Below are 115,343 nucleotides of genomic sequence, written 5' to 3'. Positions count from 1 at the left end.
GAGAATTTGCCAACCTACCAGTCGTATCTGGCAGCCATCGAGCATTTAAAAAATTTGCTTGCCGTAACGCCGGAAGTTGTCGCTTATGACCTGCATCCTGAATATTTGTCAACAAAGTATGCGGTTGCGCTGGCTTTGCCGGGCGTGCCCGTCCAGCACCATCATGCCCATATTGCGGCTGTTATGGCGGAACATCATCTAACCGGCCCGGTTATCGGTCTGGCTTTTGACGGTACAGGCTACGGTCCGGACGGTTCGTTATGGGGCGGCGAATTTTTGGTGGCTGATCTGAGGCAATACCGGCGGGCGGGGCATTTGGCATATATGCCGCTGCCGGGCGGGGCCAAGGCCATCCGGGAACCGTGGCGGCTGGCTGTCTGTCTGCTGAAGGAATTATACGGACAGGACTTTGCGGCGCTCGATATACCGCTTACCCGTAATCTGCCGCCAGGCTGGGAGCTGGTGCTGGCCGCTGCGGAAAAAGGTATCAATACGCCTCAGACCTCAGGCGCCGGCCGGCTGTTTGACGCCGTCGCCGCCTTACTGGGTATCAGGCTGCAGATCAACTATGAGGGGCAGGCTGCGGTTGAACTGGAGTTAGCCGCCAGAGGCTTTCGCGGTCAGGTGCTGCCCTATGCCATTCAGGAAAGCAATGGCCTGCTGGTGTTTGATTATAAGCCGTTGGTAATGACTATCTGTCAGGGCATCAGACGGGGTATTGCCTGTGGACAGTTAGCCGCCGATTTTCATACTACCCTGGCGGCGGCCACATGTGAGATAACGCTGAGAATAAGCCGGGTCACCGGCCTTAAGTCAGTAGCCCTAAGCGGCGGCGTGTTTCAGAATATAACCCTGTTAACCCAAATTATCGGAATGCTCGGGCAATACGATTTTTCCTTATATCTGCACCGGCAGTCGCCGCCCAATGACGGCGGTTTGGCCCTTGGCCAGGCAGTTATTGCCGGGGAAAGGAGCAATTAAGTATGTGTTTAGCCGTTCCTGCCAAAATAGTCGAGCGTAATGACTGGATGGCTACCGTGGATGTCAGCGGGGTAACCCGCCAGGTGAGCCTTATGCTGCTTCCTGAAGCTGTTGCCGGTGATTATGTACTGGTTCATGCCGGCTTTGCCATTCAGTCCATTGACGAGGAAGAAGCGCTCCGTACCCTGGAGCTGTTTAAGGAGCTTGAGCAATATGCGCCTGAACGCTGAGGAAACAGCTCGCGCCGCGCGGTCATTAACTGAGGGGATTGGCAGGCTGGCAAGCCGCCCGGTACGTATTATGGAGGTTTGCGGTACTCATACGGTCGCCATTTTCCGCAACGGTATCCGCCAGTTGCTGCCGGAATCGGTTGAACTGGTAAGCGGGCCCGGTTGTCCGGTGTGTGTAACTCCCAACGAGTATCTTGACACCGCTATAGCATATAGCTCCTGTCCGGATATCATTATCACCACCTTTGGCGATATGCTGAAAGTGCCGGGGTCCAGCTCTACGCTGCTGGCCCGGAAAGCGCAGGGCGCTGCCATCCGCGTTGTTTATTCGCCTTTGGAAAGCCTGGATATTGCCCGGGAAAACCCGGATAAAAAAGTAATCTTTCTGGCAGTGGGTTTTGAGACAACGGCGCCAACTGCGGCTGCAACCATATTGCAGGCCGAGCAGCTAGGAATTGACAACTTTTTTGTTTTATCGGCCCATAAGCTGGTGCCGCCGGCACTACGGGCCATTTTGACGGCAGAGGACATTAACGTGGACGGCTTTTTGCTGCCCGGTCATACGACGGCAATCAGCGGGCTTGCCCCATACCGCTTTCTTGCTGAGGAATACCGGGTTCCGGCTGTTGTTACCGGCTTTGAGGCGCTGGATATCCTGCAGGGCATCTATCTGCTATTGGAACAAATTGCCGCAGGCAAAGCGGCACTGGAGAACCAGTACAGCCGGGTTGTCAAACCGGAAGGCAATCCTGCGGCGGTCGCCATTCTCGATAAGATATACCAGCCGGCGGCTGCTGCCTGGCGGGGTTTTGGCGTAATTGACGGTTCCGGGCTGGAATTAACCCTGGCCTACAAACGGTTTTCCGCCCAGGACATGCTGCCCTTAAGCGGGGTTATTACCCGGGAACCGGCGGGGTGCCGCTGCGGCGAAGTGTTGCGCGGGCGCATAGTTCCGGCCGAATGCCCGCAGTTTGGTTTGAACTGTACACCGGAAAAGCCGGTGGGGGCCTGCATGGTGTCGGTGGAAGGGGCCTGTGCCGCCTGGTACAAATACGGCCAAGGACGGTGGAGTTATGTATAAAGCACCGGAGCGCATACTGTTGGGACATGGCAGCGGCGGCCGCCTGAGCCATGATCTTATTAAGCATTTTATCCTGCCGGCCTTTGCCAATCCGGTCCTGTCAGAACTGCACGACGGCGCCCGGCTGACGATTGACGGCGCCCGGCTGGCATTCAGCACCGACAGCTATGTTGTTAAACCACGGTTTTTCCCTGGCGGTGATATTGGCAAACTGGCCGTTTGCGGCACGGTAAATGATTTGGCCATGTGCGGAGCAGAGCCGCTTTACCTTAGTGCCGGCTTTATAGTGGAAGAGGGTTTGCCGGCAGGTGAGCTGCAGCAGATTATTGCATCAATGCAGTCGGCGGCGCTGGCTGCCGGAGTAGCAATCGTTACCGGTGATACCAAAGTGGTGGAAAAAGGGGCAGTAGACGGCCTCTACATTAATACGGCCGGTATTGGCCGTATATTACCGGGCGTTGACATTGATGCCCGGCGGGTTAAACCTGGCCAGACCGTAATTGTCAGCGGTTATCTTGGCGATCATGCGATTGCCGTTATGAGCGAGCGGCACGGGCTTACACTGCCGGCGCAAATTGTCAGTGACTGCGCCCCGCTTAACAAGCTTGTCCGGGAACTGCTGACCGCTGTGCCTGCTGCGGTTACCATGCTGCGTGATCCCACCCGCGGCGGGCTGGCGACCACGCTTAATGAAATTGCGGCAGATGCCGGTGTAGGTATTATCCTGGAGGAAAATGCCGTCCCGGTCCGGCCTGAAGTGCAGGCTGTATGTGAAATATTGGGGTTTGATCCTTTGTATCTTGCCAATGAAGGAAAAGTAATTGTTATTGTCGAAAAAGAGTATAATGAGCAGGTTTTGGCGATCATGCGACAAAATGCGCTTGCCGGTTCGGCTTGTATCATTGGTACGGTCACGGAAAAACCGCCCGGGCAGGTGGCGTTAAAAACCATGGTGGGCGGTTTGCGCCTGGTAGATATGTTAGCAGGTGAGCAGTTGCCTCGGATATGTTGACATATTTTCAGAAAATTGTCATAGCATTATATAAAGTAAACTTATCTTCAGTTGGGGTTAATCCCGACTGAGGTTAGCTGCCCTTATCCGGTGATTTAGCCGCTCGCTTGCGCCCGTAGCGGTATAGCTCTCAGTTGCGGGAAGCAAAAGTCATAGAGCGAGCGGGTTGGTCACCGGATAGAAAAAAACAGGCAAGCCTAGGGGGAGGTAAAGCGATGCAATTGGATTATGGACTTAAGCTGGAAACCACCCAAAAGTTAATAATGACTCCCCAATTGCGTCAGGCGATTGCTATTCTTCAGTTGCCGGCTACTGATCTAGCGGCACTGGTGGAAAAAGAATTGCTCGAGAACCCGGTATTGGAACCTGACGCTAGTGACGGTGGGGAAGAACCGACTATGCAGGAGGCTGAACCACTCAAGCTGGAAGGAGACAACCAACCCGAAGCCGACGGCTGGATTGAGTATTTGTGCAACGGTATGCAGACTACCTCCGGTATCCAGTCCGGCGGGACCGAAGAGACTAAGCGGCGGGAAATCGCCGATACCGAGGCTGTCTCTTTACAAAATTACCTGGAAATGCAACTTCACTTTGCCGTCTTAAATGCCACTCACCTGACCGTTGGCAAATATCTGATTGGCTGTATTGACGACAATGGGTATTTATGTTGTACGCCAGCCGAAGTTGCCACCCAATTAGGCGTGGCGGAAAAGACAGTACTGGATGTCCTTACCATCATCCAAACCTTCGATCCGCTCGGGGTAGGGGCCGGTAATCTCCAGGAATGTCTGCTTATTCAACTGGAAAGCAAGGAACTGGATTATGACAGTCAGATATATGATCTGACCGTGGCGGTCATCAGGGACCATCTTGATCAGGTGGCTTCCGGCCGGTACAAACAAATCGCCGATAAGCAGCATTGCTCGCTCCATGAAGTCCAACAGGCCGTAGACATCATCCGCACGCTGGACCCTAAGCCGGGACGGGCTTTTGGCGGCGGCCAGCCGGGATATATAGTGCCTGACGTCACGATAGAGCGATTAAACAGCGGCTATGTTATTCATATTAATGACAGCCATGTGCCGCAGTTAGCCATAAATCCGTATTACCGGGAAGTGGTCCGGGAGGCTGACAGCGATGCCAGAAAGTATGTGGAGGGGCGTATCAATGCCGCTGTCTGGCTTATTAAAAGTATCGAACAGCGCCGCCGGACCTTATATAATGTAACCGAGGCTATCATTAGCCTGCAGAGGGCGTTTTTTGACCATGGGCCCAAGTTTCTAAGGCCGCTTACCATGAAAAAGGTAGCAGAGCAGATTGGTGTTCATGAGTCCACAGTAAGCCGGGCTACGGCCAACAAATATGTAGCAACTCCTCATGGGTTATTGGGTATGAACACTTTTTTCAGTTCGGGTGTACAAAGCGCCGGCGGTGAGGATGTTTCGGCAAGCAGGGTCAAACAGGAAATGAAGGAACTTGTGTCTGCCGAAGATGCAACCCAGCCCTTGAGCGACCAGGCGCTAAGCGACCTCTTGAACGGCAAGGGAATTATGATTTCGCGGCGAACGGTCGCCAAATACCGGGAAGAATTGGGAATTGCAGCATCAAGTAAACGGAAAAGACATTGATTTTAAGTTTAGAGATCTCCTGATTGTATATACTTTTAGCGAGGTCTCTTTTTGTTTGTCCTGACAGAAAGTATAGCTTCCGTCGGATAAGGAAACATTGGCTGTAAGCTTTTGCCAAAAGATTGGCGTAAAGTATTTGTAATTTGACATAAAATGCCAAAAAAATCGTATATTTACTAGAGGTATATCGGCACAGATGGCGAATATGAAACAAGAATATTATTCCAAAGGCGGTGAGTGTCTGATGACTCAACAGAGTTTTTTTAAATTACTATGTAACGGTAATGTCATACCTGCACCGCGCAATTATGAAGATTTCAAATACGCGCTGGAGCATTCCGCCAGTCCCAGTGTCAGCCTGCTGTTTGGTGACATTAATATTTTACCTGAACTGTTAGAGCAGGCCCGCGCATATAAGAAACGGGCGCTGGTGCATTTGGATTTATTGGGCGGGGTAGGGAAGGACAAAGCCGGGATTGTTTTTTTGGCCCGCATGGGTGTGGCAGCCGTTATCACTACCAAACCCCAGCTTGGCAAAATAGCGCGTGAATCAGGTATGCTGGTTATTCACCGCCTGTTTTTGATGGATTCGGAGGCCATTAAGACTGGAGTCAACCTGCTGAAAAGTTACAAACCGGATGCGCTTGAACTGCTGCCGGCCTCTGTGCCGTCCAGTGTAGTTGCTGAATTGGCAGATATGACCGGATTGCCTATTTTAGGCGGCGGCCTTATGCACACCCGTGAGGATATCGAACAGGCCATTAGAAGCGGGTTGAGTGCCGTAAGTGCCAGTAAACGTGAACTTTGGTAGCTTAGTCCACCAAGGGTGGAATATGTGAAAATAATAATTTTTAGAATTATCAAAAATAAGCAGGAATTCACCGCCCGGAAGAGAATATATATGAACTAGAAGAATAAAGGGACAGAGATAAAGAAAAGTCCGAATTTTCGCCTGAGCAAAGGTTTGTTGTTTTGGGGTTAATTTTGGCTTTGTTTTTTTATGTCTCAGAGGAGGGAAGGGGAGCAGCAAGGGCGAGATGTTTGACAAATGCTGTGTCAGGAAGTAATGCTTTATAAATTAATAGGAGGTATTATTTATGACTAATTTGTTTGGCGAATTTTTTGGTACGATGATCCTTTTGACATTTGGCTGCGGTGTTGTAGCTAACGTAGTCTTAGCACGTTCTAGAGCCAATGGCGGCGGCTGGATTGTAATTACCGCAGGGTGGGCATTTGCAGTTATGCTGGGAGTATTTGCTGCGCTTGCCACAGGGGCCCCTCAGACAGATCTCAATCCGGCAGTTACTCTTTTCAAAATGTATGCAGGTGTATACAGTGTCCCTCATGCTATTGCCACTATGGGCGTCCAATTGCTTGGCGGTATTGCCGGCGGTGTTATTACCTGGCTGGTTTACCTCCCGCATTGGGAAATTACTGAAGACAAAGGTACGAAACTGGCTGTATTCTCTACTGCGCCTATCGTTCGCAAATTCGGGCCGGCTCTGCTGTGTGAAGCATTGGCAACCTGCTTCTTACTGATCGCTTTCTACACTATCGGCAGTAAAGCGGTACAAGGTACTACTGGTTTCCCAACTGGTTTTGGTGTTTACATTACTGCAATGGTAATTTGGGCGGTTGGCTTGAGCCTCGGCGGCCCCACCGGTTATGCGTTGAATCCTGCTCGTGACCTAGGGCCCCGTATTGCTCATGCTATTCTGCCGATTGCTGGTAAAGGTGATTCCGACTGGTCTTATTCCTGGGTTCCGGTAGTTGGCCCGATGATTGGCGCGACTCTTGCCTTCGTGATTTGCAGAGCTCTTGCTTTGGTTTAACTTCCGGATTGTTGTAAGTAAGCTTAATTGTTTATATAGTCTTTTAGAGGCAATTGAGGCCTGGGCCTTAAAATGCAAAAAAAAGGAGTTGCTGTCATGACCAAAAAGTATGTACTTGCGCTTGACCAAGGAACAACCAGTTCACGGGCCATCGTGTTCGACTCAGAGTCCAATATTGTTGCAGTTGCCCAAAAGGAGTTCACACAAATTTTCCCTAAGCCAGGTTGGGTAGAGCACAATGCCGATGAAATCTGGAGCTCACAAATCGGTGTTGCTGCTGAAGCTGTGGCTAAAGCAGGCATCAGTGCAGCTGACGTTGCCGCCATCGGTATTACCAACCAACGTGAGACCACTGTGGTTTGGGACAAAACAACAGGCAAACCGGTATATAACGCTATTGTCTGGCAGTCCCGCCAAACCATGGACATCTGCAACGACTTGAAAGCCAAAGGACTGGAAGACACTTTCCGCAAAAAGACGGGTCTGGTAGTTGACGCTTATTTCTCCGGCACCAAGGTAAAATGGATTCTCGATAACGTAGAAGGCGCCCGCGCCAAAGCGGAAAAGGGCGAGCTGCTGTTCGGCACCATTGATACCTGGCTTATCTGGAAACTGTCAGGCGGCAAAGTGCATGTCACTGACTATTCCAACGCTTCCCGGACGTTGATGTATAACATCCGGGAACTCAAATGGGATGAAGAACTCCTGGCGGCCTTAACCGTGCCAGCCTCTATGCTGCCGGTAGTCCGTCCATCCAGTGAAGTATACGGCAACACCGATCCGACTGTGTTCCTGGGCGCGACTGTGCCGATCGCCGGCGCCGCCGGTGACCAGCAGTCCGCACTGTTCGGTCAGACTTGCTTTAAGCCGGGTATGGCCAAGAATACCTATGGTACCGGTTGCTTTATGCTCATGAACACCGGTTCCGAGGTATACGAATCCCAAAACGGCTTATTGACCACCATTGCCTGGGGGATTGAGGGTAAAGTCGAATATGCGCTGGAAGGCAGTATTTTCGTGGCCGGTTCCGCCGTACAGTGGCTGCGTGACGGCCTCAAACTGATTGACGCCGCTCCTGATTCCGAGTATATTGCCGGCAAGGTTAGCGATTCCGAAGGCGTGTATGTTGTTCCGGCCTTTGTTGGCCTGGGCGCTCCCTATTGGAACATGACTGCCCGCGGCGCGATTCTTGGCCTGACCCGTGGCACAACCAAAGCGCATGTTGTCCGGGCAACGCTGGATTCCATGGCGTATCAAACCAAAGACGTGCTGAGCGCAATGGAAGCCGATTCAGCTATTAAACTGCAAGCGCTGAAAGTTGACGGCGGCGCTGTTGTCAATAATATTCTCATGCAGTTCCAGGCCGATATCCTTGGCGTGCCTGTTGACCGTCCGCAGGTTACCGAGACGACGGCTTTGGGGGCAGCCTACCTTGCCGGTTTGGCTGTAGGCGTCTGGAGCAATAAAGAAGATCTCGTTAAGAATTGGAAACTTGACAACCGCTTCGAGCCGCAAATGGCAAGCGAACAAAGCGCTAAACTTTATAAAGGCTGGCAGAAGGCCGTCAAGCGCTCAATGGATTGGGAAGACTAAACAACACCACCTGACAATGTTTATACACCGGACTTAGAGATAAAGAGAAGTCCTTCTTGCGCCAGTTAGCGGCCCAAGGGGACTTCTCTATCCTTTTTTACCCTAATTTTGGAGTCAAGCCAGACTCCCAGAAGGAGTTTTACAATATGCAAGCTACTGTTCTTATCATCGGCGGCGGGGCCACCGGGGTTGGTATTCTCCGGGACCTGGCCATGCGCGGTGTAAAAGCCATTCTAGTAGAACAAAAAGACCTCGCTTATGGTACCAGTTCCCGGTTCCATGGCCTGCTGCACAGCGGCGGCCGGTATGCTGTGAAAGATGCTGAGTCTGCGCAGGAATGTATTGAAGAAAACATGATTCTCCGTAAGATTGCCCGGCATGCCGTCGAAGAAACCGAAGGTTTGTTCGTGCGTTTGCCGGAAGATGACGAACAATTTGAGGCAGCCTGGGTGGCGGCCTGTGCTAAAGTCGGTATACCGGCCACTCCCCTGACACCGGCCGAAGCCGTGCGGCTCGAGCCGCAGCTTACCAGCCGGCTGGTTTCCGCTTATCGTGTGCCGGATTCCGCCATCGACGGTTTCCGTCTGGTCTGGCAGAATGTCATGTCAGCCCGGCGGTTCGGCGGGCAGGCATTAACATATACAGAAGTGATTGCTATTGAACATGTAAACAACCAGGTAGTGGGAGTTAAGGTCAGAAACACGCTTACCGGCGAGACCCGCTCAATTGCCTGCGATTATATTGTCAACGCCGCAGGCTCCTGGGTCGGCCAGGTTGCGCACTTGGCCGGAATTGACGTGCACGTTCAGCCCGACAGAGGGGTGCTGATTGCCTTCAACCACCGTTTTACCAGCCGGGTAGTTAACAGGCTGCGGCCGCCGTCTGACGGCGATATCTTTGTGCCCCACGGCTCGATTACTATTTTAGGTACAACGTCCTCGCCCGCCTCACGGCCGGATGACACGATTCCGCGCACAGCCGAGGTAACTCAGCTGCTTAAAATCGGCCAGCCCTTATTTGAGGACATCTACAATTACCGTATTCTTCGCACCTTTGCCGGAACCCGGCCGCTGTACAGCGCTGATCCAAGCGCGGCCGGCCGCGCGGCATCCCGGAACTTTACCATTATTGATCACGAACAAGACGGCCTGAAAGGGATGGCGACAATTGTTGGCGGCAAACTCACCACCTACCGGCTGATGGCCGAGAAGATGGCTGACAAAGTATGCGCCAAACTGGGGGTTACGGCTGAATGCCGGACTGCGGCTGAACCCTTGCTTGAAGAGGCGCCGGCTGCCGTTATCCAGGGGGCAAAGCGTTTCTTTCCGGCCTACAGTGTTAATCAGGCCGTATCCCGCCTTGGCCCCAAACTGACCGAAGTCGTCAAAGCCATGGAGGCCAGTCCGGCTAAACGACAGCTCTTATGCGAGTGTGAAATGGTGACGCTGGCCGAGGTGGAAGCCATGGCGGCCGACGAAACCAGTCACAGCCTGGAGGATGTCCGCCGTAAGACCCGCATGGGCATGGGCACCTGCCAGGGAGCCTTTTGTGGTTTCCGCAGCGTAGGCGTGGCGGCGACCAATGAACTCATTACCAGTAAGGATGCGCCCGGACTTATCGAAGATTTCTTAGAGGCGCGCTGGAACGGTATCCGGCCGGTGCTTTGGGGTAATCAGTTGCGCGAAGCCGAACTGATGCGAGGCATTTATGCGGCCGCATTAAACATAGATGGAGCGGTTAAACATGAGAACAAGTGATGTTATTGTAATTGGCGGCGGACTTGCCGGCCTGACAGCAGCTATAACAGCGGCCGGACGGGGCAAAAAAGTTACGCTTATGACTTCCGGCGCCGGAACGCTGGCCATTGGCGGCGGCACAATTGATATACTAGGCTATTTGGAAGGCAGTACGCCGGTGAAGACGCCCCGGTCCGGCCTCGACAATTTGCCGCCGGAGCATCCGTACAGCAAGGTCGGGGCTTTGGCCGTGGGGGAAGCGGTGGACTTTTTCCTGAATATTTGCCGGGAGGAAGGCTTTGCTTATACCGGCGGACTGGATCGGCTGCAATGGCTGCCAACCGCCATCGGGACATTAAAACCCAGCTGCCTGATACCTCAGACTATGGATATGGCGCCGGTCCTGGCGGCCAGTCATGTAGTGGTTGCCGGTTTTACAAGGCTTAAAGATTACTTTCCGGAACTTATTGTCAAAGGGCTTAGCAAAATCGCCGGTTATCAGAAAAACTATGAACAAGTTATGATCGACCCCGGCTTTACCGGTGGCCGGGATGTTACCACGCTGGACATTGCCAGATGGCTGGATACCATTCAGGGCCAGCAGGCCTGCCGGGAACAATTGACCAAATACATTAAACCAGGCACAGCTGTCATTATTCCGCCGGTTTTGGGTTCAAAGCCCGGGTATGCGGTCCGGGATACTCTGGAAGGCATGCTCAACTGTAAATTTGTTGAGTCTGTGATCTTGCCGACGGCCATCACCGGTCTTAGGCTGCGGGCCATGCTCTTAAACCGCGCCAAAAAGCTGGGAGTCACGATAATGGAACAGGCTCATGCGGCTTGGGCCGTGCAGGACGGGGAGCGTGTTACCGCCGTGGTTACCAGCAATATCGACCGCGAGCGTTCCTATAACACTGAGGCTGTCATTTTGGCGACAGGCGGCTTTTTCGGCGGCGGTATTGTGGCGGAGCCTGACAATGTCCGGGAGGCCGTCTTTAATCTGCCGGTGGCTGCGCCTGTTGACCGGGAAGATTGGGGGACACTCAAATTATTTACCGGCTCGGCCCAGCCGTTTGCCAAAATCGGTATTACGGTTGACAGCAGTCTGCGGCCGGTAGACAGAGACGGCAGGGTGCTCCTCACTAATGTATATGTGGCCGGACGTAATCTGGGCGGCTATGATTATTGTTTGGAAAAATCAGGAAATGGCGTGGCGCTGGTATCCGGTTATAAAGCCGGTTTAAGCTGCTAAAGCCAGTGACAGACTAATAATGTATCCTGTGCGAACCTTCAGATAGATTGAGCGCTATCTGAAGAAATCGACTTTAATAGATGGAGAGAAAACATATGAAAAAACATCACTATAATCCGGATAGCTGTACAACCTGCACCGCCTGCGTTGTACACTGTCCGGTTACCCAGGCAGTGCGGGAGTTCAGGGGACCTAAGCTGGCCGGGCCGGCCGGTGAGCGCTTCCGGCTGGCGACAGATGACTATGACGCTGCTCTGGAATATTGCTCCAACTGTAAAAACTGTGATATCAGCTGCCCGTCGCGCGTGCCTGTGTCCACGCTGAATATGAAAGCCAGGGCTAATTACTATAAGACCCATAAACAGCCCTTCCGGGACTGGATGCTGTCTCATAGCGAACAAATGGCCAAAATGGCCAGCCTCACTCCTGGCCTGGCCAATATGGGCATGAATAACTTTCTTAGCAAAGCCGTCTTGAAAAAGCTGGGTATTTCGGATAAAGCACCGCTGCCGGCTTATGCGTCCCAGTCTTTCTACAAGCAATTCCGAAAAATTAAGCAGCAGCCGCAGGCCAATAAGGTTGTATTTTATCCCGGCTGTTTTATTAATTACAATCAGCCGGAAGTGGGGCTTGATGTCGTTGCCGTGTTACAAGCCAACCAGTTTGAGGTCATTGTCCCGGAGGAGGCCGTGTGCTGCGGGTCGCCCCTGGTAGTCAACGGCTATCTGGAGGAAGCCGAGGCCAACGCCCGGACCAATGTGGGCATACTGGCAAAGTATATTGAACAGGGGTATCCGATCATAACCGCCTGCACCAGTTGCGGCCTGATGCTCAAGCAGGAATATCAGGAGTTGTTTGAACTTGAAGATTTGGATAAAGTTTCCTCCCGTATCTATGATATCTCAGAGTTTTTACTGGAACTGTATGATGAGGGACAGCTCAATACTAATTTCCGTAAGCAAACCGGCAACTATTTGTATCATGCGCCTTGCCACCTCAGGGTCCAGGGGATCGGCAAGCCCAGCCTGGAGCTTGTACGGATGCTGCCGGGCGTTGAAGTAACCGATGCGGATGCCGGCTGCTGCGGTATCTCAGGAAATTATGGCTTTAAAGACGATAAGTATGACATCGCTATGGCAGTGGGCAGCAATTTGTTTGAAACCATTAAAGCCAGTGGTGTAACCACTGTTTTATCAGACTGCGGCACTTGCCGTCTGCAGATTTCCCATGGCGCCGGGGTTAAAACAGCCCATCCCATTTCGATAGTACGGGCTGCGTACGGAAAGTAAGTCTTACACATTCCACCTGCGTCTGTAAGTTTCTTTAATGTGGATTATAGCTACAGGACTTATGCAGTTTCATGATAAAAATCCCAATACCACAAGTTAAAGTGCGGGCGTTCTTGGAGCTAGGCAAGCCTGTCTAGTAAAAAACTTAAGCTTGGATTAGAGGAGGAATAGAATGAAACTGCAAGTCCTTGGCAACCAGCGAATGTATTTTCTCGATAATCTCAAAGCCTTTATTATTCTGCTAATGGTTGTATTTCATGTTGGAATGGGGTATACAACTTGGGATCTTAAATGGTGGACTGTTAATGACATACAAAAAAACAAGTTCTTTGATTGGTTCATATTAGAAACCGACGTATATATAATGCCCATTATGTTTATGATCGCCGGTTATTTTGCTCCTATGGTATTGGATAAGAAAGGAGTCACGGTTTTTTGGAAGGATAAATTAAAACGTATTGTTCTTCCTTGGATTGGAGGGGTATTATTTATTGCTCCTTTTATTTCGTATAGCATTTTGTTTAGCCGCATGGACACCCCGCCTAATTATTTTGCCTTCTGGCAAACTGATTTCTTTGGTCCTTATTACCAGCAGGCTCATTTTTGGTTTCTGGGAGTCTTATCACTGTTTTTTGTAATACTTACGGTTTTCCATCAATTAAATCCCGTCTATCTTAAAAAGTCAGTACAAAAAACTAATCCATCTGCCTGGCTTTTTCCTGCCTTTGCCTTGCTAACCGCGGCGGCCTTCTTTAGTGGGAATTTGTTTTTTTGGAATGATGCATGGGTTAATGTGAAATTTGTGTTTATGCTCCAGCCCGTAAGACTGCTCCTGCATCTTTGTTACTTCGGACTTGGGGTGTATGCGTGGAAACATTCCTGGTTTACACGGAGCGGCTATAGCCCCCGCCTGCTACCATGGGGCATCTCGGCAATTATTATGTTATTTGTTTTTTTGATGTACCGTGTGACCTTTACCCTTATGCCTGATGTTCCTGTGCTATTTAAAGCGGGTCATGCACTTACCCACGCTACCTTTTCTCTAACCGTTACCTTTGCCCTGATTGCCTTATTCCAGAAGTTTTTTGACAGCAACGCCTACTTGTGGCGCAGGCTTGCCGCAAATTCTTATACCATTTATTTGATTCACCAGTGTGTGATTATTCCTATCGGCTGTATTGTGCAAAAGCTGGATATCAATATATGGGTGAAGTACGGCAGTGTGTCAGTTGTTGTGCTTGTCCTATGTTTCTTACTGGCGGAATATGTGATTAACCCTATTCTATCCTTGGGGAAACAAGGTAAAAATATGCAGATTCATTCTTAGTGCACTAATAGCGTATACATACGTAAAGAGGTAGGAGAATTAACGTATGGAGAAAAGACGAAGTTGGATGGCACAATTTGCGGCAGATATTTTCAATCAATCGGGACACCAATCGGAACAAAGACAAAATGCAGCGCCATCTGCTACAAAGCCCAAAGCAGGTATTTCTACAGATACCGTTGATATGTTTGGTATGGCAGGCGATTTAGCCTTTATATCACAGCAATTGGTTTGGGAAATGCAGCAAAGTAAAGCCGCCTTAAACAAGCTGGGAGAGTTGTCTAAGGCGGTGGCCGGAGAAAGCGAAAGTAATGCCAGCAGTATCCAGGAGACTGCTGCCGGGATACAGGAAACCGCAGCAGCTGCCGGAGTTGTCGCCGGTTCGTCACAAGAGGTTCTTGCTCAGTGTATGGCTTCCTTGGAGTTAGCTGTAAGAAGTCAGGAAGAGTTTATTAAAGTGACCAATACCATGACAGATGTGGCCCGCATAGTTGAAGGTGCGGCGCGAGCTGTTGAGGACCTGAACGCCGCCTCGCAACATATCAGCGAATTTACGGACAAGATACAGGGGATCGCCAGTCAGACCAATCTGCTGGCCTTAAACGCGGCTATTGAAGCTGCCAGGGCCGGTGAACATGGGGGGGGCTTTGCTGTTGTTGCTCAGGAAGTCAGAACGCTTGCCGGTGAAAGTGCACAAGTAACTCAGGAAGTGAATTTGGTCGTAAATGATATTACCCGACGGACCAAAGAGGTAACAACAACCATGCTGGCAGGCAGGGACAAATTGACGGGAATCGAGAGTATGGCCCGTAATTCCACCCAATCCATGCAGGCTATTGTTGATAATCTTACTGGTATTGGCAATACGTTAAAACATTTATGTCAGTTGTCAGAAACCCAGAGTCTTACCACAGAACAAATGGCGACAGTTGTTGATGGGATCGGCGCGGCCACTGTGGAAATTGCGTCACACACCCAAGCTATTCAGGCAAGTGTTGGCTTACAGCAAGAAAGCCTGGAACAGGTCTTCGGTCATGCCAAAACCATCACGGTTATGGCTGACAAATTGCAGGAAGTGGCTGTGTTGTTTAAGTCTCCTGAGGAAATTGTGTTTGGTGTAAATCCATTTACTATACCGCAAGTCATTCGTGAAACCTATGTTCCCATACTGGAGGCCGTTGCCGGTAAGATTGGCTTACAGGCCAGGGTTATCATCGTGTCCGATTATGACGCTCTTGGCCGGGCTATGCGTGCCGGAACTGTGGATATCGGCTGGTTTTCGCCGTTTGCCTATGTTTCGGCCAAAAAAGCGGACGATATTGTTCCGCTGGTTACCCCCTGCGTTAATGGCAGCGCTTCTTATACCGGACTTATCATTAGCTCCCGGGAAAAAGGAATTACAGCCTTAGATGGGCTGAAAGGCAAAAAGTTTGCCTTTGTAGACAAGCAATCAGCCTCAGGCTACCTCTACCCGCGGGCGTTGCTGCAGGCAAGCGGCAAAACGCCGGAAACCTTTTTCAGTCACACACTATTTTCCGGCAGCCACAACCGGGCTATCGAAAGTGTCCTTGATGGTGTAGTTGACGGCGGCGCAACGTATTCGGAAGCCGTAGCGACAGCCAAAAGCAAGGGACTGCCGGTAGAGAAACTAATTATCCTGGCCGAGACTGAGCCGATTCCCAAAGACGCCATTGCCGGGAGGCCTGGTCTGCCGCCGGCGCTATCAGAGAAATTGCAGGAGTCATTCCTTATTATACATAACGATAAACAAAGCCAGGCGCTGCTCGCCAAAGCCGGCATTAATGGTTTTACTGCGGCGGAGGATGCAGCCTATGATGTAGTCAGAAAGGTGGCTCGCTGCTAAAGTTAAAGGAGGCATTCAATGAGAAAAAAGACAAAAATCATTTGCACCGTCGGTCCCAGTACTGACAAGCCGGGTGTTCTGGAAGAGATGCTGCTGGCCGGTATGAATGTGGCCAGGTTTAACTTCTCCCACGGTTCTCACCAGGAACACGCCCGGCGTATGGCCATGGTCCGGGAAGCTTCCCGGGCCACCCGGATTCCGGTTGCCCTTATGCTGGACAACAAGGGCCCGGAAATGCGGCTGGGACTGTTTGCCGAAGGCAAGACTTACTTAAACAAAGGCCAGGCTTTTACCCTGACCACCAGGGAAGTAACGGGCGACAACCAGATCGCCTCGGTCAACCACCGGCTGCTGCATACCGAATTATCCCCGGGTGATGTTATTTTGCTCTCGGACGGACTCATCAGTCTGGTTGTCGAGGGCATAACCGGCCAGGACATAATGACGACCGTGCAAAACAGCGGCCCGATTTCAGACCGCAAGCGGGTAGCCGCACCCGGTGTGTTTGTCAAACTGCCTATCCTGTCGGAACAGGACATTGCCGACATCCGCTTCGGCATTGAACAGGGAATCGACTTTATTGCCGCGTCCTTTATCCAGTGCGCCGGCGATATCCTGTCCATCCGCAAACTGCTCGAAGAAGCCGGGGCCCAGAAGGATATCCATATCATCGCCAAGATTGAAAACGCCGAGGGTGTCAGGCGGATGGATGAGATTCTCAAGGTAACCGACGGCATCATGGTGGCCAGAGGCGATCTGGGGGTAGAAATTCCTGTTGAAGAAGTGCCGCTGGTACAAAAGCAGATGATTGAAAAGTGCAATAAGGTGGGCAAGCCGGTCATTACGGCAACGCAAATGCTGGAATCCATGCTGACAAATCCCCGCCCGACCCGGGCTGAGGCCAGCGATGTGGCCAATGCCATATTAGACGGCTCTGACGCCATTATGTTAAGCGGTGAAACGGCCTCCGGGCAGTATCCGGTCGAAGCTGTGCAAACCATGGCCAGGCTGGCGGTGCGCATCGAACAAGCCCTGCAATATGACCAATTATTGCTGGCTAAAGGCATCGGTCAGGAAAAGACGACTACCGAGGCCATCAGCCACGCCAGTGTCCAGGTAGCCCATGTGTTAGGCGCAGCAGCCATCCTGACCTCAACCCACACCGGCTATACCGCCCGAATGGTGTCCAAGTACCGTCCTAAGTCAGCCATACTGGCCGCCAATCCCTGCGAAAAGACATTGCGCCGGTTACTGCTGTACTGGGGGGTATACCCGGTTTTGGCGCCAAGCTCGCAGAATACCGATGAAATGGTGGCTAACGCCGTTAGCGGCGCTTTATCAACCGATATTGTCAAAGAGGGTGATCTGGTAGTGATTACTGCCGGCGTTCCGGTAGGCACATCAGGTACTACCAATCTGATCCGCGTGCATGTTGTCGGCGACATTTTACTCAAGGGCGCCGGCATCGGCCAGACCTCAGCAACCGGTAAAGTTTGTATCGCCTGCTCAACTAAAGACGTAATCAACAAGTTTCAGCCCGGTGATGTGCTGGTAATTAAGGCGATTGATGAAGAAACCGCCGCATACGCCGCCAAGGCTGCCGCCATAGTGGCGGAAGAAGGCGGTATCACATCCCATGCCGCCATCGTAGGCATTAGCTTTGGCGTTCCGGTTATTGTCGGCGCCGATGGGGCTACAGACCGCCTGCCTGACGGTTTAACGGTTACTGTGGATGCTGCCCGGGGAATTATTTATAATGGCGAGGCCAACGCCCGTTAAATAGATTTGTGAAAATTAGCTAAAACAGGCAGGAATTTCACAATGAGCAGCGAATAAATTTTTAGAAACAGATTTTTCTATTACCATGACGGGACATGATATGTACTAGTGGGACTTAATACGACCCGAAGGGGATGTGCCGTGGAAAAAATTATTCAGCTGCAGCGCAAAATAGCGCCTGAATTAACGCAAATCATTGAAGCAAGGTACAATCTTCTGCGCCATATTCAGCATACTCAGCCGGTTGGCCGCAGGGCGCTGGCTCTCATGCTGGATATGGGTGAGCGGGTAGTTCGGGCTCAGGTTGACTGGTTGAAAACAGCAGGACTTGTTGAGTTTTCGCAACTGGGTATGACAGTTACGGCTGAAGGTCAAGCTATGCTGGGGGATTTAGCCGAATATATCCGTTTGTTGCGTGGTCTGGTCGGCCTCGAAACCGAATTGGCCGAAAGACTCAGTCTCAGGAAGGTAATTATTATTCCCGGCGACAGTGAGGCTGACAGTGCTGTCCGGCGTGAGCTCGGCCGGGCGACAGCCGGTGTACTTAGTCAGTATTTGGGAGATAATATGATCGTTGCCGTGAGCGGCGGCTCCACTATGGCCAAAGTTGCCGAAGCCGTAAACTTCACCCTGCCGTCAACCACGATAGTGCCGGCGCGCGGCGGTCTGGGCGAAGTGGTTGAATACCAGGCCAATACCATTGCCGCCGTCATGGCCGGCAAGCTTGGCGGCCGCTACCGGCTGCTGCACATACCGGATGGAGTAAGTGAAGAAACTCTGGAGGCTATCTTGACCGGTGACGGTAATTTGCGGACAGTGGCCGAGGTCATTAAGCAGGCCAACATTTTGGTACACGGTATTGGTGAAGCTGTGGAAATGGCAGGAAGACGGGGGCTGTCAGCGGCGGCGATTGCCGAAATTGAACGCCGCGGGGCGGTAGGCGAGGCATTAGGGCAATACTGTGCCTTGCCGGGAGAAATTGTGTACGTTACCAGCAGTATCGGTTTGCGACTGGATGACTTAGCCGGGATCGGCACGGTAATCGCCGTGGCCGGCGGCAGCGCCAAAGCTAAAGCAATTTTGGCGGTTGCCGGCACCGGCGGGCAGGATGTGCTTGTTACCGACGAGGCCGCGGCTAAAGCTATTCAGTTACTTATAAATACTAATAATATTTAGGAGGAATTCTATTATGACAATTAAAGTTGGTATTAATGGTTTTGGACGTATTGGCCGGAATGTTTTCCGAGTGGCTGTTAACAACCCCAAATTCGAAATTGTGGCTGTAAACGACCTGACTGATGCCAAAACTCTTGCTCATCTTTTAAAATATGATTCTGTGCATGGTACTATGAATGCCGAGGTAAAAGCTGTTGAAGGCGGTATTGAAGTTAACGGCAAACTGGTGAAAGTGCTTGCGGAAAAAGATCCGGCCAGCCTACCCTGGAAAGATATGGGCGTAGACATCGTTGTTGAGTCCACAGGCCGTTTCACGGAAAAAGATAAAGCTATGGCTCATATTAAAGCCGGCGCTAAAAAGGTTATTATCTCAGCTCCTGCCAAGAACGAAGACATTACCATCGTTATGGGTGTAAACCAGGATAAATACGATGCCGCTAACCATCACGTTATTTCCAATGCTTCCTGCACCACCAACTGCCTGGCTCCTTTTGCCAAAGTTCTGCATGAAAAATTCGGCATTAAATCCGGTTTAATGACAACAGTTCATGCCTATACCAACGACCAGAACATTCTGGACCTGCCGCATAAAGATCTGCGCCGCGCCCGGGCCGCTGCCATGTCCATCATTCCGACAACCACCGGCGCTGCCAAAGCAGTAGCTCTTGTTCTGCCGGAACTCAAAGGCAAACTGAACGGCTTTGCCCTCCGGGTACCTACTCCGAATGTATCCATTACCGACCTGGTAGCCCAACTGGAAAAACCGGCCACTGCCGAAGCCGTCAACGCTGCCCTGAAAGAAGCTGCTAACGGCGAACTCAAAGGCATCATGGCTTTCTCCGAAGAAGAGCTTGTTTCCAAAGACTATAACGGCAATCCGCACTCCTCTATCGTTGACGGCCCTTCCACTATGATGGTTGGCGACAATTTGGTCAAGGTAGTATCCTGGTATGACAATGAGTGGGGTTATTCCAACCGCGTAGTAGACCTGATCGACTTCGTTATCGCTAAAGGCCTGTAAGGTTCTGACTGTGAAGCAATCTCAGTTTTGGGATTGCTTCACGTTTCCTAATTCTTGCGCAGGAGGAATGAGTATGAATAAAAAAAGTTTGAACGATGTCTGGGTCTCGAACAAAAAAGTATTCGTGCGCGTTGATTATAATGTACCGATGGATAAAGCCGGCAATATTACGGACGACACCCGCATCCGGGCCACTATCCCCACGCTGGAATTCCTGCTTTCGAAAAATGCAGCCGTTATTCTTGCCAGCCATTTGGGACGTCCCAAAGGCAAAGTGGCGCCTGAGTTTTCCCTGAAACCGGTCGCCAAAAAACTGTCGGAGCTGCTGTTTGGCCGCGAAGTGAAATTTGCGCCGGACTGCGTTGGCCCTGAAGCAAAAAAAATGGCTGCCGCCTTGCAGCCAGGCCAGATTCTTATGCTGGAAAATCTGCGTTTTCATGCCGAAGAGGAAAAAAATGATCCCGAGTTTGCCAAACAACTGGCCGGACTGGCCGAAATCCTGGTCAACGACGCATTTGGCGTATCGCACCGGGCCCACGCTTCGGTTCATGGCATAACCAAGTACATACCGGCCGTTTCCGGTTTCCTGATGGATAAGGAACTATTATTCCTCGGCCAGGCGGTAGCCAATCCGGAGCGTCCGTTTGTTGCCATTATTGGCGGCGCTAAGGTTTCCGACAAAATTGGCGTTATCGAGAACCTGTTAACTAAAGTGGATACGCTCATTATTGGCGGCGGCATGGCTAATACTTTCCTGGCCGCAGAGGGCCATGAGACCGGCAAATCCCTGCTGGAAGCCGATAAACTGGACTTGGCCAAAGAACTTATTGCCACAGCCAAAGCCAAAGGCGTAAGCCTGCTTTTGCCGGAAGATGTTGTTGTTGCCGATAAATTTGCTGCTGATGCCGACCGTAAAACGGTTGCCGCCGGTCAGATTCCCGCTGAGTGGATGGCGCTTGATATCGGTCCGGCCTCGGCCGCTAAGTTTGCCGAGGCCCTTAAGACGGCAAAAACAGTAGTATGGAACGGGCCGATGGGCGTATTTGAATTTGACGCCTTCGCCGTAGGCACCGAAGCCGTGGCCAAAGCCGTGGCAGCCTCGGGCGCCAAGAGTATTGTCGGCGGCGGCGATTCGGTAGCTGCCCTGGAAAAACTTAATCTTGCCGCAAAAATTACGCATATCTCAACAGGCGGCGGCGCTTCACTGGAATTTTTAGAAGGCAAAGAACTGCCAGGCATTGCTGCGCTGGCTGATAAATAATAGCGAGGAGTGGGACTATGCGCAAGCCTGTAATTGCCGGTAACTGGAAAATGCATAAAACTGCCGGAGAAGGTGTAAAACTTGTGCAGGAACTGAACGCTCTGACCAAGGCTGCTCAGGATGTGGAGATTGTTGTCTGCCCGCCTTTCACTGCTTTGGCTGCTGCAGCCGGGGCTGTAGCCGGGACCAATATCGGTCTTGGAGCGCAAAACATGCACTGGGAGGAAAAAGGCGCGTTTACCGGAGAAGTTGCTCCGGGGATGCTGAAGGATATTGGCTGCACCCATGTCATTGTCGGTCATTCGGAACGCCGGCAATATTTTGCTGAAACTGATGCAACCGTAAATAAAAAAGCCAAAGCTGCCCTTGCGGCTGGTTTGATTCCAATTGTCTGCGTTGGTGAGACGCTGTCTGAGCGCGAAGCCAATGAAACCGAAAAAGTTGTCGGTGTGCAGGTAAAAGGCGGTCTGGAAGGACTAACGGCCGGGCAGGTCGCCGGGCTGATTATTGCTTACGAACCGGTTTGGGCCATTGGCACAGGCCGTACGGCTTCCGCCGAGGACGCCAATGCGGTATGCGCCTTCATCCGCCGTACCGTTGCCGCTATGTTTGGCCAACAGGCGGCTGACAGTGTACGTATTCAATACGGCGGCAGCGTGAAACCCGACAATATCGCCGAATTAATGGCCAAACCGGATATCGACGGTGCGTTGGTCGGCGGTGCCAGTTTGGAAGCTCCTACTTTCAGCAAACTAGTATTATTTAAGTAAGGAGAATACACGTGGCAAAACTATCTTCTCCCATTGCGCTCATTATTATGGACGGCTGGGGTATTGGCCGCGCCGATGATGAATTCAACTCCATCGCCAAGGCCAGCACACCCCATATCAAACTGCTGACAGAACTCTATCCTACCACGGCTTTGGTTTGTTCCGGCGAGGCAGTCGGCCTGCCGGAAGGCCAGATGGGTAATTCGGAAGTCGGTCACCTGAATATTGGCGCCGGCCGGGTTATCTATCAAGAGCTTACCCGGATCACTAAATCCATCACGGATGGCGACTTTTTCGAAAATCAGGTACTTAACCGGGTGTGTGAACAAACCAAGGCGTCTGGCGGCGCGCTGCATCTTATGGGATTATTGTCGGACGGCGGGGTTCACAGTCATATTACCCATGTGTATGCGCTGCTTAAATTAGCCAAACAGCATGGCCTGACAAAAGTCTATGTACACGCTTTTCTGGACGGGCGGGATGTGCCGCCGTCCAGCGCTCCTGTCTACATTAAAGACCTGGAGAGCAAAATGGCCGAGCTTGGCATAGGCGCTGTTGCCACTGTTTCCGGCCGTTACTATGCGATGGACCGCGACAAGCGCTGGGAGCGCGTCGGCAAAGAGTACACTGCGCTGGTGGATTGCCAGGGCAAACAAGCCCCCAATGCGCTGGCCGCCGTCGAAGCGTCCTATCAGGAGGGCAAAACCGACGAATTTGTTGAGCCCACGCTGATCAGTTCTGCGGGGTACGACGGCATGAAAGCCAATGACGGCGTAATCTTCTTTAACTTCCGGCCCGACCGGGCCCGTCAGCTTACCAGAGCGCTTACCGACGCCGGGTTCGACGGCTTTGAACGTAAACATGGCTGCTTTCCGCTTTACTTCGCCTCTATGACCCAATATGACGAGACTCTTGCTGTGCCGGTTGCTTTTCCTCCTAACCATCCCAACAACACCATCGGGGAAATATTTAGCAAAGCAGGTTACACACAGCTTAGAATTGCCGAAACCGAGAAATACGCGCATGTTACCTACTTTTTAAACGGCGGTGAAGAGCACACCTTCCAGGGGGAAGACAGGATACTTGTTCCGTCGCCGAAGGTGGCTACCTATGACTTGCAGCCGGAGATGAGTGCGCTGGAAGTTACCGATAAGGTTGTTGAAGCCATTCAGGCCGGCAAATATGATCTGATTATCCTAAACTATGCCAATGGCGACATGGTTGGCCATACCGGCAAGCTGGATGCGGCTATAAGCGCCGTAGCCATAGTGGATCAGTGCGTTGGCCGCGTTACCCAGGCTATGCGTGACCGGGGCGGTATTACTTTGATCACGGCTGATCACGGTAATGCCGAAGTCATGCGCGATCCCGAGACCGGTGAACCGTTTACCGCGCATACCACTAATCCGGTGCCTTTGATTCTGGTTTCCGAAGCGCACCGGGGCGCTAAACTGCGGGACGGTATTTTAGCCGATATCGCGCCTACCATCCTGGAATTCGCCGCCATTGCCCAACCGGCGGAAATGACCGGAAAAAGCCTGTTAGTAAAATAGAATTTTGCTAAATTAAATTATTAGGAGGAAACATTCATGTGCACAACCATTGTTGATATTTTGGCCAGAGAAATTATGGATTCCCGTGGCAACCCCACGATCGAAGTCGATATACTTTTAGAAGACGGCACCATGGGACGCGCCGCCGTTCCTTCGGGAGCATCCACCGGCGCTTACGAGGCTGTTGAATTGCGTGACGGCGATAAAAGCCGTTATCAGGGCAAAGGTGTTTTACAAGCTGTCGAAAACGTTAATGAAATCATTTCTCCTGAGATTATCGGCATGGACGCCCTTGATCAAGTTGGTATCGACCAGGCCATGCTGGAACTGGACGGAACGCCTAATAAAGCGAAATTGGGCGCCAATGCCATTCTGGGCGTCTCCATGGCGGTTGCCAAAGCGGCAGCTGCATCGTCCGGACTTACCCTGTACCAGTACTTAGGCGGCTTCAATGCCAAAGAATTGCCTGTTCCCATGATGAACATCCTAAACGGCGGCAAACATGCCGATAACAATGTTGATGTACAGGAATTCATGGTTTTGCCTGTAGGCGCCGAAAGCTTCGCCGAAGCACTGAGAATGGGTTCGGAAATTTATCACAGCCTGAAAAAGGTTCTTGGCAGCCGCAATCTGGCAACTGCAGTCGGTGATGAAGGCGGTTTCGCTCCCAATTTAGCCTCCAACGAAGAAGCGCTTAAAGTCATTATCGAGGCAATTGAAAAAGCCGGTTACAAACCGGGCGAACAAGTAATGCTGGGTCTTGATGTGGCGGCCACAGAATTATTTAAAGACGGAAATTACCATCTTGAAGGCGAAGGTGTTGTGAAAACTTCTGCTGAAATGGTGGAATACTACAATCAGTTAGTTGATAAATATCCGATCATCTCCATAGAAGACGGCATGTCGGAAGATGATTGGGAAGGCTGGAAACTTTTAACCGAACGTCTGGGCGGCAAAATTCAACTGGTAGGCGACGATTTGTTTGTAACCAACGTGGCGCGCCTCAGCCAGGGGATTGCAACCAAAACCGCCAATTCGATTTTGGTAAAGGTAAACCAGATTGGTACTTTAACTGAGACTTTTGATACCATTGAAATGGCTAAACGCGCCGGCTATACCTGCGTTATCTCCCACCGTTCGGGTGAGACGGAGGACGCTACTATTGCCGATATTGCCGTGGCTGTTAACGCCGGTCAAATTAAAACAGGTGCTCCGGCTCGTACCGACCGTGTGGCCAAATACAATCAATTGCTCCGGATTGAAGAGCAACTGGGTGATTTAGCCCAATATCGCGGCCGCAAAGTTTTCTATAACTTGAAGTAAGTTCGCGCCGAAAGGAGGTGAACTCAATGCCGAAGGGATTTTTGCTGAAATGCGCTGACTGCGGCTACCTGTACGAGTGTGAGAATGACCTGTTACAGTGCTTGAATAATCATGTCTGTGATAATTGCGGCAGCTCTAATATGGAAGTCGTCCAGCAACAGGAAGGCCGGTTCGGTTGTACCAGCCGCCTGAATACGCATGTGGTCAATGTCAAGACCTATGTCGATCATCCCCGCGAGCCAGTTTCCACCTCCGAGCGGACCTAAACGTATATTTTTTTAACAGCCGGTTTTTTCGGCTGTTTATTTTTTTATTAAACGGGGAAAAATATGTGAAAATATTGACTAAATAATTGTCAACCATCGATTAAGTATGCTAAAATATTGTTATGCCTTGGCAACATGATTTGCAGCAAGGAATAACGGTATCAGTCGCGGGGGGTGTTAAGAAGTGATAACAGGGCTGATGATTTTAGAAGCAGTGCTTGCGATTGCACTAATTGTTTCCGTAGTGCTGCAGTCGGGTAAAAGCGCCGGTTTGTCAGGTTCCATTGCCGGGGGGGCCGAAAGCATTTTCGGCGGCAAACGTAAGGGACTTGATGAAATTTTGGCAAAAGCAACAATTATCATCGCGGCATTGTTTGGGATTTTAACAATGGCTTTGGTTAAATTGATGCAGTAGGTAACTAACCTCAATAGCCGGGACACCGGCATATTGAGGTATTTTTAGGGTTTAGCTCAAAGGGGGAAAGTAAATAATGGATTTATTGTACATCGCGCCGTTAGCAGGTATTGTGGCGCTGGCTTTTGCTGCCTATTTGATGTCTAGCGTTCTGAGTGAAAGTCCTGGCAACCAAAAAATGCAGGAAATTTCTCAGGCCATTTTTGAAGGCGCTATGGCCTTCCTGAACCGCCAATATAAAACCCTTATTCCCTTTACAATCGTTATCTTCTTTATTCTTTTCTATGTAGACGGGTATAAATTGGCTGTTTCCTTTTTAGTAGGCGCTGTTTGTTCGGCCATTGCCGGTTATGTCGGCATGACCTCGACCACGAAATCGAATGCCCGCACTACCGAAGCGGCTCGTCACAGCCTCAACAAAGCCCTGAGTGTTTCCTTCCGCGCTGGCGCCGTTATGGGTATGAGTGTTGCCGGTCTTGGTCTCTTGGGTGTTTCCGGACTCTACATAATTTTTAGAGATCCTGTTGTTATCAACAGCTTTGCGTTTGGCGCCAGCGCTATTGCCTTCTTCGCCCGCGTCGGCGGCGGTATCTTTACCAAAGCAGCGGACGTAGGCGCTGACCTGGTTGGTAAGGTCGAAGCCGGTATTCCTGAGGATGATCCCCGTAACCCGGCTGTTATTGCCGATAATGTAGGCGACAATGTCGGTGACACCGCCGGCATGGGTGCGGACCTGTTTGAATCCTATGCTGCAACGGCCATTGCCGCTATGCTGATTGGCCAAACTGTCTTTAAAGGTGATATCAATGGCGTGCTGTTCCCGCTTGTAATTGGTGCAGCCGGAATCTTTGCTTCTATCGTCAGTACTTTCCTGGTTAGAACAAGTGAAGACGGCGATCCCCAGGCTGCTCTGAATAGAGGTATTTGGGGAACTAACATTCTCGTTGCCTTTGCTACCTATGCTTTTGCCAGTATGATGTTCCCGGCCCAGGCTATGGGCATCACCATTGCTGTAATTTGCGGCTTGGCTGTTAACGTACTTGTTGGCGCCATTACCGAATACTACACTTCCAATAACAAAGCTCCCACCCAGCATATCGCCGATGCCTCCCAAACCGGTCCGGCTACTAACGTTATTGCCGGTATTGCCTGCGGCCTTAGAAGTACCGCCCTGCCAATGCTCGTATTTGCCATAGCTATCTGGGTTGCCTATAGCGCCGCCGGTATTTACGGTATTGCCATGGCTGCCATGGGCATGCTGTGTACTGCCGGTATGGTTGTTGCGGTTGACTCCTTCGGGCCGGTTGCCGACAATGCCGGTGGTATTGCCGAGATGGCTGAACTTGGTCCGGAAATCCGCAAAACCACGGATAAGCTGGATGCTGTTGGTAACACAACCGCTGCTATTGCCAAAGGTTTCGCCATTGGCTCTGCCGCGCTTACCGCTTTGGCCCTCTTTACCGCTTTCGGTGAAGAAATTGCCAAAAACCCCAAATTGTCCGGCCTGTTGATTAACGGCCATCTGGTTATCAACCTGACTGAACCAGGCGTAATTATCGGTATCTTCCTTGGTGCAACCCTCCCGTTCCTCGTCTGCGCCTTCACTATGGAAGCCGTTGGTAAAGCCGCCTTTGAAATGATTGGCGAAGTTCGCCGTCAGTTCCGTGAAATCCCTGGCATTATGGAAGGCACCGGCCGTCCTGACTATGCCAGCTGCGTAGATATCAGCACCAAGGCAGCCATCCGTGAAATGATGCTGCCAGGCATCTTTGCCGTCGGTGCTCCGATTCTTGTCGGTTTTGTACTTGGCGCAAAAGCGCTTGCCGGTTTTCTGGCCGGTGCGACTGCAGCCGGCGTACTCCTGGCCCTGTTCATGTCTAATGCCGGCGGCGCCTGGGATAATGCTAAAAAGTGGATTGAGACAGGCAAATACGGCGGCAAAGGTACTCCCACTCATGCTGCTGCCGTTATCGGTGACACGGTCGGCGACCCCTTTAAGGACACTTCAGGTCCTGCCATGAACCCGCTGATTAAAGTTGCCGGTACAATCTCGCTTATCATTGCTCCACTGCTTTTCTTCTAGAATCCAATAATAAACGCCAGGCAATTTGCTTGGCGTTTTATTATTTCGTTGAAAATATAGTTTCTTTTAGTATAAGAAAACACGGCTTGCACTTTCGCCACGGGCTCAGTGTAAGCCGTGTTTTCTTTATGTGACAGATAATGGTATAATACTGTTGAGCCGATATGAGAATAATTATTATAAAAATGGGGGAATTATACTTGGCAATCATGCCGGGGGCTGAGCCTTTTTTTCTGCCTGGAAATGAAAATGGGGTATTACTGATACATGGCTTTACCGGCGCGCCGTCAGAAATGCGCCTGGCGGGAGAATATCTGAATAAACTGGGCTATACTGTGTTGGCCCCGCGGCTGCCAGGGCACGGAACTACACCGGAGGAGATGGCCAAGACCGGCTGGCCGCAGTGGTATGGCAGCGTAGAGGACGGCTATCACTTTCTGGCCGCGACGTGTTCGAGCGTTTCGGCGGTAGGCTTGTCTATGGGCGGGCTGCTTACTCTTAAACTGGCCGAAGAGTATCCCTTACACCGGCTTATTGTGCTCAGTACTCCTATTTACATCGCCAACAAACGTTTGCGGCTGCTGCCGCTATACCGGCTGTTTACCAATTATGTCACGAAAAAACGCAAACGCCTGCCGGCGGCAGGCGAGATTCATTCTGTCAATTATGATGTAACACCCCTGAGTAGTCTGACCAGCCTGCTCGACCTAATAAAGCAAATGGATAACCTGTTACCTAACGTCACGGTCCCCACACTGGTTGTACAGTCCAGAGCGGAGCATACTGTTGTACCGGAAAGCGCCAGTTTCATCTACAATAAGCTGGGCAGCAGCGAGAAAAAACTCATCTGGCTTAACAAATCCGGCCATATTGTCACGCTGGACAATGAAAGGGACTATGTTTTCCAGGAAATTGGCCGATTTTTGGCCAAATAATTATAATGAGGTGCATTATGGACGATATTAATAATATGTGGTGTTTTGCCTGCGGTCCGCAAAATCCGATTGGCCTTAAATTAAAATTCCGTGAGGAAGGTGATACCTATATAAGTACGTTTATTGCAGGGCCGGAGCATCAGGGCTATGATGGCATTATGCATGGCGGTCTTGTCAGTACGCTGCTGGATGAAATTATGGCCCGCTATGTGTATGCGAAAGGTTTAACGGCCGTAACGGCCAAGCTGGAAGTCCGCTACCGCCAGCCGACACCGATCGGGCAAGAATTGCGTATCAGTGGATGGATTACCAGCCAACGGGGGAAAATGTATGAACTAGCTGGTAAAATCGCTTTGCCGGACGGAACGGTGACGGCGGAAGGAAAGGCGATGGTTGCCATAAAAGGAGATGAGTAGAATGGACCTTGCTGACAGAATTCTGGCGTTTATGCGCGAAGAGGCTTATAAGCCTCTGACTGCTGAAGATTTGGCCGGAGGTATGGAAGTTCGCGGCAAAGAACTGGAAGAGTTTTGGCAGGTATTGGACAAGCTTGAGGCAACAGCTGCTATTATTAAAACCCGCTATGGAAAATATGGCATACCTGACCGAATGAATCTTGTCGTTGGCAAATTTTCGGCCACTACCAAAGGCTTTGGCTTTATTTTACCCGAGAATCATGAACTGGACGATGTTTTTATTCCGCCAGACGCGATCGGCGGGGCTATGCATGGCGACAGGGTGGTAGCCCGCATGCATCGCCGCCACTCTTCCGGCAGAGCCATAGAGGGAGAAATTATCCGCATTGTCGATCGTGCTAACCGTAAGGTTGTCGGCACACTGGAAGCCAGCCGTAATTTCGGTTTTGTTCTCCCTGACGACCGCCGGATCGGGCGCGATATCTTTATACCCAAAGAGGAACTGGGGGGGGCTAAAACCGGGTGCAAGGTAGTTGTTGAAATTACCGAGTGGCCGCATAAGCAAAAAAGTGCCGAGGGTCGTATTGTTGAGGTTCTGGGCTGCCAGGGTGATCCCGGCATTGAAATATTATCGATTATTAAAAATAATAACCTGCCTACCGAGTTTCCGCCTGAAGTCGAGCGCGAGGCTGCCAGGGTAAATACCGTGATTACCGAAGAAGAATTATTGGGACGGCGGGATCTTAGGGATCAGAATATCGTTACCATTGACGGCGAAGACGCCAAAGACCTGGATGACGCCGTACATGTGGAACGACTTAAAAATGGACGCTATCTCCTGAGTGTACATATTGCCGATGTCAGTCATTATGTGCGGGAAAATACACCGCTGGATAATGAGGCCAGAGCCAGAGGCACCAGTGTTTATCTGGTGGATAGGGTTCTGCCCATGCTGCCGCCGCGGCTATCCAACGGTATCTGCAGTCTGAATGCCGGCGAGGACCGGCTGGCCCTGTCCGCCCAGATGGAGATTGACGGCCGGGGACAAGTTATCAATCACGAAATCTTCCCCAGCGTTATCCGGGTTAGAACCCGTCTGACCTACACGATTGTGCGCAAAATACTCGCTGATCACGATGAATTATTACGGGAAAAGTATGCCGAGCTTGTCGCCCCATTAGAAGAAATGGAACGGCTGTGCCGGATTCTGCGCGACCGCCGTATGCGGCGCGGGGCAATCGATTTTGATTTCCCGGAAATTAAAGTCAAACTGGATGACAAGGGGCATCCTATTGCCATTGAAAAACGGATTCGCAGTATTGCCGAATCCGTTATTGAGGAATTTATGCTTGTTGCCAATGAAACGGTGGCTGAACATATGCATTGGCTGGGCGTTCCGTCCATGTTCAGGGTACATGAAGAACCGGATGAGGAGAAGATGAACCGGCTCAACATTTTGCTCAATAACTTTGGTCAGCGTCTGCCCAAGACTGAAGAGATTCAGCCTATGGCCCTGCAAAAAGTGCTAAGTAAAATTGCCGGCCGCCCGGAAGAACGTATTATCAGCACGGTCATGCTGCGTTCCCTCAAACAGGCCCGCTACGATGCCGAGAACCTTGGCCACTTCGGTCTGGCCGCAACTTACTATACGCACTTTACCTCCCCGATCAGGCGGTATCCGGATCTTATCGTGCACCGGCTCATCCGGGAGACCTTTTCCACCGGTGATATTTCGGCCAAACGCCGTCAGAAACTGTCAGTCATGCTGCCAGAGATCGCGCTGCATTCCTCAACACGGGAGAGAGCTGCCGCCGAAGCCGAGCGGGCAACCGTTGACTTGAAAAAAGTCGAATATATGGCGCAGTTCATTGGCCAGGAGTTTGACGGTATTATCAGCGGGGTTACCGCCTTTGGCTTTTTTGTCGAGATAGACAACGGTGTTGAAGGCTTGGTGCACGTATCCAGCCTGGACGATGATTACTATCAGTATGTGGAGGAACAGTATGCGCTGATTGGCGAGCGCACCAGTACTATCTACCGGCTGGGTAACCAGGTGAGAATTGTGGTTGCCAAGGTAAATCCGGCTGAACGGACCATCGACTATATTCTGGCCAACACAGGGAAGCAATTGCAGGCCGTGGCAACCCGGACAGCCGATAAACCGCGCAGTAAGCCGGGAGAAAGAGGCGTCGGCAAGCCACAATCGATTACGGCCAGAAAGAAAACCAGTACCGCTAAGCCGCGCAAGCCAAGAACTCCTAAAAGATAGCAAGCCTGCCGGCATCCTGCGTCCCGGCGCTCATTGACGTAACCTGGAAGATACTATAAAATATTGGTATGTCCAGTACCGTGTATGCTGCTAAGCTTATAACAGCGCGGTACCAGTAAGAAGTGTAGAAGGTGAGAGCTGTGAGCAAGGAAGCAGGCATAAAAATAGCGGCGGAAAACCGTAAGGCCCGCCACGATTATCATATTCATGAAACCTATGAAGCCGGTATTGCGCTTACCGGTACAGAAGTAAAATCGCTCCGGGCCGGCAAGGCCAACTTAAAAGATGCCTACGCGCGCATCGACAATGCTGAAATTATGCTGCACAACATGCATATCAGTCCTTATGAGCAAGGGAACCGCTTTAACCATGAGCCGCTCCGGACCCGTAAACTGTTGATGCACCGTTATGAAATCAATAAACTGATTGGTAAAACCAAAGAAAAAGGCTATACCCTGGTACCTCTAAAACTGTACTTTACCAGAGGAAAAATCAAGGTTGAACTGGGACTGGCCAGTGGCAAACATACCTATGACAAGCGCCAGGACCTGGCCGAACGGGATGCCAAACGCGATATGGAACGCGCTCTGCGCGACAGGCAGAAGGAATAGCCCATTAGCTCTGCCGTTCTTCGGCCTTAAGCAGGCATTCGCCGCCGGTTTCAGTCCTTTTCCCAGCCCAAAGCTGTAATATGAGTATACCGCTGAGGATCAGTACGCCGCCGCCTACTTGCAGCGGCGTTATTGTTTCATTAAGCAATACAACGGATAGCAGTACAGTGATTACCGGTTCCATAGTGCTGATAATGGAAGCATTCGTAGCACCTACCAGGCGCATGCCGGCGAAAAATCCCATAATGCCGACAATGGTCGGCAATAAAGCAATGCCGATGATAGCCAGCCAGCCTGAAAGCGGCAGGCTGAAAATAAGTGAATTGGTAGCAACGCCGGCTACAACAAAAACAATAGCGGCAGATATACAGACATGAGTTGTTGTAACCATCGAATCAACATTTTTCAAAAGCCGGTTGCCGATTACAATGTACACCGAGTATACAATGGACGCTCCCAATCCCAAGGCACAGCCGAGCATACTGATATTTTCAATCGATACGCCAAGCACTAAAAACAGGCCCGAAAAACATATGGCAAGGGCAAGCCCTTTTTCCCAACTGTATTGTTCATCACCAATCAGAAACGACAGCACACTCACAAGCGCCGGATACGTGTACAGCAGCATGGCGGCCAGGGAAGCCGGCAGATACTGAATGGACAAGGCAAAGAGCATTGACATGGAACCATAACCCAGCCCGCCCATTAAAAACAGCCGCTTCATAAGTTCTTTCTCAACAATTAATGGGATACCGCGCCGCTTTAGGATAAATGCCAGGCAAAAGGACGCTAATATAAACCGGCCGGCTAATATCGTTATCGTATTTGCGCCGGCGGCATAAGCAAATTTAATAAAAATGGCTAAAGTGGCGAAACCGGCCGCTGATGCTGCCACCAGTAAAGCGCCGGCATGTTGCTGCTTCAATTACAATCACTCCTTTAGCCACAATATATTCGGTGCAGTTTAGGTTGTTTCCTGTAAGTGAGTGGAAATAATGGTAAAAGATTTATTTGGCTGGAAGTTATTTTTATGATATAATCTACTAATGATGAAGTGTATATAGTTTGCGCAAGTAAGTGTACCATTCCAGCAACCCACTAACGGGGGCGTACTGGTTTCGACAGGGGTAGTTATGGTATAGGTAGCGAGCCGGGGTTCCATCAGCCCGTCAATACGGTGGGAAATAGTAAACGCAAACGAAGATTACGCTTTAGCAGCTTAATGCTAACGTTCTACCTACGCACTCCCGCGGCCTAGGATAGGACGTCATTTAGTGGGATACCTGAGGCTCAATTCTCGGAGAGCCGACTGGGAAACTTTATCGAGATAGCACCAGCGCAGCCTGTCTGTGGGCGGCAACGGGGCGAATTTTAAATCACTGACTGCGCTCGGAGAAGCCTATGCAGTAATGCTCTTGGACAGGAGTTCGATTCTCCTCGCCTCCACCACAGCTTAAATGTCGCCTCCACCTGATATATAGTAGGTTTATAGCCTATTATATATAAGGTGGAGGTTTTGTTTATGCGTCTAACGTGTTACTACTGTGGAACTGAGTTTGAGAAAGAGGAAAAGGAAATCAAGCGGCAGAGCTGGTCGAACCAATAAGGTCAGGGTTGAATTATTTAAAAAATTGACTTAATAGAAGATGCTAAATAAGTCAATTACCATAATAACTCAAGCCTGACCCTGTTGTTCCTGCTGTTGTTCCCCCTGTTGTTCCCCGGTGTTTTTGTTACGTTCAAGGACAGACCGCGCAATTCGGGGAAGATGGCGTTGGACAAGTTTTTCACCTGCCTTTAAAGGATTTTAGGGGGAGATAGGGGAATACTGTCAAAAAAATGAAGTAGGGGGTGCAGCCTTGAAAAAGTTAACATTACTCTGTTTACTTTTAATTTGTTTTCAGTGTATCGGCCTTGCCGAAGATAAACCTTTTCAAAATGGTTCTACAAAAGAAGCTCTTAACAGAATCAATTCGCTCTTTGATGTATCACAACCGATTTTAGTAGCACCTGGTTTAACAGTATCTATGGAACATTTCATAACGCAAAATAGTATTTATAAGGCAGATAAAGAAACAGCTAATCAATATTTTTTTTACAGAAGCAAGAGTTGGTATGGAGATGTTACGTATTACTTTAAAGAAATTGTAGGATTTGAGCTATCTTTTACAAATACTTCTGATAAATTTTATAATATTAGCTGGTCTGGTTCTAATATGACCTTTGGAGATTTTTCAGGAATGCCTTTCATTTCCGGTATGAAATATATTGATGCAGGAAATCCTACCGCAACTCCTGATACTTTGTTACCACCAAATACGATTACAACATTGAAAATATACACAAAAAACCTTGAGTTTGATTCAGGTAATTGGACATTTAACGGTGAATTAATTCCAGTAGATAATTCTATGCAGCTTATTTTACATTTGAAAGCTATTAGTGATAATGTCCCAAATTATTACACAATAAAATTTTCTCATATTGGCATTTAGAATAATTAATTTTAGCGTTGCCACAATATACCGTGGCAACGCTATTTCTTACCCCGGTTGAAGTTCCTGGGGAACCAATGGGGTCAGGCTTGATTATTTGAAAAATTGACTTAATAGAAGATGCCCAATAAGTCAATTATCATGATAACTCAAGCCTGACCCTGTCGTTCTTCGGGGGGGATTTTTGTTTTTATGGCAAGTTTTTCTAAATGAATTCTAAGAATTGGTATATATAATTGCAATATAGAGAAAGAAATCTACATCAATGAAAAAGATGTTAGTTCTAATGATTGCAATGTTTGTTTTGTGCCTATCTTCAATGGTAAGCGCTCATGATAATCAACAAAGTTCAGTTCCAAATTATCAAATGCTGGCTGCTGCCGATCAACCACAGTTTGATCCTAACGACCCACATCATAAACAGCCTAAATCACATCATAAGCAGCAGCCTCAGAAACAACAACCACAGCCAGAGCAACCAAAATAAGATATTAAAATCATAAAAGCCCGTCTCTCAGCCTATTTGCTGTCCACTATCACTAGTTCAGTACTTTGGCTGGGGGATGGGCTTTCTATTATACCTATCCAAAACCACAGTTAGATGTACAATACTAAATCAAAATCTTCCATTACCGGAATCAATTCATTCGTGTCATTGGTACACCCTTCCAATTGCCTGCATCTTCATCCCAGATAAGCCATTCACCGGATAATTTAACTTTACCATTTTCTTGCCGCGCAATTCGCACATTACATTCGTCAACACTCCATTCGACGCATTCTGGAGTAATGAAATCGGTGATAATGAAAGCCGCATCCTCCGGGGTGCGGTTTCCTATTTTACTAAATAAAGGGGAATAGTGAATTAATCTTGAATATAAACCTTAGAAATATTCGGAGGTTAATTATGATTTTTAGGCATGAATGCGGTGGCCACGCCCATATCACTGGTACTGGAGTCGTGGCGGGATGGAATATATGTGTTTGTAGTAGATGTGGAGAAATATTTTATAAGTGGATTACTGCTAAAATGCTAGGCAAAGGATAATTAGCCGCTCACCCGAGGTGGTTTCCAGTTTTAAAGGTAATCCTAATATTAGTCAACGATAAGAAAATAACTCCTTAGAAAATCATACTTTTTTTATGCCTGGTTGTAGCGGCCAGGCCTCTTTTTTTATTTATTGGATGCCCATTCGGAAGGTAGTATCCCTATAGGAGGTGGGCAAGGCACGCACTAGATGTACTCCAATTGTTGGTTAATTTCCATTTATTTTCAATAAAATTCTAATTAACAGTTGTTATTATAGGTACATGGATGATTCAATAACAACAAATGTCTGGAGTGAGTGTTTCATGAAAATTATAGGTAAAAAGGTGATCACATACTCAATGCTTGGTTTAATGCAAGTTGGGATGTTCTCCTCGGTGGCCGCAGCGGCGCCAGGATCCTTACATAATGACGACTCACAGCGCATAGCATATCTTGATCGGGATGATAGGCGTGATGATGATCGTCAACGTGGGCATGACGATCGAAAACGCCAGGAGAACGAACGGCACGAAAGAGAAATGAAACGTCGGCCCAATGAAAGTGAACGAGACTGGCACAAACGGCAAAAGCAGGAGAAAAAGCGTCATGAGCAGGCGTTGCGCGATATTGCAGCTCTCTTGATTGGATTTGCAATTGGTTCTGGTTCGTCGAATAACGGATAAAAGTGATGAACCGCATCCTCTTGGATACGGTTCATCACTTTTAAGGAAATTTTAAAGTTGACCATTTATAATAAAGGCACTCCTCTTATTACATAAAACCATCATGTAGCCCGGTCAGCGTGCCGGGTTCTTTTTTATTATCACCGTAACAGATTTTTCTTGTGAATCATAAGATACAATGTACATCACATAACAAAGGAGGGGTTTTTATGGGATTTGGAGGCTTCGGTGGCTTCGGTGGTCGTGGTGGAGGTAGTTTCATCGTTATAATAATCATTATAATCATTTTATTACTATTCAGTTTTGAGGATGATTTTAGCTCAACTTGCTAGCCTAATCCACCACCCCAGATCAATACTTATTTGAAAGGCTATCTCCTTAGCGATGCCCGGCCCGTGTGGCCGGGCATCGGTTTTATTTTTAAGGAAATTTTAAAGTTTGCCATTTACAATAAAAGCACTCCTCTTATTACATAAAACCATCATGTAGCCCGGCCTGTGTGCCGGGTCTTTTTTGTCATCAATAGTAACAGATTTTTCTTGTGAATCATAAGATACAAAGTACATCACATCACAACACAAAAAAAGGCGGGATTTTTATGGGATTTGGAGGCTGTGGAGGTCGTGGTAGAGGTAGTTTTATCGTTGTAATAATTATTATAATCATTTTATTACTATTTTGCGGTTTTGAGGATGATTTTAGTTCAACCTGCTAGCCTAATCCATCACCCCAGATCATTACTTTGAAGGCTATCTCCTTAGCGATGCCCGGCCTGTATGGCCGGGCGTTTTTATATTACGATGTATGGTCGGTATTTCTATGTATTCCCACTTGTATTTGTGCTAATTCGAGTAATTGTACGGTTTTACAGACCTTTCTGACGGCAAGCTTATGCTTAAAAAACGACAAAGTTATTGTTAAAGTCACAGAAGAACCGCTAAATACCTGGGCTTAAGGGGTGCTTAGCGATTTTGTGCATGACTTTTCGAAAAGATTTTTTGATTCCTCCCTCAATTAGTAGTAAAACCCAAATTGCTATTTGCATCCCATGTGCAAATAGCAATTTTTCTCGTCTAAAAAAATGATTTTGTCAATATTATCGATTGTATTTGTAATGATACATGAAAACCGTTCCATCTTATCTATTCTGTATTCAGCCCTATTAAATAGGTATGAATGTAAGCATTTATAGTTATACAGACGCTTTAGCCGCACTGTCGTTTTTCCTGGCAAGCAAAGTAGCGCTGGTGACAGCAGTAAAAGGCGCAACGGTAATTAAGCCAAAACTTCCAATCATAGTATTTAATATTTCGGCTGAAATATAATTTAAGTTCAATATATTCATCACCGGCGTCCCCTGAGCTACAAATACCATCAACAAACCGATGTATCCGCCGGAGTAGGCCAATAGCAAAGTAGTGCTCATTGTTCCAATAACAGTCCGGCCAACGTTAAGTCCTGCTTTAATAGCTGCGGCTTTACTAATTGCAGGATTTGCTTCAATCACTTCATAAACTGCCGACGTAATATCTACGGCAACGTCCATTACCGCCCCCGATGAAGCAATAAAAATACTGGCAATAAATATTTCTGTCAGGTTAAGCTGAAAACCGGTGTACAGGAGACTTTCGGAATAATCCATAACAGCACCGTGAATTTTCGACATTTTAACAAAAATAATGGCCAATAGGGCCGTCAGACCGGTGCCTAAAAGCGATCCCATTGTCGCAGCAATGAAGCGCTTGTCAAAACCATATACCAAAATGATAATGGTTGTTGTCAGCATGGCTGTAATCAAAAGACCGCACAAAATTGGCTGATATCCTGCCAGCAAAAGTGGAATCAGCATTTTCCAAATGCAAAGAACAGTAAATAAAAAAGCTAAAATAGCCCGTACACCGATCCAACCAGCCAATACAATCAGCAGCAACATAAATGCACCGACAAGAAACACCTGATAGTTAAGCCGGTAATGATCTACCATGGATATTTTATAGACGCCCTCGCTTTGGCTTCCACCCACTGTAACGAGAGCAATGTCCCCTGCCTGATACTGCTTATCGGTTCCCAAAGAACCGGACAGCATATTCATGGCTTCGGCAACTGTTCCTTGATAACTGCCGTCCAGCAGCTCAACCATACACTGCTGTTCACCATACGCAACAATACCGGCTCTGTGGATACCGCTGTTGCTTACGGATATCACCCGGGCTTTTGAAGTTTCGAACTGCTTATATACGGGATTCACAAATCGATCCGGTATCATGATGAGTACAAGAACGGACAGCAAAACCACTACTGACGGTATAAATGATTTTGAAGCAACACACTTGATATAATATTTTCTTATCATAGTTAACCTCGCATAGTAATATTGCCGCCTTTCAATAAGAAAGGCGGCAGTCGCATCATCAATTAGCGCAATCCTACAAGAGATTTGATTTTCTTGCTAATGTCGGTATTATCATAGAACCCATTGAATACATCCTGTCCTGCCCCCAAGGCATACACGGCAACAGGGAGGCCGGTATGCGCAGTCGATGTCCAGCCAAGTCCTGCGCGGCTATTTAAAATACGGGTAATGACAATTTGGAAAGGTTCTTGGTCATACATGCTATAAGTAGTTTGGTATTCCTTATCGCGCTGACGCTGGTTGTATGGAATCATACTTACGGCATAAGCTTCACGCAACTGTGCGACTTCCTTAGCAGTCAAAACCAAAGACTGATCCTTCATGCCGGCAACCACAGGACCGTTAGGCAGCACTAGGCCAAAGAGATTTTTAACATCAGCCATTGCGGTTTCGAAAGGAACATTATTGTCGCGATATTGTTTTACATATTCGTCGGCGAACCTTTTAAATGACAGCTTTTGATTTTGGAGCAAATGAAGATATGTATCATATTGCGTGCCGTTATAGCCCATGGTGAAGCCGCCTGTTTCATGATCGCCTGTCACAATAATGAGTGTTTCCTTTGGATGCTTTTTGGCAAAAGCCACTGCTACATTAACGGCATTTTCCAGGTCCTTCACTTCCTGAATCGTTGTATAAGCGTCATTGGCATGGCCCGACCAGTCAATTTTGCCGCCTTCAGCCATAATAAAGAAATTGTCTTTTTCGCCTAGAACATCAATGGCTTTTTGTACATAATCTGCAAGTGCCAAATCGCTGGCATCACGGTCAATGTTATAATTGATGGCCACATCGCCAGGGTTGTCCAAGACGGGATTAATTGCAATTGTTTTGCCCGAACGGGAATTCAAAGCTTTTATGTCTTCATAAGTATTGGCTATATTATAGCCGGCCTGTTTAGCCAAATCGAACAGGTGGGTTTGATTCTTTTCTTTACCGGTAGGCTGTTTAAAACCGCCGCCGCCAAAGAAATCAAAGTTGCTTGCGATCAAGTCCAGTCCAATTTCATAGAAACTGTTCCGGTTAGGAAGATGCGCATAAAAGCCTGCCGGTGTTGCATGATCAAGTGAAACACTTGTCACAATACCGATCTTATAGCCTGATTGCGCTTTTAACTGTTCCGCAATCGATATAACGCGCTTGTTGTAAGGGTCAACGCCAAGCGCGCCATCTAAGGTCTTCACGCTGCAGGCGATGGCTGTTGCCGCGGAAGCTGAGTCGGTAATAAACTTGGAAGCATCATAGGTTGTGGCAGCACCAACAGCAGGAAAACTAACAAAGGAAGGCATTTCTGCGTTAGGAATGTTTTCACGTGTCGGCTTGTCCAAGGTTCCCACAAAATTATGGTCAACAGTTCCGTTATAATGGCCCAATGCTGTGGCTTGAGGGAAACTCATGCCATCACCGATAAATAAAAAAATATATTTCGGCTTTACGTTTGTAGGAGCAACATTGGTTTTAGCAATACTGGATATCTCCTGAGCAGTCCTTTGGTCGGATTGTGCAGTTATTGGTGAGTATCCTGTGACAAAGGTAATGCAGAAAAAGAATACTAAGCAAACAGCCATTAACTGCAGAAGTAAACGTTTCTTTTTAAACATAAACTATCTTCTCCTTTTAAATATGCTCAGATCACTATCTGGGAAAGCTGCTCTTGCCTGCTCGAAATAATCCGTCCACCCCTTTGTCAAGTTATTTGGCAAGCACAACTTTCCATCTTTTTTATTATAATATATACCATTTTCAGTTAAAAGTCTTTAAATTGAAAATATTAAGAAAATTCTTATTAGCCTATCTAGCAATTCGGGAGATAAGGGGAGGAGATACAGGAAGATAGACTAGATTGCGTTGAGTTTGATGAAAAACTGAAAAGATAGATGAATCAAAAGACCCATCGGCTAAAAAAGCAGCCGATGGGTTTTCTTTTGTATAATGTCGCATCCGGCAAGTTCGCTTGATAATGAATCAGCTTCGGCAAGAATGGCAGCTATTTCGCCCTGTACTTCAACATATTTACTGTGTCTACGGTGTAGCCGGCAAACAATTACTGTCGAGGCGCCGCCAAGCGTACCAACCAGCGCCGAGATACTGCCACCACTCGGAGCTGGTGAGTCAGAACCTGTTTTTTATTTTCCGTAATACACGGTTTCAAAAAGCTGTTTCATTTGTTCGACAGAAATATCTCTGGGATTTGTACCCGTGCATGGATCCTGGATCGCAAGTTCAGATATCTCATCCAGATGTGCTTTAAATAGATTTTCTGGTACACCAAATTCATTTAACGTCGACGGTATTTCAACTTTGGACCTTAAATCCTTCACTAACGCAATTAATGAATCTACCAGTTCGCTGTTGGTTTTTCCTTGTAAGCCCAGTCTTTTAGCAATATCCGCATAAGCTGCACCTGCGGTTTCTTCTTCTGCATTAAATGCAATGACATGCGGTAAATAGATAGCATTGGCGCAACCATGAGGAATAGCGAATAATTTTCCCGTCTTATGCGCCATAGAATGGACAATACCTAAAATAGCGTTCGAAAAAGCCATTCCAGCTAAACATTGCGCAATATGCATGTTTTTCCTCGCATTTGGATCTCCATTAAAGGATTTAGGCAGATTATCAACTGTCATTTCTATCGCTTTCATTGCCAAGCCATCGGTAATTGGATTGCGTACTTTAGAAACATAGGCTTCAAAGGCATGAGTCAAAGCATCCATTCCGGTATGGGCAACTAAAGTTTTTGACATGGTTTGTACTAACCCGGTATCAACTATGGCAACATCGGGCGTGATGTTATAGTCTGCAATAGGGTATTTAATTCCATTTTTGTTATCTGTAATTATTGAAAAAGCAGTTACTTCTGTTCCTGTACCACTGGTAGTAGGAATGGCAATAAACTTTGCTTTGGTTCTTAATTCAGGCAGGCTAAACGGCTTAGCGGCTTCTGCAAACGTGAAATTCGGGTACTCATAAAAAATCCACATAGCCTTGGCAGCATCAATGGGTGAACCGCCGCCGATACCAATGATTAAGTCAGGGTTAAATGTGTTGATTGCTTTAACGCCATTCATAACGGTTTCAACGCTGGGATCATTTTCAACACCGACAAATATTTGAGTCTCAATGTTAGCCTCTTTTAGCAAATTCTCGATCTTTGCAATTGTTCCGTCTTTGATTAAGCGTTGTGATCCAATTACTAAAAAAGCCTTTTTCCCATTAAGATGTTTCAAATGCTCTAACGCATTATCGCCAATATAAATATCCCTTGGTATGGTAAATCTTTGCATAGCTTCATTGACCTCCGACTATTTTTCTAGGTTACCCTAGTGATTCATAGTATACAGAAATCAAATCAGCAAAAAAAGAAGGCACTTTTCCGTATGATAGTTACCAAAAGGTTTAATTTTGCAGTGATTTTTGTCTACCCATTCAATGCTTTAGTGAGGTATGTGTGAGTTAACATATTTTTTCCCCCACTCATCCATCTTTTCTAATATCGGGACAAGCTGCTTTCCTAGATTGGTAAGAGAATATTCAACCACTGGCGGCGTTTCATCATAAACGGTTCGGTTCACTAATTCGTTTTCTTCTAAATTTCGTAATTGTTGTGTTAACATCTTTTGCGTTATTTTAGGTATTAAACGCCTAAATTCATTGAATCTGATAACTTTATGCTGACACAAATGCCATAATATCAAGGATTTCCATTTGCCGCTTAAAACCTCTAAAGTTACTTCTATTTCACATTCATAATTATTACAACTGATCTTGTTTTTTCGATCGTGAGGCATCCTTATCATCTCCTACTTAATAATTAACACAGGTAATGATTTATTAACGGACTCCTATTTACCCTAGTCCACTATCCATTTCTTCATTTTGCTGCTAATTCCTTGATTCATAAAAGTAGTTTAGTCGTATTTTTTCAAACAGACTCTCGATACTCTACGCTAGTCTATGAAAAATAACATCTTCAAGGGTGGTTGTAAATGAAAAATCGGTGATGCATGAGTTTCAGCTTGAACAAGGAGAAGAAGGGGACCGGGAGCGGAAATAGATCATACAGGAAAATCTCCCTGGCCAGTTCCGGTCCTTTAGGGCAGTATGGTGGTAATAGTATACCATCTCATTGCCTGCTCTAGTGCTCATGATCATAAAGGTAATATTTTTCGAGATACTTGACACAGTATGAGGTAACGTAGTATATTTACAACAAAATGTGTATATGCACATAACGGCTGAGCCCTATGAAAGGAGGATATCATGAAACATATTAAAGAAGTTTATCCTAAGCCCCCTAGCCCTTGTTATTGCTTGAATTTGCGGCGGGCTTCCCGAGCGGTTACTCAGCTTTACGATGAGATATTGAAGCCTAGTGGACTTACAGTTGCTCAATTGGCACTACTGAGCAATCTCGAAGTAGCGGAACAGGCCACTATAAACGAGCTGTCAAAGATCTTGCGTGTTGACCGGACAACTCTGAACCGTAATATGAAGCCTCTGGCTGATGCTGGATTTATTGAGATTAACCCGGGCAAAGATTCGCGTACCCGGCAAATAAAGCTGACGAAAGCGGGAAAAGACGTAGTTGCTTCAGGGATGGTGCTATGGAAAGGGGCGCAAGGAACCATGAAGGAATACGTTGGAAAAGAGGAACTGGCTATGCTTAAGCAACTGCTGCCAAAGTTAGAGGCGCTCGTGCCGTGATTTACAAATGAGACCCCATTACAGGCAAATAATTGGTCGGTAGTGCATTGTTTTATGTGTATATACATAAAAAATAATGAGAATTTTGGCCTACTATAGCCTTATTTGAAGAGTTAGAAAAAATATGGATGGGTCAACAACCAGATAAAACAGTACAACATACCCAAATGGTTAATGAGGAATTGCCGAAACAGCAATGGAGCTTGCTTGCACGAGCCAGGATGTTTAACGACGACAACTGATATGAATCAGTTTATTTAAAAGTATCGAAGAAGAAGGGATTCTGGGGGCCGTGCCGAGCGGCATCTACCATGGTCATAATTCAATTAAGTATTAGGGAGGAATTTATTTGGAAAAGACTAATTACCGTGTCGCCCTTGATAAGGGGTGGGAGGATCTTAAACTCAAAGATCCCGCTAATATTGCCGATGTCATGCAGGTAACTTACCTTAGCAACAAGCAGCAGTTCATTGTCCCGCTTTTTAATGAAAAATTCATTGCCGACTGCAGCCAGCAAGCCATCTATAATGCGGCAGATGGCGTGGTTCCCGGCATCGGCGCGCGTATGCTCATACTGCATTACCTTACTTTTTTTGAATCTAGGCAAGAACCTGTCCGCAAGTGGGTCAGCCTTAAGGAAATACCGGGCGGCGGAATGCTTTTCTATCCCGCCTTCTATAAAGATTCCATCCGTGGTCTCATTAAAGCGTTTGGCCACCAGTCGGCACTCCTCTTAGAATGCGCCAGACAAATCGGCGGCCAGCCGGCCAGTTTTGGTACTGCCTCAGCTGTCTTCCAGGTATTCCCCAAGATTCCGCTTGGGGTGATTATCTGGGAGGGAGACGAAGAAGTTCCGGCCAACGCCACTATTTTATTTGATCCGTCTATCGAACATTTCCTACACATTGAGAGCGTTATCGGCGTCGGCAGCTATCTTGCCAACAAACTGATTAAATTGGCGGTAACAAATTCCGGCGTGGACATGGTGCCTAGTAATAATAAAGTTAACAAGCTCTAATATGATCGGGTACTTCGTAACGACAAGATTATCGACATCTCAAAGACAAAGTGCAGGCATCATCCAGACCACAGCTAAACTGGCGGGAGATCTCCGGCGCATAGAGGACGTAGGGAGTTTCGGCACGCCGCTTCTCATTCCCGCGAAGGGGGCGGCTTTTTATAAAATCAAACGTCTGCCCAATATTCGTCTTAGTTATTAGAAATATTTCGTGCACTACTCGCTGATTTAATCCGCTAAAGGAGACATATATGGAAGCTAATTCAAACAGGACAGCATGGCTGATAATGCTAAGCTCAGCCGCAATTTTGGCGATTACTATGGGGGCAAGACAATCAGTTGGGCTTTTTATTTCACCAATCGATAGAACAACTGGCTTAGGTATCGTTTCAATCAGCTTTGCGCTCGCGGTAGGGCAGTTTATATGGGGTTTTGTGCAGCCCATTTTTGGAGCCATTGCTGACAAAAGAGGTTCTTATGGAGTGATTGTATGTGGCACTTTCATGCTTGCAGGAGGATTAGCTCTTACGCCGTTCGTCAATTCAGAGTGGTCGCTGATGTTAACTGTGGGCATTTTAAGCGCAGCAGGAGCAGGTGCTGGGAGTTTTTCCATACTAATTGGTGCCACATCCCAGCAGGTACCTCCTGAACACCGATCTTTTGCCGGTGGTTTTATAAATGCAGGAGGCTCATTAGGACAATTTATCTTTGCACCGCTATTACAAGCTATCATTAGCGGATTTGGTTGGGTTGCCGCCATGTTTACTATGGCGGCAACCACTCTCCTCACAATTCCCCTTGCTTCACTGCTACGCGGTAAACGATCTCCAGAAATGGTAGTTGCAACAGAGCAAAATTCAATGGGGCTGCTTCAGCAAATACGTCTCGCGATGCAGGACCGAAGCTACCTTTGTCTGCATGCCGGTTTTTTTACATGCGGCTTTCATATTGCATTTCTAGTGACACATTTGCCTGGCGAAGTTGCGTTATGTGGGCATTCAGCAGATGTATCTGCGGCTTCATTGGCTATCATTGGTTTATTTAATATAGCAGGCAGTTTGTTTGCCGGCTCACTTGGTTCTCGCTACCGGATGAAGTATATACTTGCTGTAATGTACGGTAGCCGCGCTGTAATGATCGGACTGTATCTCTTGGCTCCCAAAACTGTCTTGACATTTTATATTTTTGCTATATCGCTTGGTTTTACCTGGTTGGCGACAGTACCTCCAACAGCCGGTCTTGTGGGAAAACTGTTCGGAACAAGATATTTAGCTACACTTTTTGGATTGACGTTGCTTACCCATCAAATTGGAGGATTTCTAGGTGCTTGGTTAGGCGGCCTTTCTATGGCGCATGATGGTAATTATATGTGGATGTGGTACGCGGACATTATGTTAGCAGCTTTAGCGGCACTGGTTAACCTTCCGATTCGAGAGGACAAAATAAGCATGTGAGTATAGAATATAATAACGACTAATCGCGGACCGACAGGACAGAGAGTAGTTTCCTTGCTTCGGCAGCAAGTATATGTAAACCTGGGCAAAGCTGGGGAATGCCGTTAAAGCAGTTCAGAAACGGCAGGTGTAGTTTCTGGAAAGCTGAGAATAATAAGTTTGACAAGTGCAAAAAAGGCGCTCAATCCTTAATCGCGGATTGAGGCTTTTTTAAATGAAAAACAAACATGTATAGTGAAAATACTAGTGTTCGGAACATATCAAATCAATAAAATTAGCCATAGCCGCCGTTTGTACCGCATCTTTTCGCTGTATCAGCATTGTTGCGCAATTTCGCAGGTGAGACGGCAATTCATAGGCGGTTAGACCGCCTGACTGAAGCTTACTTTCTATAACGGATTTAGGCAATAAGGAGATTCCCATACCAGACGATACTCCGCCAATAATAGCCTCCAGAGATCCAAATTCAAAACGCATCAGAGGTACAGATTTATTCTCCAGTAAATATCGCTCAAGTAATGCTCGATAAGCGCAGCCAGTGCGGAAAACTAATATCGTTCTATTTTTCATGATTTCCGAAATACTTTGCGTGTCTTGTCCCTTTTCGCTAACTAGGACCATCTCTTCTCTAAAGGCTTCGATTTCGGTGATTTCGGGGTGGTTAACAGGCGCGGCAACAAATGCTAAGTCGAGATGGTAATGCAGAACTTGATTGATTAAGTATTCGGTAGTCCCAGTCTGAAGCGATAATTCGACCTTGTCATATAAGGAATGATATTTTCTAAGCAGTGAAGGAAGGCGAACTGCGGCTGTTGTTTCCATAGAGCCAATTCGCAGTAATCCTCCTGGTACCTCATTTGGACTCAAACGGCGGTATAATTCTTCCATCAGTTGTGTAATCTTTAATCCTTGTTCGAGGAAAATTTGACCGGCGGGGGTGAGCCGTACTCCTTTTGCATTACGATAAAACAAATTAACATTTAGGCTTGCTTCTAGTTTACGGATACGAGCAGTAACACTAGATTGCGCGTATCCCAGTCTTTCAGCTGCTTGGGTCATGGAACCATGTAAAGCTACTTCACGGAATACTTTTAGGTCTTCTAAATCCATGTTTGTTAGCCTCCATAGACAAATCCGATTGCTGTCATAGACATTAATCGCTTTTATTGGCGACTTCTCTATAGTAACATAAAACCATATTCGTTGGCTAGGAGGTGAACAAATCGAAAAATTGCCGTAGTATTTCCACTCTTATAGGTGGAATTTGTGCTTTGAGCTTAGCAATGGGGATTTCGCGATTTGGGTTTACTCCAATAATCCCACTAATGCAAAGAGATATTGGTATAACGGGATGGAATATTGCAGTCATGGCTTCTGCAAACTATTTAGGCTATCTTATTGGAGCGTATATCTCCCGAACACAATGGACAAGAAAGCATTTACGAGCCTGGCTAGGAGTAGGATTAGTTGCCAGTATCATTTTACTGATAGCTGTGCCATTCACGCTGAATGATTCACTTTGGATATTGCTAAGGCTAGGTTCTGGCTTTCTTAGCGCAATTTTATTTGTCGTTGCCTCAAGCGTTACATTAGGACAAGGGCGAAGTGATTGGGCGGGATATCTTTATAGTGGAGTGGGTATTGGCATTGCGTTTACAGGTATATTTGTACCAATGTTCGATACCATAGGTGGCTGGAGAGCCACATGGCTGGGATTAGCGCTTGGTGGAAGTATCTTTGGAACTATTGCATGGTATACTTTAGCGAAAGTATCTTCCTCCGAAGCTGGAGAGCCAAGACAAATACGAACCCCAAATAGCTTTGTGAGGGACTATAAGTGGTACGTTCTTCTCGCCAGCTATGGACTTGAGGGGATTGGCTATATCATTACAGCCACATTTATTGTACAAATGATAGGATCAATGCCTGAGTTGCGCGATATTGCGACCCAAAGCTGGGTGCTCATTGGCTTGGCGGCAGCCCCATCGACATATCTTTGGGCGCAAATCTCAAAAAAGACAAATGTAAAAGTGGGCCTTATACTGGCTTTCGGATTGCAGGCTTTGGGAATTCTTCTGCCAGTTATAATTCCAAATCAAGTTAGTACCTTGATCGGAGGTGCTTTATTTGGTGGAACTTTTATGGGGATAACCAGTCTTACAATAACCTTGGCATGCCAGATGAAACCAGAAGCTCAAATACAGGCTATCGGAGAATTGACAACCGTATACGCCTTTGGCCAGATCATAGGGCCTATTGTAGCAGCGTATCTTCAAAAAAACTTTAATATCTTAGCCCCCAGCCTTTTTGCAGTTGTGATTTTGATATTTGCTTTGCTCGTATTAATGACATTAAAAATAAACAGGAAAGGTGCTGATATCTAATGCCATATGTAAACATAAAAATTACCAAAGAAGGAGCCACACCCGAACAAAAAGCACAATTAATTCAGGGAGCAACTCAACTCCTTGTGGATGTACTAGGAAAAAATCCTAAAACAACAGTTGTCGTGATTGATGAGGTGGATACCGACAACTGGGGAATAGGCGGAGAAACTGTTACTACCTTGAGGAAACGAAATTAAGAAATTGTAATCAGATTTTAGGAGAATAAGTTCCTTTTCTTATTGGCCCTGTCTTCTGGCTATAATAAATCAAATAGTAGTAATAAAAGAGAAACTCCTGCTAAATTGGATTAATCTGGCAGGAGTTTGCGCTTGTGTAGCAAATATTTGAAAATGGGGAAAGAGTTTTTTGAGTATGATGTCGACAACCTCGTCCTTAAAAGTCGAAGAGAAAATTGAAACTCCAATTGGACAGACATTCTATTGGGATTATTACTGCTATGTTAAAGCTCATCCTATTGACACGTGGAACAAACCAACTGCCATTCTCTATGGTTCAGATGATAATGTTTCTGAATCTGATGTGGTTTCTGAATTCGTCAAATGTTATCACTGTGAGTTGAACATGTTGGAACCTGGCGAGCATTATTCTCACACTGACGAACAAATACACTATTATAGGCAGTGGCTGAGCAATAATATTGATGTGGTCAAGTCAGCGGGTGAAGGGTAAATTTATGAAGAATGATAACACTCCTTATGATGACGGGCGTCAAGGGGAGAACTGATATATAATGGTTATATTCCTTGAGTTACTGATGAATGTCTGCAGTGTACCTGTTCAGCCAATATAGGTTGCTTTTATGGCTGGAAAAACGATGAGAGCAGCAATGGATAAATTAAGCTGCTATGGATAATAATGACAAAGTACTAAATTATGCAAGGTGGAAAAATGAAAAAGTATATATTGAGTTTTATTTTTATTTCTATCGTAGCTATTAGTGCCATATTTGTGTCGAAATCGTTTAATAGCGATATGGCGCAAATCATGCATGTGGTTACAGCGGATATGAAACATGAGCGCACGATTTCATGGAAAACATCAAATTTCGGGAATCCGGGAAGTTTGGAGATACGTCCCAAGCAATCGAACAATAGCACAAAAATTAACGCAGAAGCAGTGGAACTGCCGTCGGACAATGGCGGCAAACGGTTTATGCTTTATACGGCTCACATAACCAACCTTACGGCTGGAACTGAGTATGAATATCGTGTTTCTGTTGGCAAGCGGCAATCGGTATGGAAAGAATTCAAAACTGAGCCGGAGGCGACAGCTTTTAAGACACTTGTCTTTGGTGATTCACAGTCAGCTGATTATAGTAAAGATTGGGCGAAAACAGCGCAGATAGCCTGGGCGAACAACCCTGATGCAGCGTTTTTTATTAATATGGGGGATCTCGTTGATAACGGACAAGACGACTGGCAGTGGAACGCCTGGTTTGACGGGGCAGCGAAGCTTTTTGAAGCGATGCCGATAGCTCCGGTGATGGGAAATCACGAGGCATATAGTCTCGATTGGAAAATGGCCCTGCCCAATTATTATCTCTCGTTTTTTGCCGTACCGGGAAATGGTCCGGCGGGGCTGGAACGATATGCTTACTCCTATGATTATGGCGATGTACATTTTACCGTGCTTAATACCCAGTTGAATGAACTGCATGACTGGTATCCTGACTTGTTGGAACAACAAAAGAAATGGCTGGCAAACGACCTAGCTCAAACGCAGAAAAGGTGGAAGGTAGTTCTTATGCATCGCGGTATATGGGCACATCCTTTCACCGGGCCGCTTGATGAAATTGGCAAAGCATTTGCCCCGGTGTTTGATACTTATCATGTGGATCTCGTATTCACGGCGCATGTGCATTCCTATGCGCGTACGGCGGCGCTGAAGAATGGCAGGCGCGATCCCGCCGGTACTATCTATATTACGACAGGCCGCAGCGGGGAAAAGGTCTGGGATAAATCGCCGCAAAAACCGATGGACGAGGTTTATTATAATCCGCTTGACATGCCGAATTACCTTGTGCTGGAAGCTTCGCATGATTTTATTAAAGTCGCTGCTTTCAAACAGAACGGTGAGCTTATTGATCAAACAGAAATCAAAAAATAGCAGCAGGCAATATTAGAAAACCCCCAACTTTGCAGAAAAATGAAACTGCAAAGTTGGGGGTTTTCATTAATTTAACCGGACATATCTTATAAAGGAGACTTGAACCTATTGAATTGCAAGGACAGCATTACCAACAAAGTATTTGGCATATAAATCCTGAACCCAATGTATCAGTGCTTTTTCGGAAGCATTTTGATCTTTTTCGCTATACATATCTGTTTTATATTGGCCGTCTTTGGACCAGTAATAAATTGTTTCTCCTAAAAAGCCAACTGCATAACTGCGGCCTTCCGGAACCGTGATCATGTTTTTTCCTGAAAACTCAAGCGGTGAAGGAATGCCTAATATCCCCAAAAGAGTAGGGGCAAAATCGATCTGGCTCGCGAATGCTGCACTGCTGAAATTATAAAAAGGCTGCAAATTGGGACTAACAAAGAGTAACGGAATGGGAGCCAAGGTTAAACTAAGGTCGCCTTCGCCAAGACGTTTATAATGGTTATTCTGACTTGGATGAGGATTATGATCGCTCGTAACAATAATAAGAGTCTTATCGTCCAATAACTTCCGGTTCTCAAGATCCTGGAAGAATTTTTGCAGGGTAATATTCTCCCAGTAAATTCCTTTAAGAAAGACATTGTTTGATTGATTATGGATAGCTGCCGGAATATCATCTTTAGACAATCCGCAATATGGATAGGGCTGATGCGAATCTATCGTCTTTGTCACCAGGAAAAGCTTTTTATTGCGGTTTTGCTCAAGGATTCGGATGGTTTCTTCATACATTACGTCATTATGAAATCCCCAGCCACTGCTGCCAATATATCCTTCTTTCTCCAAATCTTCTTTTGCTCGGTAAATGTTCATGCCAAAACGTTTTTTATAGGCGCGAAATTCATCATTATAATATTGGCTGGTAGCCTCCAAAAATACGGTATCATAACCATTTCTTGCAAGAACTTTAAATAACGTGGCATTATCTTCAAAAGCTTGATCATCGGTATAAAGCAACTGGGATAGAAACATGGAATTGAGCCCTTGCGTCGTCGGCTTATTCGCAGTGTAATAATGATCTGAATGGGGATATTTGGCCCACAGGCTATCTAAGAATTGGGTTGTTTCCGCTGGGATACGTGAGTTATAGAAATGCAAGTAATCCCGATGAAAAGATTCAGCGACTATGACAATGATTTTTTCATAGGGAAAAGCGTTTGGAACGGCAATAGGCTTTTCGCCAATCTCGATTCCCAATTCACTCAACAGCAGTTTTTCATTTTTAGAAAATGCCACACGATAAAGCTGGCTGGCGGCGGTTATATGCCTTTCGTCATTTCGTCTCAACTCTCGTACTAAGTTGACGGTTACAGACCCGGAAATGAGATCGCGGGATATGTTTCTGGCTTTTTCTATGTCACTTTCCTCGTCAAATCCATTTTCCAGCAGAACTTTTGGATAGATGGAGACCGTGGCGAAATTGATAAAATTAAATCCAATATAGAGCGTTATCATTACGATGCCGACACTTTTTGCATGGAAAGGCTGGATCCTTTTCGGAAGGCGGAATAATAACATAAGCAAGATAAAGCTCATTATAATTCCAAGTAAAACATATTTATCTGCAGTATAGATTACACCTAGTATTGAGTAATTATTTAGATTGTCGAACAGTATTTTTTCAATATGTGATGAGGTAACAAAAAAATATGCCGTATCACAATAAAAAAACACAATGGTAATAAAATACGATAAAAAGTAGGTGATTTTGGCTAGAATGTTGCTCCATTTCATGTAAACGCAGCAAGCGAGCAATACAAGTATACTATTATTAATTACACCGGCGAAAACGGCTATGAGGGTCATTACATTATAAATTAACTTAAAAGAATGGATTATCGTCATTGAGATTCCCAGCCAAAGAATCGAGACAACCACTACCGGAAAATAATTCCGTGCAATTTGTTTGACATGAACTATATTTTTTCGGAAAAACATAAATATACTTGCCAGCAATATATCACGAAAAATAGCATTCGATATGTCAAGCGCAAAGATATCTGTCGGAAATTCCGGTTCGCGACTGTAGAATTGAAACGAAAGATATATTTCAATGACAAGTACCAAAACGATTGCGATAATCTTATTTTTGTGGAGGAAAAATGTTTCTTTGATGTGTGCTCCGTTAATGATGATAATAACTCTCCTTCAGCATATCTTTAGCTATGTAGTCTTCGCTACAGTAATTTCATAATCCTTTTCTGTGATAAAACACTTATAGAGTAATAAATGTAAAAGGTGCCAGGAGCAGGAGCGCTGCTTTTGGCAGCAGACAGGTTGTAAAGTCATAGCCATTCTGGTGAGATGGCCTATATGATTTATGAAAGACAAATTTAGTAGTTTTAGCCACACCACCAAATCAGGAGCTATTTTAAACAATATGGCTCTAATTGCTCTTTAGCTTATTTTAGCACCCATTTACTGCCTAAAGGTCCCTTAATCTTCCTTGCCAGACTTCTTTTCCGGGAGTACACTGAAAGAACCTTATATTATTTCTACACTTAGTTTCATTATTTTCATTTTATTCAGACCTTTTTCGACGCATTTATTAAGTAGCGACTGAAATTATTGTAAAGAAAGGGATGAGATTGTGAAGGCATTTCAGATCGGCGGGGTCGCTTTAGTTTTTATCGCGGTTTCCTTGTTTGTACTAAACTTAGTTCACTTAAGCGGTGCTATTTGAATATTAAGGGATAAGGTAATTTGGAATATGTAGGGCAAAGAAAGACACCACCCATTTGGATGGTGTCTTTCTTTGCTTGTGCTATTTCCTTAAACATAAAAGGGCGGGCTAGTAAACTCTAGCAATGGTGTCGATAATCCTGTTCCGGTGACACAATTTGTCTCAATAACATAGAAAACATGTAAAAAAAGGTAAAAATGTATTTTTGTTGAAATAATACAAAAATATGATAAGGAGGGGGAAGCGTGTATAAGAAGCTTATTTATTTAGTAATTATGTGCTTCTTGGCCACAATACCGATGGCAGGATGTTATCAACAAGAGAGAGAGAGGGCGGTATCTATGAAATATCCAGTCAAACCGATTACGGTTATTGTTCCTTATACTGCGGGGGGAAGTACAGATATAATGGTACGGGCAATGGAGAAGGGGGCAATGAAATATATGGACCAGCCGCTGATCATCACCAATATACCAGGAGGCGGAGGTAATATAGGTTGGAACGAACTGGCTGGGGCTAATCCTGACGGCTATACTCTCGGGGCAGTAGGTACCGGAACAATTTTGCAAACGCTTTATGGCCAAACTAGATACCATTACGTTACAGCTTTAGAACCGATAGTTCAGGTAGCCGATTTCCCCATCGTTGTGGCGGTTAGAGCAGATCAGCCATGGCAAAATATCGGGGAATTAATCAAGTTCGCAAAAGCGCATCCGGGAGAAGTAAAGTTTGGTCATTCGGGTGTAGGTTTGGCCGTACATATTACAGGGGAAATGCTCGCCAAGGAGGCCGGGATTGGTATTGTACCGGTTCCTTTTAGGGGAGATTCAGAAGGAATAGCGGCTCTTTTGGGCGGGCATATTCAGCTTTTATTTGGGACCGCAGGAATAAAAGAACAGATTACGGGCGGTAATGTTCGGGTGCTGGCAGTTGCATCTGAGAAACGCTCAACTATTCCTGAACTAAAGGATGTACCAACTTTGAAAGAGCAGGGAATAAATGTTGCTTTTAGTATTTGGCAAGGAATTGGGGCACCTAAGACGATGCCAAGTGAAGTCAAGGTACGGTTAGCTGAAGTTTTCAAAAATATAGTGAACGATCCGGATTTTAAAAATCATGTGGAAAAAATGGGAATGTCAGTAGAATACATGGGACCGCAAGAAATTAGCGAAAAATGGATAACCGAATCCGGAAGACTTGATACATTCCTAAAAGAAAGCGGTATTGTCGACCAAATTGCGACACAAAAAAAGTAGGCGAAGAAGTTTACTAGTCTAGACGAGATACGGGACGGCAGAAAACAGCCGGTTGGAGTGCAGTCTTTATCACCTAGCCGGCTTTTGTTTTTATTGGCATAGATTTTTGTGGGACAAGGGACAGGCACTTTGTCCTTCCGACAAACAAAGCAAGGAATGTCAGGAATTATGATCAATTCTTGTATATAATATATACAAGAATACAATTTCATTTTCATAGGCTGTTCCGCAAAATCGTAGGTACCTCGGTAATGGAATATGTTAGGCGTCGGAGGTTATGTGAGGCCGCGAAGGAGCTTGTCGAAACAGACGCAAAAAACTCATGTATAAGCTAAGCTGGCATAATACATAAAAAACATGAAGGGCTATTACTCACTTACCTGTATGAGTCATGGTTCTTTCATTTTTTAGCAACGTTGGATTTAACTAAGCTGAGAATCAAGAAATGGATCCGCTTCGTCCCGGGAATTTTGTCTCAGTGTGGTATAATAAGAAGAGCAAGACACTCTGGCCCACAAGGAGACTTAGCCATGACCTCAAGGCAAATCCACCTCATATTTGACACCAAGATTGGCGGCGCCAAACCGGTGACCGTTGTTGATCGCGGACATAAATGCCCCTTCTGTTGCCGCGAAGAACTTGAGGACATCATCGCCGAGGATGGGCCGATACTCCTCGTCGTCAACAAATACCCGGTGCTCCGGGACACCTTCCCGACCGTCCTCATCGAAACCGATGACTGCGCATCCGAACTGTCGCTCTATCCCAAGGACCACCTCCACCGGGTCGTCCGCTTCGGCGTCGGGAATTGGCTGGACATGATCGCCGGCGGCGAGTTCGCCTCGGTCCTGTTTTTTAAAAACCACGGTCCCAGCTCGGGCGGCTCCATTCGTCATCCCCACATGCAGATCATAGGTCTCCGTCACCTTGATTACACCGCCAACATCCCCCCGGCCAGCCTCGAAGGCATCGTCATCAGCCGCGACGGCGGCGTTGAACTCGCCATCGCCGACAAGCCGCTGGTCGGCTTCGTTGAACTCAACATCAAACTCGCCGACCTCGGGCAGCTCGACCGGCTGGCCGACTACCTGCAGATCTGCGCCCACTATTTCCTCCACCACTTCAACCGCCATTGCAACAGTTACAACATCTTCTTCTACCATATAGGCGGTCAGATAACCGCCAAAGTCATGCCCCGGTTCGTTACCTCGCCCATCTACATCGGCTACGCCATTCCGCACCTGTCCACCCGCATTCCCGATGTCGCCGCTGACCTCAAACGAATATATGGATTATAATTTCCGCTTTAGCGTATTAAACTAAACAATGACTGATTATTACATTGAGATTGCAATGTAGCTGTCAGGACAACTAAAATGGTGATTTACATAAGCTGACAGATAGTCTGTCAGCCTTTTAGTTGATATCCCGGACGAGCTCACTAATAGCTATTGAAAATGATTCTCGATAATGCTACAATATGTATACATGGCGAAAACGTAGAGTACGACCCGTGTTTTCGGCAATTGAGATGAGGAAGTGTTAGCAATGTGTATTTCGTGCGATGAAACGTCCCAAATTTTTTCTGTTGAAATCGTAACCCAAGAGCCTGTCAGCAATAATATTGATTTGTATAAAGAGATTGCCCACCGATTGTTTCAAAACAAGGTTATATCGCTTATTAACGTTGGCAACAATCGCGCTTATGTAGCGAATGATAAACAAATCTTTGGTTTTGAACTTCATCTAACGAATCAGCACAATCCGGCGAATGTAACCCTGACGAATGTTGAGAATGCGCTGGAGGGGCTTTTGACCCAGTTCGAGGGTTATTCTGAAATGCAGATAAAACTGAATTAATGACGTCAAAGCATTCTTCGGAGTGCTTTTTTACTATCCAATAATATGCTGACGTCGGTTTATCTCTACATACGCAACATTGGTCAAAAAGGAGGAACAAAAAGGGAAACCCCGCCAATATCGGCACAACTCACTGGAAGAGAGGGATAGAGATGAAAAAGCTTATGGCGATGCTGGGCGCCTGTATGCTGTGCTGCCTGCTGAGCGTCAGCGCATTGGCTGCGGAGCCGGCTGACTTTTGGCAGTATGAAAAAAATATTGAACAGGTGGCGGAACCGTTAACGGAGCAAATGATGCAGGCGCTAAACGATGAAGATTATGGCCGATTTCAAAGCCGCCTGAGCGAAAAGATGAAAGTGGCGCTTCCCGAAAGCGCGTTTAAGAAAATGGCGAATGATTTGAAAGGAAAATTCGGTAGCTACAAAGCCAAAGAAGTAATGAGTATTGAATTACGCGAAGAATATATGATAGTTAACTACAAAGGCATGTTTTCTCAGACGGCAGATCCGGTGCTGATACGTACTGTACTTGTGCAGGAAAACGGGAAAACCTGCATTGGCGGCATATGGCTGAATCCGATGAAGCTGGTTGAGCATACTGATCCTAACCCGTAAAGCTAAAGGGACGATTGGCAGGACGCAAAGGGGCAATTCTCCCTGCATCCCTATGGTAAATTTCATCGTTTGTACCCGATGTGGAGAAGCGTACCACTGGTAACGGTGAAGCAGGCGTCAATCCTTATATAATAAGGATTGACGCCTGCTTTTTTGCAACAACAATTTTGGTTTTTCCATTAAATAGTCAACCCCGTCCCCGTGACACGCCTGCCCGAAGGATATGGAATCCCCAAAAAGCAAAAACTATAATCAGCTTCTAACCGGGAACGGCTCAAATATTGCTTATATGCAAGTACTAAAATCTAAACAGCCTTGAAAGGAGTGCTGGTATGAAAGAAGAAAAAATTGCTTATATAAACCCGGCGAATATGATGACCCCGCGAGGGTTTTCGCAAGTTGTTACGGTGTACGGCAACCATAAAACAATATACGTTGGCGGACAAGACGCAGTAGACGAAACTGGAAACACTGTCGGCAAGGGTAGTCTTAAATTGCAAACAGACCAGGTGCTGGTAAATATTGAGAAAGCACTGACGGCAGCAGGAGCCGGGCTGGAAAATGTAGTTAAATGGAATGTCTATCTAGTCCAAGGCCAGAATCCGCAAGCAGGCTTCGAGGTTTTCAGGGAAAGGTGGGGTAACCGACAAGATCCTCCGGCTTTGACCGTTTTATTTGTGGCGGGATTAGCGAACCCCGAATGGCTGATAGAGATCGATGCTATTGCGGTAACTACGAAATAACGCTCGGATAAGTTCCCGCGACATTGCGGCGGTAGGACATTTGACTTTGCAATAATATACTAGCCGCATCTATTTTTCCCGATGTATAATTCATGATATTAACTTACGAGGAGCTTATATCATGAACATTACATCTTTTTTAATATACTGCGTTATTGTAACCTTTACACCTGGCCCTACTAATATTGTTATATTGTCTACGGTACAGGGGTTTGGAATAAAAAAAGCTATGGAATACTCGTATGGAGCAACCATCGCCTTTGGTGTCTTACTTGTCATCTCCGCTATATTGAATACCATGCTTGTGGCCGTAATTCCGAAGATATTGACTGTAATGCAAATAATAGGGACCCTGTATATTTTGTATTTGGCATATCAGATATATACAATGGATACAGCGGGTTCTACTGAAAAACAGGTTGCAACGTTCAGGTCAGGATTTATCATGCAGTTTGTAAATCCCAAGGTAGTGTTATTTACAATGACGGTAATCCCCGGTTTTGTTATGCCATACTACACTGACCCTTATTTACTAGCAATATTTGTTGCGATTATTACTGTTGTTGGCTTTTTAGCATTTGTCACTTGGGTTCTTTTCGGGGCGATTTTCAAGGAACTCCTGCTGAAATATCAAAAGCCAGTTAATGTAAGTATGTCACTTTTTCTAATATATTCTGCTATAATGGGCTCAGGATTAATTGAGCTTATTAGGAGGTGACGGACATGGAAAGATTCATATATAAAAAATCATCAGATATCACTGCGCTATCAGCAAGTTTTACAGATTTCACATATAAAAAACATTGTCATGAGGAATACGCATTGGGTGTAACCCTGCGGGGCATTCAAGAATATAACTTAGATGGCAGTTTCCATTCGTCCTATGAGAATGGGGTTATGCTCTTTAATCCTGAACAGATACATGACGGTTGGGCCCATGACCGTTCGGGGCTTGATTATGTTATGCTATATATCGAACCGAGGCTATTTTTGGATATACTGGGGAAAAAGGATAGGGTGCGTTTTGCATTCCCCATTGTCTATAATCAGGCTCTTAGAAGTAGTATCTTAAATCTTTCCAGTGCGATTCATAGTGAAGAAGATGAAGCCTTGTGCAGTGAGCTGCTACTATCCCTTGTAGACAAATTTAATCCAATTAATATCTTTATAGATTATAAAAGAGATAACAAGCTAATTCATAAAGCAAAGGAAATGATTTATTCTAAATTACATGAAGTAATGAGTCTTGATGAAATATCTAAAGAGTTTTTTATCTCAAAGTTTCAGTTTATCAGGTTATTTAAAGCGAATACCGGAATTTCACCATATCAATATTTTATATTTTGCAAGGTAAATCGCGCTAAGCAGTTACTGGAAAAAAACAAGGATATTTATTCGGCTGTAGCAGAATGTGGATTTGTTGATTTATCTCACCTAAATAAGCATTTTAAAAGAATCTATGGAATAACAGCGTTTGAATATAAATCACATTTGAATTAGAATTTTACTGGATTTGATGGGGTCAGGAATGAAAATATAATTGGAATACTTAAATAGCCATACTGCAGCGCAGTATGGCTATTTAAGGTTAGGCCACGCCGGGAATGTCGAGGGGACGGAGTTGTTGACACTTATCTCTTTGGCGGTAACCACGCCCCACTGACATAGGAAAATACCTATTCATGTAGAAGTTTCTTATTTTAAGGTGGTAAAAGAATATTCCCTTAGCGTTCTTGTTGCTTATACCTACGGTTCTGTGAAAGGAGGATACAATGAAGGATTTTTTTACTATTGGAGAAATGTCCAAGCTATTTCTTGTAAAAGTAGAAACCCTTAGGTATTATGATGAGATTGGACTATTGAAACCCCAATATACTAATAAGCAGACTAATTACCGTTACTATACAACCCAACAGTTTGAACGGTTAAATTCAATTAAATATTTGCGTGCTTTAGGGGTGCCGATCAGCAAACTTCTTGATTTTTTTAACTATCGTGACACAGACACACTTGTGACACTGTTAAACGCTCAAAAGTCGGAAATTGCCCTTAAAAAACAGGAGCTAGAGAAAATTGAACGAAAAATTTCCCGCCGTCTGGGGCAAATTGAGGATGCGATTAATACTCCGCTGGATACAATTGCTGAAGTAAAGCTCCCTAAATGGCGTGTAGCTCATTTACGCCGCGAATATGTACTTGGTGATGATATTGAATATCCGGTTTCAGAATTAATTAAAAGTTATGGTATAGATGGAGATGTATTTTTGGGAAAAGTCGGTATTTCTATCTCAGTTTCCGATCTAAAGGCCAATAGATTTAACCGATATTCCAGCATATTTTTGATTCTGGAAGACGAAGATCAAATTACTGACTCAGATATTACGTTCCCGGCCCGGGAATACTTACGAATTCGTTTTAAAGGTTCTCATATAAGCGCATCACAATATTATAATAAATTATTTGTATATATGAAAAGGCATCACTATGAGCTAGTAGATGACTCTATAGAAATCGCACTGATTGATTACGGTATAACTAATGATATAGATAAATATGTCACAGAAATACTATTGCCCTATGTCCGCTTATAATTTTTTTGAGCGGACATTTTTTCTTGACCCTATAGTTACTAGAGCGTTTATGCTATTGTAAAGTTGGTTTAAACAGAGGTGTAATATGAAAATTTTAATTATAGGCAATGAAGATCGGTACAGAAAATATATGCCCGACTTAGAGATTATAAGGCAGATTACGATGGTTTTTTGTCCTCGCGGTGCAAGCGATGAAGAATTATTGGCAGCGGCCCGGGATGCAGATGCGATTTCCATTGATCCTATAGCCAGACTTTCCGGTAATGTTATCCGGCAAATGCCCAAGCTTAAAATTATTCAGTCAGAAGGTGTCGGATTCAACGGCATTGATTGTCAGACTGCAAAAGAAAAGGGAATTTTTGTATGCAATTGTAAAGGGGCAAATGCAGGCGCTGTTGCCGAACAGGCAATACTGCTTATGTTGGCTCTCCTGCGAAGCATCATAACCGGTGACAGACTTGAGCGGGAAGGTCGGCAAATGGAAGTGAAGGAGCGGCTGATGTATGAAGGTATCGCCGAACTGGGAGACTGCAAAATCGGTCTTATTGGGTTTGGGGATATCGCCAAGGCCGCTGCTAAACGTCTGCTGCCGTTTGAGTGTGAGATTTTGTATTACGACAAAAATAGAGCGCCGCAGGAACTGGAAGAAGAATATCATGTATCTTACATGGAACTGGATAAAATGATTTCCACTTGTGATATTATCAGTCTCCATTGTCCTGTTACACCGGAAACAGTAGGAATGGTTAACGCCGAATTTCTATCAAACATGAAAACAACTGCTTATTTGATCAATACCGCAAGAGGAGATATCGTTGACAATCAGGCGTTATATGATGCCATTGTTATGGGAAAAATTCGTGGAGCTGGCCTGGATACGGTATACCCCGAACCGACAACAAAAGATAATATACTTCTGAATCTACCGGAGGAATGCAAAGAACGTATTATTTTTTCACCTCATATAGGCGGAATTACAACCAGCTTTTTCCGCCGGGCGCATCTATTCAACTGGAGTAATGTGGAAACTGCGTTGAATGGAAAACGGCCGCAGCATATTGTAAATGGACTATAAATTTATGACACATGATATGTGAAAAGATAATATTTTAAGGATAATGTGTAATGGCTTAATCTAATTGTTTTTTTGTAAAGGGGAGTTCATGAAGTCTTTTTATCTTGTACTTACACAATTGGAAATTTTCACTGTTATCATTTTCATAGGTATTATCGGGATAAAAACAAAAGCTTTAAACGAGAAGACTTTAAGTGATTTATCCAAGCTGATCATGCGTTTAATTCTTCCTATTATGATTTTTCATAAATCAATAAACGGTGCGACTCGTACCGATATACTCTTCTGTTTTACAGAAGTTGTCTTATCTACGATATTCATGTTTGGAGTACTTTTTTTTACTGGTTTCGTTCTTAAACGAATGTTTTCTTTAAGCGGAAATTACGGACGTGTTTTTCATGCTTCAACAATGTTCGGGAATGTGGGCTTTATCGGAATTCCCTTGATTCTGGGTATCCTGCCGGAGCGTGGAATGCTTTATATGGCTCTTTTCAGCATCGTTGATCAGGTATTGCTTTGGAGCATAGGTTTTCATCTGACTTTACCGCAGGAGAAACTGGAGCATAGTTCTTTGCTGGCAAATCTCAAGAACATATTAAATCCTGCAATGCTCGGGATTTTTTTAGCAATTATTTTCATTTTGATGGAATGGAAATTGCCTGTTACGTTAAATAAGGCTCTAGGAACTGTAGGTGATATGACAACGCCGCTATCGCTAATTTACATTGGTGGGACATTTTGTTTTTGCAATGTAAAAAGATTTGTAACTAAAGTAGAATATTACACGATTATAGTTATAAAAATGATAGCTATTCCACTGTTTGTATTTTCAATTTTGCGGTTTTTCCGGGTCCAACCGGAAATTATCATATTCATCACTATGCTTGCTGGAATGCCAAGTATGACTGCTATTGCAATGTTTGCGCGGATGAACGAGTCTGATGAGGGCTGTGCAGTCGGTGCTATCATGATTACGACAATTTTTTGCTTATTTACATTGCCACTAATTGCTTATCTTACAAGCTTATGGTAACCAATCCAGATCATTGGATATTTAGAGACAATAACAGCAATACCTCAACTTAACTTATGAGCTATTGCTGTTATTTTTTGTCTTCGATTGGCCTAAAATCTGACCATATAGGCTGAAGCAATCGCCTCCTGTATCATTTGGGTGGTAATCCCTTCCGTCCATTTATCAAAGTAGCATGGATAATTGGTTCCGCAGTTTGTACATTCTATATATTGATTTGCATCCTTTTGTTCCCGCTTATCATACATATAGGGCAGAAGCTCGTTGGTGTTATTAACGCCAGGGGCATTCCCGTCTATGCTATAGGAATATTCATAAGTAGCCTGGTATTTTAGTGTAAAATGGTTAGCGCTGCAAACTGGGCATACAACGTGAGTGTTATGATCCATATTCGTCACCTCTATTTTAATCTATTGATATGGTTTGGTTTTCTTAAGGAAATAAACTACATAAGACCAGTGGTGCCCTATTGCTATTATGTCCATAATTAGTAGACTAATGCTGACAGCTAGACCTCGGGGCCCGGGTGGCAGGCAGGTACTTAACTAGAGCATATTACCATAGTTCTGGAACATGAGAAAACTCCATGGTCATGTCATAATGCAAAGTGAAGAATTCCTTTATGTTGGAATTTTTCACTTTGCATTATTCTAAGAGTAATTTGTTTTTTCGATAACACCATCCTTTGACATCGTAAAATTTTAATAAATAACAAAAAATGACAAAATACAGCAATTGACAGATGATATTCTGTAGATATATAGCAATTTTTGGCTGCAATAGGAGGCGCAAAATATGTGGAAGAGATTGTCTTATCGATGGAAACTTTGCTTATTTATTATTCCGACAGTAGTATTTAGTTTAGTAACGGTGGGTATATTTTCTTACTACACCGTTAATAGCCTAATCGCAGACGAACTCAGTAAAAGTATGTTAGCAACAACAGAGCAAGCGGCAGACAATATCAATACCTGGATTAAAACACATTTGTTGGAAACCGAATCGATTGCATCGACACTAGAGGCCAAAGAGGTTAATAATAATTTTGGTCCAATAGATATTCTTAATACAAACCGTGGGAAAGCTTTAAGCGAGAAGTACCCGGGAGTATTTAATGTTTTTTTTGCCACTGACCGTAACGGAGTGACGCACGCCATATCACCAGAAGGAAATAATATGGTCAATACGGTAATTAATGTAAAGGATCGCGATTATTTTAAAGCGATAATGTCTGGCGGTCCTTCACAAATATCGCCGCCGTTAATAGCCAGGAATACTGGTTCAATGAATATATTTTTATCAGCGCCCGTAAAAGATGATAAAAATGTACCGCAGGGATTAATAGGTGTTGCTATCACAGTGAGTACTGTACAAAAGATAGCCGATAACCTTAAATGGGGACAAACAGGATACGGAATTATGATAGCGAAAGACGGGACCTTTATTCAGCACCCTGACAAAGACTTTGCAATGAAGCAAAAAATAACGGAGTCTAATGACCCGGCGACCAGAGAGTTAGGAACAAAGATGCTGGAAGGGAAATCTGGCGTTTTTCGCTTTACCGTTAATGGTGACAAGAAAATAGCCTTTTATCAGCCTGTTCCGGTTACCGGCTGGGCGGTAGCAACGGTAATTGATGAGGCGGAATTTTTTGCACCGGCTACCAGAATTTTAAAAGGAATGACAGTATTAATTTTAGTTGTGTTATCACTGATCACGGGCGTTATCTGGTTTGCGGCCAGACGTATGACAGGACCACTTAAAGATTTAGTCGGCTATGCGCAAAATATCGCTGACGGAAACTTGAAGGTTGAGGAAATAAAAGCGGATTCCAAAGATGAAGTTGGACAGTTGGCTTCAGCTTTTAATCATATGACAGCAAGTTTACGTACTCTTGTACAGCGCATTGGTTATACTACGCAGCAAGTGGCGGCTTCATCCGAAGAATTGACCGCCAGTGCTGAGCAGTCGGCTCAGGCCGCACAACAGGTCGCCGCTTCGATTAACAATGTATCTAACGGAGCCAGCGAGCAATTGGAGGCAGCCGACACGACATCGACTATTGTAGAGCAGATGTCGGCCGGTATCCAACAGGTAGCGGCCAACACAAACCAAGTTGCAGAACAATCGGCCCAAGCGGCTGAAAGGGCTAAAGAGGGTGGACAAACCGTCGAAAAGGCCGTTATACAGATGGGCCATATTGAGAATACTGTCAATACTTCCGCCGATGTAGTGGCCAAGCTGGGCGAGCGCTCCAAGGAGATCGGCCAAATTGTCGACACTATCTCCGGTATTGCCGGTCAGACAAATCTTCTTGCCCTCAATGCAGCTATCGAGGCGGCGCGGGCGGGAGAACAGGGCCGGGGGTTCGCGGTTGTAGCGGAAGAAGTGCGCAAGCTGGCTGAACAGTCCCAGGAGGCGGCCAAGAAGATCGCCGAACTGATTGGAGAAATCCAGGGCGATACTGATAAGGCTGTTGTGGCTATGAGCGAAGGAACTCGGGAAGTGAAAACCGGGGCTGAAGTGGTCAATGCAGCCGGAGTAGCTTTCCGGGAAATCGTGGAATTGGTTTCACAAGTATCGAGCCAGGTTAGAGAGAGCTCGGCGGCTATTCAGCAAATAGCTTCTGGCAGTCAACAGATTGTAAGATCGGTCAAAAAGATTGACGCTCTCAGTAAGACGTCGGCGGGCGAAGCCCAAACTGTCTCGGCGGCTACAGAGGAGCAACTGGCATCCATGGAGGAAATTGCGTCCTCCAGTGAAGCTCTGTCGAAGCTGGCTCAGGAACTCCATACAGAAGTGGCCAAGTTTCGCGTTTAAGTGAGAGGCGGCCAATAATATATAGCAGAAGAGCAACTGGTACTATTAACCTGGATAGCGAGGAATGCGGATAGTCATCACCCAGGTGAAAAGGAATCATCCAATACAAAAGCGCTACCAAGCTACCTGCTATACTACCCCTGAATCGGACGAAAAAGAAAAACACCTCTTATGTCGTATGGAAAAACTATACAACATGAGAGGTGTATTTTTTATGGAAAAAAAGGTGGATTATCCGACGTAACCTTCTTCAGCATTCTTATGACGGAATGTATTCGTCAGAGGACTATTCTCGAACAAGAATTTTATTAGATCACTAATTCAAAAAAGAGGTGCTTGGTATATAATTGAAGTAAAAATCTTATTTTTTATGGAGAGCTATGACAGAATACGATGTTACCATTAAGTAATAAGGGACAATTCGTTTTTACCCAAGGAAGCACGGGATAAATTTAAGTTATCACAGGTAGTAAAATTAAGATTATAGTTGATGGAGAAAATATTATTCTTAAACCTCGCACCGGAGCAAGTGGCCAAAGCGAACAGCCGGGGGATAGGGATTGGAGTGGGGAGATGCGATGAAAAACAGAACGGTATATATGTATGTTTTTGATACTATGGCTGATTGGGAATGGGGTTATGTAACCGCTGAATTGAAAACAGGGCGCTTTTTTAAAAAAGATATTCCGCCTTTTACTGTTAAAACGTTCAGTCTGACCAAAGAAACAATCGTAACAATTGGCGGAGTACGAATTATACCGGATAACTACGTTGAAGAAATTGTTCCAGAGGACTGTGCCTTACTGCTATTGCCTGGAGGCGAAACTTGGCTGGACCCGATGCATGCTCCGGTGATCGAAATAGTGAAGGATTTTTTGCTCGCTGGTATTCCCGTTGCAGCTATTTGTGGCGCCACAATTGCCCTTGCAGCCGCCGGAATTCTGGATCAGTATCTGCACACTAGCAACGATATTTCATATTTAAAAGCTGTATGTCCCCAATATAAGGGAGAGCAAAACTATCAATCAGACAGTGCGGTTACCGACCGCAATCTTATAACTGCCGGCGGGGTAGCTCCTCTTGAGTTAGCTTATCACGTCCTCAAAAGGCTGGCGGTTTGTTCTAATGAAACTTTGGATAGTTGGTACAAGCTTAATAAATTGCAGGATTCGCAATATTTTTATAAGCTTATGCAGTCTCTGCAAGGTGGGCTATGATGCTGGTAAAAAATATAATAACAAATGGCAGTCACAAGGATTTTATCAAGCTGGTTCAGTGCTTAGATACAGAGCTTCATAGTAGATATGGCCAATTGCAGCAGGAGTATGATAAACATAACACGTTAGAGAATATACAGGATGTGGTGCTGCTTTACCAGGACGGGATTCCCGTCGCTTGTGGCGCTTTTAAGAAGTATGATAGTAACACGGTGGAATTGAAACGTATTTTTGTTCAGCCCAGGCATAGAGGGCAAGGCTTAGCGAAGCAATTGATACAGTATTTAGAAGCGCTGGCTGCAGAACAAAATTATACCTGGGCGGTACTGGAGACAGGTATAAAACAACCTGAAGCCATTCATTTGTATAGCAGCAGAGGCTATGAAATAATAAACAATTATGGCCCTTATTCGGAAAATGAAAATAGTGTGTGCATGAAAAAGGCGTTGTCACAGCAGCGGCGGTAATAGGTACAGCAAGGGGCAGTGGATTTATAAAATAATTTTATGTTATGACAAGACCATAGAGGTGAATTAATGAAACAATTATTAACAATTTTTGTAACCGCTTTAATCAATATTTCATTTTCGCTAGTCTACGCTCAACCTGTTCAAAATAGTACTCAGCCTGCAAATCAGGCATTAAGAGAAATAAATTATCAACCAAAACTAATAACAGATATAAGTAATTATCTTGGGGATTATAAATTAGTAAATATTTCACTGGGCGCGAATCAAGAAATATATCTGTTAGCTGTGAATAGTGTTCCTGAACCTGAAAAAGGTTCAATTGCTACATTTCCTCCTTCAAAAACTCGCTCACTTCACAATTATAAGGTAGTAATAATAGCTAAAGATTCTACTGAGCAGTTTAAAATCGAAAATGAATCATGGAACTATCATTTTGTCCAACCCATAGATAATAATAATAATATTTTATTAGCCGGTGGCAGATCGCATTATTATAAGGATAATTCTTATGATAAAAATGGTAGAGTTTTTAATAAACAAGGTGATTTATTAAGAGATTTCTTATTGGGAGATGGAATTCAGGATTTGCAGGTAAGTTCTCAAAATAGTATTTGGACTAGCTATTTTGATGAAGGCGTTTTTGGTAACTACGGGTGGGAAGATCCCGTAGGTTCAGTGGGGTTAAGGGCTTGGGATGCTAATGGATATGAAATTTACAAATACGATAATAGTGGAAAGCACATTATTTCAGATTGTTATGCTTTAAATGTATTGGATGATAATAACGTATGGTTCTATTTTTATACGGATTTTGATTTAGCAAACAAACAACGTGAAAGTATGAAATATTATAAAACTAATATTGCAGGGGCAGATGGTTTTATAGTTTATGATAAATATGTTTTGTTCAGGGGCGGATACCGAAATCATAATAATTATTTCTTATACAAGCTTAACCCTGGCGGAATGAAGTTATTGGGTGAAGTGAAAATGTTTGATGAAGATGGAAAATTTATTGAAACTAATTTTTTTGCTTACAGAAGCTCAAGAATGATATTGCTATCAGGGATGAAGTTATACTCGGTTGACTTAAGTAAGTTATTAAGAAATGCCAAATTGAATTAGCTTCAAGGCAAATCAGGATTATCGAAAATGAATAAATAGGATGGAAGAATCAGAACTCAAAAGTATTAGTCTGGCCGGGATTAGAAAGATACGAAAGCACATTGTAAAAAAAGAAGATTATCCAATAAAGGTTAATCGCATGAAGAAGGAGAGATACGTATGCATGATTTTGCAATAGTCTCTAAATGGCTGGATAAAATATTATCTCAAGAACTTCCAAAGGGAATAGTAGCATTTAATTTTAATATATATGAAGGCTCAAATGGAACTTACGATGTACAGTTAATTGGTTCAGATGAATTCGACGAAAATGATGAGGATTGGGCATGCTCAGATTATTATTCATCAGGAGAAGATATTTGTTATATCAAAAGAATCAAAGAAATTGAGCAGTGGGAACAGGGCTTAAGCTTTATCACAAAGTTAGTTGAACAATATCTCATAGAAGGAAGAAATGCTGACAGCCTCAAAAGTGCATGTGTAATAGGCATTGGCTTTGTGGACGGAGATATCGGTATAATCTACCGCTCGGAATAATATATCATCAACAGCAAATCAGGGTAAATTTGTCTAGAAAGGATCGCCCCTTTCTTAGTTAGTAGAGTGTTATATGGGACGTGAAATATTGTGCCCTGTCTCTTCAAACCGCTGGCAAGGCACTTAATTTAAAAAACGCTTTCGGGTAAGACGGCCGTCTGGTCACGTGACTTGTTCTGAAAATGGTTGTCGACAATCCCATCCCTGTGACACTCTCATGGAGTTATTGATTCCCCAATTGTAGTTTTCAATGAAGAAGAACGCCCACGTGAGCCAGCTTCGAAGGGACGGAGAACTGTAATAGATTTGCTTGAAAAAGATTCGAGGATAGTAGGAATTGTGGCAGGTGTTAAATTATAATTATAGATAGGCTGTGATTAGGGTGTCCCTGTACTCCTGTTTTTCTTCTCCCTACCCGTATCATAAAAGCAAAGCGAAGAATTCCTTTATGTGGGAATTCTTCGCTTATTTTTGTTCTAAGAGTAATTTGTTAGCTGGAAAACGAAGCTTTGCCTATCAAACGGGTAGCTCAGAATTTCATCCGAGTTAGGCTTGGTGTTCGCCTCTAATAGTCTGATCATTGTCAATGTGGGACTGTGCATTCACAGTATGGCGTTTATTCAATATTGCAGCACCTAAAACAGCGGCAACTATCGTCAAGCTGAAAATCCATTTTAGCTGAGTGAGTAAAGGGATGTATTTAGCAATCAGTGAGTCCCCGGCTATCATGCCGCCTGCCGTCCAGGCGAGTATTGCGCCGCCAGCGTAAACTACTATAGGATAACGGTCTACTATCCTGATAAAGGCAGTGCTGCCCCAGATAATAAGAGGAATGGTGATGAGTATTCCTGTGGCAACCAGCACGAGATCGCCATGGGCTACACCGGCAACCGCCATGACATTATCGATACCCATGACTCCATCGGCGATCACGATAGTGCGTACAGCAGCGCTGAGGCTGGTATGTGAGGCTATAGTATTATGATCCTTCTTATCCGTCAACAGTTTATAGGCGATCCAGATTAGCAGGACGCCACCGGTCATCATTAAGGCGGGAATTTGCAATAACCATATTACTATCAGCGAGGAGACGAGACGGATGCTGATTGCACCGGCCGTACCCCAGAATATGGCTTTCTTCTGCTGTTCAGCAGGCAACTGGCGCGCTGCCATCCCAATCACGATAGCGTTATCGCCGGCAAGGATCAAATCAATAAAAATGATAGTCAGCAAACTCCACAAAAGATCGGTTGTTATAAATTCCATGATATTTTCCTCCTTTTAATTAAAAGGACCTTGCCTAGATTAGGCAAGGTCAGCTTAAAGTTCGGAAAATATAAAAGACCTTACCTTTATAGGCAAGGTCTCACCAGCACTTAAGGCCAGCAAAGCCGGGCTTTCGCCGCATTGTCGACTTTGCTTGTTGGTTACTCCCCTTGATATATTATAGTATTATTATATAAGGGATGAATAGTCACGTCAAGAGGAAATTGTTTTTAATGGAAAATGCTTTTTGATAACGGAGATGCAAACCTTAGAAATGATGTCGATAACCCCGTCCCCGCGACATTCCCGGTGTTTACACGATTACTTACCTAACTAGTTTAGCGGTGCTTGGCTTTAACCAGCTCAATTGCTTCTTTGCCACTCATGTGTTCAATAGTGAGCTCTATCATGCAAACAGCTTTAAACTCCCTTTCAATTTCCTGCAAGCGGCCCTGTTCATGGTCGGGGGAATATCTTGCAGATAAAGTTTCAAGGGCGCTTCTTCTTTCTGCTTCATCTACCAGAATACGAGCTTTGCCAAATACAATAACACTACGAAAATAACTTGTATATTCTTCCGGCACCACCTGATCCTTATCAATTACGCAAAAGGAAACCTTTTCGCTTCTGGCAATGGCATCCAGTTTATGACCTGATTTAGCACAATGAAAGAAAATCTTATTGTCATGATATACATAACTAAGCGGAACCGCATAGGGATAATCAGCATCCCCGGATACAGCTAACACACCTGACGTTCCACGATTTAGAACCTGTATATTTTCCGCTAAGGATAAAACCTGTTTTTTGCGACGCATTTCTCTAAACACCATAAAAACCTCTTTTATCAATAAAATAAAAAACGCCTGAAATTCATTCCTTCAAAGGCCTAACGGAATGAGTAAAAGACGTTTACCCGGCGGCAAATTTAATACATAGTTAGTATAACCTACTTAAGTTAATAAGTAAAGGCAAGCCTACCAAGGTACTTCCTCCAAGTCACTCTGTCACGGCAAGAGGAAACCGTTTTTAGGTAACGGAGCTTCGAGCCCTAAAAATGGTGCCAACAACTCCGTCCCCTGTGACATGCTGTAACTGCCTATTTTTAGGGTATACTAATATTGTGAATATGGGCTTTGCCAACAATAGTTCTAAGGAGCAGCGATATGACAGAATTCTGGGAGTCAAGTTTTATTGAAAAACAAACAATGTGGGGATTTGAACCTTCAGAATCCGCAATTCTGACAAAGGATTTTTTCCTTAAAAAGAAAATTAAAGACATATTGATACCAGGGTTTGGCTATGGTAGAAATGCAAAGGTTTTTATTGACCACGAAATTAATGTAACAGGAATAGAAATTTCAGAAACCGCGATTAATTTGGCAAGACAAAATGGAGTTAATACCAAAATCTATCATGGCTCAGTAACCGATATGCCTTTTGATAACAAACTTTATGACGGTATATTTTGCTATGCACTCATTCATTTATTGAATAATTTTGAGAGAGCGAAATTTATTAAAGATTGCTATAGCCAGTTAAAACCTAACGGATATATGATCTTTACAAGTGTTTCAAAAGAAGCTCCCATGTTTGGACAGGGCAAACAACTAGGTAAAGACTATTTCGAGATAATGAGCGGCGTAAAAATGTTCTTTTATGATTCTGATTCAGTAAAACAAGAATTTGGGAAATATGGTTTAGTAGAAATATCAGAAATTAATGAGGTAAGTGTTAATAAACCTTCAATAAAATTTACAATTATAAAATGTAAAAATGAACTATAAATATAACGTTAACTTCCTTCATCCCGGAGGGTTCTCGCTTTGTACCGTATAACAGGATGCGCTATCCTACTTAGGGCTGCGGGATACCTCCCCAAAGGCTCTCCCTGCCGCCGGTCTTCTTAGTGTTCACGCCGGTCAAGGAAAGCCTGTTCCGCTCTGAGGCACACCCCATTCCCCTGACACCTGTGGGTAAGACGACTGTCAGTCACGGGACTTGTTCTGAATATGGTGCCGACAACCCCGTCCCCGTTGTCCCCTTTTTCAATCATGAAGTACAGTTAGAGGAGAGATTTGCTTGCTTAAAATATGTATAATAAGCTTATTCATTTGCTAGTTTTAGGATTTATCCCTGTTGAAGCAAGTAATATTGCTATAGATGATATTGAGCCAATAGAATTTGGATATAAGTGTTCATGGCTTGCGATTAAAACAAATGATACGCAAAAGGTAGTCGAGTCTCTAAAGCTAAAGGATGTTAAAGAATCTGATTGGTCAAATGGTATCACCGCGGCATATCGTGATAATGGAGAAGTTTATGTAACTCCGCAAATAGGTGAGTGGATATTAATTATTGGTTGTTCTCTTCCTGATTCGGGAGATTCAAGATATCCCGATAAGATTACACCACTTCTTATCAAGCTAAGCAGTGAGTTTCCAGAAGTTCAGTATTTTGCCACGCATCGTACAATAGAATATCATGCTTGGGCAAAAGCGATTAATGGTCATATTATTCGAGCTTATGCTTATATAGGTGAGCAAGGTGTAACGATTTGGAATAAAGGGGAACAAACAAAAGAAGAGAAGGAGCTAAATTTTAACTTCTTTAATGAAAAAGTTCCTGAGGCTAATAACAGTACTTATTGGGAAAGGACGGATTTAAGATATCCCGATGAACAGGACGTAATTAAATTGGTTAGGAAGTGGATTAACGATAAATTTTTCCAAACTAAGATAATCAGCGAAAAGAACGGTATTATAGGAACATTAAAATGAATATTACAGGTTTTACTACTTACATACTAATCGTAAGCATCGGCCGATAAATGGAAAGAGTCTGGAGTGGACAGAAGGGACGTTCCTTTCATGACACATTATATAGTGACAAAAAAAGGAACGTCCCGTGCGCCAAGAAGCGCACGGAGTATAGCGGGTGTGAATCCCGCCTGAGAAGGTCTAGCCAACCACTCAGTATCTAGCCTTGGGACTGAAGCGGTAACGCCAGGTCTAAGCGTAGGCAGGAAAGGTAGTAGGCCGAAAGCATAAGCTGAAGATGTAGAATCCCGAAACTCTTAATGGGAAAGGTCGATGTATGGGACGAGCAGAAGACAACACTGGGCTTAGCGTAAAGGCGAGTTAAGCCCGGCGCCCCGGGATCGTAGGTCTTGGCATGCTGCACAACGTTACTTCGTGTGAACTTGGGAGACCCTGTCGTCCTCAAAAAAAAAAAAAAAAAGTATGGCCTACAAGTTGATGACGAGGAAGCCAAATAGATGTCAGGGAGTCGGATTACGCCATAGTACTGAGGAAGCAGAGTAATGCCTGCAGAGGGAAGGGCGTAACATAACAGTGCCCTTGAAAAGGGAAACAATGCTGCACTGGAGGCAGAGAGACATTGGAAACAAAACTGACAAGGATAGCCGAATTAGCCAAACGAAGACCGAGAATGAAACTGCAAGCACTAATTCATGCTCTTGACGAGAACAGTCTGAAAGCTGCCCATAGCAAATTGGCGGAAGATAGAGCAACTGGAATTGACGCTGTAACAAAAGAGGAATATGATGAGAAACTACAGGAAAACATCGATAATCTTCTGGAAAGAATGAAGCGGCAGGCATACAAGCCACAACCTGTAAAGAGAGCATATATCCCGAAAGGTGATGGCAAGAAAAGAGCGCTAGGAATACCAGCCTACGAAGATAAATTAGTGCAGAAAGCCCTCACTGAAATCCTGACAGTGATCTACGAAACGGAATTTCTGGACTGCTCGTATGGATTTAGACCGGGAAGAAACAGTCACGATGCGTTGAAGGAAGTCACTAGAATCATCGAAACAAAGAAGGTTAGCTACGTTGTAGATGCGGATATTAAAGGCTTCTTTGATAATGTAGAGCATGGGTGGATGATGAAGTTTTTGCAAGAACGAATTCAAGATCCGAATCTACTACGGCTGATACAGCGATTCTTGAGAGCTGGAGTCATGCAAGAGGGCAAAGTCTATGAAACCGATAGCGGAACGCCGCAGGGAGGAATTATCTCCCCAACACTAGCGAACGTGTACCTGCACTATGTGCTAGACCTATGGTTTACGGCGAAAGTAAAGCGAGAAAGCAGAGGCGAGGCATATCTGATAAGATATGCCGATGATTACGTATGCTTCTTCCAGTACCAAGACGATGCAGAAATCTTCTATGAAAAGATGATAGAAAGACTGAGAAAATTCAACTTAGAAATCGCCCAAGATAAAACAAAGATAATTGAATTTGGACGTTTCGCGGAAGAGCGACGAATCAAGCGCAATGGCAGAAAACCGGAAACATTTGATTTTCTTGGATTCACGCACTACTGTGGCAAAAGTAAGAACGGAATATTTCGCGTCAAGAGGAAAACCAGCAGGAAGAAATTCAAAGCGAAGCTAAAAGTAATCGCGCAATGGCTCTTTAAGAACATGCATATGGAAATGGGAGAATTAATCAAGCAAGTGAACGCCAAACTGACTGGACACTACCACTACTATGGGGTAACCGACAATAGCAGCGGCATTAATGCATATGGATACCGCGTACGGCGTAAGCTGATTGAAGTCCTCAATCGAAGGAGCCAGAAGAGGAGCCTGACTTGGGAAGGGTTTGCAAAACTCGAAGAGCGTTTTCCGCTTGCAAGAGCAAGAATTTATGTGAATATTTATGGCTAATTATCAGTAAATGCTGCTATGAAGAGCCGGATGCCTTAATAGGGCATGTCCGGTTCTGTGAGGGGGGCGCGCCGTGAGGCGTGCTTCTACTCGACCGTTGTTCATTCTTAATAAAATCAAATTAATGAAGAGCTATAAACACCCGGATATTTCGCCAACATACGATTTACCGGGTGTTTTGTTATGCAGCAAAATCAGTTTGAACTCAGACTAAGTGAATCCCGCAGATGTTTCGCGTCACTTTTTGGTGGTAACCCGAACATGCGTGCATATTCACGGCTAAACTGTGAAGGGCTCTCATACCCAACCTGGAAGCCTGCATCCGCGGCATTTATTTGCGACGACAACAAAAGGCGGCGTGCTTCCTGCAAGCGTAATTGTTTCTGATATTGCAGGGGACTCATCGCCGTAACTTGCTTAAAATGACGGTGCAGAGATGCAACACTCATGTTGGCGGCCATTGCTAAATTCTCAATACGCAGCGGTTTAGCAAACTCTTGCTTGATAAGGCGGGTGACTTCAGCGATTTTTCGGGCGTGACTGTCGCTTATTCCGATTTGTTTTAAAAAATCCCCTTGTTCGGCTTGAAGAATGCGATAAAATATTTCCCTTATTACGAAGGCGGCAAGCGCCGGAATATCCTGTGGCGTCTCCAGGAGCCTGACCAGCCTGCAGCATGCATCCAAAAGAGGCAGATTGATTTCTCCCACAAACATGCCTCGGTGCGAATTGCTTTCCACACTCATGGACAGGCCGGTATTTTGGATAATGTCAAAAATCAACTCCGGTTCGAAATGCAGGCTCATACATAATAGGGGAAATTGGGGATCGGCCTGCGTGATTTGCCCAATATGCGGCAAATCCAGCGATACTACCAGGTAATGGAACGGATCGTAACAATAACTGCTTTCAGCCACCATGAACTTTTTTGCTCCCTGAACAATAATGCACAAGGCCGGCCCTTGAACCGCATAGACAGGGCCTTCGAGATAGGAGGTACGAGAAAAGTGCAATGAGGCAATCGCTGTCGAATGACTTCCGTCGGTTGTGGCGTACCGTTTAATATGTTGAACCAATTCTGTCTGTTTTTCCGTAATCTTATCTATATCCACACTTGTTGCCATGATTAATTCACCTCTTCTTTCGATAAACACCGGTGAAATTTGCTGCTTAACATATTTAAATTTTAGCATGCTTGATATAATTAGGCAATGTTTTGAGTAGAATGCTCTACCGCCCCAAGTTCTTAATGGTGGATAATAAGGGTAGTCAGAAAAACACCTGTCATAGTGCGTGACTTTTTTGTGCAATATACCGCGAAAATATTGAGAGGAGAATGACCATTGAAAAAATCGATTGTAGCAAAAACGTTTGGAATGCCTATGCCAGTATGGCTTGTCGGCACATATGCAAGTTGTCGAGATTGGCAGTGAAACTCAATTCATCGGTGAAATCCTGGATGTTAAGGCAGAAGAAAATGTACTCGGTGAAAACGGGCTGCCGGTTGCCAAAAAGCTAAATCCGCTAATTTACAGTTCGACAGACCGGATGTATTACGATATTGGATCTGCCTTAGGCCCGATCTACGCAACAAAAAATATCGACGGAACATTAACAAGAATTCGTTAGGAGGAAAACACAATGTATGTAATAACAGGTGCAACTAGCCGAACAGGAAGTGTCGTGGCAAATTACTTAATAGAGAAAGGACAACAGGTAAGGGTGCTTGGCCGGGATGCAGAACGGCTGGCTACGTTTGCCGACAAAGGTGCTGATGTCTTTGTTGCTGAGCCAGCAGACCAGGCAGCGCTGACGGAGGCTTTCACCGGGGCAAAAGCAGTCTATGTCATGCTCCAGCCTAACTATATTGCTACAAGCAACAACTTTCGCGCCTATCAGGACCGGATCATGGATGCGATTATGCCTGCTTTGGAAAAAGCGACAGTAAAATACGCCGTTTCCTTAAGCAGCTGGGGCGCTGATAAACATGAAGGAACCGGACCCGTCGCCGGTCTGCACCAGCTTGAGCAACGTCTGAACCGCATTGCCGGTTTGAATGTGCTTCATATACGTCCAGGCTACTTCATGGAAAATACCTTTTCCCAGGTCGACAATATTCTAGCTCGTCATACAGCAGCAGGCCCGTTTAGTCCCAATGTAAAGTTTCCTTTTATTGCTACACAGGATGTCGGCTTTGCCGCCGGAGAGGCCTTGTTGAAACTTGATTTTCAGGGCAAGCAAATCCGCGAACTTCACGGAAACCAGGATCTTACAATGCTCGAAGTTGCCACCATTATTGGAAAAGCCATTCAACATCCCGGTCTAACTTATGTTCAGGATTCCAAAGAAAAAACCCGGCAGGATTTGCTGGACCTCAATTTTTCCGAACACATCATTCAACTCATTCTCGAAGTGGCAGACGCAATGAATGCGGGCCATATACAAATGTTGAATCCACGCTCGGCAGACAACTCGACGCCCATATCTTATGAAAGGTTTGTCAACGAAACGTTACTGCCATTGTATAAACTAAAGAAACAGTAACAACTGGTTGCGAGTCAACTTACTGCACAAAGGATGGATATCCTGAGACACAATAGAAGCACACAAAGTATAATCCCACAAATTAAGTAAACGTAGTTGACGGCTATACAGTGGAAAGAAGAATCAAGGGATGACATAGTTTATGCTGCAGTTGATAGCTCATTGAAAAATGATTTCTACTTCCGCAGCATAAATTATGTAATATTTTAAATAAATCTGCCATATTAGTCTTATTTTTGTATGTTCGATTCTCTAAGGAGTGAATGGCATGGAGAATAAAATTAAATACGTATATTCAACTCTGCTTGCAAAAGAGTGGAGAAAGCTGGCGAATTTCTACATTGACGTATTTCAGTGCCAGCCACGCTCAGATGAATTTAATTTTTCAGGCAAATGGCTGGCTGGACTGACTGAATTGAAGAATGCAGGAATTAGCGGAATTCAATTGGTTTTGCCAGGTTATGAAGATGGTCCGGCTATTGAAATCATCAGCTATGATCAAACCAGTTTAAGAAAACACGATATAATACCCAATCTTCAGGGGGTTACTAGTTTAGTATTTCATGTAGACTCAGTTGATAATATCCTGCGAAAGGCTCTGGCCCATGGTGGTCAACAGTTAGGTGCAACCGTAACAGAAGATACTGATAATCTAGGGAAATTTTCGGCGGCCTATATTCGCGATCCGGAAGGCAATATCATCGAAGTAATACATTTCGTTAGATAGAACAGAATATCCATCTTTCAGGCTTTGTTATATTTTCCTTGTACCAGAGTAACCTGTATTAAGTGGCAAAGTGAATGCGAAATAAAGGTGATGTAATAATCTTTTCTTGATGTTTGTGAAGAAAAGGAAATAGATCAGTTAAGACTGAATATATAAATCGGTATTTGACTGAAAAAGGAATGGGAATCAATGATCTGAGAAATATAACTAATAAACTACTAAGAGAGGATCTGGTAAAGCTGCTTATGGAGAAATCCAACCTCTCTCTAAGAGGAATTCCAGCGATCTTAGGCATGAACCGTGAAATGATTAGAAGATTGGCTGTGTCGAAGGACCTGTCCCCTTGACACACTTAGTTGGTAAGAAAATGAAGTCTTTTAGAGGTGTTATAAAAGTATGAGGCTAACAGTTTCAAGGCATGGTAATTCGACTAGTATATACATTTATTTTAGAGAATTTGATGGAACTACAGTAAGAACAATAGTCAATCTTTTAGGAAATCTGTTGTATGATGATAAAAATAATTGGATTGGTATTGAGGTGTTAAATACTACCGTTTTAGAAGATAGAATTCAATTGCCACAAATGAAAACTTCTTATATCGCAAAAAACTCAGATATATTTATGCAAAGTGAAGAAAAAATTATAGCAATTTTTGATAAAAGGATCAAAGTTTATGAAAGGCAATTTGTATTTTGTAATGTTGATTATAACGGTGTTGGCGGATTGCAAGGAGTAGAAATACTTGTAGAACATTTTACAGGGAACATGGATATAGCCAATCAATAGATAGATAGGACTGGATGCCCTACCTATATCGGGAAGGATATTGACTGGCTAGAAAATGTCTCTTCACTTCATTTTTTAAGGAAGCAATATGAAGATTGTATTAATGGATTTATGAGTGATTGTAATTCTGAGTAACGGCAAGGTAAGCGTAATGATATCTTTAGATGATGTTATTCGATTGGAAACTAATGAAGATAGCAAACTGCTGGTTTTACAAGCTAAGTATCTGGTGCAACAACATTATACATTTTCTGTAAGGGTTATTTCTGGTGAGTTCAGCGGGAAGAGTCATTTTTGTTTTTCTGTAAATGAAATACGCAGGCTTATCATGGACTTAGATGAAATGCGAAAAACCTTAGATGGTACGACTGTGATTAGGGATTATGATTCAGACGCTTTTCTAGAATTTCGTATGCTTGACCATGGACATTTTGAAGTCGGTGGACAAGTTGGGAGTTCTGGTGATGACCACTTTATGACTTTCAAATTTGTGACTGACCAAACAGCTATACAACCTTTTATAATAAGAATTACAAGGCATATTGAAAGTATCGGTGTAAATTTTGTTTATACTAACTACAACTTGTCATGTTATGGAACTAATTCTGGAGGTGGTTTTCAGGCGCGGGACGCAAATTAGACGGGCGAAATGCCCGTCTAATGAGTTTGGGGCTCGCAAGACTTATGATTTCAGAAAGGAATCAGGCAGAGCTCCTGTAACCATAGCATGATGGCAAGCATATTATGCAGCAAAAATGTCAAAATGGGCAGGAACTATGTTTAATCAAAACATGGTCCTGTCCCCGTGTTTTCTGTAATTTGTAAGCAATTTGTCACAAACCTGTAAGGTTTACTTGCTAGAATTAAAATTACTAATAGGAATAACAGGAGGGGAAAGCCATAGCTTTAAAAGGATGGGACAGTAGTTTCAGTGTAAACATTCCGAATCTTGATAATGATCATAAGAAAATGGTTGATATGATTGGTCAACTGCATCAGGCAATGAGCCAGGGAAAAAGCAAGGATCTGCTAAACCCACTGATAAACGAGTTAGCGAACTACACTGTGTCTCACTTCAGCGCCGAAGAAAAATATTTGAGCGAAAAAAATCATCCTGATCTTGCCGTGCAGAAAACGCAACATCAAGTTTTTTTGGGAAAAATCAATGAGTTTAAAGCTAACGTTCAAAACGGACAGACCGCAGTGGCAATACAGTTATTGCCTTTCCTGAACCAATGGTTTTTAGGACATATTATGAAAATGGATATGAATTATAAACTGTAGCAAAGCCGCCTGCGGGTTCGTCCTGCTGGACGGCTTTTTGTTGGCGGGACAAAAGGGTTATCTTGTCCCGCCAGATAGAGTGTAGGTGCTGTGGGACGAGGAATCTGCCGCAGCAGTGAAATCATTTTTTTAGTCCTTCCTTTGCTTTTGTAAATGGTAAACTAAAATACAGAGTTTTAAGCCAGTAGAACTACAAACTTTCTCGCCACAAAGCACACAGTTTTTCGCCAATAACTACACAGTTTCCAGTCAGCTGATACAATAGAAGCACGCTGAGTATGGAGGCTGCTAGAAATGAAGGGATATTCTGTGTATAGCAAAATACATCAACTAAAAGAACGCGGATTCCGAAAAGATACCGTGGCGAAAAGTCTTGGCATCAACTGGAGAACAGTGGACCGCTACTGGAATATGACGGTGGATGAGTATGAATCTAATGTCGCCACGGTCTGCAAGGTCAGGCTGCTAGACGATTACCAGGACACAATCATCAGCTGGCTACGGGATTATCCTACGCTTAGCGCAGCACAGGTTTGTGATTGGTTAAAAGAACACTACAGCGCGACCTTTAGCGAACGAACGGTCTCTCGGTATGTAAAGAACCTGCGGAATGAGTATGATCTGCGCAAAGCACTCAATCAACGAGATTATGCAGCTGTTCCTGAATTGCCAATGGGGCAGCAATTGCAAGTAGACTTTGGCGAGAAGTGGCTGAAAAATGTAGACGGTGGCCGCATCAAGGTCTATGCTGCAGCTTTTGTTCTGGCACATTCCCGTTTTAAATATGCCGAATTACAGAGCCGCCCCTACACCGCTTCGGATTTGGTGCGAGTATGTCACCAATGCTTCAGGTATATGGGCGGAATGCCGCAAGAGATGGTTTTTGACCAGGATAGTATCGTTTGCGTGGCAGAAAATGCCGGTGATATCATACATACTTATGAATTTGAAAAACTTCGGCAGGAGTGCAAACTGAGTATTTATATGTGCCGTGGTGCTGACCCTGAAAGCAAGGGGAAGGTGGAAAGCACCGTGAAATATGTGAAAGGCAATTTTCTGGAAAACCGGCTTTACGTGGATGATGATATTCTAAACAGCAGCTGCCTGGATTGGTTGGAGCGTACCGCAAACGCAAAAATTCACGGAACAACAAAGCGTGTGCCTGCCGAAGTATTTGCCGAAGAACGGGAATACTTACGGCCGCTGGTCGATTGCGCAGAAAATAACGGCGCTCACCTATGTAGAACTGTCCGCAAGGACAATACCGTTATTTATGACAGCAACCGTTATTCCGTTCCACTTGGCACTTACAATGCGCAAAAAGAGGTTTGTATTGTGCCCAAAGATGGCATTTTATACATTCAGACTGTATTTGGCGATCGCATTTGCCAACATCGCATTTCCAACGGTCGGGGTCTGCTCATCCAAAGCAGAAGCCACCAGCGCGACAGAACCAGCTCTCTGAACCAGATGCAGGTTGCACTGGGTACGCTTCTTCTTGCCAAGGCGGATGACTTTCTCCAAACGATCCGTACAGAGAAATCCCGGTATGCCAGAGATCAATTTAAGCTGATCCATACGCTCTGCGACCAATATGCTGTAGACGCTGTCCTGGAAGCTGTAGGTTTTTGCCAGTACAGTAACCTTTACAGCGCGAATTACATAAAAGACTATCTGGAACACAATGCCTTTAAACAACCCCAGCCGCCAGAGTTGCCCCTTCCGATGAGCAATGCAAAGTATCATGTGACAACGCAAAAGCGCTCGCTTGATGTCTATGCCAAGGAAAGTGGTGACCGATGATGATGCGGCCAATTGACCGGGTAACTGGACTACTTTCTGATTTACGCATGACTCCCGTGGATTTTGAAGCACTTTTTGCAGGTAAAAATTCACTAACACCCGTGGAGAGTGTAGAACTGTTTTTACTGGAACAGCAACGGCTTCGAGTACAAAAACAGAATCTGCTACGCCGCCGCAGAGCAAGCCTGCCTGCTGAGAAAACCATGGATTCTTTTGATTTCGGTTTTCAACGCAGTGTTTCCAAGGAACAGATGTTGCGGCTAAGTGATATGACGTGGGTTGAACAAGCATACAATGTTTGCTTGTTGGGGCCTCCCGGCGTTGGTAAAACCCATCTTGCTTTGTCCCTGGCGGTGAAGGGGCTGAACTTGGGTTATGCAGTGGCGTTTGAAACCTTGGATACCCTTATGAAGATTCTAAAAACGTCCGAAATTTCCAGAGCCAGCAAACGTCGACTCAGATATTTAAGTAAGGCTGCTCTGGTGATTGTTGACGAAGTTGGGTTTATGCCACTCTCCCCGGCAGAGGCTAATTTATTCTTTAGCTTTGTGTCTTCTATGGCCGAGCGTACTTCGATGATTATTACATCAAACAAAGGGTTCGACGAGTGGGCTGAGTTCCTTGGCGATGCAACGATTACAACAGCCATTCTTGACCGCCTAATCCACCACTGCGAGATTATCAATATGACTGGTGACAGTTATCGCTTAAAGCACCGCAAAAGTATTACTTGAAAAACTCTGCACTTTGTGGCGGAAAACTCTGCATTTTGATTGACTGCTTACAGCTTTTGGCAAAAGAACTTCACGAAAGGCGCGGTCATGCTCCTCATAGAAAGATTTTTCAAATCCATGTCCAGCGGTGCTTGCAAAAAACTGTTTAGTGAATTCGAGAGTGTCAACAGGTGCCTCGAGGATTATTTCTGCTAATGTTGTTGCTCTCTGAATTAAAGTTCCATCATCAACAATTTCACTTACCAAACCCATCCGCAATGCTTCTGATGCACTAATCTTTCGACCAGTTAAACAGACTTCGCGAGCTAGACCTTCGCCGATAATCCATCTAAGCGGTGTAATAATTGGAGGCGCTCCAAATTTTATCTCAGGGTGTCCAAAGAGCGCGTTCCCAGAACAAATTCTTATATCGCAAAGAGTTGCTAAGTCAAAGCCTCCTCCCAACGCTGGACCGTTAATCGCGGCAATAACAGGTTTAGTAAAGTTCCAAATATCTCTATGATACTGGGATGATGAGACAAATAATTCGTCAAACAGTTCTGGCTGATTGAACTCTGACAGATCAAACCCTCCGCTAAAAGTAGAACCGGCTCCGGTAATTATAACAGCACCAACAGTTGAAGATTTCCATGTATTTAAACAAGTTGAAATTTCGCGGCGCATCTCGATCGATATAGCATTACGTTTTTCCGGCCGATCTAATACGATAATTCCGATTCGTCCCGCTATCTCTTCAATATGTATACTGTTAAAGCCCATTTCCACGCCTCCTGTTTTTTGGTTCCCTGGCGAGTTACATCTGTACAAGCTGCAGAAACGGCCATCTGTTTTTGGATATTGGTACCATTTACGCGAAGTTTGAGATGCTCTCGAAGAACCTGGACTCTGGTTGAAAAATTAAATATGGATTTTTTCCTGGTCATTCATGGAATATCCGTCTCTAAAACTAACATCATTCATATCTAATGCAGTATTCTTTATTTCAATATCTTTAAGTTTTTTTACTGCCCCATAAGCTTCCTTTAGCGAAAGCTTGTCGCCGTTCCCGGAAATAACCCATAGAGTTTTATACCCCCTGGGTATTGATCTAAGCTCATCTTCACCTTTGCCATCAGTAAAATACACCAGCAGATCCATCTTGTGAGTATTGGCATATTCAAAAACTGGGGTAAATTTAGTGCCTCCTCTTATATTAATTCTATCTTTTACATCCTTTACAGATTTGACTTTATACACACGTCTGATTTCACTGTCACATTCGATAATGGTAACCTCATGATTATAATTTCTTACCATAGCGAATACTTCTTTAATGGCCTGGTTAAATTCCTCATCACTGATGCTCCCGCTTATATCAAGCGCAACAGCAATTTTGGCTTTATGACTGCTAAGCTGACCTCTTAAATCTAATCTATCGGGCTGTCGCCTGTTTCTTCGTGCTATAGTCTTCTTTTTATTACTTTCAACAGCTCCCATTAACCTCTTAAGATATAGATTCCAAGGCAATTCACCCTTGCTATTTTTAAGCTTTGCTAGCATGTTTTCTAAATAATTTGGAATACTGCCTTTGTGAGAATTAGCAATAAACTTCTCAGTAAATTCTTTAAGTGTCTTTTCATCTATATCATTGGATTCTTCCCAAATATCATGGGTTTTTTCAGGATTATAATCAGTTTCTATTTTTTCAGCTGAATTACTCTCATCCTCTGTTTCATCTTCAGCTGTTTCCAGTAGGTCTAGGGCGGTTTGAAGTTTTTCTACATAGTATTCAAAAGGTTCAAAGGGCAGGAGTTTTAAAGAATAATTTAAATTTACCCATTCTAATGTAACCGCATAGGGCGGGAGATGCTCTAAATATGTATTTACTACAATATTCATTGCCATATTAACAGCTAATGGGCTATAGCCAGCCTTAAATTCTTTTGCTCTTATTAAATGCATGGATACTATATGGAGTATTTCGTGTTTAATGGTAGTCTCCATTTGTTTTATAGTAAGATTCAAAAAAATTAGGGGATTAAAATAGATAACATAGTTAGCTCCTTTAAAATTCACAGCGGTGGGACTGCTTATATCAAATCGTATTTCTCTTGACATTTGCAGCAAAAAATATCCATAGAAATTATCTTTGTCTTCCATAAGACTTACATTTACTTTATCTACAAGGCTAAAAAACTCTTTTTGAAAATCTTTTGGTATACTTAGCTTAGTCTTAGGGTCTAGACGTTTTGCCTTTAAAAAAACGTCAATAATTTTGTTGGCTTGTTCATAAAGCCCTTTTGCCAGGGTTTCAAAATGTGTTTCCATAGAATATCACCTTATTAAGCTATAAGATTTAAAATAGGATTCTACAAAGGCTTCAGTTTCTATGGCCTGTTTGTATACCTCAGGATAACTGTTTTTAATATCTTTCATGATTCCTATCATTAAATCCACTGGATAGGTTCTTAAAAACTCAATAAGTCTGTCAATATAACTTGAATCAGCCTTATGATTTTTTATATTTGCTTCTAAGATTTTTAGAATATTTTTTGCTGCCAGATAAAGTCGTGTATGACTTTCGTTTTTTACTTTTTCTATAATAGAGTCAGGAAGAGTATCGCCTGCAAAAACATCTTCATAAGATAGCAGGGGACTGTAATCTGATTCAACAAAGCTAACAAACTCTTCGGCAATAAATTTCCCCACGTTTCCTCTTATAACATTTAAAAACACGGCTCTGGGTATGGAAGCTTTCTTCTCCTGATAAATTTTATAAATGCCGGAGATTCTCTCATAGCTCCTGGGCGTAGCCCTTATGTCCTCTTCGTTTATTTTATGCAAATAATCCGGGAAGGTGGAGATGAACTCTATAACCTTTTGCTCAATGCCTGCATCGATTGCCCAAGCTAGCCACTGTTTGTAATCTGGCTCCATGTATAACCACACAAATCTGTTTTCTTGCGCTGCATCCATATCGACAACCTGGTAATCAAAATCCGCACCATATTTACTTGAAGGATTCATAGCGGCTATTATTTTTACGCCTTCGTGTAACTTATAGCCATTAATTTCCCTGTTTAAGATTATATTCATAAGTTCCTGTTGGACTGTATGTTCACAACGATTGATCTCGTCTATAAATAGCAGAACTGTTTTTCCCTTAGATATTTCTTCATCGATTTCCTTTAGCTTATTATGGACGGCATATACTGTAGTTTTCTTTTCAACCGTAGCTCCTTCAGTATTAACTCGCATATAAGAATCTATGGTTGGGAGACCGCCGATTTCACCTTCTTTAAGGAGATTCCCGTTAATAACAATTAAACTCCAGTTATTGGTTTTAGCAATTTCCTTGGCTAAAGCTGTTTTGCCTATGCCGCTTTCACCAACTATTAAAGGTACCTCTCCCGTTGACAGTACTAAGTCAACACTTTTTAATGTATCTATATAATTCATTATCTATCTCTCCATATCATCTTCAGCTTTTCATCTACAGCTATTTTTTTTGCCTTTTTACTGCCATGCTTATAAATAAACATTAGCTTGTCCATTGGCATAAGGTCGCTATTTTTTTCTATAGTACTACAGTTTAAAAAATCTCTGACATATTTTTCTTCAACATCTTCCTTTGACAAGGTTTCCTCTAACACTTGTTCCAATTCATCTTTAGATATTTCTTTCACGACATACTTAATTACTAAAATATTTACTTTCATAAACTCTAATATTTTATTTTTAGCCAAATCATTTATAAACGTAATAGCTTTCTCGCTATTTTTGATAGCTATAAGCTCGGTATTATGGGTGGGGGAATTTATATATCTTAATGCGTCATAACTTATTTTTACAGCTTCTTCTTGGACACTTGCGTAAGGTTCTTTTATAAACTTTATGGAATCGTAATTTTTCCTGACAGCTAACAATTGCAATTCTTCACTGGGGTTATTAACATATTTAATAGCCCAGCCGGCTTGATTTATAGCCAATCTCAATAACTGATCGGTTGGATTCTTAATATACTCTAAGTTACTCCAGCCAGCATTAATAGCTTTTATCATCATAGCTTCTGTAGGGTTATTTATAAATTGAATCGCCCGGGCATTATTGGCTATGGCGGATTCTTGCAGCTCAATGGTTGGATTCTTTATATATTCCAACGCCAGTCCATTTTTTTTTACAGCCAATAACTTCATCTCGTTTGTAGGATTACTTATAGAGGCTATAGTATTCGGGTTATTCATTATCATTTTAATAAGCTTTGCTTCTTCCATATGTTACGTTCCTTTGTCATTATTTTTTATATGTAATTTCTACTTATGATTTTAAGTTAATCTAAATAGGATAATTATACCACTGTATAAAAAAAGGGTCTAGAAAGAAGCGCGGGGAGGGTTTCGGCACTTCTTGAAGGATTGTTTTGAAAGTTTGGATTATTGACAATATGAAGCCGCCGCCAAAAGGATGTGCAAAGAGCGTCATCATAGGCAGGAGGCGGGATAACGGCGTTTAGGGAGGAATTATGATATTATAGACAGAATATCGGAATATAAATAGTCACTTACCGGTATGATTGATGAAATTCCGGTACAGAAGTACCGAAAAAAGAAAACTGTCAAAGGAGGAGAAAATTATATGCAAGACCGGAAGGCGTGGTTGAGATCCCTGATAGTTGATTTCTTGGGAACAGATGTAAATCGTATGGGCGGTAATTTTGGCGAGGAGAAAATGTGGGATATACCGCTTGTTGGCTTTGCTTCTGGCGCAGACGATATCTTTAAAAAATACAAATCACCTGATGTTTGTGGGACTGAGCATTGGACGCCGGCGGAAATTTTCGCGAAAGCCTATCCTGAAAGCAACTTCACGGAAGATGAGCTAACCATTGTTAGCTGGATACTGCCGCAAACAGAGAAAACCAAGGCATCGCTTAGAGCCGAGACGCATTTTCCGTCTGAACGCTGGAGCAGATCACGAATCTTCGGAGAATCCATCAATGAAGCGGTACGCGAATACCTGGTGAAAACTCTTAGAGAAGCAGGCTACGAAGTGATTGCGCCTGTGCTTCAGCCTGAATGGACAAGGCTGGAAAATCCTCAGCAAGTGATAACCTCCAAATGGTCGGAACGGCATATGGCCCATGCCGCCGGACTAGGTACCTTTGGTTTCTGCGATGCGTTGATAACTCCTGTCGGCAAGGCGCATAGAACCGGTTCTATTATAATCCGGCTTAAGGTACAGCCTGATAAACGCCCTTATACGGATATTCACGAGTATTGCCTTTATTATACTAAGGGAACCTGCCTGGCGTGTATTAAGCGATGTACGCCGGGGGCCCTGACCAAAGAAGGGCATAATAAAATGAAATGCCGGGCCTTTTTGCGAGGACCTTCCACTGATTATAATAAAGAAAGATTTGGACTGGATGGTTATGGGTGCGGCATGTGCCAAACAGCAGTACCTTGCGAGAACGGTATACCAACATAATGAATCAAAAGTCAGGTTCTGCTTGTTAGGCGAATAGTCAAGAGAAGGTTTTTTGACTCAACGGCTGCGCAGGCAGATGCCGCATGACCGGCATTTTAGCTGAATAGATAGTAGATACAGGACTTGTGGCCTGTTTCCGTATGATCAAATGATGGAAACAGGTACATAAGTCCTGTATGTTTAATGAATATTTTAAGTAGATATTTTCTAGAAAGTTACTAATGTTTATTAAAAATAATTGCCGCAGGGAAATCAATCACGCTTTGAAGATTACGGTTATAAGGTGAATCCTGGAGGGGTTTCTTTGGAATAAGTAGAATTATCAAACTAATACAAGTGCGTTTCATTGACAGCGGAGGACGGTAAATATGCTTAGTGAAAATGGCTCTGTAGCTTTACATGGCCTGCAGTTTGTAACTAAAGAACGATGGGAAGCTATGACCCAAAACAGAGAACGTTTTTTAAAAAATGAATCAGAAAATCCATGTGATTTTTCGGCCATAAATCAGGCTGTAGCAGAATCCTGGATTAGGTCACGTAATTTGGGAATAGATCCTTTTCAAACGAGAATTGATAAAAGTCTAAATAGTAAAGAACTTGAGGGGTTATTGGATAAAAATAAGCTTTTAATTAATATTACCCAAAAGCTTTTTAACTCTTTTAAAAGTCTGGTGGATTCTTCGGGTTACTCGCTGTACTTATTTGATAAAAATGGTGTGCTGTTGTTATTTACTGGCGCATTTCCCCAAAATGTTGATTATGATAGGCTTATGCCTGGGAAGATTTTCAATGAAAGTACGGTTGGGACTTGCTCCCATGTATTAAGTATGCGCTATAGATGTCCGATACAGATAATTGGACCGGAGCAATATTCCATTTACTATCAAAATATGATTGGTTCATCGGCGCCTATTCAAGATGAAAAAGGAGAGCTGATTGCTACTTTAGTGTTAAATCAAGAGTTAATCAACCCCGTTTTGGACAGTAATTATCAAAAGCTGTGTATTCATACGTTAGGGCTGATTATTGCGATGGCGGAAGCCATACAAGTTCAGATTGAACTTGAGAAAAATAATCAGTATGTAAGTTCTGTAAACAAGGATCTTAGACTCGCGTATGATACGCTTGAAGCCACATTGGATTGCATCGATGAAGGTATTGTCAATGTCGATCAAACGGGTCAGGTAATTCGAATGAACCAGCAGGGACTGCAGATTTTTAATCTGAAGCCGGGGCAAATCGCCGGAAAAAATATCAGGGATTTTTTAGATGCGAATTCCAGTCTTATGGAGTTTGTGGCTAAAGGTGAGAAAAGCAGTGTTGAAGAGATGATCTGCACAAATAAAGATGAGCAGTCTTATCTTATAGAAATTCACCCGGTATTAACCCAAAATACTCAATTAACCGGGGCGATACTCAGATTCAATCATGTAAAAAAAATCAATGCCATGGTGAACAGCAGATCCGGCGCTATAGCCAAATATAAATTTGCCGATATAATCGGTGAAAGCAAGGCTATAAAAGAAGTGATCGAGTTGGGAAACCGCTTTGCTGGTTTGCAGGAGACTATTTTATTGTCGGGGGAGAGTGGCACTGGCAAGGAAATTTTTGCCCAGGCCATTCACAATAGACGTTGTTCGCAAGGTCCGTTTATAGCGGTTAATTGTTCTGCATTGCCGCGAGACTTGATTGAATGCGAATTATTTGGCTACGAAGGTGGCAGTTTTACCGGGGCTGATCGAAGCGGCCGGCCCGGCAAGATTGAATTGGCTAATGGCGGTACGCTTTTTCTGGATGAAATTGGCGATATGCCGCTAGAACTCCAACCGGTTTTGTTGCGGGTTATAGAGAATAAGCAGGTTATCCGCATAGGCGGACGAAACTATAAAAAAGTTGATTTCAACATAATTGCAGCTACCAATAAAGATTTAAAAAAGATAATGGAAGAGGATTTGTTTCGCAAGGATCTCTTTTTTCGACTGTCGGTTTTAATGCTAAAGCTACCGGCTTTACGTGACCGGGAAAATGACGTCGAAATTCTTAGTAATTATTTTATTAAAAAATATTGCCAGAAGGTTGGCCGCAAAACTCCGCTAATACATGCCGAAGCCAGAGAAAAAATACTGAGCTATAGTTGGCCGGGAAATGTCCGGCAATTAGAAAATGCTATGATTTATGCCATCAACGTCAGCAAGGATAATACAATTACACTGAATTGCTTGCCGGATAACATATTGAGTGAGAAAACTGGTAAGTTTAATGGCAAAGATTCAACCGAAGAAGAAAATATTTTACTTTCGATTGCGAGCTGGGAAAAGACAGCCATTCAGGTTGCGCTAATGAGGGCTAATGATAATATCCTTGTGGCAGCAGAGATGCTGGAAATATCTAAGGCTACATTATATAGAAAGATTAAAGAATATAATATAAAAGTTTAATCAGGCAGTACATACATAATAAAAGAAATAAAAGCAACTTCCCGATTTGTGAAAAATAGGAAGTTGCTTTTTGTTTGCCGGAAAATCAGGCTCTAACATAAAAGTATAAATTTGAGAAAAAATCTTATTTTTTTACAAAGCAGGCTAAAAGGACATTCCGGAAAGCTTAGTATACCTGTTTTTGCAAGTGATGAGCGGATGGCATAAAACTTGCAACTATATATAGCACTTGTCTAAGCAACAATCCATGAAGACAGAATCTAATGAAAGGATGGGAGATGATCCGGCTTATACATGCGAGAAATTCACATGAGTATTCAACAGTAGAGGGGAGAACAGATGAAACAATTAGTACTTAACAGAAGACAATTTCTCAAAGCGACTGCCATAACCGGGATTACAACTGCATTGAGCGGCTCGGTGAATGGGCTCACGCGAATGGAAGCTGCAGAGGAGCCCGCAAAAATAGCAGAGACAAAAATCATTAAGACATGTTGCCGGGGCTGTATCGGCAAATGCGGCATCCTGGCACATATGAAAGACGGTCGTTTAGTTAAGCTTGAGGGCGACCCGGATCAGCCAATGACCAGAGGCAGAGTGTGTGCCAAAGGACTTGCCGGTATACAGGCCCTTTATAATCCCAACCGCAATAAGTACCCGATGGTTCGCGTCGGGGCGCGCGGCGAAAATAAGTGGAAGCGTGTATCCTGGCAGGAGGCTATTGATACCATCGCCAAAAAGCTCATGGAGGTTCGGGAAAAGCACGGCGCAGAAGCCGTACTTTGCACTACCGGCGGCGGCGGCAATCCTGAATTTGGCAGTGTCAGAAGGTTTGCCAGCGTATTCGGCACACCGAACTGGTTTGAGCCAGGCGCCCAGCAATGCTACATGCCGAGAACACTCAGCTATAAAATGATATATGGACAAACAGAAATGTGGTATCAAACCACCAGTATTGCGGACAGTGAGGCTCACGAAATTTACTTCTACGAAGACACGCCGATGAAGTCACTGGTGCTGTGGGGAGCGTGTCCCGCCTATAATAGTCCTTCTCAGGGCGGCCGGGCGGTGACTGAACTAAGAGCAAGAGGAGTGCAGACTGTTGTGGTCGATCCACGCTTTACGGCCGATGCCTCCAAAGCGGACGTGTGGCTGCCGATAAGGCCTGGCACTGATGTAGCGCTCGAATTATGCTGGATTAAGTATATTATTGATCATAGACTTTATGACGAAGAATTTGTAATGAAATGGTCAAATCTCCCTTTTTTAGTAAACACCCGGACCAAAATGTGTGTCAGGGAAAGCGAAATTACACCTGGAGGCGATTCAAATACCTATGTAGTATGGGATCAAAAGACTCAATCAGCCAAACCGCTGCCTTATCCATGGGATGACAGGCTTGATCCCGCACTGTTTGGCACTTTTACGGTTAACGGCATCGAATGCAAGACCGGCTTCCAGCTTTATAAAGAGCGATGCGAGCCGTTTACACTGGATAAGACGGCCGAAATCTGCTGGCTTGAAACAGATAAAATTGAAAAAGCAATAAAAATCTATGCCCAAGGCCCGGGCGGCCTCAGTCTTGGCGTTGCTACCGATCAGAACCCGCAATCGGCGCAGGCGGCAATGGCAGCCTGCGCGCTTGACTTAATGATGGGCTATGTACAAAAACCAGGATCGCTTCTCCAAAACTTTGGCGACGTCAAATTTGCAGATTCTGCTGTTTCACCGTTGTATAAATTCATATCGCCTGAACAGTTTCAAAAACGTCTTGGCGGCATTGAGTACAAGGGCGCAAATTCATGGGGATCTTGCCATAACCCGACAGTGCTCGAAGCCATCAAGACAGGGAAACCTTATCCGGTAAAAGTATGGCTTGAACGTTCAGGCAATAAGCTTGCCATGCTCGGTAATGCATCGTCGTGGATTGAAGCTATTGAAAAAATGGAATTTATTGTTCACATGTATATGTATCCCACCTCATTTTCAGCTTATGCCGATGTTCTGCTGCCGACTACCGAGTGGCTGGAATCGGATTATGTGGTTCCGCCGCTCAACATGCTGTTCGTGCGCCAGGCGGTTACGCACACCTATGAAACCATGAATGAAACTGTAATCTGGGCTAAAATTGCCAAGCGGTGCGGAGAACTGGGGCATCAGGCCTGTAAGGATGCGTTTGACCCGGAGAAAACGGCGCCGGAGCAGCCTTATTGGAACTCGATGGAGGAATTTCTTGACTGGAATTGCAAGAAAAAACTTGGCATGACGTTTAAAGAGCTTGCCCAAAAAGTGCCTTATGAAGCTATGCCTATCAGTAAATGGCGTAGATATTACACCTATAAGGAAATCGATCCGAAGACCGGAAAGCCTAAAGGGTTCGGCCGGCCGAGCCAAAAAGTCGAGATTTACGGCGAAGCATTCATCACGTTAGGACGGACAGGGGCTCCGGTAAGTCCTTATCCGCTGCCGCCGGCCTCAAAAGACTATGACCCGTTGCCTTATTTCGAGGAGCCTTTTGAAAGCCCGCTGGCAGACAGTGAACTTGCCAAGACGTTCCCGCTGGTTATGACTAACGGCCGGCTGCCGTATTTCCATCATGGGACATTGCGGAATATTCCCTGGTTAAGAGAAATTTATCCTGTACCGGAAATTTGGATTCACCCCAAGGCCGCTAAAAAATATGGCATTTCCCAAGGGGAGTGGGTGAATGTCGAATCACAGCGCGGAAAAATCAAGGCTAAAGCCTGGGTAACGGAAGGGATTAATCCAGGAGTTGTCTATATGGAAAGATTCTGGACACCGGAAACCTTGAACACCAACACGCATGGCTGGCAGGAAGTCAATGTCAACGTACTTTCCAAGAATGATGCTCCATTCAATGACGTTATAGGTACCTACACACTGAGGGGATATCTTGTCAGGGTATCGAAAGCGGATGGCCCGCCCAAAGGCGTTTGGCTGAAGCCGGAGGAGTTTAAGGCCTGGCTTCCTGAGCCGTCTGATCCTACGCAGCTAAAGGATAAGGAGGTCTAAATATGATACAAAGAACCATGGTAGTTGATTTAGATCGCTGTATTGGCTGTAAATCATGCGAAGTGGCATGCAAACAGGAAAATGGCGTTGTGCTCGGTTGTACCTGGAACAAAGTGCTGACAGTGGGGCCGACCGGCACGTATCCTAATTTAGAAATGTACTATCTGCCGGCAATGTGTCAGGAGTGTAAGGCGGCACCATGTGCCAAGGTTTGTCCGACTGGGGCGTCTTATAAAAATGAGGATGGAGTTGTCCTGATTGATAAAGAGAAGTGTATTGGCTGCCGGTATTGTATGATGGCTTGCCCTTATGGAGTCCGTACCTTCAATGAAGAGAGGAAAGTAGTGGAAAAGTGCACACTTTGTACTCAGCTACAGGCCCTTGGTGAGCAGCCGGCTTGCGTTAGAAATTGTCCGGCAGTTTGCCGGTTTGTTGGCGATATCGATGATCCCGACAGTGATGTCTCCAAAGTTATTCGAAAAGCCGGCAGTGAAAATGTGCATGTCCTGCCGGATGTTGGCAACAAGCCTTCGGCCTGTTATATTCTGCACAGTAAAACGGCTACTTGGAAGGAGTGATAACATGAGTATTCAATGGCCCCTGGTTTTCTTTACATTATTTATTGGACTCGGTTGCGGAACATTTGTTGGCTCTGTTATCCTGACCGAATGGTATGGCAAGGCAAAACAAATTAGAATAATCAGTTCGACCATTGCGATTGTGTCAATCGGTGTCGGTGGTATGTCAAGTACACTACACTTAGGCCATCCGGAGCGGATGTTTGGTGCACTGGCTCATCCAACCTCCGGAATCTTCCTGGAATCCACAATGAGCTTCCTGCTAGGTATAGCCATTATCGTTTATCTTTTAGCACTCAGGAGAAACGCTTCTGATGCGACCTGCAAAATAATCGGCACTGTTGGTGCTGTACTGGCAGTCGTACTTACTTTTGTTAATGGTGATGCTTATGTAATGGCATCTATACCTGCCTGGAACACATTGATTCTGCCGGTATTTTATTTGGTCTCTGCCGCCGTTATGGGCTGCTTCAGTATCGGCGTGTTGCTTGCACGTACAGCAACCTGCGACACAGCTACGACAAAAGTAATGACTGCGGAAACAGCAGCGACAACAGAAACAGCAGCGGCTGCCAGCATGATAAAACGGTCGGCGCTGATTGCGCTTTTCCTTCAAGCTGTGGTACTCGTTGCATACTTGACGCACATAGCCATTGCACCTTATCCTGATGTGACTCGATCAGTCACGCGGGTTTTAGCAGGCAATCTGGCACTGCTTTTCTGGGGCGGATTGATACTGCTTGGCTTACTGGTGCCCGCAGCGCTGATGACCAGGTTTTACACAAAGAATAATGAAGGTATTTTGGTTAAGCTTGGTTTATGTTCCGTTCTGGCGGCAGGCATTGCCTTTCGAGTCATGATGTTCTTGCTCGGAAGCAGTGTTAAGCAGTATTTTTAAGGATAAAAGTGGGGAAGAGGGTTGGAATCTCTTCCCCAACTGTAATTAAGACAGTGGGGGAAGACGGTGGAGAAAACATTAGAGTACTCAGCAATTATGGAAAACCGGGAGAATTTGTACCGGTTTTTGGGACGACTCTACAAGGTTGAAGTCGATCAAATGTTACTTGACCAGATAAAAGGTATGTGTTTTCCTGACGAGTGCTGTGAAGACGGACTTGCCGAAGGATACCGGATGCTTAGAGAGTATCGTCAGCAGCTTGATGACGATACGTTGACCGACCTGGCCGTGGACTATGCGAGGGTATTTCTCGGTGCGGGGATAGCCGGAAACGAGGCTGCCTATCCGTACGAGTCGGTTTATACAAGTCCCAAGAGACTGATCATGCAAGATGCGCGTGATCAAGTGGTGGCGGCCTACCGCGTAAAAGGATTGACCAAGCTGGAAACGCTCGATGTTCCGGAAGATCATATCGCGCTAGAACTTGAATATATGGAGCAACTATGCAATGAGACACAACAGGCGTTGGCTAGACGGGACTGGTTAACGGTCTCAGTCTGTCTTAAAGAGCAGTTAGGCTTTCTGGTACACCACCTATTAAAATGGGTTCCTGCGTTTTGTGCCGACATCGAGAAGTATGCCGAGACCGAGTTTTACAAAGCTGTTGCGAAAATTACCAATGGCTATTTGGATCTGGAGCGTACCATCCTAGAAGATATGATTGAGGAAACTGTCCTGGAGGTCGGCTAATAAATGACCTCACGGCGCGCATTCCTAAAAATAGCCGGCGGAGCATTTGCCTTCCTTTTGGGGATTGGAGAAGCTGCAAAGATCTTGCCGAATAAGACTCTTCTTCGTCCTCCGGGAGGGCAGGAAGAGACAGCATTTATCGCGAGATGTTTAAGATGTGACCGTTGTAGAAGTGTATGCCCAACTTCTGTAATCGGTCTGGCGAATTTATCGGACGGCATCCTGGCCGCGCGTACGCCGGTGATGAGGTTTCATCTGGGATACTGCAATTTTTGCAATAAATGTGTTGAGATCTGTCCCACTCAGGCGCTGAAACCTTTTGACGGAAAGACTGTAAAAATTGGATTGGCGACAGTAAAAGAGAATATCTGTATTGCGTGGGACTCTGGCGGCTGTAAGGTGTGCAGGAACGCGTGCCCCTATCAGGCGATAACGCTTGACGGGCAAAACCGCCCTGTGGTCGATCCACGTAAGTGCAACGGCTGTGGAATCTGCGAGAAAGTCTGTCCCGCGCTGGTGATGAGATCGTACGTTGGCGGAAATATTCGCGGTATTGTTGTTACACCCATTGCGGCAGGAAGGGACGAAAGCTATGAATAGGACTAGGACGCTTAGGCTGACATCCATGGCGGCCGTAATGAGCATAATTGTGATTGGCGCGGCCGGAAGCACCGGTATGGGCTCACTTTCTGCCTTTGGTGTGGAAGATATCTCCGCGATTTGTCCTCTGGGGTACCTGGAAGCAGCGCTTGCCGGGCGGGATGTCATACCACAACTGCTCGTTTCTTTTCTTGTGGTCGCCGGACTGACAGCTTTGTTGGGACGTATCTTCTGCGGCTGGGTTTGCCCTATTCCCCTGGTGCGCAAATTATTAATCAACAAAATTGATGAAGGCCAAACCGACGGCGAGAATAATAGTGACCGCAATAGTTCAACTCAGCCTGTTTTTAAGGAAAGTGAGGCGACAAGAGTTACATACCCTCAAGCAGGAAATGATCTTAGGAAAAGTTCCCCGACCGGGCTCATTATTCTTGGGGTAACCCTGGGGTCTTCCGCCATTTGCGGTTTTCCCGTATTTTGTCTCATCTGTCCGATTGGACTTGTATTTGCCACACTATTTGCTTTGCTGCGTCTGATTCGTTTCAACGAGCCAACAATGGATATTATTGTTTTTCCCGTTATAGTCATTATTGAACTTGTGTTCTTGAAAAAATGGTGCAGCAAATTATGTCCTGTCGGCGCTTTGCTCAGTATATTTAGCAGGTTCAACCACAGTCTTGCGCCTACCGTGGACCGCTCCCGCTGTCTGGAAGAAGCTCATAATACCAAATGTCAGCTATGCCGTAGCGCCTGCAGCTTTGATATTGATCTTAAGAACGGTCTGGGAATGGGAGATATTAGTACCTGCACCAAATGTAGAGAATGCGCGGACAACTGTCCGGTACAGGCGATTCGATTTCCCTGGAGGTGAATGCTTATATGCTGTCCAAACTCGAACAACTTACAAGAGCCTGTGCCAAACTTGACAAGCGGGGTATCGTCATGCATGACAAGAGATGTTTGCGCAAGCGGCATCAGCACAGTTCCTGTCAACGCTGTTCTTCAGTCTGTCCTCATGGTGCCATCGTGTGGGCGGAAGGACTTGAATTACTTGCCGAAAAGTGTACCGGATGCGGTGCCTGCACGTCAGTCTGTACGAGCGGTGCGCTCTCTGCTAAGCTGCCTTCTCACCAAGAGTTATGCTCACTTGTCGCACTTCATGTGCAGCACTCCGGAGCTGTTGTTTTTGCCTGTGAAGCTTATCTCAAAGTTCATCCTTCCGAGCGTCAGCGTGCTATCGTTGTGCAGTGTATCGTACGATGCGATGAAGCCATTCTTGTTAATGCGGTACTTAGGGGCGCAACCAGCGTGTCCATCCTCAATGCCTCGTGTGTAGAATGCTCACAAAATAAGCTTTGCGGCTTGGCTCAGATGATGGCCGATACGGCAAACCGTTTATTGGAACGCTGGCAGTATCCGAATGTAATTGCGTTTACTCAGAAGATTCCGGCGAAAATTAAACCTCTGCCTATCACGGAAGGTGAGGCGACAGGTATGTCACGCAGAGCCTTTCTCACTGCATTTAAGAGAAAAAGCGCGAGTCTGTTTACACAGGCAATGACAGAATTCATCGCCGGTGATGCTGATAAACAAATGGAAAGCAGTAGCGCATTGCAAAATCCCCTGGATGAGGCGAAGTATTGGCCGGATAAGTGGTCATCTCTGGTTAGCTCGCTAAAACAACTTAAGAAAACGGCGGACCCTGCGGAATTTTTAAGCAGTCTATGGGGAGATATCCGCATTGACGATAACTGCAATGGCTGTGGAGCCTGTATTGACGCTTGTCCGACTAGGGCGTTGGTTATTTGCAGGCAGAATGACCTTTGGAACGTCTCTTTAGATGCATCGCGCTGTACGCAATGTGGTGTATGCCAAGATGTCTGTTGTCGTGAAAGTATCGAAGTAAACACAACTGTCTCTTTGGACACAATAATTGCCCAAAGATCGAGAGTGCTCATCGTAAAAAAACAGGAGGATATTGATAACCTGTTTGAGCCGGTAGAACATCGTATGGCGCGTTTGTTGGGGTGCGTGGTTAAAAATTGAACGATGATTGGGTATTAGAGACAGGTTTAGGCAGTGTCATTATCAAAACAAGCAATGAGATATGCTCATTAGGTGTATGCTGCTGCCAGATCCCGGCAGCCGTGATCGCCGGAAAGGGTGTGCTACTTGCTTTAACCTCTAAATTAAGTGAGTCCGTATCAATTTTTGTGATACGGACTTTTTAGTGCTAATTCAAGTGTTCGTGCGGATTTACAAACCTTTTTGGTGGCAGACTGTAGGCTTTTGTCATCAGTACCGTTATTCAGTGATGAGTCTGGAACATTTATTCAACATGGCTGGAGAATGTGATTTTGGAGAAAATAGGGATTTGATAACATGCACGAAAACCTATATAATAGTTACTATAGGTAACTATCTGCGATGTTAGGAGAGATACCGTGACTAAGGATGATAGGGTTATTCCGATATTAGAAGCTTTGTGGCTTGCCAAAAAAGCACTGGAGTGTATGCCGCAATTGCCGAAAAATATGAAACCCAGCCATATTCGTGTGCTGCATGTGATTTATAAGAAGTACAGTGAAAATGGCAGCGTCCGGGTTTCGGATGTAAGCACTGTTATGCAGATTACCAAACCCAGTATTACAAAACTGATAAACGAACTGGTGGATATAGGAACTGTAAAAAAAACGGTAGCAGCGAATGATAAAAGAATTGTACAGGTGGAACTTTCTCCTTTTGGCAGGGAATGTGTACAGAAGTATGTTCTGGATTATCATGCAAAATTAGCGGATTATTTTTCTGAACTGGACCAGGAGAAGTACTTTTCTATGATAGAAACCATTGAGTTTGTTTACCAGTCTATGAAGACAATAGCGAAAAAATCCTAAATAACGAAAGGAGGATTCACTTGAAAAAAATATATATTTGCTTATCTTTGTGTTTAGTGTTTTCCCTGTTTGCAATGGGATTATCTTTGGCTGCCGGTATGCCACCGGAACCGCCTCAGGGGTTGCCTCCCGGCGGCGGAACGCCAGGAGCAACGACTGATGTCTCCGCTACCGAGGGAGATTGGACATTTAAAATTGTCACTGCAGGCGATAGTGTCACCAGTACGATTACTGCCTATGCCGGCAAGAATAAGCATACGGTTATCGTGCCCAGCGTGCTTGGGGGCGCCAAGGTTACAGCGATTGCCGCTCAGGCCTTCGGACACCATAATGAAATTGCCGCAGTCTATGTGCCGGATACAGTTGAGAAGGTGGAGGAATGGGCGTTTTACGATCTTAATACGGCAACCATAATTTCCTTTGCCAATCCCCAAGTGGAGATTAAGGACGGAGCCTTTATGAGCAGCGGTAACGCTGTGCTCTATCTCCCGGCTGGAACGGCGCAGAAGTCGGCAGGCGGCAAAGATGTTGTAACCAATAGCACGGAAGTGGTTTCTGTTGCGCTGAAAAATGAAAAAAAAGCGGCGGTTGCCGGCGGCGTCTACCTTAACATCGGGACAGCTGCCAAAGAGAATCAAATAACAGCAGCAGACATTATTGCCATCGCCAGCGGTGCTTTTACTCAGGAAACCAATCCGGAAAACGGTGCGGCGGTGCTTGCGTTTAGCGGCGATGACTATAAGGTCGCCGAACAGAAAGTGGTTATTGCCGACCAGTTTCAAAATATTGTAAGCAGTGACAGTCTTAATAAAACATTCCGGGTTCTGACAAAAGAAGATGCTGCCCAATTGAATCAAGTGATTGCAAGCAGCGGCGCGTACAGCGAAGTGAAAAATCTTTTCAATTTTACGGAAGGGTATTATCTTAATGGCAACAAGGTTACCCTGGATAAAGACATTGTGGCTTATGATATTTCCACTGGGGAAGAACTCTATGGACCCAACCATACAGCAAACCCGCTCCCGAATGCAAATCCCAATCTGCATTACCAGTACGTAGCGTACCAGGACAAGGATAATGACGGCGACCTTGATGTTCTCTATTATTCACCGTATCGCCTTGCCTATAACTATGGTGCAGTAAATATTGCCAGTGACAATGCCAATCTCAATGGCCTCAGCGCCCGCACATCCTTGAATCCCAATTATCTTGCTTTTGCCAATGCTATTGTAAAAGCAAAAGGAAGCAGCGATGACCAGGTCTATCGGCAACTGGAGGCCAACACGGCAAAAAGCGGGGATAAAATCGGAGCCGGAATCAATCAGGAACGCAGCGTGCTATGGGCGGACGACTATGGTACGATCAAGGTTGATCACTTACAGGCTTCATCCACTTCCACGGGGAACTGGGCCAAAATGTCCTATGAGTCCGGTCTTAGCGCTTATAATACGGAGTTGGTTATGGAATGGGGCATGAACGCCGTGCTGTACGCAACAAATGGCGGTATTGTTACGGCTGGCAGCCTGAATGGCGAACGAAGCAGCATCTATGCGAATGGTGACGGCGCCAACGGTGTTTTGGCAGGCGGGGCCGGAAGCAAGGCCGGTACCAATGATGCTAAGTCGGATACGGCCAAGGTCTATGTATACAATACGGACTTTAACCTGGAGGGCTGGAATAACCATGTAGCTGATGTTGTCTACGGCGGCTATGCTTATCTGGAGAATGTAAAAGCCGCCACTGGCAAGCCAGGCAGCTATGCCGTGGGCCAGGGTTCGGCGCTGGCGAATGACTTTGGCAACGGTGTTGTAGATGCCAAAAATTTTCATACGACAGTGTACGGCAATCGTTCGGCCGGCATTTATGTCATCGGCGGCGGGGTTGTTACCGCCAGGGACTCCTCTTTCATTTCGAAAATGGATGCCGGCCTGGTAGTGGCATCAGGGGGGACTTTACGCATGGATGACAGCCGGGCAACAGGCCAGATAGCCTTTAGAAACCGGGGCGGTATCACGCCGGAGTCCACTTCCGTATTTAATAACGTCTCTTTCATTGCTGCTAAGGACGTTACCGGTTATGTAACCGGCGAAAAGGCCGCCCTGGCTGTGAAAGCATGGAAATCTGCCAGTGGCGGCACGGCTCTTAGCAACTATATGATGAGCGATCCGGCAATGACTATTGGCCGGCTTTGCCAGAATTACGGGATATCCCAGGACAAAGTAAAAACTCTGCTGGCTGCCCTTGGCAAAACAGCAGGTAAAGCCTATACGGAAAAGACTCTGCTGAGAAACAGTATTTTGGATAATACTTTCTATAATTATTCCGCCGGACAATATTCCGGCGATACCGACTTTACTCCTATTCCCTATCTCACAGTTGGCAGTTCCTTCGGCGGTTTGACAAGCTCGGTCTTTGAGTTTGAAGCTGCCGGCGTGAAGCTGGAACTGAATAACAGTACGTTCAAGAATAACAATGCTGCTGACTATAACTACCTGGTGGCTTCGGAAGCGGGCTCAGCTCCCGTACTTCAATTCACTCAGTCGGACACTGCCGGCATCATTTGGAATGAAGGCGATATAACCCGTGCTGTTGAAGGGCGCAGCGCCGATAGAAGCTCTTCGCTCACAGTTCATTTTACTGACTCGGCTTTTACAGGTTCTTTTGCCGACGGTTCTAATGGACTATGGGAGGTAGCAGGGCTTGACTATACGGACGCAGCCGGCGATAGATCGGGTCTTAACGGCAACTATTACCAAGCAAAAGCTAATTGGAAAATATCTGCCAGTTTCGATAAGGAATCTGTATGGAATGTAACGCAGGATTCGTATTTGGGCACCTTAACGCTTGAGAATGGTGCAAAAGTCCAGGCGCCGGAAGGCTCATCCCTACGTATGACAGTCGACGGACGGGAAACTAACATAGAGCCGGGCACCTATAAGGGTCAAATCATCATTCAGGTTATTAAAAACAGTTAAATACTGCAGACATTTACAGCAGAAGGATATGGATGAGGAGGCGTGCTGCCATATGAAAAAGCGGCAGGCGCCCCTCATTTCATATCCTTTTTTGCATGAACGGCTAAGTCCGAAACAGAAGAGTCTGTGCCGAATCGAAGCAGCAGGGATTGCGTCTTGCCTTTTTGCTCAAGCATGAAAAGACCCCTGTATCGATTAATTTCTGTACAGGGGTAAATTCTATTTCTAATTTATTCGTAGCCCAATTTGTTACCGTTTGCAGTACTCTTTCTGCAAGAGGGCATTTTTATTCTGAGGTTGTTTTAGACGTTGTATTTTTACTAACCGTTCCGTCGTTTGTCCCGTGTACGACAGACTTGTGATTGGTGGCTACAGGAGCTGGTTTTGCGGTGAAGTCGTTTTTCTGAGTTAATTGGGTAGCTTCTGTTTCTGTTTTAGATTTAGGCTCTGGAGAAGTTTTTGCAGGCGTCCCAGCTTTTTTTTCTGCAGTTACCTGCTCAACCGGAGGAACTTCGGCAATTTCTGTTTCTTTTGGTATCGATTGCTGATACTCTTTTGCCAATAGGTCGGTAAGCCGGTTATATTTTTCATCTACTTTAATGGCCTGTATTTGCGCTACTTTAGCGCGAAGTTCTTTAATATCCGGCAACCAGTAACTAATGTCCTGTATCCATAGCGGCGTTCCTGCTACCCATTCTGTTTTTAGTCCCGTTTTTGCCGCATCACTTATGACCGGAATTAATGTAAGCATTTCACTTTTGGGCATGTCCGTTCTTATCGAAGTAGAGGCTTGCTTAACAAGTTCAGGAAGCTTGGTAGCAAGCTGCGGTTTCGTAATCTCCTGCAACAGCGCCTTCAAAAACTTTTGCTGCCGGGCTACACGACCGATATCTCCTTCTTCGTCCCGGTAACGAACATATTCAATTGCCGTCTTGCCGTTCAGCCGTTGGACTCCCGGGTAAAGGTCAATATATAATCCGCCGTTGTCATCGTAAGGATCGGCATACTGCATTCGTTTGTCAACGTCGATGGTAACGCCGCCAATAGCGTCAAGCATGCGGACAAATCCGTTTACATTTATTGCAACAGTATAGTCGATTTTTATTCCCAACAAATTTTCAACAGCTGCTTTGGACAGTTCTGATCCGCCAAAGGCATAGGCATGATTAAGCTTATCCCAGCCATGTCCGGGAATTTTTATACGTGTATCACGCGGTATGGATAGCATGGTTATTTTTTTTTCCACAGTGTCAATAGTAGCTACAAAGGTGGTATCCGAGCGCCCCGCATCTTCCTCGCGCTCATCTGTACCCAGAACCAGGATATTAATTTTTTTCACTTTTACCTGCGTTGCTGCGCCAGATACGGTTTTGCTGTTATCTTCTTCGGCAAAGATGGCATACGTAATTCCGGTGACAATTAAAAGAAAAATTGCCGCCAGCAGAGCTGCACGACCTTTCCTTAGACGGCGTTTTTGGCCGGGAAGCGTCTTGTTCGAATTCTGGGCCATGTTTTCACCTTCTATTTATTCTTAGCGGTGGCAGTTTGCCACTTTTTATTTTCCAAAAAAGAAACTGCCCACAAGGATTAAGAAGACGGCTGATGATATACCTGCATACAGCCAGTCTTTTTCCAGGAGGAAAGCCACAATGGAAGCGCCTACCCGCATAATAGGCGTGAATATCAAGAGAATCAGCCCTGTGGATATAATTGCAAAAGATTTCAATTGCAAAGTTCCTGCGATAATATCTTTGAGGGTAGTTGGGTAGGACTCGGCGGGATAACCACTGCCATGTCCGCTCAAAAAAATTACCAACCCCAGTAAAATAATCGCAGCACTGAGAAGTACGCCGATTCGTAAAGCTTGACTAATAACAAGCTCAGCCTTATTGAGTTTTTTGCCTGGTTTCAGCGGTTCCTTATTCATTGTCTCCATTACAGTGTAACCCCCAGTCCCTGTGCCATCATTTGTATAGCCACATACAGTAATACCGGTATAAATAATTTGCGAATGGTTTTACTTTTTAAGCGCTGCATAATTCTTGCGCCAATAGTGGCTCCTATTAATACTCCCAGGGCAACGGGCGCGGAGATCAGGGGATTTATATCGCCTCTGAACAGATAAATACCAGCGCTGGCTGCGGCCGTAACGCCCATCATGAAATTGCTGGTTGCGCTTGAGACTTTGAGGGGAAGCTTCATAAAAACGTCCATGGCCATCACTTTAAAGCTGCCGCTGCCTATGCCCAGCAGCCCCGATATGACGCCGGCTCCATACATAACGCCAAAACCATTATAAACATTAGCCACATTATAGGCAACCTGTTTCTGCAAGCTTTTATCATAATATTCGTCTTGCAGTTTCAGTTTACTGGCAACACTATGCAAAGGTACCTGGGAAGGCAGTTCTTCTTTTGTTTTTTTGAGCATAGCCAGGGCAGAATACAGTATCAGCAACCCGAAGATTATATACAAAAAATTAGGCGAGATAATCCCGCCAATCAGCGCGCCGGTAATTGCCCCAATGGTGGTTGCAATTTCCAGAAACATTCCGACGCGAATGTTGGTAATTCCGTCATTGATATAGGCAATGGCGGCGCCGCTTGAAGTTGCAATGACAGAAATAAGGCTGGCGCCAATCGCGTGGGGAATATCAATTCCAAACAACAATGTCAAAGCGGGCGTAACAATTAATCCGCCGCCGAGTCCTAAAATTGAGCCAAGCGCACCTGCCGAAATGGAAATAAGCAGTATTTTTATTGCGAAAATTGTCATATTTTCAGCTCCGATCATAAAAGCATTTTTGTAATAATTTGTGATAAAAAGAAGGCGCGAGTTTATAAATCCCTCCTTAGCATGTATACTTAAAGCATAAGCAACAATTTTTTTACTGCATACGCATAAGTATAATACTAATTTTACATTCGGGCAATATTTTATGCTATTTTGTTTACAATGTAAAAAAATAAGACTTTTTAGGAGATGAATACTTTAAGATGCAATTTAACAATTTAGACAAGATTGACCGGCAAATTTTAAAATACTTATCGGAGAATGGCCGTTTCAGTAATGCTGAACTTGGCCGTCTTTTGAATTTAACCCGTGCTGCTGTCAGGGAGCGTGTTAATCAACTTGTCGAACATGGTATCATTGAGCGGTTTACTATCGTAGTAAATCCTCTGAAAGCGGGGAAAATGCTTTCTGTGTACTTTAATGTCGATGTAGAGTGGTCAAAAATCAATCTCGTAGCTGAACAACTGCTAAAAACGGAAGAAATTACGAATATTTATCAAATGAGCGGCCAACCCCATTTGCATATTCACGCGTTATTTGATGACCAAGAGCATGCCAATTGCTATATTCAAAAGCTAAAACTCATTGACGGAATCACCAGTGTAACTTCCGAGATTTTAATTACCCGCTATAAAGAAAGAGGAGCCTTGCTCATTTAAGGGATAGTTTCTGCAGATAACAAGGGTTCAGCAGATTTGTGCGGGGGTCAACAATCTTAAAATTCACAAAGAATAGCACCCTTTAGCGACTTTAGATTATAAAAATAAAAGAACTACAGAGCAAGCGGTTAGAAGGTTCTAATTTGTTAGAAAAGCAGCCTCATCTATTCTAAATATCTGGAATAGGTGAGGCTGCTTTTTTTAATTGGATTATGGCCGCTATGGGCGGCTTTCGTGGGTTGCAGTATTTCTAAGAGTTAGAATGTGTGGGGATGGTAAACCGCTTAATTCCAAGGTTTAACTGCTTGGCATGGGCTGAAAAGCTGGATAGTACTGCTGAAGGCTTTATTGACAGCTGATCCTACCGCCGCTTTCTGTTAGCCGGTCAGTTCCATTGTGGTGTTGTTGCTGGGCATATTCCTTATACAGAATCCCTGAATTTCCGGGCTTTCCTACCGGATAAGTGCAAAACGCGGTCCCTGTCCCCGTGTTCTGCACTTGTTTTTTCGCTGCTTCCTGGCGGCTTACTTGCTGCCCAGCAGACTGTCGAAGTATTGATTTGCGTTTTGCGTATATATGTCGTCCGGCAGGAAAGATTGCTCCAGGGCTTGCCTGGTTTCTGCCGACAATGCTTGACCTAGTGCAATTTCAGAGCCGGCTGTTTTGATCCATTGCAGATACGTTTTAACCTGCGGCAGCTCCTGCGCCAGCAGTCCTCCCTGGGCCGCATAGATTTCGCCCAGCAGCTCTGTCTGCATATTTAATGCCGCCCGCTGCACCCAATGCGATATCGCCTGGAAATGTGACCGTTCCGGAAAGCCGCAATTCGACATCATCAGCAAGCGGGGCGTCTTCTCGTCAGGGTTTTTCCAGTGGCGTGACTCCCCGGTGGCTGTTTTACTGAAATGCGGATCGCCTTTGACGATCATCCGATCCATAAACACTTTTAGCATTCCGGAGATTGTATCAAAATATAGCGGACTGGCCAAGACTAGCACGTCGGCTCCATCCGCCTCGACCAGAATATGCTTCATGTCATCGCCGATGACGCAGTGGCCCGGTGTCTTAAGCCAGCAAGAGAAACAGCCGCGACAGTGCCGGATTTCCTTTTCCGCTAAAAGCACGTGTAACGTTTCCGCGCCCGCCGCTTGCGCTCCTTGTAAAAAAGCTTCCGCCATGATGTGTGTATTGCTGTTTCTACCCCTGGGGCTGCCGTTGATCAGGACTATCTTCATCCAATGTCCTCCTTTTATTCATAGTAATTGGCCAATTTTCTCGCGACTTAAGTAGTATCACCTTCAAACTTAGTTTAGACTATAAAAAAAATACTAGCAATAAACGCACCGTAGATTCATATGTAGTCCTGCCGTCTATTTTATTGAGTGCAAAAAAAACCACGGATACTATTACCTATCCAGGATAGTAGTACCCGTGTCAGTTTCTCGCCTGGCTTCCCCAGTCGCGAAAACAGCTCCGATGGTTGCTGCGGTTTTTTTCACTGTTGCGGTGGAACCTTATTTATTTCATTCTTAAATAACTACAAATTGAATATAATCATACCAGATTTTTTTAACGGAGGTGAACACATGACCAAACGATACCTGACTACCAATCAGGGGGCGCCAGTTGCTGACGATCAGCATTCCCTAACTGTGGGAGTACGAGGGCCGATCCTCCTCGCTGACACAATTTATCTTGAGAAGATTTCGCAATTTGACCGGGAGAAGATTCCGGAAAGAGTGTTTCATGCTAAAGGGGCCGGTGCTTTTGGTCATTTTATACCTTATAAATCATTCGCTCCCCTGACCAAAGCCAACTTTCTACAAGATCCTGACAAAGCCACAACGGTTTTTACCAGATTCTCGGTAGCCGGCAGCTCGCTGGGGAGCGCCGACACTGTGCGGGATGTGCGCGGGTTTGCCGTGAAGTTCTATACGGAAGAAGGCAATTATGATCTTATTTGCAACCATATCCCGGTATTTCCGCTAAGAGATCCGTTGCAGTTTCCGGACTTCGTTCATGCCATCAAGCCGGACCCGGTCGCCAATGTCCGGGGCGGGCCGATAGCGGCCAGCCGTTTCTGGGATTTCATGTCTCTAAGGCCTGAGTCTATGAACTTTCTTATCTATCTGTTTTCAGATACCGGAACGGTCAAAAGCTATAGAACTATTCAGGGCTTCGGCGTTAATACTTACAAATGGGTTAATATGTGCGGGGAAGAATGGTATGTGCGGTATTACTGGGAGCCTTGTGCGGGGGTTGCCTGTATCGACAGCAAGACAGCCGCTCACCTTGCCGGTACTGATCCGGACGTGGCCGGCAGGGATCTATACGATACCATTGCGGCAGGACATTCCGTTGAATTTGAAATGCAGGTGCAAGTAATAAAAGTCGAGGAGGAAGAGGATCAGCCCTTTGATATCCTGGATCCTACGTATATTTGGCCGCAGGATATGTTTCCCCTGTTGCCTGTGGGCCGAATGATGCTAAATAGAAATCCTGAGAATTTTTTTGCCGAAGTCGAGCAGTCCGCTTTTTCCCCTGCGGCGATTGTCCCCGGGATAGATTTCTCCAATGACAGGGTACTGCAGGGGCGGATATTTCCTTATGGCGATACCCAAAGGTATCGAATCGGTACCAACTATTTACAGCTTCCGGTAAATATGCCCCGCAGCCCGGTCGATAACATGATGCAGGACGGAGCCATGCAATTCAGAAACAGTGATGATATCGTCAATTACCTGCCGAATACGTTAGGGGGCGGGATGCCTGCGGCGGCGCCGAAGAAAGGAAAGACCCCCCAGGAATATGTTTCCGGGAACGTGGGTCGGCAGGAAATACCGGGAGATAATTATTATCAGCCCGGATGCAGATATCGGAGTATGTCGGGGATGGAAAAGAAACACCTGGTTTCAAATATAATAGAAAGTCTGAGCCAGGCTTATGAGCCGATCCAAAGGCGGATGCTTGAGCATTTCATGCGGACCGACAGTGAGCTTGGCAGTAGAATAGCCCAGGGGTTACAAGTCTGAAAAAGCTAAAACAGCCATACTGCTCAAGCAGTATGGCTGCTTTCACAGTACGTTGGCGGCCGGGCGGGAGACTTTTTTGCCTGTCAGGGAAAGCTGATAGCAGATATCGTAACCGCCCGGCGCAATACTGTTAGCAACTTTCGCGTGTGCCGGTCAGCAATAGGCTGCGGTTTTCTTTGGCCCCAAGATATTGCAGGAACTCCGGCGGACAGATATGATTATAGAGCAGCCACTCAAACTGATTGCTGGTATTGGCGTTGTATTGCACTTTATCCGACGACTAACCTTCAGAGGGGATTAAAACCCCACCTGAAGCTAACTTTATCAACTTATGGAGAAAAGACTATGAACAGTAAAAAACTGCTATCTGAGTCACTGGAGAAACTCCTGCTGAAGAAAAATCTTGATGATATTCAGGTTAGTGAAATTGTAGCAGGCACATCTCTTTCAAGAAAGACCTTTTACCGTCATTTTAAAGATAAATATGATCTTGTCAGCTGGTATTTCGCCCAGTTTTACGAAGTCAGTTTTGGCCGTATAACAGATGACCTTACTTGGGAAGAGGCCTTGCTGCGCTATCTTGACATTTATCAGGAAAAATACAGTGTGTTAAAAAATGCCTATGCAAGCCGTGATATTAATGGTCTGCGTACTTATGACATTGCGGTTACGAGAAAAACATATGAGAAATATTTGGCGATTAAGGGGGCTGACATCAATGCGGAGACAATGCGTTTTGCTATTGACATAGCCTCGCGTGGTGGTACAGACATGGTTATTGAATGGCTGCTCAGCGGTATGAAGATGGAAAAGAGCAAACTGGTTCGGTTGCTTAAGCAAACTTTGCCAAACGACATTCTTAAATATATTGACTGAAAGTAAAGTCACAAAATGACACACATGTATCATTCTGTGACTTTACTTTTACTGCTTAATCCACTAGAATTTTAATAAAATTGAATATGTAAAAACTATGAAAGAAGCAGGCTAGAGTTGTTTATAATGAAAATTTATGATGAACTGGTGGCTCGCGGCTTGATTGCCCAGGTTACCAATGAAAAAGAAATTAAAGAAATTATTAATAGCGGCAATGCCACCTTTTATATCGGTTTTGATCCAACTGCCGATTCTTTGCATGTTGGTCACTTTATGGCGCTATGCCTGATGAAACGGTTGCAGATGGCCGGAAACAAACCGGTTGTTCTTCTGGGCGGCGGGACAGGTTATATTGGTGATCCATCCGGACGGACAGATTTGCGTTCGATGATGTCACCGGAAATAATCCAGCAAAACTGCAACTGCTTTAAGCAACAGATGGAACGATTCATCGAATTCGGTGAAGACAAGGCAATCATGGTTAACAACGCCGACTGGCTCTTAGAACTGGATTATATTGAATTGCTTCGTGATGTAGGACACTGTTTTTCCGTAAACAATATGCTGCGGGCGGAATGCTATAAGCAGAGAAAGGAAAAGGGACTGTCCTTCCTGGAATTCAATTATATGATTATGCAGTCTTATGATTTCTATCATCTATACCGGAATTACGGCTGCAATATGCAATTTGGCGGCGATGACCAGTGGTCCAATATGTTGGCTGGGACGGAACTGATTCGCCGTAAGTTAGGCGAAGATGCCTATGCTATGACAATTACACTGCTAATGAATTCCGCAGGCAACAAGATGGGGAAGACGGCAAAGGGGGCTGTTTGGCTTGACCCCAACAAAACCTCACCTTTGGAATTCTTCCAGTATTGGCGTAATATTGGCGACGCTGATGTTCTCAAGTGCATACGTATGCTTACCTTCCTGCCGCTAGAACAGATTGACGCAATGGACGAATGGAAAGGCCGTCAGTTAAACGAAGCCAAGAAAATACTGGCATATGAATTGACTAAGCTGGTTCATGGCGAAGAAGAAGCCCGGAAGGCAGCGCTTTAAAAAATGGGAAACAGGTTTGATTGCCCTTGGGGATTGTAAAAACAGGATAGTAGCTAAACAACACGCAAAGGACAGGGCTATGTTTGGAAACATAAGCCCTGTCCTTTGTCTTTCTTTTGTATTAAAGATTTACACCTAGGCCTTCAGGCTGATTACCTACCGTAATAGTGGCAATGACCGTATTGGAAGGTCCATCAATGACCGAGATGTTGTTACTGCTGGAATTTACAGCATAGATTCCGTTGGTTAAAGGATTTACACCTACTGCGATTGGATTCGTTCCTACCGGAACTGTGGCGATAACCGTGTGGGAATTTCCGTCTATAACTGAGACATTATTACTGGTAAAATTGGCTACATAAATTCGGTTGGTTATCGGATTAATATCCACTCCATATGGGAAGATGCCTACCGGGATGGTGGCAATACTCATGTTAGCAAGGCCGCTAATGACCGAAACATTGTTATTGTTTCTATTGGTTACGTAGATTTCATTTGTCAAAGGATTCACACTTACACCAAGCGGAACTGACCCGACCGGAACTGTGGTAATAACAGTATTGCTGTTTCCGTCTATCACTGAGATATTGCCCGCAGAACTGTTGGTCACGTAAATCCGGTTGGTTACGGGATTCACATCTACTGCGACCGGCGTCGCACCAATGCCAATAGTAGCTGTAACCGTATTAGTATTTCCGTCTATCACCGTAACATTGCCGCTAGCTTGGTTGGCTACATAAAAACGGTTCGTTGTCGTATTCACACCTATTCCGAAAGGACCGGAGTCTACCGGAACAGTGGCTATAATGGAATTTGTATTTCCGTCAATGACGGAGACTGTGGTCGCCCCGGATGCACTTACGACGTAAATTCGATTTGTTGTTGGGTTTACACCCACTCCGATGGGGGTGTTACCTACCGGAATGGTGGCGGTAATAGTATTGGTAATTCCGTTTATAACCGATACGGTATTACTATTTGTATTTGAAACATAAATAAGATTAACTGAAACCGGGGGGGACAATGTTCCGGTAGCGCCGGTGGCACCAGTAACGCCGGTAGCGCCGGTAGCGCCAGTAACGCCGGTAACGCCAGTAACGCCGGTAGCGCCGGTAGCGCCAGTAGCGCCAGTAGCGCCGGTAACGCCGGTGGCGCCGGTAGCGCCGGTAGCGCCGGTAGCGCCAGTAACGCCGGTAGCGCCAGTAACGCCGGTAGCGCCAGTAACGCCGGTAGCGCCGGTAGCGCCAGTAGCACCGGTAGCGCCGGCAGCTTCACAATAGTGGCACGGATTGCAAAGGGCACAAGAATCGCAAATATTACAAGGTTTGCAGCCTCCGTGTTTACAGTGCCGACACGGATCCTCTGAGGTATCTATTGCTTCAGGCCGATTTATAGGGGAAACATCCGACATATTTATGAACTGCCTCCTTGCATATACATATGACATAATATAGTATGCAAGTCGTTGATATTATGGGACTTTCAGGTACACTGGATAGGCGGGGATTTGTGAATCCCAAGGTTACGTTCCGCTTCGCCAACTATATCCGGAAACCAATTGAGTCCGAGACTGTTCACGGGTTTTTGGCTGTTTATTAATAATGCTGGTGGGAGGACCCCGCCGCCATTGACAAAAAGTGATGTTTGGCGGTTAAAGACCGGACTTAGGCTGCCCAATACGTGCATACCGATCCGGCAAAGTAATCCATGGTAAGCATAAGGTCTGCAAGGAATGGCTTGCTAATATGTAAACGCAAGGACTTCTAACTTTATCTAAATGCGGAAATAATAGATAAGAGGAGGAGTTGCAGTGACTAAGTTCTATGCCTTTTTAAGTCTCTTATTCGTTACCATAAGCCTCTTTGCCTTACTTGTTTACCATTCCATTCTTAATATTTCCTCATTGCGGCCTATCCCGTCTGACGCGATACCGGGGAAAACTGCCTTTCAAAAGCAAGCCTGTATCGAGTGTCATACTGTTTTTGGCAACGGTGGTTATTTAGGGGGCGACCTTACGAAAATATATGAGAAAAAAGGCGCAGCGGCACTTAAAGAGTACCTGGTACACCCGCCAATACTAACCGGAGCCAAACAAAGGCGCCATGTTGAGGTTAATGCAGAAGAAGCCGAAGCAATTGTAGCTTATCTTAGATTTCTCAATACCATTGACACTCTTGACTGGCCCCTGGATTCTAATAATCGCAGTCATTCAGGGCAGAGCCTGAATGACGTAAGATAAAAGGAGCAGATGGATGTTAACCTCCCAAAAACTATGTTATAAATTTGCCTTGATAACTTTTTTGTTTTTTGGTCTTCAGGGGATCGTTTCACTTGGCGGCGCATGGGAAACTGCATTTCCGGATACTCCCATACCGATTCCGTACACTGCCGGCAGGTCCTTTCACCTTAACATCAGTATTATGTGGCCGCTATTTGGCATCACAGGCATAATCTATTATTTTTTTGGGAGTGAAGCTGGCAGGGAAATTTATAGCCTCAAGCTCATAGAAGCAAATTTTTGGATATTCTTAGCAAGTATAGTAACAATACTCGGATCGCTTGTCCTCGGCTTCAATGAGGGAATTGAATATCTGGAAGCGTTGCGTCCTCTCAAGGTAGGAATTGCGGCTGCAATCAGTATTCTGTTTTATAATCTTATACGCACCTATATTGTAGCCGAGGCGCCAAAAAGCCGGGGGACTCTGGTTAGTATTTTGGCGGGGAGTTTTACCCTGATTGTTTTTTTTATTCCCAACATACTGCGTTATTCCCATCCGGTTGCAGAAGAATTTTTAAAGTTCTGGGTGGTTCATCTTTGGGAGGAAATGAGCTTAGAACTTATCGGAACAGGCGTGCTGGCGGCAGTCGTGATGACACTGCCGGGTATGCAGCGCAGCACCATTGAAAATGTGCTGTATCTGGATATTATAATTATGGTCGTAACCGGTGTTTTGGCTACCGGCCATCATTATTATTGGGCCGGAGGCCCGGCCTACTGGATATGGGTAGGTGGCGCCTTTAGCACAATCCAGGTTGTGCCGATATTATTACTGATTTATTCGATTATGAAGACTGTGAAAATACAGTACTTTTACCAGCTTGGACAACGTGAAAAAATGGTTATGGCTATGGTCGCGAGCAGTATATTTTATCATATCTTTGGGGCGGGCTTACTTGGTTTTCTTATGGCCATTCCGGCTGTAAATAAATATATTCACGGAACGTACATAACCTCCGCCCATTCCCATTTGGCGGTCTTTGGCGTATTCGGTTTTCTGGTGCTGGCGTTGAGCTATTATATTTTTTTCTCGGAAATTGTACTGGACAAAAAAAGTTATTTGTTTAGCTGGATTGGGATCCTTCTTCTAAACGGGGGCTTGTTGATTATGTCAATGGCCCTACTTGTTGCCGGTGGACTTCAGTCGCATTTCTGGTATGTTCTGAGATTAACCGTTGGGGAAACAAATCAGGGGATTTTTCCCTGGCTGCTGCTGCGGTTGGCAGGCGGGCTGACCTACACTGCGGGCAGCTCTCTCCTTACCTATGTAATTATAGCAAAAGCCTGGAGTAATTTTCCGCTTTGTTTTCCTGCGCTGCGGCAGTTGGAAAAGCAGCGATGCCTTGAGTTAAAAGAACTCCATAACGGATTTCAGCAATTAGCAGGTACGGCAAATAATTTGGAACAGACTTTGCGGAAAACGAAATTGTTATTGGATAAGTATCTTAAGATAAAACCATAAGGTATGGGGTGCGCGCTTGTTAGTACCTGCAGTTATGGATAAAGCCCGCCAGTTTGGCGGGCGGCATAAGAGTGAGCTTTTAATGAAATTGGGTATATGTTTTCATGCCCATACCTGATAAAATCAAACTATAATCAAAAAGGGGGGACCCAAAATTCAGCACCAATATCGGCAGGAAAAACAATTACAATTGAACGACAAGGCAGTAATTAAAGAAGACAATAGGATATACCGTGTCCAGAATCCCATCCGCAGCGAATTGGCGTTATCTGTTCTTTTTCTATTTAAATCCCATATTTCCAAAAGCGTGAAAAAAACAGCAGCTGCGCATCCACAGACTAACATTATTTTTGCTAAGGCCGGCGGGTCCTGGTGGAAACCTGAATATCATATTATAGTTGGCGGAAAGACAAAGAAAGTCGTTATGGCTGCCGCCGAAATGCTGCAAAAAACGTTAAACGGCGGAAAAGAAAAAGCTTAAAGCAAGCAGAGGAATTCACTGCAGCAAATGAATAATCATGCCCTACAGATCTTCGAGAACTGTAGGGCATTTGTCATAAATTTAGGACCCTTCTCCGTGGCGCTGGCCGGTGTGATTTTGATTTTTTACTTTTTTAGATCCTGAAAGCGGTTCAGGCATATTGCTGTCATCGTTTTTTGTACGCCTGGGCGCGTCGGGCTGATCCACCGGGTAAGCTTCGGGTTTAGTCATGTCATCTCCTCCGATTTATAGGCTTGCGATGAATTTTTTTGGGGGCTTGTTTTCGTTGCGCGTTCTGATCCCGCTGTGGCTGCTGCGGTCTATCGCTTGTACCTGATTCTTATTACGTAGCTTATGACGCCTTACTTGGTTTTATCCGTGGCAAATTTCAGGTTACTGCTAATTTTTTCTCCAGCGTTAGAATACGCTGGCAGGCTCCGGCAAACAAAAAGCGGGAACGACTGTATAGATTCATGGTTTTTGCTGCTTGCAATTTTTTAATAGCTGTAGGTGTGAAGAGCAACAGGTAAACTACCTGTTGCTCTTTTTTTGCGCTTAAATGAGCTTATATCTTTCCAGCAATTCCTCAAGAACGGTTCCGGAAATCATTTTGAGTGCTTTCTTTTCCACTAAGTTTGCAATAAACGGCAATTTGATGTCGGTCAGTTTTTTGCCATCCAGCATTTTGGCTGTGGAATCAAGCAATACTCTGATATCATAGCAGGAGGCGAACACTTCCGGAACTCCGCGGTCAATAGCAAGCAGCGTATAAACGGCTTCCATGGCGGTTCTGACCGAATATTCTGTTGTGAATACCGTGTCCCGGACTGTATCGGCAAACTGGCCGATAAATGCAAAGTTAACGCAGCCATCGGGGACGACCTTTGGGCGGTCGCCTTTCGTTCTCGGCATAAAGAATGCAGTGATATACGGCATCATACAGGGAATACAGTGCGCGCCCGTCTTTGCCATTTTAGGAATTTCCGTTTCCGGCGCGCCCATGTGGTAGAGCCATTCCTCGATAATTTCCCGGCCGGTGCATTTCTTCATGGGCTTTTTAACAAAGTTGCCGGGAACATCTGTATAAAGCCCGTAAATCCAGACTACCAACTGGTCTTTGGGCTGCTC

The 115,343-nt window shown here is 45.0% G+C and carries 103 protein-coding genes, 1 other RNA gene and 2 pseudogenes (2 of these 106 running past the window's edge); 83 read left to right on the top strand and 23 right to left on the bottom strand.

Annotated elements, in window-relative coordinates; all coding sequences use genetic code 11:
• The 27 genes from hypF to smpB all read left to right on the top strand — a co-directional run.
• A protein-coding gene (gene hypF / locus SATMO3_RS22425; protein WP_371371991.1) for a carbamoyltransferase HypF crosses the window boundary here: on the top strand, positions 1 to 981 show its 3' end. 1,290 nt of this gene lie to the left of the window's left edge; the window shows 981 of its 2,271 coding nt (coding positions 1,291-2,271); the start codon falls outside the window, past its left edge; the stop codon is at positions 979 to 981.
• Positions 982 to 983: 2 nt separating this feature from the next.
• Positions 984 to 1,211 carry a HypC/HybG/HupF family hydrogenase formation chaperone gene (locus SATMO3_RS22420; protein ID WP_371371990.1) on the top strand — a complete coding sequence of 76 codons (228 nt, stop codon included), beginning with the start codon at positions 984 to 986 and terminating at the stop codon, positions 1,209 to 1,211.
• Positions 1,195 to 2,292 (top strand): hydrogenase formation protein HypD, encoded by a 1,098-nt coding sequence (hypD, locus tag SATMO3_RS22415; RefSeq protein ID WP_371371989.1) that lies wholly within the window; start codon positions 1,195 to 1,197, stop codon positions 2,290 to 2,292. The genes SATMO3_RS22420 and hypD overlap by 17 nt, the downstream gene beginning before the upstream one ends.
• Positions 2,285 to 3,304 carry a hydrogenase expression/formation protein HypE gene (gene hypE / locus SATMO3_RS22410; protein WP_371371988.1) on the top strand — a complete coding sequence of 340 codons (1,020 nt, stop codon included), beginning with the start codon at positions 2,285 to 2,287 and terminating at the stop codon, positions 3,302 to 3,304. The genes hypD and hypE overlap by 8 nt, the downstream gene beginning before the upstream one ends.
• 215 nt (positions 3,305 to 3,519) lie before the next feature.
• Positions 3,520 to 4,932 (top strand): RNA polymerase factor sigma-54, encoded by a 1,413-nt coding sequence (rpoN, locus tag SATMO3_RS22405; RefSeq protein ID WP_371371987.1) that lies wholly within the window; start codon positions 3,520 to 3,522, stop codon positions 4,930 to 4,932.
• A 244-nt stretch (positions 4,933 to 5,176) separates the two neighbouring features.
• Positions 5,177 to 5,743: a glycerol-3-phosphate responsive antiterminator gene (locus tag SATMO3_RS22400; protein WP_371381769.1), complete on the top strand. Its 567-nt coding sequence runs from the start codon at positions 5,177 to 5,179 to the stop codon at positions 5,741 to 5,743.
• Positions 5,744 to 6,029: 286 nt separating this feature from the next.
• The gene (locus SATMO3_RS22395; RefSeq protein WP_371371986.1) at positions 6,030 to 6,764 is read left to right on the top strand and encodes an MIP/aquaporin family protein; all 735 of its coding nucleotides are present in this window, start codon (positions 6,030 to 6,032) and stop codon (positions 6,762 to 6,764) included.
• 96 nt (positions 6,765 to 6,860) lie between these two features.
• On the top strand, positions 6,861 to 8,357 hold the full coding sequence (gene glpK, locus SATMO3_RS22390; protein WP_371371985.1) for a glycerol kinase GlpK: 1,497 nt from the start codon (positions 6,861 to 6,863) through the stop codon (positions 8,355 to 8,357).
• A gap of 146 nt (positions 8,358 to 8,503) precedes the next feature.
• Complete coding sequence (gene glpA / locus SATMO3_RS22385; protein ID WP_371371984.1) at positions 8,504 to 10,114, top strand: anaerobic glycerol-3-phosphate dehydrogenase subunit GlpA; 1,611 nt, start codon at positions 8,504 to 8,506, stop codon at positions 10,112 to 10,114.
• A complete protein-coding gene (glpB, locus tag SATMO3_RS22380; protein ID WP_371371983.1) occupies positions 10,101 to 11,345 on the top strand; it encodes an anaerobic glycerol-3-phosphate dehydrogenase subunit GlpB in 1,245 nt (414 codons plus the stop codon). Before glpA ends, glpB begins: the two co-directional genes overlap by 14 nt.
• A 95-nt stretch (positions 11,346 to 11,440) precedes the next feature.
• Positions 11,441 to 12,634: an anaerobic glycerol-3-phosphate dehydrogenase subunit C gene (locus tag SATMO3_RS22375; RefSeq protein ID WP_371371982.1), complete on the top strand. Its 1,194-nt coding sequence runs from the start codon at positions 11,441 to 11,443 to the stop codon at positions 12,632 to 12,634.
• 202 nt (positions 12,635 to 12,836) lie between these two features.
• Positions 12,837 to 13,961, top strand: coding sequence for an acyltransferase family protein (locus tag SATMO3_RS22370; RefSeq protein WP_371371981.1), 1,125 nt, complete (start codon positions 12,837 to 12,839; stop codon positions 13,959 to 13,961).
• 46 nt (positions 13,962 to 14,007) lie between these two features.
• On the top strand, positions 14,008 to 15,825 hold the full coding sequence (gene phnD / locus SATMO3_RS22365; protein WP_371371980.1) for a phosphate/phosphite/phosphonate ABC transporter substrate-binding protein: 1,818 nt from the start codon (positions 14,008 to 14,010) through the stop codon (positions 15,823 to 15,825).
• A gap of 18 nt (positions 15,826 to 15,843) precedes the next feature.
• Complete coding sequence (gene pyk, locus SATMO3_RS22360; protein ID WP_371371979.1) at positions 15,844 to 17,604, top strand: pyruvate kinase; 1,761 nt, start codon at positions 15,844 to 15,846, stop codon at positions 17,602 to 17,604.
• A 141-nt stretch (positions 17,605 to 17,745) separates the two neighbouring features.
• A complete protein-coding gene (locus tag SATMO3_RS22355; protein WP_371371978.1) occupies positions 17,746 to 18,780 on the top strand; it encodes a sugar-binding transcriptional regulator in 1,035 nt (344 codons plus the stop codon).
• Positions 18,781 to 18,793: 13 nt separating this feature from the next.
• On the top strand, positions 18,794 to 19,801 hold the full coding sequence (gene gap, locus SATMO3_RS22350; RefSeq protein WP_371371977.1) for a type I glyceraldehyde-3-phosphate dehydrogenase: 1,008 nt from the start codon (positions 18,794 to 18,796) through the stop codon (positions 19,799 to 19,801).
• Positions 19,802 to 19,874: 73 nt separating this feature from the next.
• A complete protein-coding gene (pgk, locus tag SATMO3_RS22345; RefSeq protein ID WP_371371976.1) occupies positions 19,875 to 21,062 on the top strand; it encodes a phosphoglycerate kinase in 1,188 nt (395 codons plus the stop codon).
• A 17-nt stretch (positions 21,063 to 21,079) separates the two neighbouring features.
• On the top strand, positions 21,080 to 21,832 hold the full coding sequence (gene tpiA, locus SATMO3_RS22340; protein ID WP_371371975.1) for a triose-phosphate isomerase: 753 nt from the start codon (positions 21,080 to 21,082) through the stop codon (positions 21,830 to 21,832).
• Positions 21,833 to 21,843: 11 nt separating this feature from the next.
• On the top strand, positions 21,844 to 23,385 hold the full coding sequence (gpmI, locus tag SATMO3_RS22335; protein ID WP_371371974.1) for a 2,3-bisphosphoglycerate-independent phosphoglycerate mutase: 1,542 nt from the start codon (positions 21,844 to 21,846) through the stop codon (positions 23,383 to 23,385).
• A gap of 36 nt (positions 23,386 to 23,421) precedes the next feature.
• Positions 23,422 to 24,708 carry a phosphopyruvate hydratase gene (gene eno / locus SATMO3_RS22330; protein WP_371371973.1) on the top strand — a complete coding sequence of 429 codons (1,287 nt, stop codon included), beginning with the start codon at positions 23,422 to 23,424 and terminating at the stop codon, positions 24,706 to 24,708.
• A gap of 26 nt (positions 24,709 to 24,734) precedes the next feature.
• Positions 24,735 to 24,974 (top strand): hypothetical protein, encoded by a 240-nt coding sequence (locus SATMO3_RS22325; RefSeq protein ID WP_371371972.1) that lies wholly within the window; start codon positions 24,735 to 24,737, stop codon positions 24,972 to 24,974.
• A 184-nt stretch (positions 24,975 to 25,158) separates the two neighbouring features.
• Positions 25,159 to 25,389: a preprotein translocase subunit SecG gene (secG, locus tag SATMO3_RS22320; RefSeq protein ID WP_371371971.1), complete on the top strand. Its 231-nt coding sequence runs from the start codon at positions 25,159 to 25,161 to the stop codon at positions 25,387 to 25,389.
• A gap of 76 nt (positions 25,390 to 25,465) precedes the next feature.
• Positions 25,466 to 27,472 carry a sodium-translocating pyrophosphatase gene (locus SATMO3_RS22315; protein ID WP_371371970.1) on the top strand — a complete coding sequence of 669 codons (2,007 nt, stop codon included), beginning with the start codon at positions 25,466 to 25,468 and terminating at the stop codon, positions 27,470 to 27,472.
• 200 nt (positions 27,473 to 27,672) lie between these two features.
• A complete protein-coding gene (locus tag SATMO3_RS22310; RefSeq protein WP_371371969.1) occupies positions 27,673 to 28,407 on the top strand; it encodes an alpha/beta hydrolase in 735 nt (244 codons plus the stop codon).
• 17 nt (positions 28,408 to 28,424) lie between these two features.
• Entirely contained in the window at positions 28,425 to 28,823 is a 399-nt protein-coding gene (locus SATMO3_RS22305; protein ID WP_371371968.1) for a PaaI family thioesterase, read from the top strand.
• Position 28,824: 1 nt separating this feature from the next.
• Positions 28,825 to 31,092 (top strand): ribonuclease R, encoded by a 2,268-nt coding sequence (rnr, locus tag SATMO3_RS22300; RefSeq protein WP_371371967.1) that lies wholly within the window; start codon positions 28,825 to 28,827, stop codon positions 31,090 to 31,092.
• Between the two features lie 140 nt (positions 31,093 to 31,232).
• Positions 31,233 to 31,703: an SsrA-binding protein SmpB gene (gene smpB / locus SATMO3_RS22295; protein WP_371371966.1), complete on the top strand. Its 471-nt coding sequence runs from the start codon at positions 31,233 to 31,235 to the stop codon at positions 31,701 to 31,703.
• A gap of 4 nt (positions 31,704 to 31,707) precedes the next feature.
• On the opposite strand, the gene SATMO3_RS22290 is transcribed toward smpB, so the two are convergent.
• Positions 31,708 to 32,628, bottom strand: coding sequence for a DMT family transporter (locus SATMO3_RS22290; RefSeq protein ID WP_371371965.1), 921 nt, complete (start codon positions 32,626 to 32,628; stop codon positions 31,708 to 31,710).
• A gap of 178 nt (positions 32,629 to 32,806) precedes the next feature.
• Here SATMO3_RS22290 and ssrA point away from each other — a divergent pair.
• From ssrA to SATMO3_RS22270, 4 genes are all read left to right on the top strand, one after another.
• Positions 32,807 to 33,152, top strand: a transfer-messenger RNA (tmRNA) gene (gene ssrA / locus SATMO3_RS22285).
• Between the two features lie 410 nt (positions 33,153 to 33,562).
• Entirely contained in the window at positions 33,563 to 34,198 is a 636-nt protein-coding gene (locus tag SATMO3_RS22280; protein ID WP_371371964.1) for a hypothetical protein, read from the top strand.
• Positions 34,199 to 34,463: 265 nt separating this feature from the next.
• Positions 34,464 to 34,685: a hypothetical protein gene (locus tag SATMO3_RS22275; RefSeq protein WP_371371963.1), complete on the top strand. Its 222-nt coding sequence runs from the start codon at positions 34,464 to 34,466 to the stop codon at positions 34,683 to 34,685.
• Between the two features lie 866 nt (positions 34,686 to 35,551).
• Complete coding sequence (locus SATMO3_RS22270; protein WP_371371962.1) at positions 35,552 to 35,911, top strand: hypothetical protein; 360 nt, start codon at positions 35,552 to 35,554, stop codon at positions 35,909 to 35,911.
• Between the two features lie 1,192 nt (positions 35,912 to 37,103).
• Here the strand turns inward: SATMO3_RS22270 and SATMO3_RS22265 are convergent.
• From SATMO3_RS22265 to SATMO3_RS22245, 5 genes and pseudogenes are all read right to left on the bottom strand, one after another.
• On the bottom strand, positions 37,104 to 38,264 hold the full coding sequence (locus SATMO3_RS22265) for a YibE/F family protein (RefSeq protein ID WP_371371961.1): 1,161 nt from the start codon (positions 38,262 to 38,264) through the stop codon (positions 37,104 to 37,106).
• Between the two features lie 62 nt (positions 38,265 to 38,326).
• On the bottom strand, positions 38,327 to 39,925 hold the full coding sequence (locus SATMO3_RS22260; protein WP_371371960.1) for an alkaline phosphatase: 1,599 nt from the start codon (positions 39,923 to 39,925) through the stop codon (positions 38,327 to 38,329).
• A 297-nt stretch (positions 39,926 to 40,222) separates the two neighbouring features.
• Positions 40,223 to 40,435, bottom strand: a pseudogene (locus SATMO3_RS22255) (cyclodeaminase/cyclohydrolase family protein); the annotation flags it as partial.
• A gap of 15 nt (positions 40,436 to 40,450) precedes the next feature.
• Positions 40,451 to 41,611, bottom strand: a complete 1,161-nt coding sequence (locus SATMO3_RS22250) for an iron-containing alcohol dehydrogenase (protein WP_371371959.1) — start codon at positions 41,609 to 41,611, stop codon at positions 40,451 to 40,453.
• A 150-nt stretch (positions 41,612 to 41,761) separates the two neighbouring features.
• Complete coding sequence (locus SATMO3_RS22245; RefSeq protein ID WP_371371958.1) at positions 41,762 to 42,115, bottom strand: winged helix-turn-helix transcriptional regulator; 354 nt, start codon at positions 42,113 to 42,115, stop codon at positions 41,762 to 41,764.
• Positions 42,116 to 42,587: 472 nt separating this feature from the next.
• Between SATMO3_RS22245 and SATMO3_RS22240 the strand changes: the two genes are divergently transcribed.
• The 3 genes from SATMO3_RS22240 to SATMO3_RS22230 all read left to right on the top strand — a co-directional run bounded on the left by SATMO3_RS22240 (position 42,588) and on the right by SATMO3_RS22230 (position 45,503).
• Complete coding sequence (locus tag SATMO3_RS22240) at positions 42,588 to 43,031, top strand: MarR family winged helix-turn-helix transcriptional regulator (protein WP_371371957.1); 444 nt, start codon at positions 42,588 to 42,590, stop codon at positions 43,029 to 43,031.
• 349 nt (positions 43,032 to 43,380) lie between these two features.
• Positions 43,381 to 44,049, top strand: a complete 669-nt coding sequence (locus SATMO3_RS22235; RefSeq protein ID WP_371371956.1) for a DUF3786 domain-containing protein — start codon at positions 43,381 to 43,383, stop codon at positions 44,047 to 44,049.
• A 251-nt stretch (positions 44,050 to 44,300) separates the two neighbouring features.
• Positions 44,301 to 45,503, top strand: coding sequence for an MFS transporter (locus SATMO3_RS22230; RefSeq protein ID WP_371371955.1), 1,203 nt, complete (start codon positions 44,301 to 44,303; stop codon positions 45,501 to 45,503).
• A gap of 243 nt (positions 45,504 to 45,746) precedes the next feature.
• Here the strand turns inward: SATMO3_RS22230 and SATMO3_RS22225 are convergent, their stop codons facing one another.
• Positions 45,747 to 46,613: a LysR family transcriptional regulator gene (locus SATMO3_RS22225; RefSeq protein ID WP_371371954.1), complete on the bottom strand. Its 867-nt coding sequence runs from the start codon at positions 46,611 to 46,613 to the stop codon at positions 45,747 to 45,749.
• Between the two features lie 161 nt (positions 46,614 to 46,774).
• Between SATMO3_RS22225 and SATMO3_RS22220 the strand changes: the two genes are divergently transcribed.
• From SATMO3_RS22220 to SATMO3_RS22205, 4 genes are all read left to right on the top strand, one after another.
• Entirely contained in the window at positions 46,775 to 47,887 is a 1,113-nt protein-coding gene (locus tag SATMO3_RS22220; protein WP_371371953.1) for a YbfB/YjiJ family MFS transporter, read from the top strand.
• Entirely contained in the window at positions 47,887 to 48,087 is a 201-nt protein-coding gene (locus SATMO3_RS22215) for a 4-oxalocrotonate tautomerase family protein (protein WP_371371952.1), read from the top strand. Before SATMO3_RS22220 ends, SATMO3_RS22215 begins: the two co-directional genes overlap by 1 nt.
• Before the next feature lie 175 nt (positions 48,088 to 48,262).
• Complete coding sequence (locus SATMO3_RS22210) at positions 48,263 to 48,580, top strand: hypothetical protein (RefSeq protein ID WP_371371951.1); 318 nt, start codon at positions 48,263 to 48,265, stop codon at positions 48,578 to 48,580.
• Between the two features lie 219 nt (positions 48,581 to 48,799).
• Positions 48,800 to 50,017, top strand: coding sequence for a metallophosphoesterase (locus tag SATMO3_RS22205; RefSeq protein WP_371371950.1), 1,218 nt, complete (start codon positions 48,800 to 48,802; stop codon positions 50,015 to 50,017).
• Between the two features lie 105 nt (positions 50,018 to 50,122).
• On the opposite strand, the gene SATMO3_RS22200 is transcribed toward SATMO3_RS22205, so the two are convergent.
• Entirely contained in the window at positions 50,123 to 51,586 is a 1,464-nt protein-coding gene (locus tag SATMO3_RS22200; protein WP_371381768.1) for an LTA synthase family protein, read from the bottom strand.
• Positions 51,587 to 52,996: 1,410 nt separating this feature from the next.
• Between SATMO3_RS22200 and SATMO3_RS22195 the strand changes: the two genes are divergently transcribed.
• The 11 genes from SATMO3_RS22195 to SATMO3_RS22145 all read left to right on the top strand — a co-directional run bounded on the left by SATMO3_RS22195 (position 52,997) and on the right by SATMO3_RS22145 (position 61,923).
• The gene (locus SATMO3_RS22195) at positions 52,997 to 54,007 is read left to right on the top strand and encodes a Bug family tripartite tricarboxylate transporter substrate binding protein (protein WP_371371949.1); all 1,011 of its coding nucleotides are present in this window, start codon (positions 52,997 to 52,999) and stop codon (positions 54,005 to 54,007) included.
• Between the two features lie 179 nt (positions 54,008 to 54,186).
• On the top strand, positions 54,187 to 54,342 hold the full coding sequence (locus SATMO3_RS22190; RefSeq protein WP_371371948.1) for a helix-turn-helix domain-containing protein: 156 nt from the start codon (positions 54,187 to 54,189) through the stop codon (positions 54,340 to 54,342).
• Between the two features lie 195 nt (positions 54,343 to 54,537).
• A complete protein-coding gene (locus SATMO3_RS22185; protein ID WP_371371947.1) occupies positions 54,538 to 55,305 on the top strand; it encodes a DUF4931 domain-containing protein in 768 nt (255 codons plus the stop codon).
• A 250-nt stretch (positions 55,306 to 55,555) separates the two neighbouring features.
• Complete coding sequence (locus tag SATMO3_RS22180) at positions 55,556 to 55,867, top strand: hypothetical protein (protein ID WP_371371946.1); 312 nt, start codon at positions 55,556 to 55,558, stop codon at positions 55,865 to 55,867.
• A gap of 152 nt (positions 55,868 to 56,019) precedes the next feature.
• Positions 56,020 to 56,481 carry a DUF3887 domain-containing protein gene (locus tag SATMO3_RS22175; protein ID WP_371371945.1) on the top strand — a complete coding sequence of 154 codons (462 nt, stop codon included), beginning with the start codon at positions 56,020 to 56,022 and terminating at the stop codon, positions 56,479 to 56,481.
• Between the two features lie 332 nt (positions 56,482 to 56,813).
• Entirely contained in the window at positions 56,814 to 57,224 is a 411-nt protein-coding gene (locus tag SATMO3_RS22170; protein WP_371371944.1) for a RidA family protein, read from the top strand.
• Positions 57,225 to 57,345: 121 nt separating this feature from the next.
• Entirely contained in the window at positions 57,346 to 57,942 is a 597-nt protein-coding gene (locus SATMO3_RS22165; protein WP_371371943.1) for a LysE family translocator, read from the top strand.
• Positions 57,943 to 57,947: 5 nt separating this feature from the next.
• Complete coding sequence (locus SATMO3_RS22160; RefSeq protein WP_371371942.1) at positions 57,948 to 58,724, top strand: AraC family transcriptional regulator; 777 nt, start codon at positions 57,948 to 57,950, stop codon at positions 58,722 to 58,724.
• A gap of 272 nt (positions 58,725 to 58,996) precedes the next feature.
• Positions 58,997 to 59,815 (top strand): MerR family transcriptional regulator, encoded by an 819-nt coding sequence (locus SATMO3_RS22155; protein ID WP_371371941.1) that lies wholly within the window; start codon positions 58,997 to 58,999, stop codon positions 59,813 to 59,815.
• A gap of 85 nt (positions 59,816 to 59,900) precedes the next feature.
• Positions 59,901 to 60,890, top strand: coding sequence for an NAD(P)-dependent oxidoreductase (locus SATMO3_RS22150; RefSeq protein ID WP_371371940.1), 990 nt, complete (start codon positions 59,901 to 59,903; stop codon positions 60,888 to 60,890).
• An 88-nt stretch (positions 60,891 to 60,978) separates the two neighbouring features.
• On the top strand, positions 60,979 to 61,923 hold the full coding sequence (locus tag SATMO3_RS22145) for an AEC family transporter (protein ID WP_371371939.1): 945 nt from the start codon (positions 60,979 to 60,981) through the stop codon (positions 61,921 to 61,923).
• 92 nt (positions 61,924 to 62,015) lie between these two features.
• Here SATMO3_RS22145 and SATMO3_RS22140 read toward each other — a convergent pair whose 3' ends face one another.
• On the bottom strand, positions 62,016 to 62,312 hold the full coding sequence (locus SATMO3_RS22140) for a hypothetical protein (protein WP_371371938.1): 297 nt from the start codon (positions 62,310 to 62,312) through the stop codon (positions 62,016 to 62,018).
• A gap of 406 nt (positions 62,313 to 62,718) precedes the next feature.
• Here SATMO3_RS22140 and SATMO3_RS22135 point away from each other — a divergent pair, with 406 nt between their 5' ends.
• From SATMO3_RS22135 to SATMO3_RS22115, 5 genes are all read left to right on the top strand, one after another.
• Complete coding sequence (locus SATMO3_RS22135) at positions 62,719 to 64,743, top strand: methyl-accepting chemotaxis protein (RefSeq protein WP_371371937.1); 2,025 nt, start codon at positions 62,719 to 62,721, stop codon at positions 64,741 to 64,743.
• A 599-nt stretch (positions 64,744 to 65,342) separates the two neighbouring features.
• The gene (locus SATMO3_RS22130; RefSeq protein ID WP_371371936.1) at positions 65,343 to 65,960 is read left to right on the top strand and encodes a type 1 glutamine amidotransferase family protein; all 618 of its coding nucleotides are present in this window, start codon (positions 65,343 to 65,345) and stop codon (positions 65,958 to 65,960) included.
• A complete protein-coding gene (locus SATMO3_RS22125; protein ID WP_371371935.1) occupies positions 65,957 to 66,427 on the top strand; it encodes a GNAT family N-acetyltransferase in 471 nt (156 codons plus the stop codon). The genes SATMO3_RS22130 and SATMO3_RS22125 overlap by 4 nt, the downstream gene beginning before the upstream one ends.
• Positions 66,428 to 66,496: 69 nt before the next feature.
• Positions 66,497 to 67,555: a hypothetical protein gene (locus SATMO3_RS22120; protein ID WP_371371934.1), complete on the top strand. Its 1,059-nt coding sequence runs from the start codon at positions 66,497 to 66,499 to the stop codon at positions 67,553 to 67,555.
• A 159-nt stretch (positions 67,556 to 67,714) separates the two neighbouring features.
• Positions 67,715 to 68,092 carry a hypothetical protein gene (locus SATMO3_RS22115; protein ID WP_371371933.1) on the top strand — a complete coding sequence of 126 codons (378 nt, stop codon included), beginning with the start codon at positions 67,715 to 67,717 and terminating at the stop codon, positions 68,090 to 68,092.
• 546 nt (positions 68,093 to 68,638) lie between these two features.
• Here the strand turns inward: SATMO3_RS22115 and SATMO3_RS22110 are convergent.
• Both SATMO3_RS22110 and SATMO3_RS22105 read right to left on the bottom strand, forming a co-directional pair.
• Entirely contained in the window at positions 68,639 to 69,358 is a 720-nt protein-coding gene (locus tag SATMO3_RS22110) for a TerC family protein (protein WP_371371932.1), read from the bottom strand.
• Between the two features lie 338 nt (positions 69,359 to 69,696).
• A complete protein-coding gene (locus tag SATMO3_RS22105; protein ID WP_371381767.1) occupies positions 69,697 to 70,188 on the bottom strand; it encodes a pyridoxamine 5'-phosphate oxidase family protein in 492 nt (163 codons plus the stop codon).
• Positions 70,189 to 70,524: 336 nt separating this feature from the next.
• Between SATMO3_RS22105 and SATMO3_RS22100 the strand changes: the two genes are divergently transcribed.
• The 3 genes from SATMO3_RS22100 (at position 70,525) to ltrA (ending at position 74,056) form a co-directional block, all read left to right on the top strand.
• Positions 70,525 to 71,145, top strand: coding sequence for a class I SAM-dependent methyltransferase (locus tag SATMO3_RS22100; protein ID WP_371371931.1), 621 nt, complete (start codon positions 70,525 to 70,527; stop codon positions 71,143 to 71,145).
• Positions 71,146 to 71,451: 306 nt separating this feature from the next.
• Positions 71,452 to 72,138: a hypothetical protein gene (locus SATMO3_RS22095; protein ID WP_371371930.1), complete on the top strand. Its 687-nt coding sequence runs from the start codon at positions 71,452 to 71,454 to the stop codon at positions 72,136 to 72,138.
• Between the two features lie 619 nt (positions 72,139 to 72,757).
• On the top strand, positions 72,758 to 74,056 hold the full coding sequence (gene ltrA / locus SATMO3_RS22090; RefSeq protein WP_371371929.1) for a group II intron reverse transcriptase/maturase: 1,299 nt from the start codon (positions 72,758 to 72,760) through the stop codon (positions 74,054 to 74,056).
• Positions 74,057 to 74,250: 194 nt separating this feature from the next.
• Here the strand turns inward: ltrA and SATMO3_RS22085 are convergent, their stop codons facing one another.
• Entirely contained in the window at positions 74,251 to 75,180 is a 930-nt protein-coding gene (locus SATMO3_RS22085; protein ID WP_371371928.1) for an AraC family transcriptional regulator N-terminal domain-containing protein, read from the bottom strand.
• Positions 75,181 to 75,463: 283 nt separating this feature from the next.
• Here SATMO3_RS22085 and SATMO3_RS22080 point away from each other — a divergent pair, with 283 nt between their 5' ends.
• The 8 genes from SATMO3_RS22080 (at position 75,464) to istB (ending at position 81,937) form a co-directional block, all read left to right on the top strand.
• Complete coding sequence (locus SATMO3_RS22080) at positions 75,464 to 75,685, top strand: hypothetical protein (protein WP_371371927.1); 222 nt, start codon at positions 75,464 to 75,466, stop codon at positions 75,683 to 75,685.
• A 12-nt stretch (positions 75,686 to 75,697) separates the two neighbouring features.
• Positions 75,698 to 76,600 (top strand): NAD(P)H-binding protein, encoded by a 903-nt coding sequence (locus SATMO3_RS22075; RefSeq protein WP_371371926.1) that lies wholly within the window; start codon positions 75,698 to 75,700, stop codon positions 76,598 to 76,600.
• 268 nt (positions 76,601 to 76,868) lie between these two features.
• The gene (locus SATMO3_RS22070; RefSeq protein ID WP_371371925.1) at positions 76,869 to 77,327 is read left to right on the top strand and encodes a VOC family protein; all 459 of its coding nucleotides are present in this window, start codon (positions 76,869 to 76,871) and stop codon (positions 77,325 to 77,327) included.
• Between the two features lie 396 nt (positions 77,328 to 77,723).
• Complete coding sequence (locus SATMO3_RS22065; protein ID WP_371371924.1) at positions 77,724 to 78,116, top strand: hypothetical protein; 393 nt, start codon at positions 77,724 to 77,726, stop codon at positions 78,114 to 78,116.
• Between the two features lie 115 nt (positions 78,117 to 78,231).
• Complete coding sequence (locus tag SATMO3_RS22060; RefSeq protein ID WP_371371923.1) at positions 78,232 to 78,756, top strand: hypothetical protein; 525 nt, start codon at positions 78,232 to 78,234, stop codon at positions 78,754 to 78,756.
• Between the two features lie 260 nt (positions 78,757 to 79,016).
• Positions 79,017 to 79,400, top strand: a complete 384-nt coding sequence (locus SATMO3_RS22055) for a bacteriohemerythrin (protein WP_371381766.1) — start codon at positions 79,017 to 79,019, stop codon at positions 79,398 to 79,400.
• Between the two features lie 294 nt (positions 79,401 to 79,694).
• Positions 79,695 to 81,203: an IS21 family transposase gene (gene istA / locus SATMO3_RS22050; RefSeq protein WP_371371065.1), complete on the top strand. Its 1,509-nt coding sequence runs from the start codon at positions 79,695 to 79,697 to the stop codon at positions 81,201 to 81,203.
• Entirely contained in the window at positions 81,200 to 81,937 is a 738-nt protein-coding gene (gene istB / locus SATMO3_RS22045) for an IS21-like element helper ATPase IstB (protein WP_371371064.1), read from the top strand. The genes istA and istB overlap by 4 nt, the downstream gene beginning before the upstream one ends.
• Here the strand turns inward: istB and SATMO3_RS22040 are convergent.
• From SATMO3_RS22040 to SATMO3_RS22025, 4 genes are all read right to left on the bottom strand, one after another.
• Positions 81,911 to 82,696 carry an enoyl-CoA hydratase/isomerase family protein gene (locus SATMO3_RS22040; RefSeq protein WP_371371922.1) on the bottom strand — a complete coding sequence of 262 codons (786 nt, stop codon included), beginning with the start codon at positions 82,694 to 82,696 and terminating at the stop codon, positions 81,911 to 81,913. The genes istB and SATMO3_RS22040 overlap by 27 nt on opposite strands.
• A gap of 138 nt (positions 82,697 to 82,834) precedes the next feature.
• On the bottom strand, positions 82,835 to 84,244 hold the full coding sequence (locus tag SATMO3_RS22035; RefSeq protein WP_371371921.1) for a VWA-like domain-containing protein: 1,410 nt from the start codon (positions 84,242 to 84,244) through the stop codon (positions 82,835 to 82,837).
• Positions 84,245 to 84,250: 6 nt separating this feature from the next.
• Entirely contained in the window at positions 84,251 to 85,375 is a 1,125-nt protein-coding gene (locus SATMO3_RS22030) for an ATP-binding protein (RefSeq protein WP_371371920.1), read from the bottom strand.
• A complete protein-coding gene (locus SATMO3_RS22025) occupies positions 85,375 to 86,190 on the bottom strand; it encodes a hypothetical protein (protein ID WP_371371919.1) in 816 nt (271 codons plus the stop codon). Before SATMO3_RS22025 ends, SATMO3_RS22030 begins: the two co-directional genes overlap by 1 nt.
• A 361-nt stretch (positions 86,191 to 86,551) precedes the next feature.
• Between SATMO3_RS22025 and SATMO3_RS22020 the strand changes: the two genes are divergently transcribed.
• The 11 genes from SATMO3_RS22020 (at position 86,552) to SATMO3_RS21970 (ending at position 101,569) form a co-directional block, all read left to right on the top strand.
• On the top strand, positions 86,552 to 87,403 hold the full coding sequence (locus tag SATMO3_RS22020) for an epoxyqueuosine reductase (protein WP_371371918.1): 852 nt from the start codon (positions 86,552 to 86,554) through the stop codon (positions 87,401 to 87,403).
• Positions 87,404 to 87,771: 368 nt separating this feature from the next.
• On the top strand, positions 87,772 to 89,841 hold the full coding sequence (locus SATMO3_RS22015; RefSeq protein ID WP_371371917.1) for a sigma 54-interacting transcriptional regulator: 2,070 nt from the start codon (positions 87,772 to 87,774) through the stop codon (positions 89,839 to 89,841).
• 339 nt (positions 89,842 to 90,180) lie between these two features.
• Positions 90,181 to 92,874, top strand: coding sequence for a molybdopterin-dependent oxidoreductase (locus tag SATMO3_RS22010; protein WP_371371916.1), 2,694 nt, complete (start codon positions 90,181 to 90,183; stop codon positions 92,872 to 92,874).
• Positions 92,875 to 92,876: 2 nt separating this feature from the next.
• Positions 92,877 to 93,452, top strand: coding sequence for a 4Fe-4S dicluster domain-containing protein (locus SATMO3_RS22005; RefSeq protein ID WP_371371915.1), 576 nt, complete (start codon positions 92,877 to 92,879; stop codon positions 93,450 to 93,452).
• 4 nt (positions 93,453 to 93,456) lie between these two features.
• Positions 93,457 to 94,350: a dimethyl sulfoxide reductase anchor subunit family protein gene (locus SATMO3_RS22000; RefSeq protein WP_371371914.1), complete on the top strand. Its 894-nt coding sequence runs from the start codon at positions 93,457 to 93,459 to the stop codon at positions 94,348 to 94,350.
• A 66-nt stretch (positions 94,351 to 94,416) separates the two neighbouring features.
• Positions 94,417 to 95,100: a molecular chaperone gene (locus SATMO3_RS21995; RefSeq protein ID WP_371371913.1), complete on the top strand. Its 684-nt coding sequence runs from the start codon at positions 94,417 to 94,419 to the stop codon at positions 95,098 to 95,100.
• A 3-nt stretch (positions 95,101 to 95,103) separates the two neighbouring features.
• Positions 95,104 to 95,700, top strand: a complete 597-nt coding sequence (locus tag SATMO3_RS21990; protein ID WP_371371912.1) for a 4Fe-4S dicluster domain-containing protein — start codon at positions 95,104 to 95,106, stop codon at positions 95,698 to 95,700.
• Complete coding sequence (locus tag SATMO3_RS21985) at positions 95,693 to 96,571, top strand: 4Fe-4S binding protein (RefSeq protein WP_371371911.1); 879 nt, start codon at positions 95,693 to 95,695, stop codon at positions 96,569 to 96,571. Before SATMO3_RS21990 ends, SATMO3_RS21985 begins: the two co-directional genes overlap by 8 nt.
• An 8-nt stretch (positions 96,572 to 96,579) precedes the next feature.
• Positions 96,580 to 97,746 (top strand): 4Fe-4S binding protein, encoded by a 1,167-nt coding sequence (locus tag SATMO3_RS21980; RefSeq protein ID WP_371371910.1) that lies wholly within the window; start codon positions 96,580 to 96,582, stop codon positions 97,744 to 97,746.
• Positions 97,747 to 98,144: 398 nt separating this feature from the next.
• On the top strand, positions 98,145 to 98,594 hold the full coding sequence (locus SATMO3_RS21975) for a MarR family winged helix-turn-helix transcriptional regulator (RefSeq protein ID WP_371371909.1): 450 nt from the start codon (positions 98,145 to 98,147) through the stop codon (positions 98,592 to 98,594).
• Positions 98,595 to 98,614: 20 nt separating this feature from the next.
• Complete coding sequence (locus tag SATMO3_RS21970) at positions 98,615 to 101,569, top strand: hypothetical protein (RefSeq protein ID WP_371371908.1); 2,955 nt, start codon at positions 98,615 to 98,617, stop codon at positions 101,567 to 101,569.
• 286 nt (positions 101,570 to 101,855) lie between these two features.
• Here the strand turns inward: SATMO3_RS21970 and SATMO3_RS21965 are convergent, their stop codons facing one another.
• Genes SATMO3_RS21965 through SATMO3_RS21955 form a run of 3 tightly spaced genes read right to left on the bottom strand, consistent with a single transcriptional unit; the run spans position 101,856 to position 104,344 of the window.
• Entirely contained in the window at positions 101,856 to 103,079 is a 1,224-nt protein-coding gene (locus SATMO3_RS21965) for an LCP family protein (RefSeq protein WP_371371907.1), read from the bottom strand.
• Between the two features lie 45 nt (positions 103,080 to 103,124).
• A complete protein-coding gene (locus tag SATMO3_RS21960) occupies positions 103,125 to 103,505 on the bottom strand; it encodes a DUF1634 domain-containing protein (protein WP_371371906.1) in 381 nt (126 codons plus the stop codon).
• On the bottom strand, positions 103,505 to 104,344 hold the full coding sequence (locus SATMO3_RS21955; protein ID WP_371371905.1) for a sulfite exporter TauE/SafE family protein: 840 nt from the start codon (positions 104,342 to 104,344) through the stop codon (positions 103,505 to 103,507). The genes SATMO3_RS21960 and SATMO3_RS21955 overlap by 1 nt, the downstream gene beginning before the upstream one ends.
• Before the next feature lie 221 nt (positions 104,345 to 104,565).
• On the opposite strand from SATMO3_RS21955, the gene SATMO3_RS21950 reads away from it, so the two are divergent.
• Entirely contained in the window at positions 104,566 to 105,021 is a 456-nt protein-coding gene (locus SATMO3_RS21950) for an Lrp/AsnC family transcriptional regulator (RefSeq protein ID WP_371371904.1), read from the top strand.
• A gap of 524 nt (positions 105,022 to 105,545) precedes the next feature.
• Here the strand turns inward: SATMO3_RS21950 and SATMO3_RS21945 are convergent.
• Positions 105,546 to 106,256 carry a flavodoxin family protein gene (locus SATMO3_RS21945; protein WP_371371903.1) on the bottom strand — a complete coding sequence of 237 codons (711 nt, stop codon included), beginning with the start codon at positions 106,254 to 106,256 and terminating at the stop codon, positions 105,546 to 105,548.
• A 351-nt stretch (positions 106,257 to 106,607) separates the two neighbouring features.
• On the opposite strand from SATMO3_RS21945, the gene SATMO3_RS21940 reads away from it, so the two are divergent.
• The 3 genes and pseudogenes from SATMO3_RS21940 to tyrS form a co-directional block, all read left to right on the top strand.
• Entirely contained in the window at positions 106,608 to 108,053 is a 1,446-nt protein-coding gene (locus tag SATMO3_RS21940) for a catalase (RefSeq protein ID WP_371371902.1), read from the top strand.
• A gap of 345 nt (positions 108,054 to 108,398) precedes the next feature.
• Complete coding sequence (locus SATMO3_RS21935) at positions 108,399 to 108,929, top strand: TetR/AcrR family transcriptional regulator C-terminal domain-containing protein (protein ID WP_371371901.1); 531 nt, start codon at positions 108,399 to 108,401, stop codon at positions 108,927 to 108,929.
• 126 nt (positions 108,930 to 109,055) lie between these two features.
• Positions 109,056 to 109,985: pseudogene (tyrS, locus tag SATMO3_RS21930) on the top strand (tyrosine--tRNA ligase); the annotation flags it as partial.
• A gap of 130 nt (positions 109,986 to 110,115) precedes the next feature.
• On the opposite strand, the gene SATMO3_RS21925 reads toward tyrS, so the two are convergent.
• Positions 110,116 to 111,405 carry a hypothetical protein gene (locus tag SATMO3_RS21925; RefSeq protein WP_371371900.1) on the bottom strand — a complete coding sequence of 430 codons (1,290 nt, stop codon included), beginning with the start codon at positions 111,403 to 111,405 and terminating at the stop codon, positions 110,116 to 110,118.
• Positions 111,406 to 111,804: 399 nt separating this feature from the next.
• Between SATMO3_RS21925 and SATMO3_RS21920 the strand changes: the two genes are divergently transcribed.
• The 3 genes from SATMO3_RS21920 to SATMO3_RS21910 all read left to right on the top strand — a co-directional run bounded on the left by SATMO3_RS21920 (position 111,805) and on the right by SATMO3_RS21910 (position 114,215).
• The gene (locus SATMO3_RS21920; RefSeq protein ID WP_371371899.1) at positions 111,805 to 112,233 is read left to right on the top strand and encodes a cytochrome c; all 429 of its coding nucleotides are present in this window, start codon (positions 111,805 to 111,807) and stop codon (positions 112,231 to 112,233) included.
• Between the two features lie 13 nt (positions 112,234 to 112,246).
• Positions 112,247 to 113,734 carry a cbb3-type cytochrome c oxidase subunit I gene (locus SATMO3_RS21915; protein ID WP_371371898.1) on the top strand — a complete coding sequence of 496 codons (1,488 nt, stop codon included), beginning with the start codon at positions 112,247 to 112,249 and terminating at the stop codon, positions 113,732 to 113,734.
• A gap of 190 nt (positions 113,735 to 113,924) precedes the next feature.
• Positions 113,925 to 114,215: a hypothetical protein gene (locus SATMO3_RS21910; RefSeq protein WP_371371897.1), complete on the top strand. Its 291-nt coding sequence runs from the start codon at positions 113,925 to 113,927 to the stop codon at positions 114,213 to 114,215.
• An 81-nt stretch (positions 114,216 to 114,296) separates the two neighbouring features.
• On the opposite strand, the gene SATMO3_RS21905 is transcribed toward SATMO3_RS21910, so the two are convergent.
• Both SATMO3_RS21905 and SATMO3_RS21900 read right to left on the bottom strand, forming a co-directional pair.
• Entirely contained in the window at positions 114,297 to 114,446 is a 150-nt protein-coding gene (locus SATMO3_RS21905; protein WP_371371896.1) for a small acid-soluble spore protein P, read from the bottom strand.
• Between the two features lie 324 nt (positions 114,447 to 114,770).
• A protein-coding gene (locus tag SATMO3_RS21900) for an oleate hydratase (protein ID WP_371371895.1) crosses the window boundary here: on the bottom strand, positions 114,771 to 115,343 show its 3' portion. 1,203 nt of this gene lie beyond the right edge of the window; 573 of the gene's 1,776 nt are visible here — the last part of the coding sequence; its start codon lies beyond the right edge, outside the window; the stop codon is at positions 114,771 to 114,773.

The sequence above is a fragment of the Sporomusa aerivorans genome (genome assembly GCF_041428895.1).
GTDB classification, from domain to species: Bacteria; Bacillota; Negativicutes; order Sporomusales; family Sporomusaceae; genus Sporomusa; species Sporomusa aerivorans.
The sequence above is the reverse complement of the archived record's forward strand: the minus strand, read 5'-3'. Positions and strand labels throughout refer to the sequence as shown.

What these genes read in the sequence shown, in the direction of transcription:
- SATMO3_RS22420 (WP_371371990.1), top strand. Translation starts at nt 984, where the DNA reads ATGTGTTTAGCCGTTCCTGCCAAAATAGTCGAGCGTAATGACTGGATG.
- hypD (WP_371371989.1), top strand. Translation starts at nt 1,195, where the DNA reads ATGCGCCTGAACGCTGAGGAAACAGCTCGCGCCGCGCGGTCATTAACT.
- hypE (WP_371371988.1), top strand. Translation starts at nt 2,285, where the DNA reads ATGTATAAAGCACCGGAGCGCATACTGTTGGGACATGGCAGCGGCGGC.
- rpoN (WP_371371987.1), top strand. Translation starts at nt 3,520, where the DNA reads ATGCAATTGGATTATGGACTTAAGCTGGAAACCACCCAAAAGTTAATA.
- SATMO3_RS22400 (WP_371381769.1), top strand. Translation starts at nt 5,177, where the DNA reads ATGACTCAACAGAGTTTTTTTAAATTACTATGTAACGGTAATGTCATA.
- SATMO3_RS22395 (WP_371371986.1), top strand. Translation starts at nt 6,030, where the DNA reads ATGACTAATTTGTTTGGCGAATTTTTTGGTACGATGATCCTTTTGACA.
- glpK (WP_371371985.1), top strand. Translation starts at nt 6,861, where the DNA reads ATGACCAAAAAGTATGTACTTGCGCTTGACCAAGGAACAACCAGTTCA.
- glpA (WP_371371984.1), top strand. Translation starts at nt 8,504, where the DNA reads ATGCAAGCTACTGTTCTTATCATCGGCGGCGGGGCCACCGGGGTTGGT.
- glpB (WP_371371983.1), top strand. Translation starts at nt 10,101, where the DNA reads ATGAGAACAAGTGATGTTATTGTAATTGGCGGCGGACTTGCCGGCCTG.
- SATMO3_RS22375 (WP_371371982.1), top strand. Translation starts at nt 11,441, where the DNA reads ATGAAAAAACATCACTATAATCCGGATAGCTGTACAACCTGCACCGCC.
- SATMO3_RS22370 (WP_371371981.1), top strand. Translation starts at nt 12,837, where the DNA reads ATGTATTTTCTCGATAATCTCAAAGCCTTTATTATTCTGCTAATGGTT.
- phnD (WP_371371980.1), top strand. Translation starts at nt 14,008, where the DNA reads ATGGAGAAAAGACGAAGTTGGATGGCACAATTTGCGGCAGATATTTTC.
- pyk (WP_371371979.1), top strand. Translation starts at nt 15,844, where the DNA reads ATGAGAAAAAAGACAAAAATCATTTGCACCGTCGGTCCCAGTACTGAC.
- gap (WP_371371977.1), top strand. Translation starts at nt 18,794, where the DNA reads ATGACAATTAAAGTTGGTATTAATGGTTTTGGACGTATTGGCCGGAAT.
- pgk (WP_371371976.1), top strand. Translation starts at nt 19,875, where the DNA reads ATGAATAAAAAAAGTTTGAACGATGTCTGGGTCTCGAACAAAAAAGTA.
- tpiA (WP_371371975.1), top strand. Translation starts at nt 21,080, where the DNA reads ATGCGCAAGCCTGTAATTGCCGGTAACTGGAAAATGCATAAAACTGCC.
- eno (WP_371371973.1), top strand. Translation starts at nt 23,422, where the DNA reads ATGTGCACAACCATTGTTGATATTTTGGCCAGAGAAATTATGGATTCC.
- SATMO3_RS22325 (WP_371371972.1), top strand. Translation starts at nt 24,735, where the DNA reads ATGCCGAAGGGATTTTTGCTGAAATGCGCTGACTGCGGCTACCTGTAC.
- SATMO3_RS22315 (WP_371371970.1), top strand. Translation starts at nt 25,466, where the DNA reads ATGGATTTATTGTACATCGCGCCGTTAGCAGGTATTGTGGCGCTGGCT.
- SATMO3_RS22305 (WP_371371968.1), top strand. Translation starts at nt 28,425, where the DNA reads ATGGACGATATTAATAATATGTGGTGTTTTGCCTGCGGTCCGCAAAAT.
- rnr (WP_371371967.1), top strand. Translation starts at nt 28,825, where the DNA reads ATGGACCTTGCTGACAGAATTCTGGCGTTTATGCGCGAAGAGGCTTAT.
- SATMO3_RS22275 (WP_371371963.1), top strand. Translation starts at nt 34,464, where the DNA reads ATGAAAAAGATGTTAGTTCTAATGATTGCAATGTTTGTTTTGTGCCTA.
- SATMO3_RS22270 (WP_371371962.1), top strand. Translation starts at nt 35,552, where the DNA reads ATGAAAATTATAGGTAAAAAGGTGATCACATACTCAATGCTTGGTTTA.
- SATMO3_RS22265 (WP_371371961.1), bottom strand. Translation starts at nt 38,264, where the DNA reads ATGATAAGAAAATATTATATCAAGTGTGTTGCTTCAAAATCATTTATA.
- SATMO3_RS22260 (WP_371371960.1), bottom strand. Translation starts at nt 39,925, where the DNA reads ATGTTTAAAAAGAAACGTTTACTTCTGCAGTTAATGGCTGTTTGCTTA.
- SATMO3_RS22250 (WP_371371959.1), bottom strand. Translation starts at nt 41,611, where the DNA reads ATGCAAAGATTTACCATACCAAGGGATATTTATATTGGCGATAATGCG.
- SATMO3_RS22245 (WP_371371958.1), bottom strand. Translation starts at nt 42,115, where the DNA reads ATGCCTCACGATCGAAAAAACAAGATCAGTTGTAATAATTATGAATGT.
- SATMO3_RS22240 (WP_371371957.1), top strand. Translation starts at nt 42,588, where the DNA reads ATGAAACATATTAAAGAAGTTTATCCTAAGCCCCCTAGCCCTTGTTAT.
- SATMO3_RS22230 (WP_371371955.1), top strand. Translation starts at nt 44,301, where the DNA reads ATGGAAGCTAATTCAAACAGGACAGCATGGCTGATAATGCTAAGCTCA.
- SATMO3_RS22225 (WP_371371954.1), bottom strand. Translation starts at nt 46,613, where the DNA reads ATGGATTTAGAAGACCTAAAAGTATTCCGTGAAGTAGCTTTACATGGT.
- SATMO3_RS22215 (WP_371371952.1), top strand. Translation starts at nt 47,887, where the DNA reads ATGCCATATGTAAACATAAAAATTACCAAAGAAGGAGCCACACCCGAA.
- SATMO3_RS22210 (WP_371371951.1), top strand. Translation starts at nt 48,263, where the DNA reads ATGATGTCGACAACCTCGTCCTTAAAAGTCGAAGAGAAAATTGAAACT.
- SATMO3_RS22205 (WP_371371950.1), top strand. Translation starts at nt 48,800, where the DNA reads ATGAAAAAGTATATATTGAGTTTTATTTTTATTTCTATCGTAGCTATT.
- SATMO3_RS22200 (WP_371381768.1), bottom strand. Translation starts at nt 51,586, where the DNA reads ATGTTATTATTCCGCCTTCCGAAAAGGATCCAGCCTTTCCATGCAAAA.
- SATMO3_RS22185 (WP_371371947.1), top strand. Translation starts at nt 54,538, where the DNA reads ATGACCTCAAGGCAAATCCACCTCATATTTGACACCAAGATTGGCGGC.
- SATMO3_RS22180 (WP_371371946.1), top strand. Translation starts at nt 55,556, where the DNA reads ATGTGTATTTCGTGCGATGAAACGTCCCAAATTTTTTCTGTTGAAATC.
- SATMO3_RS22175 (WP_371371945.1), top strand. Translation starts at nt 56,020, where the DNA reads ATGAAAAAGCTTATGGCGATGCTGGGCGCCTGTATGCTGTGCTGCCTG.
- SATMO3_RS22170 (WP_371371944.1), top strand. Translation starts at nt 56,814, where the DNA reads ATGAAAGAAGAAAAAATTGCTTATATAAACCCGGCGAATATGATGACC.
- SATMO3_RS22165 (WP_371371943.1), top strand. Translation starts at nt 57,346, where the DNA reads ATGAACATTACATCTTTTTTAATATACTGCGTTATTGTAACCTTTACA.
- SATMO3_RS22160 (WP_371371942.1), top strand. Translation starts at nt 57,948, where the DNA reads ATGGAAAGATTCATATATAAAAAATCATCAGATATCACTGCGCTATCA.
- SATMO3_RS22155 (WP_371371941.1), top strand. Translation starts at nt 58,997, where the DNA reads ATGAAGGATTTTTTTACTATTGGAGAAATGTCCAAGCTATTTCTTGTA.
- SATMO3_RS22150 (WP_371371940.1), top strand. Translation starts at nt 59,901, where the DNA reads ATGAAAATTTTAATTATAGGCAATGAAGATCGGTACAGAAAATATATG.
- SATMO3_RS22145 (WP_371371939.1), top strand. Translation starts at nt 60,979, where the DNA reads ATGAAGTCTTTTTATCTTGTACTTACACAATTGGAAATTTTCACTGTT.
- SATMO3_RS22140 (WP_371371938.1), bottom strand. Translation starts at nt 62,312, where the DNA reads ATGGATCATAACACTCACGTTGTATGCCCAGTTTGCAGCGCTAACCAT.
- SATMO3_RS22135 (WP_371371937.1), top strand. Translation starts at nt 62,719, where the DNA reads ATGTGGAAGAGATTGTCTTATCGATGGAAACTTTGCTTATTTATTATT.
- SATMO3_RS22130 (WP_371371936.1), top strand. Translation starts at nt 65,343, where the DNA reads ATGTATGTTTTTGATACTATGGCTGATTGGGAATGGGGTTATGTAACC.
- SATMO3_RS22125 (WP_371371935.1), top strand. Translation starts at nt 65,957, where the DNA reads ATGATGCTGGTAAAAAATATAATAACAAATGGCAGTCACAAGGATTTT.
- SATMO3_RS22120 (WP_371371934.1), top strand. Translation starts at nt 66,497, where the DNA reads ATGAAACAATTATTAACAATTTTTGTAACCGCTTTAATCAATATTTCA.
- SATMO3_RS22115 (WP_371371933.1), top strand. Translation starts at nt 67,715, where the DNA reads ATGCATGATTTTGCAATAGTCTCTAAATGGCTGGATAAAATATTATCT.
- SATMO3_RS22110 (WP_371371932.1), bottom strand. Translation starts at nt 69,358, where the DNA reads ATGGAATTTATAACAACCGATCTTTTGTGGAGTTTGCTGACTATCATT.
- SATMO3_RS22100 (WP_371371931.1), top strand. Translation starts at nt 70,525, where the DNA reads ATGACAGAATTCTGGGAGTCAAGTTTTATTGAAAAACAAACAATGTGG.
- SATMO3_RS22095 (WP_371371930.1), top strand. Translation starts at nt 71,452, where the DNA reads ATGTATAATAAGCTTATTCATTTGCTAGTTTTAGGATTTATCCCTGTT.
- SATMO3_RS22085 (WP_371371928.1), bottom strand. Translation starts at nt 75,180, where the DNA reads ATGGCAACAAGTGTGGATATAGATAAGATTACGGAAAAACAGACAGAA.
- SATMO3_RS22080 (WP_371371927.1), top strand. Translation starts at nt 75,464, where the DNA reads ATGCAAGTTGTCGAGATTGGCAGTGAAACTCAATTCATCGGTGAAATC.
- SATMO3_RS22075 (WP_371371926.1), top strand. Translation starts at nt 75,698, where the DNA reads ATGTATGTAATAACAGGTGCAACTAGCCGAACAGGAAGTGTCGTGGCA.
- SATMO3_RS22070 (WP_371371925.1), top strand. Translation starts at nt 76,869, where the DNA reads ATGGAGAATAAAATTAAATACGTATATTCAACTCTGCTTGCAAAAGAG.
- SATMO3_RS22065 (WP_371371924.1), top strand. Translation starts at nt 77,724, where the DNA reads ATGAGGCTAACAGTTTCAAGGCATGGTAATTCGACTAGTATATACATT.
- istA (WP_371371065.1), top strand. Translation starts at nt 79,695, where the DNA reads ATGAAGGGATATTCTGTGTATAGCAAAATACATCAACTAAAAGAACGC.
- istB (WP_371371064.1), top strand. Translation starts at nt 81,200, where the DNA reads ATGATGATGCGGCCAATTGACCGGGTAACTGGACTACTTTCTGATTTA.
- SATMO3_RS22040 (WP_371371922.1), bottom strand. Translation starts at nt 82,696, where the DNA reads ATGGGCTTTAACAGTATACATATTGAAGAGATAGCGGGACGAATCGGA.
- SATMO3_RS22035 (WP_371371921.1), bottom strand. Translation starts at nt 84,244, where the DNA reads ATGGAAACACATTTTGAAACCCTGGCAAAAGGGCTTTATGAACAAGCC.
- SATMO3_RS22030 (WP_371371920.1), bottom strand. Translation starts at nt 85,375, where the DNA reads ATGAATTATATAGATACATTAAAAAGTGTTGACTTAGTACTGTCAACG.
- SATMO3_RS22025 (WP_371371919.1), bottom strand. Translation starts at nt 86,190, where the DNA reads ATGGAAGAAGCAAAGCTTATTAAAATGATAATGAATAACCCGAATACT.
- SATMO3_RS22020 (WP_371371918.1), top strand. Translation starts at nt 86,552, where the DNA reads ATGCAAGACCGGAAGGCGTGGTTGAGATCCCTGATAGTTGATTTCTTG.
- SATMO3_RS22015 (WP_371371917.1), top strand. Translation starts at nt 87,772, where the DNA reads ATGCTTAGTGAAAATGGCTCTGTAGCTTTACATGGCCTGCAGTTTGTA.
- SATMO3_RS22010 (WP_371371916.1), top strand. Translation starts at nt 90,181, where the DNA reads ATGAAACAATTAGTACTTAACAGAAGACAATTTCTCAAAGCGACTGCC.
- SATMO3_RS22005 (WP_371371915.1), top strand. Translation starts at nt 92,877, where the DNA reads ATGATACAAAGAACCATGGTAGTTGATTTAGATCGCTGTATTGGCTGT.
- SATMO3_RS22000 (WP_371371914.1), top strand. Translation starts at nt 93,457, where the DNA reads ATGAGTATTCAATGGCCCCTGGTTTTCTTTACATTATTTATTGGACTC.
- SATMO3_RS21990 (WP_371371912.1), top strand. Translation starts at nt 95,104, where the DNA reads ATGACCTCACGGCGCGCATTCCTAAAAATAGCCGGCGGAGCATTTGCC.
- SATMO3_RS21985 (WP_371371911.1), top strand. Translation starts at nt 95,693, where the DNA reads ATGAATAGGACTAGGACGCTTAGGCTGACATCCATGGCGGCCGTAATG.
- SATMO3_RS21980 (WP_371371910.1), top strand. Translation starts at nt 96,580, where the DNA reads ATGCTGTCCAAACTCGAACAACTTACAAGAGCCTGTGCCAAACTTGAC.
- SATMO3_RS21965 (WP_371371907.1), bottom strand. Translation starts at nt 103,079, where the DNA reads ATGGCCCAGAATTCGAACAAGACGCTTCCCGGCCAAAAACGCCGTCTA.
- SATMO3_RS21960 (WP_371371906.1), bottom strand. Translation starts at nt 103,505, where the DNA reads ATGGAGACAATGAATAAGGAACCGCTGAAACCAGGCAAAAAACTCAAT.
- SATMO3_RS21955 (WP_371371905.1), bottom strand. Translation starts at nt 104,344, where the DNA reads ATGACAATTTTCGCAATAAAAATACTGCTTATTTCCATTTCGGCAGGT.
- SATMO3_RS21950 (WP_371371904.1), top strand. Translation starts at nt 104,566, where the DNA reads ATGCAATTTAACAATTTAGACAAGATTGACCGGCAAATTTTAAAATAC.
- SATMO3_RS21945 (WP_371371903.1), bottom strand. Translation starts at nt 106,256, where the DNA reads ATGAAGATAGTCCTGATCAACGGCAGCCCCAGGGGTAGAAACAGCAAT.
- SATMO3_RS21940 (WP_371371902.1), top strand. Translation starts at nt 106,608, where the DNA reads ATGACCAAACGATACCTGACTACCAATCAGGGGGCGCCAGTTGCTGAC.
- SATMO3_RS21935 (WP_371371901.1), top strand. Translation starts at nt 108,399, where the DNA reads ATGAACAGTAAAAAACTGCTATCTGAGTCACTGGAGAAACTCCTGCTG.
- SATMO3_RS21925 (WP_371371900.1), bottom strand. Translation starts at nt 111,405, where the DNA reads ATGTCGGATGTTTCCCCTATAAATCGGCCTGAAGCAATAGATACCTCA.
- SATMO3_RS21915 (WP_371371898.1), top strand. Translation starts at nt 112,247, where the DNA reads ATGTTAACCTCCCAAAAACTATGTTATAAATTTGCCTTGATAACTTTT.
- SATMO3_RS21905 (WP_371371896.1), bottom strand. Translation starts at nt 114,446, where the DNA reads ATGACTAAACCCGAAGCTTACCCGGTGGATCAGCCCGACGCGCCCAGG.